Origin of the sequence: Variovorax sp. PvP013 (genome assembly GCF_050435945.1) — a bacterium.
Lineage (GTDB): Bacteria > Pseudomonadota > Gammaproteobacteria > Burkholderiales > Burkholderiaceae_C > Variovorax.
The window spans coordinates 334,460-447,033 of the sequence record NZ_JBNDLF010000001.1 but is presented as its reverse complement, the minus strand read 5'-3'; the positions used below and the strand labels follow the sequence as shown (position 1 = coordinate 447,033).

The window sequence follows — 112,574 nt, the reverse complement described above, 5'->3', positions numbered from 1 at the left end:
GGCCATGGCGGTGGCGTCCTGCAGCAGCAGTTCGGCGGCGTTCATGACTCCCTCTCTCTGGGGGAAAGCAGTTCGGTGGGGTTCATCGCTCCCTCTCCCCCTGGGGAGAGGGTTGGGGTGAGGGCTCCGGGCCGTCGAACGGGCGCCGCGCTTCGATGGCCGCCGCGGCCCTCACCCCCGCCCTCTCCCGGAGGGAGAGGGAGCAACAACAGACCGTGGTTCATGCGGCGTTCTCCTGCGGCCCCACCGGCGCGAACACCACGGCCGATTCGGCGTGCGCGTCGAGCGGGACCGCCTCGACCAGCGCCGCCATCTCGGCCGCCAGCGCGAAGAAGCGCAGCACGCCGGGGCGGTGTTCGGGGTCGAGCGGCAAGTCGAGTGCCACGGCGGCGGCGTCGACGTAGGTTTCGATCTGGGCGGGGGTCATCGGCGCACCTCCCGCTGGAAGATCTCCAGGCTGCGTTTCTTCATGGCGACGAAGCTGTCGGCGCTCAGCGTCTCCAGCGTGCGCGGTCGGGTATCGCCGTAGTCGAGGATCTCGGCCACGCGCGTGGGCCGCTTGGTCAGCAGCAGCACCTGGTCGGCCAGGTAGACGGCCTCCTCCAGGTCGTGCGAGACCAGCAGCATGGTGGTGCCGGTCTTCATGAACACCTCCTGCAGCTTCTCGCGGATGAACAGCGTCATCTCGAAGTCGAGCGCGGAGAACGGCTCGTCGAGGAACAGCACCTCCGGGTTCGGCGCCAGCGCCCGCATGATCGAGGCGGTCTGCTGCTGGCCGCCGGAGAGTTCGTAGGGATAGCGCCGCAGGTCGAACTTGACGTCGAAGGACGCCACCAGCTCCGCCATGCGGCGGTCGACCTCGGCCTTGCCACGCCCTTCGAGCAGCAGCGGGTAGGCGATGTTGTCGATGGTGCGCATCCACGGGAACAGGGCCTCGCGGTAGTTCTGGAACACGTAGCCGATCTTGGTGTCCTTCAGGCTCTTGCCGTCGAACAGGATCTCGCCCGCATCGATCGGGATCAGCCCGGCGATCATGTTGATCAGCGTCGACTTGCCGCAGCCGTTGGGCCCGAAGACCGAGACGATCTTGTGCTTGGGGATGTCGAGGTCGAAGTTCTCGTACAGCGGCCAGCCCGCGAAGTGCTTGGTCAGCCCGCGGATGGTGATGTGCGTGCCGGCCGGGCCGGGCTGGAAAGCCGGCCGGGGGACGTCGGCGAACACGGGTGAGTTGAGTACGACGGACATGGCGACTACCTTCCGGACCAGTGGACGATGCGGCGCTCGGCGACGAGGAACAGCACGTTGAGCGCATAGCCCAGCGCCCCGGCCGCGAGGATGGCGGCGTACATGCTCTTGACGTTGAGCACCTGCTGCGCGTTGATGATGCGGTTGCCCAGGCCGGCGTCCGAGCCGATGAACATCTCCGCCACGATGACGATCACCAGCGCCATCGACACGGCCGAGCGCAGTCCGACGAAGCTCGGCTGCAGGCTCTCCCAAATCAGCACGTCCTTGAAGACGCGCCAGCGCGAGGCGCCCATCACCCGCGCCGCCATCACGCGCTGTTTGCGCGCGTTGATGACGCCGTAGGCGCTGTTGAAGATCACGATCAGGAAGGCGCCGAAGGCCGCGATCGCGACCTTGTTGACGTCGGAGACGCCGAAGATCAGCAGGAACAGCGGGATCAGCGCCGACGAGGGCGTGGAGCGGAAGAAGTCGATCAGGAACTCGACGCTGCGGTAGACGCGCTCGTTGCTCCCCAGCAGCACGCCCAGCGGCACGCCGAGCACCGCCGCGATCAGGAAGGCCTGCAGCGTGCGCCAGACCGTGACCGCGAAATCCGTGAGCAGCGGTCCGCCGGCCAGCCCGGTGACCAGCGCGGCGAGCGTGTCGGCCGGCGTCGGCAGCAGGATCGGCTTGATGAAGCCCAGCCGCACCACCAGGTCCCAGACGATGAACAGCACGACCGGGCCGATGAAGGGCAGCAGGCGATCGCCCAGGGGGCGGCGCGGGACGGCGGGAGCGGCGCCGTCGGCCGGCGGGGTCCAGGCGGCGCCGGCCGGCGGGGTGGCGAGGGTGTCGGCCATGGCCTCAACCTCTGTAGAGCAAGGTGTCCACGACCACCTTCTTGTCGAAGATGCCCTTCTGGGTGAACAGGTCGTAGAACTTCTGGAAGTAGGCGACGTCGCTCGGCGTGAACTCGTTGTGCAGCATGTACGAGGCCAGTGGCACCTCGGCCGTGAGCGCGCCCTCGATGGCGGTGTAGCCCTTCATGTACTGCCGCGCCTCGGCCGGCTGGGTGCGCACCAGTTCCACGCCGCGCGTGTAGGCGGCGATGTACTTCCTCGCCGCGTCGGGGCTCTTTTTGATGAACTCGGTCGTCAGGCTGGCCGCGCCGCCGTGCCACGGCGCCATCGGGTCGCCCAGGATGTACTTCGCGACGACGCCAGCCTCGATCACCCGCGTGGTGCCGTTCATGCGGCCGACCGTGCCGGTGGGCTCCAGCGTGTAGCAGGCGTCGACCTGCCCCGCCACCAGTGCGGCCACGTGCTGGCCGATGGGCAGCTCGCTCACCGTCGCGCCGGTGGCGCCGGCGCGCTCGAGCATGGTCTTGCACAGCGTCACGTTCTGGATGCCGGGGCCGGAGGCGATGCGCTTGCCCTTGAGGTCGGCCACCGTCTTGAACGGGCTGTCCTTGGCGGCGATGAATTCGTCGAGCACGAACTTCGCGTTGCTCGGGTTGGTGCAGAAGATCTTGAACAGGCCCGGCTGCGCGATCTCGCCGATGGCCAGGTTGGCCGAGCCGGTGCCGTTGGCGCTGCCGTCGGAGCGGCCGGCGAGCATCGCCTCCATCACCTGCTGCGCGCCGGCGAACTTCAGGGGCTCGACGTCGAGGCCGGCCTCCTTGAAGTAGCCCTTCTCGACGGCGGCGAAGAACGGCAGGCCCGCCGCCACCGGCCAGTAGCCGATGCGCAGCCTGGGCGCGGCCTGCGCCAGCACCAGGGACGGCGCCGCGAGCGCGGCCAGCGCGCCGAGACCGGCGGCGGCGCCGGTGCGCAGCACGCGGCGGCGCGTGGGCGCGGCGGTGCCGGTGGTGTCCGGCGTGGCGAGGGAGGAAGTGCGGGAGGCCATGGATGGAGTTCCTTGCGAGAAGAATGAAGAACCGAAAGTGGAGATCCGGAAGGACGTGGCGGACGGCGGCGAGGTCATGGGGCGGCGGAGTCGGGCGGTCGGTGGTGGCGGCGTCGGGCGATCGACGGCGCGACCCGGCGCAAGGGCCGTGCCCGCCCTCAGCCCGGACCCGCCTCCGGCGCCTGCCGCGACGCGACGTAGTGCCGCCAGCCGCCGTGGTGCGTGATGTCCTCGGCGCCGTCGAGCGCGATCGACTCGCACACGAAGCCCTGCACGGCGCTGCCGTCTTCCAGGGTCAGCGTGCCGATGCCCAGCGGCGCCGGGATCAGGGCGACGAAGGAGCCGTAGGCCGCCATCGGCATTTCCCACACCTCGACGACGATCGACGCGCCCTCGCCCGCAGGCACGCGCACCATGCCGGGCTTGGGTGGCACCGTCCCGGGCAGCGCGTAGAGCCGGTAGTGCGGCGCGCTGCGCGTCTCGCGCAGGCGCACCGCGCCGCGCTCGGTCAGCTGGCCGTTGAGCGGCATGCCCGAGAGGTGCGCGCCGACCACCGCCACCTTCGCCGTCGGCACGGCGCCGAAGGCGGGCACGGGCAGCGGGAGCGCCTCGGGCATCGCCTCGCCCGTCGCGCCCAGCGTCAGGCCGCTGGCGTGGTGCAGGCGCTGGCCCAGCCGCGCGAGCTGGAGGTCGCTGCCGCACGGGCCGATCAGCGTGACGCCGAACGGCAGGCCGTCCGCGCGCAGGCAGGTCGGCACCGCGAGCGCGGCGTAGTCGAGCAGGTTGACGAAGTTGGTGTAGGCGCCGAGCCGGCGGTTGAGCGCGACCGGGTCGGCGCGCATCGCCTCGATGGTGCAGTGCGTCGGCGCGGTCGGCACCACCAGCACGTCGATGTCGTTCCACATCGGCGCGACGCGCTGCGCCAGGGCGCGCAGCCGCGTCTGGGCGTCGACGAGATCCGATGCGCTGTAGCGCCGGCCCTGCGCCAGGATGCCGCGCACCGGCTCGATCACGGCCTCCTCGTGGGCGTCGAAGAAGCCGCGCACGGCGGCATGGCGCTCGGCCACCAGCGCGCTGTCGTAGAGCAGCGCGGCGATCTCGGCCAGCGGCGCGTAGTCGACCGGCACCCGCACGCCGCCGAGCGCTTCGAGCTGCGCCAGCGAGCGCTCGAAGGCGGCGGCCGCGTCGGCGTCGCCGAAGAACTCGAGCGTCGCGGGCACGCCCAGGCGCGGCCTGGCGGGCAGCGGCGCGGTCGCCAGCGCCAGGTCGCGCGAGTACGGGTCGAGCGCGTCGTGGCCCATCGCCACGGCGAGCACGCGCGCGGCCAGCGCGACGGTGCGCGCGAAGACCGACACGCAGTCCACGCTCTGCGCCGCCGGCACCACGCCGCGCGCGCTGATCAGGCCCCGGCTGGGCTTCAGGCCGACGATGTTGTTGAGGCCGGCGGGCACGCGGCCGGAACCCGCCGTGTCGGTGCCCAGCGCGAAGTCGACCTCCCCCGTCGCCACCACCCGCGCCGAGCCGGCGCTGGAGCCGCCCGACACGTAGCGCGGGTCGAAGGCGTTGGGCACCGCGCCGTAGGGCGAGCGCGTGCCGTTCAGGCCGCAGGCGAACTGGTCGAGGTTGGTCTTGCCCACCAGCACCGCACCGGCGGCCAGCAGCCGCGCCACCACGCTCGCGTGCGCCGCGGCGTCGTAGGCGAAGTCCGGGCAGGCGGCGGTGGTCGGCCAGCCGGCGACGTCGATGTTGTCCTTGACCGCGAAGCGCAGACCGGCGAGCGGGCCGTCGCCCGCCGCGGCGGCGGCCGGGTCGGCGAGCGGGGGCTCGATCCGCGCGATCCACGCGGCGGCGGGATCGGCGCCCGGCGCGGGCGATGTCGAGGACGTCGCTGTCGCCGGCGAAGGCGAAGGCGTCGGTGGGGTCGGGGTCGTGTCGTCGTGCACCATCATCAAGCATCCTGTCTTGTGTACATGACGAGATGCAAGCGGCGTGCCAGCGCGGCGTCGTCTCAAGTTCTGCGGCGGCGTGCCGATATCCAGTCACAGCCCTCTGTGAAAGCCACCATGCAAGTCTCCACCAGCACCTCCGTCTCTTCCGCCACCTCCACGTCCGGTGCGGGTGGCAGCGGCGCGCAGATCGCCAAACTGCAGAAGCAGTTGAAGGAAACCTACAAGGACCTGCAGGCCGTCACCACCGACGGCTCGCTCGACGCCAAGGCGCGCGAGGTCAAGCAGAAGCTGCTGCAGGCCCAGATCGCCGCGATCCAGCAGCAGATCGTCGCCCTGCAGCAGGCCGAGGCGCAGCGCGTCCAGGCGAAGGCGGCGGCCGCGGCGTCGCGGCCCGACGAGAAAACGCGCGAGACGGAACGAAAGGCGACGACGCAGGCGATCGGGAAGGCCGCCGCCAAGGACGTGAGCGGCAGGCTCGGCACGCAGGTCGACACGTACGCGTAGCCGGACGGTCCGGACGCATGGTCGATCACCGTCGGGGATGGCGGTCGGATCGGGTGCGCCATAGACTTTCGCCATCCACCGATGGCTCGACCATCCCCATCCCCGACATGGAGGCGACGCGCATGACCCAGGACCCCTCCGAACCCGATCCCGGCGCCGTCCGCCACGCGGCCTGCCACTGCGGAACCGTCCGCTTCACCCTCAGGCTCGCCGACGGCCTGCGCAGCGTCCGACGCTGCAACTGCTCCTACTGCCGCATGCGAGGCGCCGTCGCGGTATCGGCGAATCTGGCGGACATCGAGGTGCTGCAGGGCCGGGAGGCGCTGACGCTCTACCGATTCAACACCGGCGAGGCCAGGCACTATTTCTGCGCACGTTGCGGCATCTACACGTTCCACCAGCGTCGCTCCGTGCCCCATCAGTACGGCGTCAACGTGGCCTGCATCGAGGGCATGAGCCCGTTCGACTTCGCCGAGGTGCCGGTCCTGGAGGGGCGTTCGCATCCCAAGGATCGGCCGGACGGCAAGTCACTGGTCGCGGGCTGGCTGCGCTACCAAAAGAACCCGGAGGCGCACGGCGAGTCTTGAACGGCGGGCCGGGAGTCCGGTCGGCAGCGGCTCGCGCCTCCCCGCGCCACGCCGCCGATACCGATGCCGACGCCGATCAGCGGTCCGCATCCCCATGCACGGCGTCGTGGCAGGCGACGCACAGCTTGTTGCCATCCGGATCGCGGAAGTACGCGCCGTAGTAGTCGGCGTGGTACTGCGGTCGCGGTCCGGGCGGGCCTTCGCAGGTGCCACCGTGCGCCAGGGCGATGCGGTGGGCCTCCCGCACGACGGCCCGGGAGGCCGCCGCGAAGGCCACCATCTGCCCGTTGCCCGGATCGTGGGGCCGCCCGTCGTGGGGCCGGCAGATGACGAACAGCGGGCGGGCGCCACCGGCCGCGTGCCAGCCGGCCCAGGGCCTGTCGCGCTCGCAGAAGCGCAGTTCGAGCCCGAGGCCGTCCATCAACGGCCCGTAGAAGCCGAGGGCGCGGTCGAAGTCGCCGACGCTGGTGAAGACGTGGGAAAACATGGGGGGACTCCTCCGGTGTCCGATGCCGATCGGTGGATGCGGCGCCGCCGTTGCGCGCGTGCCGCGCCCTACTTCAGCCAGCGGTCCATCACCCGCTGGAACTCCCCGCCCGCCCGCGACAGGTGCAGCCACTGGTCGACGTAGGCCTTGAAGGCGACGTCGTCGCGCGGGAGCATCCAGGCCATCTCGCCGTACTGCAGCGGCTTGTCGGGGTTGACGGCGCACAGGCCGGGCTTGAGCTTCTGCTGGGTGATGGCCTCGGCCGATTCGGTGACGAAGACGTCGGCGCGGTTGGCCAGGATCTCGTCGAAGATGGTCACGTTCTCGCCGTGCAGCGTCATCCTCGCGCGCTTGAAGTTGGCGCGCGCGAAGCGCTCGTTGCTGCCGCCCGGGTTGAAGATCACGCGCGTCGACGGCTGGTCGATGGCCGCGACGCTCTGGTACTTGCCGACGTCGGCGCAGCGCGCGATCGGCGTCTTGCCGTTGACCATGTAGGGCGCGCTGAAGAAGGCGCGCTTCTGCCGCTCGGTGGTCACCGACACGCCGCCCACGGCGATGTCGCACTTGCCGGCCGCCAGGTCGGGCAGCAGGTTGGCCCAGGTGGTCTTGATCCACTGCGGCTTGGCGCCCAGGCTGGCGGCGAACGGCGCCATCAGGTCGACGTCGATGCCTTCGTAGTTGCCGTCGGCGAGCTGGAAGCTGAAGGGGCGGTAGTCGCCCGGGGTGCAGATGCGCAGCGTGGCGGCGGACTGGACGGTGTCGAGGTGCGAGGTCGCGGGCTTGGCGACGGGTGCGGGCGCCGGGGCCGGCGGCGTGCCGGGCGATGGCGGCGGCATGGCGCAGCCGGCGAGCACGGCGAGGGTCGTGAGGACGAGGACGGGACGGGCGAGCGGCGCGATGCGCATGGGAAGGAATCTCCTGGAATGATCGAGGATGTTGGAGGCAAGAAGCGAGCCTGCATTCTGGAGGCAGACCTGTCTGCGTCGGCATGCGACGATCGATCGCTCGACCTCGGTTCGCGACCACGCTTTTCAAGCCACCTCCATTCATGACAGGTCCATTGCACATCCGCAAGGCGACGCACGCTGACGCATCGGCAATCAGCGCATTGATCCTGTCGCTGGCGCATCACTTCCTTCTGAATGCCGACGGCTCGGGCGCGGAGGCCTTTGTGCTCGCCCTGCAACCCGAGGGCATCGAGCGCCACATCGCCTCGCCCGAGATCGACTACCACGTCGGCATGCTCGGTGACGTGCTGGCGGGCGTCGTCGCCGTTCGACGTCGAACGCACCTGTTCCATCTCTTCGTCGATGCATCGTTCCAGAAGAGAGGCCATGCCATGACGCTGTGGATGCATGCGAAGGCGACGTGCGGATGGCCGTCCGACGCCATGCCGACGACGGTCAATTCGACGCCCTTCGCAATGCCTTTCTACGAGCGTCTCGGGTTTAGAGCGACAGGGCCTCGCGTGGAGACGAATGGCATCGCCTTCGTGCCCATGCGACTCGCGACGATCTGAGCGGGTGTGTCCCTTCGCTTCTCGAGTTGAATGCGCAAAGTCGGCTAAGCATCGCCAGCCCGGCCGGTCCACACTCGACGGCATGAGAACCCGCAGCGCCGAACAACGCTACCGAGAGCGCGTCGCGCGCGTCGTCGCCTTCATCGTGGCGCATCCGCTGGAAGCGCATCGTCTGGAAGACCTGGCGGCCATGGCGCATTTCTCGCCCTGCCACTTTCATCGCGTCTACAGCAGCGTCGTGGGCGAGACGGTGGCCGCCACGGTGCGTCGTGTCCGGCTGGCGCTCGCTGCACGTCTGCTGGAAGCGGGCCGACAGAGCATCGTCCAGGTGGCGCTGGCCGTGGGTTACGACAGCCCCCAGGCGTTCGTCAGGGACTGCGCGGCGACAGGAACCCGACTGCCGCTGGTCGTCGTCTCGCACGGCACGGGCGGCTCCTTCCTGGGGCATCACGATACGGCGGCGAGACTGGCCGACGCAGGCTTCGTCGTCGCGGCCATCAGCCACCCCGGAGACAACTTCCAGGATCTCGGTCGTCAAGCTCATCTGTCGGCGTTCGCCACACGACCCGTCGACATGAAGCGCCTGATCGACCACATGCTCGGCACGTGGCCGGAGCATGCCGGATTGGACGCCGACCGGGTGGGCATCTTCGGTTTCTCGCGAGGCGGCCACACGGGCCTGGCCGCCGTGGGCGCCATTCCGAACTGGACGCTGCGCAAGGACCTCTGCCCTGCCGGATCGACGCTTGCGTTGTGCGAGGAGATCCGTCGCAACGAATGGCCTCCCGCGCCTGAGCGAGACCCGCGCATCAGGGCCGCCGTCATCGTCGATACCTTGAGCGTCTTCGATGCCGAGGGCCTCAGGCACGTCACGGTGCCAGTCCAGCTCTGGGCCTCGGCCCATGGCGGCGACGGAGTGACGCCGGAGAGCGTCGAGGCGGTCCGAAAGAGCTTGCCTGCACCTCCCGATTGGCACGTGGCCAAGGGCGCCACGCATTTCGCGTTTCTCGCGCCCTGCGCCCCGGCGCTGGCCAGCATGGCACCGACCATCTGTCACGACCGCCCCGGCTTCGACCGCGCGGTCTTCCATGCGGCATTCAATGCGGCCGTGCTCGCGTTCTTCCAGCGCACCATCGGGCGCCAGGCCAGGCCCTGACGACGGCGCGTCGTCGAGCGACCACGTCCCGAGAACGTCGTCGACCCGTGGGCCGAGCCAAGGTTCTGCGCCGGGTATCGGACATCGATACCGCGTGAAGCCGGAGCACCATCCAGACACGCCCGAGAGCGCGGGTCCGTACGTCGGCCATGCGGTGTCACACGGCCGGCGTCGCCCGGTGCGCCCGCACGCACGACAGCACGCTCAGCACCACCAGCACCATCGCCGCGCCCTCCCACGCCGTCGGCAGGCGCCGCTCCCACAGGAAGCCGTAGAGCAGCGCGAACAACGTCTCGAACAGGATCATCTGGCCCACCATGGTCAGGGGCAGCAGCCGGCTCATGCGGTTCCAGAAGGCGTTGCCGACGATCGACGCGGCCAGGGCCACGCCGGTCACCACCGCCACCAGGCGCCCCCACTCGGCGGCCGTGTGGCCGACGCCGTCGCCCAGCAGGAAGGTCAGCGCGAGCAGCACGAGCGCCTGGGCCCCGGTGACGACGCCGGTCGCCAGATTCCAGTCGTGCACCGACACCCGGGGCAGCCGCGCGAGCTGGCGGCTGTTGCCCACGGCGTAGCAGGTCCAGGAGACCAGCGCGCCGATGGCGCTGAGCAGGCCGACGAGGCCGCCCCGCGCCGTCTCCGCGCCCAGCGCCTGCCAGCCGATGCAGCCGACGCCGGCCAGCCCCAGCAGCAGCGACGGCGCCAGCCGGCGCAGCGGCACGGCGTGGTCGTCGCGGCTGCCGATCACCGTGACGGCCACCGGCAGGAAGCCGATCACCAGCGAGGTCATGGCGATGCCGCCGCGCTGCACGGCGTTGGCCAGCAGCACGTAGTAGAGCGAATTGCCCAGCAGGCTGAGCCAGCACAGGGCGCGCCAGTCCCGCGTGCGCAGGGTCGATCGCAGGGCCGTCCAGCGCGGCCGCAGCAGCACGGCGGCGAACAGCCCGTAGGCCAGGAAGCGTCCGGCGGCCAGCTGCAGGGGCGTGAAGCCGCGCGCGAGTTCCGGCGCCAGGAACACCAGCCCCCAGAGCGCGCCGGCGGCCATGCCGCAGGCGATGCCCGTCCAGGTGTTGCGATCGGTCGACGAGGGGGAAAGTGCGATGCCAGGCGTCATGCCCGGACTGTCGCCGATCGGCCGCCGTCCGTCTCTCCCCGGACTCCTGCGACTTAGGCCCGGTCTTTCGCCTGCCGCCGCCACGCGGCCGGCGTGACGCCGAAGGCCCGCCCCATCGCCCGGGTCAGCGCGTTCTGGTCCGAGTAGCCGGCGGCCACGGCCAGCTCGGCGATCGGCCGGTCGGTGCGCGCCAGCCCGTCGCGCGCGCACCGCAGGCGCACCTGCGACAGCCAGGCAGCCGGGGTGGTGTCGAGTTCGGCGCGGAACAGCGCATGCAGCCGGCTCGGGCTCAGGCAGGCCGCGCGGGCCATCGACGCGGTCGTCCACGGCTCGCCCGGGCGGGCCTCCACCACGGCCAGCAGGGCCGTCAGGCGCGAGACGGGCCGCGCGGGCGCATCGGCGAGGGCGTCCAGCATCAGCGGCACCCAGTGCCGCGCGATCGCGGCGCGCGCCGGGCCGGCGCGCAGCATCCCGCCCATGTAGTCGATCAGCCGGTACGCCGCCGGCGAGAGCGTCAGGAACGGCCGGGCCGACAGGCGTTCGGCGAATCCCGCCAGGTCCAGGGCATCGGCCGCGTCGGCGCTGCCGGCCGCGTCCGCGAGGTCGAGCACCAGGAAGCGGTTGGCCCCCTGCCCCGCCTGCGCATGGCGGATGCCGCTGGCGACGAACGCGGCGCGGCCCTCCTGCAGCAGCCCCTCGCGCCCGCCGATGTCGATCCGCAGCCGGCCGGCCAGCGGCAGCACCAGCTGCGAGAAATCGTGGACGTGCGCCTCGCCCTCGGCGTCGTAGCTGCGCAGGCTCAGGGTGAAAGGCGGGGCGGTCGCGGACACGTTCAAGCGGGCGATCCGACGAACGGGAAGGTCGCGACGCTTTCCCAGGGCCCGCCCACGTAGTGCCAGACCTGCAGGCCCGTTGCGCCGATCTCCCAGGGCGCGAAGTCGCGCTCCAGCTCGGCGTGCAGCGCCCGGGCCTTCGGCGCCTCGACCTTGTTCTGCACCGTGACGTGCAGCCGCCCGTGCCACGCCCGGTCCTGCCGGGACAGCAGCGCGTCCCAGCGCCCGGCCAGGGACCGGCGCAGGCCCGCGCCATGTTCGGACGAGACGCCGTAGGCGACGCCCCCGCCCAGGAAGAGCAGCCGGTCGACGCGCATCCGGAACGCGTCGGTCGCGCCGGCCAGGTCGGCGACGTCGCGCAGGACCCGGTCCTGCGCGGGCATCGGCAGGGCGTGGAAGAGCGTGATGTGTGCCGCCAGCCAGTTGCGGTGCGGCGGGAAGTGGCGTCGTCGCAATTCGGTGAAGTGCGCGGCCGCCGCCGCGTCCATCTGCAGGGTGATGATCAGGGCGCTCGGTTGCATCCGGGCATTGTCCGTGCCATGACGGACGGACTTCCGCCGAAGCGAACTAAGCCCCCCACGGATCCAGTACCTTGACGCCCAACGGAGCGAAATCCGCCATGTTCCGGGTGACGACCGTCAGCCCATGCGCCAGGGCGGTCGCGGCGATCATGCTGTCGGCCAGCGGTCCGGGGTCGGGGACATGCATGAGCGCGCATCGCACCGCGGCGTCTTCCCCGAACGGCAGGATGCGTCCCTTGAAGGTGTCGCGGACCCCCGAAAGCCAACGCCGCATGGCCGCGCCCTGCGGTGGGGTGCGCCGTTCGAGCGCCAGCACGCCGCGCTCCAGTTCGAAGAGAACGACGGCCGGAACGAAGAGCTGCGGCAACGGCACGCCCGCCGCCCAGTTCCTGACCCGCTCGGACTGCCGGGGCTTGTTGCCGCGGAGTTCGGACAGGACGTTCGTGTCGAGCAGGTACATCAGCGCATGTCCTCGCCGAAATCCACGACGCGCGGGTCGCCTTGCAGGCGAGGTGCCTCGAAGTCGGGGGCGTCGTCGCACGCGATCGCATCCATCGCCTGCAACAGGCTCACCGGCTGCTCGCCGGCGAGCCGGTAGTAGTCCTCGATGCTCAGGAGGGCAAAGGCCGGACGGCCGTGGTCCGTGATGATCACGGGACCCCCGCCGGCCGCCCGTTTGGCGGCGCCGAAATCCCGCGTGAATTCGCGGCTGGTGACCGTGGAATGGGTGTCTGGAGAGATCAAGGCGATTCCCTGTACGGGCGTATGGACGAAAGCGTCCAGCGGAATGCATGTATTTTACAGACATCATCGATCGACCCCACAATCCCGCACCCGCCGCTCCCCCTCACGCCACCGCCATGCAAGCCAGCAAAGCCACCCAGATCCGGCTCGAACTCACGTCCGACCTGCAGAAGTGGCGGGCCTTCCTCGCCATCGCCGAGCTCGGCAGCCTGACGCGCGCGGCGCTGTTCCTCGACAGCAACCAGTCGCTGCTCAGCCGGCATCTCAACGCGCTGGAGCGCGAGTGCAAGGCGCGGCTGTTCAACCGCACCGGGCGCGGCGTGGCGCTGTCGGACGTCGGCGAACGCATCCTGCCGCTGGTGAAGTCGATGCTGGCGGGCGCCGAGCAGCTGGAGCTGGAGATCCGCGGCGACGCGCGCGAGCCCGCCGGGCGCGTGACCATCGGCTCGCTGCCCTCGATCACCAACCCGATGGTCGGGCGCCTGTTCCGCCAGCTGCGCGAGCGCCATCCGGGCATCCAGCTCAAGGTGCTCGAAGGCTCCAGCGGCCAGGTCGAGGAATGGCTGGCCGACGCGCGCGTCGACATCGCCATCCTCTACCGCTACGGCACCGCGCACCCGGAGCACGAGCAGGTGCTCGCCACCGTCGACAGCTACCTGATCGGCCCGGCCGGCGACCGCCTCACCGCCGCACCGGAGGTGCCCTTCGCCGCGCTGGACGGGTTGCCCTTCATCCTGCCGGGCGCGCCCAACGGCCTGCGCACGGCGCTCGACGCCATCGCGCGGCAGGAGCGCATCACGCTGGTGCCGGCGATCGAGGCCGACTCGCTGCCGCTGATGCGCTCGCTGGTGGCCGAGGCGCGGCTCTACACGGTGCTGCCGCTGCACGCCGTGTGGACCGAGCTGCGCGAGGGCCGGCTGCAGGCCGCCCGCATCGTCGCGCCGGCGCTGCAGCGCAGCGTGTCGATGGCGCTGGCGCGCACCAAGGGGCCCGGCCGGGCGGTGTCGGCGGTCGCCGCCGAGATGGTCGCCATCGTCGAGGACAGTGCCCGCACCGGCATGTGGAACGCCGCCCTGGCCGCGCGCGCATAGCAGCGTTGCGCCGGCGGACGACGCACGGCGCCGGCACCGGACCTAAGCTCGCCGGGCGAGCGGGTTCGACCCGAGCGCCCCTGGGCGGCTCGCACTCCGCTCCGCCCGCAACGAACGCCCCCCCGACCGGAGACACCCCCGCATGCCGCGCATCACGCTGTTCCCCACCGACACCATGGACGACGCCCAGCGTGCCGTCCACGACCGCATCGTCTCCGGCCCGCGCGGGCGCATCCAGGGGCCGCTGCGCGCCGCGCTGCACAACCCCGAACTGGCCGACCGCTGGCAGGCGCTCGGCGCGCTGCTGCGCTACGGCACCTCGCTGACGCCGCGCCTGTCGGAGCTGGCGATCCTGGTCACCGGCCGCGCCTGCCGCTCGCCCTTCGAGTGGTACGCGCACCGCGCCGAGGCCGAGCGCGCCGGCATCGAGGCGCCGGTCATCGAGGCCCTGCTGGCGCAGGCCGTGCCACCGGGCCTCACGCCCGAGGAACTGGCGCTCCACCGCTACGCCGTCGAGCTCAACCGCGACCGCTCGGTCTCCGACGCCACCTATGCCACGGCGCTGGAACACTTCGGCGAGCGCACGCTCGTCGAGCTGACGGCATTGATCGGCTACTACACGATGGTCGCGATGACATTGAACTGCCACGAGATCCCGCTGCCCGAGGGCGTCGCGCCGGCCTTCCCGCTGCCCCAGCACGAGGCCGCGCCATGAGCGCCGCCGCCGCCACGACGCCCTCGGCGAACGCCGCCGGCTGGGACTGCCACGCCCACCTGTTCGGCCCCTACGAGCGCTTCCCGCTCGCGGCCGACCGCGCCTACACGCCGCCCGAGGCGCCGCTCGCGGACTACGAGGCCCTGCTCGCGCGCCTGGGCCTGGGCCACGGCGTGCTGGTGCATCCGAGCGCCTACGGCCGCGACCACGGGCTGCTGCTGCACGCGCTGGCCGCCAACGCGGACCTGCGCGGCGTGGTGGTCGCGCAGGCCGGCGCCGACGCGCCGGATTTCCGCGACCTGCGCGCGCGCGGCGTGCGCGGTGCGCGCTTCAGCCACCGCAGCGGCGCCGGCGCCAACTTCGCCGGCAGCGCGTCGCTCGACGACCTGCGCGCGCTGGCGCCGTCGCTGGCCGACGCCGGCGTGCATGCCGAGCTGTGGACCGACTGCCGCGCCCTGCCCGCCATCGCCGCCGAGCTCCGCGCGCTGCCGGTGCCGGTCGTGATCGACCACATGGGCGGCTTCGACGTCGACGCCGGCGTGGACGACCCGGGCTTCCGCGCGCTGCTCGACCTGCTGGGAACCGGCCGGGTCTGGGTCAAGCTGTGCGCCTACCGCAACCTGCTCGGCCGCCCCGATCAAGAGGCCGGCCGGCCGTTCCAGCGGAAGATGATCGAGGCCAACCCCGAGCGCCTGGTCTGGGGCAGCGACTGGCCGCACCTGCGCGTGACGCCCGTGCCGGACGCCGCGGCGCTGCTGGCGACGTTCGAGGACTGGTGCGGCGACGCGGTCGTCGCCGACCGCATCCTGCGCGCCAACCCGGCGGTGCTCTACGGCTGAGGCGCCGTCGGGCCCCTCACCCCTCGGCCGCTTCGGTGGCCTGGAAGGAAGGCCGCGCGCGCAGGACCTCGAACCACGCGGCCAGGCGCGGCGACGCCGCGCGCCAGTCCAGCGCGCCGAAACGGTAGTCGAGGTAGCCCAACGCGCAGCCGACGGCGACGTCGCCGATGTCGATCGACGCGGCGCCGGGCGCGGCCGCCTCCCGCTCCAACAGCGCGAGCACGGCGTGCGTCTTGAGCTCGAAGGCGTCGATCAGCGCCGGCAGGGGCTGCGCGCGCTCGCGCTCGTTGCGCCAGAGGATCAGGGCGTCGAGCAGGCCATCGCCCAGCGCGTGGCGGCGCAGCGCGTCCCAGCGCGCCTCGCCACCGGCCGGGAACAGCGACCCGCCCGCCTGCGCGTCGAGGTACTCGCAGATCACCGCCGAATCGAACAGCGGCGGCCCGTCCGCGCGCACCAGCGTCGGGATCTTGGACAGCGGGTTGTCGGCCATGATGGCCGGGTTGGGCTTGAGCATCGCCGCGACGGAGCGCACCAGCGCCAGCCGCTCCACGATCCCCAGCTCGTGCGCGCAGACCATCACCTTGCGCACGTAGGGCGACTTGGGCGACCAGTGCAGCGTCATCGTCGTCGGCGCCGTCATCAGATCGCCCCCGCCGCGCGCAGCGACGCGATGCGCGCCGCGTCGTAGCCCAGCTCGCCCAGGATGTCCTCGCTGTGCTGGCCCAGCAATGGCGGCGCCGCCGGCACGCGCAAGGGCGCCTCGGAGAAGCGCATCGGGCTGCCGACCTGCGGCGCGTCGACGCCGGCCGGGTGCGGGACGTGGCGCAGCAGGCCGCGCGCCTTCACCTGCGGCTCCTCGAAGACCTCCGCCACGTCGTTGATCGGCCCGCAGGGCACGCCGGCGGCGTCGAGCGCGGCGATGAGCTCCTCGCGCGCCCAGCCGGCGAAGGCCTCGCGCAGCAGGGCCGAGAGTTCGGCGATGTTCCGCACGCGCTGGGCGTTGGTGGCGTAGCGCTCGTCGGTGCGCCACTCGACGTGGCCGAGCACGCCGCAAAGCTTGGCGAACTGGCCGTCGTTGCCCACCACCAGGATCACGTCGCCGTCGGCGCAGGCGTAGACGTCCTGCGGCTGGATGTTGGGATGCGCGTTGCCGTTGCGCCGGGGCACCTTGCCCGAGACCAGGTAGTTCATGGCCTGGTTCGACAGCGTGGCGACCTGCACGTCGAGCATGGCGATGTCGATGGCGTCGCCCACGCCGCTCTCGTTGCGGCGCGCCAGCGCGGCGAGCACCGACACGGCCGTGTACATGCCCGTCATCAGGTCGACGATGGGCACGCCGACCTTCTGCGGACCGCCGCCGGGCCGGCCGTCGCGCTCGCCGGTGACGCTCATGAGCCCGCCCATGGCCTGGATCAGGAAGTCGTAGGCCGGCTGGTCGCGGCGCGGGCCGGTCTGGCCGAAGCCGGTGACCGAGCAGTAGATGAGGCGCGGGTTGAGCTTGCGCAGCGAGGCCTCGTCCAGCCCGTAGCGCGCCAGCGTGCCGGCCTTGTAGTTCTCCAGCACGATGTCCGCGCGCATCGCCAATGCCTTGACGATCTCCTGGCCCTCGGCCGAGTCGAGGTTCACGGTGATCGAGCGCTTGCCGCGGTTGACCGCCAGGTAGTAGCCGGCCTCCTTCGTGTCGCGGCCCTCGGCGTCCTTCAGGAAGGGCGGGCCCCAGGTGCGGGTGTCGTCGCCGGCGCCGGGGCGCTCGACCTTGACGACCTCCGCGCCCAGGTCGGCCAGGATCTGGCTGGCCCACGGGGCGGCGAGGATGCGGCTGAGGTCCAGCACCTTGACGTGCGACAGCGGGCCTTGGGACGGGGTCATGCGGGGCTCTCCTGGTAGGGAAGGCGATTCTGGATTCCGCATGCCGCGCGGGCTACGGGCGCGGGCGCAAGGCTGGGATGCGCCGGGCGCATAGCGACCGCGCGCGGGATGCGGAGGTCGAGGCGGGCGTCCGCCTCAGCGCCCCACCACCGGCGGCAGCGCCCTCGCCCAGTCGCCGATGGCCCGCGCCACGGCGGCGGGCTGTTCCGGGAACAGCGCGTGCGAGGCGGCGTCGACGACCCGGGTGGTGACGCGCGCCGCGCCGAACTCGTCGCGCAGCTGCGTCCACTGGTCGGCCGGCTTGAAGGGGTCGTCGGCGGGGATGAGTTCGAGCAGCGGCGCGTCGCCGGCGTGCCACCAGACGTCGGGCGTCACCGCGCCCCGGCTGCTGGCCGCCTGCAGCGCCTGGGTCGCCGGATACCAGCCGTGCAGCCACGCCGTGGCGTCGTGGCCGGGGGCGAAGAAGGCCAGCCGCAGGGCGGCCAGGCGCTCGGCGTCGGACCGCGTCGCGTCGCCCGCGATGCCCGGCGCGGCGCGCACGGCCAGCGGCACGTCGCGCGCGGCGGCCGCCGCCAGCACCACGCCGCGCACGACCTCCGGATGCGCGACGGCGGTCATGCGCGCCACGTAGTTGCCGTAGGCATGACCGACGAGGACGGCCGGCGCGGCGTCGAGCCGCACGACCACCTCGGCGACGTCGCGCGCCAGCGCCGGCAGCAGCACGTCGTGCATCGGCCCGGTGGAGCCGCCGACGCCGCGCGGCTGCGGCCGCAGCACGCGCCAGCCGTCGGCCGCCAGGTGCGCGGCGGTGGCGTCGTAGTCCTCGTAGCCGTCGCGCCCGAGCGAGGGCAGCACGACGATCGCCGGCCCCCGGCCCTGGGCGATCACCTCGATGCGGACGGCCTCCTCGCCCGTTCCGTACGCGACGAACAGCGTCTCGTGGGCCATGGTCTTGCATCCTTTCCGGCGTCCGGCCAGAGATCTTGTTGGAGGGTCACCGCCCTGCGCGGGCCCTGCCGGGGACACCGCGGAACCGGCTTCGCCGGGCCGCCGGTGTCGCCCCCTGGAAGGGGGTTGGCGAAGCGACACGCAGTGCGCGAAGACTGGGGGTGTGCCTATCTGTAGTCGAAGAAGACGGTCTCGTCCGGCCCTTGGGTGCGCAGGGTCCAGGCATGGCGGCCGCCGCCCAGCGGCGTGGCGATCAGCGTGTGGCGGCGCTCGGGCGGCACGGCGTCGAGCAGCTCGCCGGCCACCTCGGCGCCCTCGCCCTCGCGCACGAACACCGCCGTGCAGTGGTGGCGCGTGAGGCCCAGGCCGAACAGCGTGACGAAGGCGGCCGGCTGGCCCGGCGCGGGTGGCGGCACGTGGAAGCCGAAGCGCCCGCCGGGGCCGTTGGGCAGGCGCCGGAAACCGGGCGCGGGCAGGCCGGCGGCCGTCTCGGCCTCGACGGCCTGCGGCACCCAGGCCTCGACCAGCCAGGCCGGCAGGGCCGCGCCGCCGCCGTCCTCCACGCCGCCCTCGATCCACAGCGCGCCGGTACCGGTGACGCTGTCGAGGACGTGTCCGGCGGCCTCGCCGGACGTGGGCGCGGGCGTGTCGGCCCAGGCGAAGGCGTCGTGGAAGAACGGGCCGATGGTATGACCGGGCGTGGCGGTCGTGGGCACGACCTCGGCGGTCGGCCGCGCGTGTCCGTCGTGCGGGGGGACGGTGGTGTCGGAGGTCGTCGTCATGGCGGTCGTCCTCGCGTTCACAGGCCGAAGGGCGTCGCGCCGCGCCCGCGCAGCACGATGTCGTGGACGAAGCCCAGCGCCTCGTCGGAGATGGTCTCCTCCATGCTGAAGCGCGAGACCAGCGAGCGGCGCGCGGCCTCGTCGGGGATGGTGTTGATGATGGCGTCGTAGGGGATCAGCGGGTCGTCCGGGAAGTACATCTGCGTGACCAGGCGCTGCGCGTGCACGTTGCCGAAGAGCGAGAAATGGATATGCGCCGGCCGCCAGGCGTTGGCGTGGTTGTTCCACGGGTAGGCGCCGGGGCGGATGGTGATGAAGCGGTAGCGGCCGTCGTCGTCGGTGAGCGTGCGGCCCTCGCCGGAGAAGTTGGGGTCCAGCGGCGCGCAGTGCTGGTCGTTGGCGTGGGTGTAGCGCCCGGCGGCGTTGCATTGCCAGATCTCGACCAGCGAGCGCCGCACCGGCCGGCCGTCCTCGTCGAGGATGCGGCCCGTGACGACGATGCGCTGGCCCAGCGGCTCGCCCTGGCCGCGGTCGGTGAGGTCGCAGGCGCCCGGCGGCACGGCCGATCCGGCGAAGCGCACGCCGGCGCCGGTGGCCGCCTCGCACGTCACCGCGATGGGGGCGTGGCGGGGTCCGCGCCGCAGCGTGGAGCCGTAGGCGGGGTCGATGGCGGCGGGCTGGCGCGCCTCGGGGATGGCGTCGAATCTCATGGTGTCTCCTGGCGGTGGCGGCGGGCGGACCGGGGCCCGCGCCGTTTTCCGAGGAGTCTCGGCGAAGCACCCGGCCCCGGCATCCGGGCGCCGGGCATAGCTGCTATGAGGAAACGCGCAAGCCCTTGGCCAGTTCGATCTTGGCGATGGCGTTGCGGTGCACCTCGTCCGGGCCGTCGACGATGCGCACGGTGCGCTGGTGCGCGTAGGCCTCGGCCAGCCAGAAGTCCTGGCTGACGCCGGCCGCGCCGTGCGCCTGGATGGCCCAGTCGACCACCTTGCACGACATGTTGGGCGCGACCACCTTGATCATGGCGATCTCGGCGCGCGCTTCCTTGTTGCCCACGGTGTCCATCCGGTGGGCGGCGTTGAGCGTGAGCAGGCGCGCCTGGTCGATCAGGCAGCGCGACTCGGCGATGCGCTCGTGCCAGATCGACTGCTCCGACAGCGGCCGGCCGAAGGCGACGCGCTGGCGCAGGCGCTCGCACATCATCTCCAGCGCGCGCTCGGCCGCGCCGATGGAGCGCATGCAGTGGTGGATGCGGCCCGGGCCGAGGCGGCCCTGCGCGATCTCGAAGCCGCGCCCCTCGCCCAGCAGGATGTTGGACGCCGGCACGCGCACGTTCTCCAGCAGCACCTCCATGTGGCCGTGCGGCGCGTCGTCGTAGCCGAACACGCCCAGGTGCCGCACCACCGTCACGCCGGGGGTGTCGCGCGGCACCAGCACCATCGACTGCTGCGCGTGGCGCGGCGCGTTCACGTCGGTCTTGCCCATGACGATGAAGATCTTGCAGCGCGGGCTGCCGGCGCCCGACGAATACCACTTGCGTCCGTTGATGACGTACTCGTCGCCCTCGCGCGCGATGGTGCATTGGATGTTGGTGGCGTCCGAGGAGGCCACGGCCGGCTCGGTCATGAGGAAGGCCGAGCGGATCTCGCCGGCGAGCAGCGGGTCGAGCCACTGCTTCTTCTGCGCGTCGGTGCCGTAGCGCTCGATGGTCTCCATGTTGCCGGTGTCGGGCGCCGAGCAGTTGAAGACCTCGCCCGACCACGACACGCGCCCCATCACCTCGCACAGCGGCGCGTAGTCGAGGTTGGAGATGCCCGGCACGCCCGCGTACGCGTGCGGCAGGAACATGTTCCACAGGCCGGCCTCGCGCGCCAGCGGCTTGAGCTCCTCGATCAGGGGCGAGACCTGCCACGGGTTGCCCTGGCGGCGGAACGCGTCCATCTCCTCGTTGTAGCGCGCCTCGTTGGGGTGGATGTGCTGGTCGAAGAAGGCGCGCAGGCGCTGCAGCAGATCGGTGGTCTTGGGAGATGTCTCGGCAAACATGGCTGTGTCCTTTGTCGTCGGGGCCGCGCCGCTGTATGGGTCGCGAGCCGCGGACGATTACAACGCCGGCCCGGCGGCGGGCCGCGTCACCCGGGCGACGGGTCCCGGCGCGCCCGTCGCCCAGGCGACGCGACTTCGATCAGCGGCCGGTGAACACCGGCGCGCGCTTCTCGGCGAAGGCGCGCTGCGCTTCCTTCGCGTCGTCGGTCCTGGCGATCTGCGCGGTCATGTCCTGCTCGTAGCGGTAGCCGTCGCGCAGGCTCATGTCCTCGATCACGTTGAGCGTGTGCTTGCCCATGCGCGTGGACACCGGGCTCTTCGAGGCGATGACGGCGGCCATCTCCAGGGCGGTGGGCATCAGGTCCTCCGGCGCGGTGCAGGCCTCGACGATGCCCAGACGGTGGAGCTCGGCGCCGGGCACGCGCAGGCCCGTGAGCATCATGCGGCGCAGGCGCGAATGGCTGAACAGGCGCATCGCGTGGCGGCAGCCGCCCAGGAGGCCGACGTCGACCTCAGGCAGCCCGAGCGAGGCGCGCTCCGAGGCGATCAGGATGTCGCTCGACGCCGCCATCGCCAGGCCCGACCCCAGGGCCGCGCCGTTGATGGCGCAGATCACCGGCTTGGCGCATTCGCGGATGGCGTGGAAGCACTCGCGGGTGCGCCGCGAATGCGCCGGCAGGTCGCCCGGACCCTTGATGACGGCCGCGCGGCCCTTCAGATCGGCGCCGGCGCAGAACACCTTGCCCGCGCCGGTGAGCACCACCACGCGGACCTCGTCCATCTCGGAGATGCGGTCGAGCGCGAGCGTGAGCTCGTCGTTGAGCACGCGGGTGAGCGCGTTGACGGGCGGGGCGTCGAGCGTGAGCGTGGCGACGTGGCCGTCGAGTTCGTAGCGCAGCTGGGTGAGGTCGTCCATGGGTCGGGTCTCGGAAGGGTTCGTTCGTCGTGGATGCGGATGCGGAGGTCGCGGGCGGGTCTTCTCATTCGAGCCTAGCGCCGACCGCCTTGGCCAGCGTGCCCCAGCGCTCCGACTCGGCGGCGATGAAGCGGCCGAATTCGGCCGGCGTGCTGGCGACGACCGCGACGCCCTGCTCGGCGAAGCCCTTGGCCAGCTCCGGCGCGGCCAATGCCTCGGCCACGGTGCGGTGCAGCCGCTCGACGACGGCCTCGGGCGTCCTGGCCGGCGCGAGCATGCCGTACCAGTTGTAGACCTCCATCCCGGGCACGCCCAGCTCGGCCAGCGTCGGCACCGCGCCGAGCACCGGGATGCGGGTGGCGTTGGTGACCGCCAGCGCGCGCAGCTTGCCCGACTGGATGAAGGGCAGCACCACGGGCACGTCGGCCATCATCAACGCGACCTGGCCGCCGATCAGGTCGGTCAGGGCCGGGGCCGCGCCACGGTAGGGCACGTGGGTGAGCCCGAGCCTGTCCGCGCGCTTGAGCATCTCGACCTCGAGGTGCGTGGTCGTGCCGCTGCCGGCCGAGGCGTAGGCCAGCTTGTCGGGCGCGGCGCGGGCCGCCCTGGCCAGGTCGGCGTAGGTCTGGTAGGGCGAGCCGGCCGACACCACCAGCACCGTCGGCACGCGCAGCGCCTGCGTCACCGCGCGCAGGTCGGTCTGCGGCTTGTAGGGCAGGTTCGGCGTCAGGTGCGGCACGATGGCCAGCGCGCCGGTCGAGGAGAACAGCAGCGTGTGGCCGTCGGCCGGCGCCTTGGCGACCGCGTCGGCACCCAGCACGCCGCCGGCGCCGCCCTTGTTGTCGATGACCACCGGCTGGCCGAGCAGCCCCGTCATCTTCGCGGCCAGCACGCGCGCGGTCTGGTCGACCGGCCCGCCGGCCGGGAACGGCACGACGATGCGCACCGGCTTGGTCGGATACGCCTGCGACGGTGGCTGCGCCTGGGCCAGGACGGCGATGAACGGCAGCGCGAGGCCGGCGGCGAGGATCAGGCGACGAGTGAGGGTCATGGGGCGATGGCGGATGGACGGGACACGGAAGCGCGTCGATGCGTCGACGGCCGCGCATCGGCCGACGCGCGCCGCGGATCGTGCGCCTTCCCCGCCGCCCTGGGAGGGCACGGCCGTCATATCAGCTATGCAGGAGGCCCGAGGCCGCACGGAAGAGTCCAGATGGCAGGCCACCTCGCACCGCCGCCGCTCTGCAATCATGGGATCCCTTCGTTCGATCACCTCCGGACCGCACCCTCATGCGAACTGCCTTTTTCCGACCCGGCCCGTGGGCGGCCTGCGCCATCGTCGTGGCGACCGCGCTGCATCCGCTGTCCGCGAGTGCCCAGTCGCTCCAGTGCGGCGGCAACCTGGTGGGCGTCGGCGAATCCCGCCTCTCCCTGCTGCAGAAGTGCGGCGAGCCCGCCTTCAGGGAAACCCTCTGCATGCCCGTCAGGCCGCTGGAGCGCTATGTCCCAGGGCCGGGCGGCAGCCTGGTCCTGGTGCCCCTGGTGCCCCTGGTGCCCCCGTGCGTGCCGGTGGAGGAGTGGACCTACCACCGCGGCGCGGGGAATTTCCTGGGCATCGTCCGGTTCGCGAACGGCGTGGTCGATTCGGTGCGCGACGGCGAGCGCATGCGCTGAACGGGCCGATCGGGCATCGGCGGCGAAAGTCCGTGCGCCCCGCATGCCTTCGCGCCATGCGGTCGCGGTGGGTCGGTACAGTGATCCGGATGCGATTCCGATGCCCGCCGACCCCTCGCCGATCCGTCCCCGCCCTCCTCGTCGCGCTCGCCGCCCTCCTCGGCGTTGCCGGCGGCGCCCTCGCGCAGACGGCGTCGGCGGCCCGGACCGCGTCGCGACCGGCGACGCCCTCCGCCGCCCCGGCGCCCTGGCAGGCCCGCCTGCAGGCCGAGCTGTCGACCATCAGGCTCGCCGATCCGCACGGCGCCGTCGGCGTCCACGTGCGCGACCTCGACACCGGCCTCACGGTCTCGCAGCACCTGGACCGGCCCTGGTACCTGGCCTCGATGGTCAAGGTGCCGGTCGCCATCGCGGTGATGCGCGGCATCGAGGACGGGCACTTCAAGCTCGACACGCCGCTGACGGTGCGCGCCTCCGACTACGTCGATGGCGCCGGCCCGACCAGCCGGCAACCGGTGGGCAAGCCGCTGAGCGTGCGCTTCCTGCTCGACCAGATGATCATCCAGAGCGACAACATGGCCACCGACATGCTCATCGGCCTGGTGGGCGTGGCCGAGGTCAACGCGCTGGTCGACACGCTGGTGCCCGAGGGCTTCGGGCGCATCACGACGCTGGGCGAGGTGCGCCGGCAGATCTACGGCCGTCTCGCGCCCCACGCCGAGCGCCTGAGCGGGCGCGACCTGATCCTGCTGCACCGCCAACGCGGCGACGCCGAGCGGATGCAGCTGCTCTCGCACCTGCTGGAGACGCCGGTCGCGCAGTTCCACCTGCCCTCGCTCGACGCCGCCTACGACGCCTACTACGCGAGCGGCCTGAACACCGGCCGCCTCGAGGCCTACAGCCAGCTGCTGGCGCTGCTGGCCGACGGCAAGGCGCTGTCGCCGAAGTCGACCGCCTACCTGCTCAAGGTGATGACGCGGGTGGCCACGGGCACCCACCGCCTCAAGGCCGGCCTGCCGTCCGACGTCAGCTTTGCCCACAAGACCGGCACGCAGCGCCGCCGCATCTGCGACGCTGGACTCATCCGGGCGGTGGACGCGGACACGGACAGCGAACGACGCGTGGTCGTCGTGGCGTGCGTGCGCGACGTGCTGCCGCTCGAACGTGCCGAGGCGGCGCTGATGCAGGTCGGCGCTGCGCTCTGCAAGTCCGGCCTCGTCACACGTGGAGTCCCCGATGCACCGTCCTGCCAAGCTGCTGCGCTGGTTCGCCTTCCTGCTGCCGTTGTGGAGCGCTAGCGCCGCCTGGAGCGCCGACTGGGACGACGCGCTCGCCCGCGAGATCGACCGCATCGACCGCGAGACGCCCGGCGAACTCGGCGTCCACGTCAAGCGCCTGAAGGACGGCGCCGTCTTCTCCCACGGCGGCGATCGCTTCTGGTACCTGGGCTCGACCGTCAAGGTGCCCATCGCCATCGCGGTGCTCAAGCAGGTCGACGAGGGCCGGCTGAAGCTGTCCGACCGGGTCGCGCTGCAGGCCGGCGACCGGATCGAGGCCGGGCCGCTGGTGTGGCAGAAGGTCGGCAGCAGCTACACGGTCGACGCCCTGCTGCCGCGCATGCTGCGCGACAGCGACAACACCGGCGCCAACATGCTCATGCGCACCGCCGGCGAGGCGCGCGTGAACGAGATCGCGAAGGCCGCCATGGGATCGTCGAAGGTCGAGCGCCTCACCACCCTGGCCCAGGTGCGCCACGACGTCTACGCCGAGATCCATCCCCGCGCCCGCACGCTGAGCAACGACCAGCTGGTGCGCATCGCCTCGGCGCCGATGGGTCCGCAGCGCGTCGAGGCGGTGCGCCGCGCCCTGGACCTGAAGACCGCCGACCTGCAGGCCAGGACCATGGACGAGGCCTACGAGCGCTACTACGCGAGGAAGCTCAATTCGGCGACGCTCGACGGCTACGGCGCCATGCTGGAGAAGCTGGTGCGCGGCCAGCTGCTGTCGCCGGCCGGCACGCGGCGCATGTTCGACGACATGAAGCTCGGCATCTTCACCAACTACCGTCTGCAGGCCGGCCTGCCGCGCGAGGTGCCCTTCATCCACAAGACCGGCACGCAGCACCGCACGGCCTGCCACGCCGGCGTGATCGACCCGGAGGACGGCGGCGCCGACGCCATCGTCGCCGTGACCTGCGCCGCCGACGTCGACGAACAGCACGAGGCCGGCCGGATCTTCGAGCGCGTCGGCGAGGCCATCACGCGCACGCTGCTGGCCGAGCGCACGGCCCGGCGCTGAGGATCGTCAAGCCGGAGGATGGCCGCACGGGCGGGCGGTCGTAAATTGACCGGGTCCGCCGGACGGCGCTTTCCCGGTCCTGTCGAAGCGCAGCGCGATGGCGGTATCCCGACGCACAGGAGAACCGACCATGCCGCGCTCCAGGAAACCCACGCCCCGCCCCTCCCCCCCGAACTTCTCCGCCGGTGCCGATGCCGCCAGCGTCGCGGCGGCGGGCCAGGGCCGGACGACCGGACGGTTCGTCGTCATCTTTCGCCACGCCGCCGTGGCCGACCGCTCGCTGGTCGGGGACACGCTCAAGCGCGACGCCGGCATCACCGCCCTCGCCTCGGCCGACGACTACGCCGACGGCGCGGTCAGCGCCGCCGATCTCGCCACCGGCGATGCCATCCATTTCCCGCGCCTGGGCATCGCCATCGTCGGTCCCGACGACGCGCGCATCGAAGCCCTGCAGACCTCGGCCGCGGACGCGGACAGCGCGATCCTGGCCATCGAGCCCGAATACATCGCCTACGCCCTGGGCCGACTGCCGGCCGACGCGCTGGCCTATCTGCGCGGCTACAAGGACGCCACCGATCACCTCTACGAACGGCTCACCCGCGACGATGTGGACGGCGACGACGACGCGAACGATCCACTGGCCGTCTTCGCCGACAACGATGCCTCGACATGGGGCCTGCAGGCGACCCGCGTCACGACCTCGCGCTACACCGGCAAGGGCGTGAAGCTGGCGGTGCTCGACACCGGCTTCGACCTCCTCCACCCGGACTTCCAGGGCCGTGCCATCACCAGCCAGTCCTTCGTCCAGGGACAGGCCGTGCAGGACGGCCACGGCCACGGCACCCACTGCGTCGGCACCTCGTGCGGGGCCTTGCGACCCACCGGCACGCGCCGCTACGGCATCGCTTCGGCCGCGCACATCCACGTCGGCAAGGTCCTGAGCGACCAGGGCTCGGGCGCCACCAGCGGCATCGTCGCGGGCATCGAATGGGCGCTCGGCCAGGGCTGCCAGGTGATCTCGATGTCGCTGGGTGCCAACGTCGACCGCAAGCTGGAGCAGTACGAGGTGCCGATCCGGCGCGCGCTGGCCGCCGGCGGGCTGGTCGTCGCGGCGGCGGGCAACAACGCCAGGCGCGCGGAACGCAATTTCGGTTTCGTCGGCGCGCCGGCCAATGCCGATGCGGCGATGGCCGTCGCCGCACTGGACGCGCAGCTGCGCATCGCCGATTTCTCCGCCCGCAGCAGCGCGGTGAGCGGCGACGGCGGCAAGGTCAACGTCGCCGGGCCGGGCGTGGACGTGTTTTCGTCCTGGCCGATGGCCACGCGCTACCACACGATCTCCGGCACCAGCATGGCCACGCCCCACGTGGCAGGCATCGCGGCCCTGTGGTGCCAGGCCACCGGCGCGACCGGCACGACGCTCTGGACCAACATCACCCAGAATGCGAAGGCGTTGCGTTTGGCTTCCAGGGACGTCGGTTCCGGGTTGGTGCAGGCGCCGCAGTAGCCGGCCGTGGCGCTCGTGGCCCCGCCGGTCCGCATCCCCCAGCCTGAACGGAAAGCGCCATGTCCTCCACCCCGAAGCCCATCGTCGTGACGATCGACGACGCCCACCTCGACGCCATCCACCAAGTCGCCGAACGACTCGGCGAGCGCGGCATGACGGTCGAGCGCATCCTGCCGATCACCGGCGTCGTCTCGGGCACCTGCGGCCCGGAGCGGATGGACGCGCTGCGCGACGTCGACGGCGTCTCCGCCATCGAGGACGACGCCGCCGTGCAGCTGCCGCCGCACGGTGCGCCGGGGGTGTAGGCGGCGCGCCGGCCGCGTCCCAAGTTCTGGGGATTACCGGCGCTCGCGCGATGCCTAGACTGGCCCTCCCACCTCGTCGGGAGACACGCCATGGTCAAGGAGACAACACCGCCGCCCGAGGGCGGCAACGGCAACGGCAACGGCAAGCACAAGCCCAGCGGCGTCGACGCCTGCGAATGCCGATCCGGCCCGATCTTCGGCGCCGCGCTGGTCGGCGGTGCGACCTTCGCCGGCAAGTGGCTGAACTATGCCGAGGTCGAGGGCCAGGCGATGTTCGAGGGCGACATCGTGCTGGGCTCGGTCGCCGAACTCGAAGCGGTGGCCAACGGCGAGACCGTCGGCATCGAATCGATCGGCGTCACAGGCGCGCAACTGCGCTGGCCCAACGGCCGGGTGCCCTACCAGATCGACCCCGCGCTGCCCAATCCGCAACGCGTCATCGACGCCATCGCGCACTGGCACGCGCACACCCAGATCCGCTTCGTCGAACGCACGGCGGCCACCGCCGCACAGTTCCCCGATCACGTGGTCTTCGTCCCCGGCGGCGGCTGCTCGTCGATGGTCGGCAAGCGCGGCGGGCGGCAGAACATCACGCTCGGGACGAACTGCACCACGGGCAACGCGATCCACGAGATCGGCCACACCGTGGGCCTGTGGCACGAGCAGAGCCGCGAGGACCGCGACGCCTTCGTGCGGATCGTCTTCGCCAACATCGATCCGTCGATGCAGCACAACTTCAGCCAGCACATCGCCGACGGCGACGACCTCGGCGGCTACGACTTCGGCTCGGTGATGCACTACCCGGCCAACGCGTTCTCCATCAACGGCCAGCCCACCATCGTCCCGCGCCAGCCCTTGCCCACGGGCACGGTGATGGGACAGCGCACCGGCCTGTCGGCGGGCGACCTCGCCGGCGTGCGGGCGATGTATCCGAACCTCGGGCCGACCATCAAGGAGGTCAGCAAGGACCCGACCCGGGACCCGGTGACGATCAAGGAAGTGCGCAAGGACCCGGTGCGCGATCCCACCACCATCAAGGAAGTGCGCAAGGACCCGATCCGCGACCCGATGACCATCAAGGAGGTCCGCAAGGACCCGGTGACCGATCCCGTGCCGGGCCCGGGGCCGGGACCCGGCCCGGGCCCGGGACCGCTCGGCGGGATGTACGGGGCGTACGACGCCGGGGCGGTGCCGTTCGTGCTGGCCGGGGCCAGCCGCTACGCGGCGCAGGGCTTCGTCCCGTCCGATCCGCTGGCCGATGCCGAGGCGCACGTCCAGCAACTGGCCGAGGCCCACACGCAGGCGCAGGCGCAGGCCGACGCGATCGCCCAGGCCTACGAGCAGGCCGTGCAGGTGCTGGCATCGCTGCACGGCCTGCCCGGCGGCGCGTGAACCACGCACGGACCCGGCGGTGATCCTGGTCGTCTCCTATCCGGACGAGGAACACACCGGCCTCGTCGTCGAGCACCTCGAGCGGGCCGGGCGCGACGTGCTGCGGCTGGACCTGGCCGAGTTCCCCGTGCACGCGGGCGTGCGGGCCCGCTGGGGCGATGGCGCGCCGAGCTACACCATCGAGCGCGACGGCCGCTGCGTGGACCTGGCGGCGGTCGACGTCGTCTGGTGGCGGCGCGTGCGGGCCTTCGAGATCGACGCGTCGATCGCGGACGCGCAGCGGCGCGCGTTCGCCTTCAGCGAGACCTCGCAGACCGTGCACGGCATCCTGGACGCGCTGGACGCGTGCTGGATGAATCCGCGCCTGGCCGACGAGGCGGCGCACCACAAGCCCTACCAGTGGTCGGTCGCGCAGGCGCTGGGCCTGAGGCTGCCGCGCACGCTGGTCACCACCCAGGCGGCGGCGGCGCGCGAATTCATCGAACGCATCGGCGTCGGCAAGGTGGTCTTCAAGGCCTTCCTGGCTTCGATCGAGGACTGGCGCGAGACCCGCCTGGTCGAGCGCGAGGACGTCGGGCGGCTGGATCTGCTGCGCTATGCGCCGGTGATCTTCCAGGAGTACATCGAAGGCGTCGACCTGCGCATCACCATCGTTGGCGAGCAGATCTTCGCCGCCGCCATCGACGCGCGCCGCAGCTCCTATCCGGTGGACATGCGCATGGTGGTCGGCGAGGGCGTCGTCGAGGCGGTGGAGCTGCCACCCGCGCTGTGCGAGCGGCTGCTGGCGCTGCAGCGCCGGCTCGGGTTGCGCTACGGCGCCATCGACATGCGTCGCACCGACGCCGGCGAGTACGTCTTCCTGGAGGTCAATCCCGCCGGCCAGTGGCTGTTCGTGGAACAGCGCACCGGCCAGCCCATCGCCCGAGCGGTGGCCGAGGAACTCGCCATGCTCGAACGACGGCCGCCGCGCGGCCGGAAGGGATCGCCATCGCCCGCCCCGACCCCGGCCCCCCCGCGCTCCGGCGCGTCGGCGGCCTGATCGCCTTTCCGCCCGGGACGCCCGCCGCGACGGCGTGGCGCCTGTGCGTGGAAGTGCGCGACGTCTCCCGGGTCGACGCGCCGTCGGTGCTGCTGGCGCAGGTCGAACGCGACCGTGTGCCGGTCGGTCCCGGCGTGGCCGTCCCCTTCGTCCTGGATGCGCCGGAGGTGGCGGCATCGCGCAGCCTGGCGCTGCGCGTGCGGGTCGACATGCGGCCGCGGGCACGTCCCTTTTCCGGCGACTACCTGTCGACGGTCCTGGTTCCGGTGCCGGTGGCCGGCGACGCCTCGGACCTGATCGTGCCGCTGCGCGCGATCGCCGACTGACCCGGCATCCGGGCGGTGGCGGCCCTCCAGCGGCTTCATCCTCCATGCAAAGGACGACCTTTCGCCGGGCGCGGCGCAACATGCCATCGGCCCGTCGGCGGGTGCCGACGGACGTTGCGCAACCAAGGAGCCACCATGCTGCAAATCACTGCCGACATCTATTCCGGGCGCCCCAATCCGTCCTGGATCATCGAAGACAGCCAGGAAGTCGCCGGCGTCCTGCGAGAGATGGGAAAGAGCCGCGATGCCATCGCCGCCGCACCGGCGCAGGCCGGAGGCCTGGGCGAACTGCGCGGCTTCCTGGTCGACGTGCAGAACGACGAACTGGCGCAGGACCACGGCTTCGCCTCCTCGCAATACGTCTCGCTCGACGCCGCCTCGGCCAACGGGACGCTGCACCAGCTCGCCGATCGGCTCGTCGCCCTGGCCAAGCCCGGCCAGGCCGGCGCCCTGCAGGACGGCGAGGCAGCCGATGCCGGCGTGCTGCAGGACTTCCTGAACCGGAAATTCTCGAGAGAGTCCGGCATCACCGAACCCGACTCCAACCGCCCGGGCGGCGTGCCCGAGGCGCAGGACGACCCGGAAGCAGCCGTGCAGGAGACCGCCGCGGTGACCTGCATGGTCGAGTCGGCCGCCTACAACCCGGGCTTCTGGAACAACGACGCCACGGTCCGCAGCCGCAACAACTGCTACAACTACGCGAGCAACAAGCGCACCAACACCTTCGCCCAGCCCGGCCGGGGCAGCGGCCAGATCTACACGGCCATCACCTGCCCGGCCGTGACGCTGGCCGCGCTGCGCGACGGCCTCCATCGCCGTTTCGTCTGCTTTCCCGATGCCGAGAAGCCACGCTACCTGGTGGCGCTGGTCGTCGCGCCCGGCCCGGGCTTCGTCGATTTCCACTGGTATCGCCGCAACAAGGAAGGCTTCTGGAGCCACAAGCCCGGCGGTACCGCTGCACGCAACGTGGACAACAGCGGCAAAATCATCACCGACCCCGCCACATGCAATCGCGGTCCCTACACGCAGTTCTGCGGCTACTTCTATACCTGCCGTTCGCAGCGCATCAACTGAGTCCCGCCGGCCCGCCACCGCGTCCATCCATGCACGTCGACATCGATCTCTACAGCGGCCGACCCAATCCCGGCTGGTCGCTGGCGGCCGGGGACGGCATCGAACTGATGCGCCGCGTCGCGGCCCTGCCGCCGGCCGGCGGGGCGGCGCCGGAAGACGCGGACGCGCTGGGCTACCGGGGCCTGAACGTGGACGTGGCCGGGAGCGACGTCCCGGTGCCGGCCCCGCTGGCCGGCGTGACCGCACTGCACGTCGGCGCCGCGGGCGTGGTGACGGTGTCGCGGCGCGCCGGACAACCCGAGCGGCGCCTGGACGTCGGCTGCGCCCTCGCGCGCTGGTTGCTCGAACGGGCGCGCGGCCAGGTCGACGAGGACGTGCGGCGATACGCGCTCGACCAGCAAGGGCCGGGCTGCGCGCCCGGCGGACGCTAGGCGACCACCCGCCTAGATCACGCTGAGCATCGGCGGCAGTTGCGCCACGCGCTGGACCAGGTCGCGGATGCTGGCCGAGTGGGTCTTGAGGCGGATGTTGGCGATCTGCGTGCGCACCGTCGACAGGGCCACGCCCTGGAGGGTGGCGATCTCGGCGGGCGGATGGCCCAGGCACAGGCCCATGAGCACGTGGCCCTCGGCGCTGCTCAGGCCGTGGTCGCGCGCGAAGCCCTGCGCCGACAGTTCCGAGCAGATCGCGTGGCGCGACATCATGAGCAGCACGCGCCTGGGGCCCGCCGGGACGACGTCGTCCTCGTCGTCGTCGGCCCGGGGCAGCGGCAGGATCGCCACCACGAGGCCGTGCGTCTCGCCGCCGATGGTCAGCATCCGGCGCAACCCGCAGGACGAGGCGGCCTTGATGGCCGTCTTCAGCGCGACCTGATCACGCAGGTCGTCGGCCACCAGCATCCCGCCGAGCGCCTGGAGCCCGGGCCGGCGGGCGAGATGGACGTGCGCGGCCCGGTTGACGTGCAGCAGGCGCTGCGACTCGTCCAACAGCATCACGCCGTAGTCGATCTGGTCGAGCATCAGCGCCATGCAGCCCTCGGTCGCGGTGGTCCGGGCACGGCGCGGCGCCATCGCATCCCAGCGCTGCGTGACGGATCGCTCGATGGGCATCGGCAGGACGGGACCCCGCTGGAACGTGATGGGCTGGGTACTGAACGATTTCGTGCTCATGGAATACCTCGGCTGGCTGAAAGTGCAACGAAGGTATTCTTTTTGTGTATTTCGTCACATCACCCAAAAGGGTGAAACAAGAACCGACACTCGCACCGAGTGATTCCCCGGTGGCTCCGACGGATGGAGGACGGCAAGGTTCGAGACACAAAGCTAAAGTAAACATTTGTCAGCGAGGCGATGTCATGAGAGTGCTGATGGTCGACGACCACATGATGGTGTTGCAGGGGCTCAGGAACCTGCTGGAGGTCCTGATGAGCGACCTGGACATCGACATGGCCAACACGCTGGGCACCGCGCTGACCCTGGCGGTCGGCACGCGCTACGACCTCGTGCTGCTCGACTGGAACCTGGAGGACCTGCGCGGCGACGAGGCGATCCGGCGCCTGCGCGACGTCGGCTGCGCGGCGCGCATCGTGATCCTTTCGGGCGAGTGCAAGTCCTCCCTGATCCAGCTGGCCCTGGAATGCGGCGCCGCCGGCTTCATTCCCAAGCGCTACAGCTCGGAGGCCATGGTGGGGGCCCTGGAGGTGGTGCTCGACGGCGGCATCTTCCTGCCGCCCGAAGCGGCCGGCGACGGCGGCGGCCAGGGTCACGGCCATCCCCACCCTCACCCCCACGCCCATCCCCTGATCGACGCCGAACAGCGCATCGGCGAGCTGACCCCGCGCCAGATCGACGTCTACCGCGCCGCCGCGCGCGGCCTGCCCAACAAGCTGATCGGCCGCGAGCTCGGCATCGCGGAATCGACCGTCAAGACCCACCTGCAGGCCGTCTACGCCGTGCTGGGCGTGCGCAACCGCACCGAGGCGGCCTGGCAGGCCTCGCGCGAGGGCATCCGGATTGGCTGAGCCGGTGGCCGGTCCCCTGGAAGCGCGCATCGCGCAGGCGCACCTGCGGCTGGTGCAGAGGCAGCTCGGGCGCCTGCCGCTGCCCTACCTGCTGATCGACGTCTTCGTCGCCTGGCTGATCGTGCGCGCGGGCCTGCCCTGGGCCGGACCGCTCTGGCTGGCGCTGATGCTGCCGGCGCAGCTCTGGCGCTGGATCCATGTGCGCCGGATCATCGCCCGCGCGCCGGCCGATCCCGCCCGCACGCTGAGGCACCTGGGCCTGATGCTGGCGCTGCTGGGCCTGCTGCGCGGCGCGCTGGTGCCGCTGCTGTTCTCGCAACCGGTGCGCGCCGAACACTACATGCTCACCATGGTCTACCTGGGCATGCTCGCGGGCACCGGGGCTTCCGTGGCCGGGCAGGTCCGGCCCTTCCTGACCTGGGCGGTGCTGGCCGCGGGTTCCCTGGCCATCGCCTGGGCGCTGCAGGGCGACACCGACGGCCCGTGGCTGGGCGCGCTGATCGTGTCGCTCATCGCCGTGCTCACCGGCCACGTGCGCGACCAGGGCCAGGGCCTGCGCGACTTCGTCACCCTCGCCAGCGACAACGAGCGCCTGGCCGCGTCGCTGCGCGTGGCGCGCGACCAGTCCGAGGCGGCGAGCCAGTCCAAGACGCGCTTCTTCGCCGCCGCCAGCCACGACCTGCGCCAGCCGCTGCACGCGCTGTCGATCAACGCCACGACCCTGGAACTGCTGGCGCGCCGCCAGGCCGACCCCCGCATCCGCGATCTCAGCCAGAGCATCTACCGCGCCCTCGACCAGAGCAACGGCCTGCTCGACAGCCTGTTGGACATCTCCAACCTCGACGCCGATGCGATCCGGCCCGAGATGGTCGACACCGACCTCGCGGCGCTGCTGGGCAGCATCCGCGAAGGCTTCGCGGCCCTGGCGGCGCAGAAGGGCCTCACGCTGCGCATCGACCTGGAGACCCCGCACGCGACGGCCTGGACCGATGCCGACCTGCTGCGGCGCGTGCTCAACAACCTGGTAGGCAACGCGCTGAAGTTCAGCAACGCCGGCTGCGTGACGCTGGGCCTGGCGTCCACCCGCACGGACGACCAGCGCGACGCCATCCGGGTGTCGGTCAGCGACGAGGGCCCCGGCATCGCCCCCGAGGAGCAGGAGCGGATCTTCGAGGAGTTCTACCAGATCGGGAACGCCTCGCGCGACCGCAGCAAGGGACTGGGGCTGGGCCTGTCGATCGTGCGGCGCACCGTCGCCCTGCTGGGTGCCGAGCTGCACCTGCACAGCCTGCCGGGCCGGGGCACGCGCATCCACCTCCTGCTGCCGCCGGGCCGCGCCGAACGCGTGGACGTCGCGCCCTCCGACGCGCTCGTGGAGGACGACCGTGTGGAGGCCCTGCCCGGACTCCGGATCCTGGTGATCGACGACGAGACCGAGATCCTGCGCTCGCTGCAGGCCTTGCTGGCCGAGCTGGGCTGCGACGCCCGCTGCGTGCAGGACGGCCACGCGGCCCTGGCGACGCTGGAGGACGGCTTCGTTCCCGACGTGCTGCTGGTGGACCATCGACTGCGCGAGGAGCGCGGCACCGAGGTCATCGAGCGGATCCGCCTGCGCCTGGGCCCGGTCCCGGCCGTGCTGGTGACCGGCGACACCCAGCCGTCCATCATCCAGCTGGCCCGCGCGGCCGGCCACCGGGTGATCCACAAGCCGGTGCAGGGGCATCTGCTGACCCGGGCCCTGCGCGAGGCGCATGCGCGCGCGCCCGACGGCGTCAGGCCGCCGGCGGGTCCCGCGGCCGCGACGACAGCGCCAGGGTGAGCGCGACCGGAGGACCCTGTCCGCTCGCACGGTCGAAGCCGACGTGCAGCTCCCAGCGGCCGGGCGCCGCCTCGGCCAACGTCAGCACGGCGAATCCGTCGCCCGGCACCCAGCGCAGGACCTCCACCTCGCAGACGAAGTGCGTGCCCGACCCGTCCGGCGGGTACTCGAACGGCCATTTCTCGGCGGCGGCGAATTCCTCCGGCACGGAGTTGGCGAACGGATACGGTGCGTAGAGCGCCGAGCTGTGGATGGAGTGCAGCGTCACCGACCGCGTGCGCGCGCGGTCGGCCACGGTGATGCGCGTCACGCTCGACAGGTGCTCGTCGCCCGAGAGGAACACCAGGTCCGAGCGCCCGTCGTGCCAGATCGCCGCCAGCAGCGCGTGCAGGGAACGCGGGTAGCCGTCCCAGGCGTCCGAGTGCAGCGCGCCGCGTGCGCCGCGCGCGCTGGTGCGGCGGCGCGGCAGCAGCATGGAGGGCGAGACGACGAAGGCCGGCCGGTCGCGGGGCTGCCGCAGCCATGCCAGCAGCGCCTCCTCCTGGAGGGCTCCCATGATGCGCGGCGCGTCGTCGGCCAGCGGATCGAAGCGCGCCTTGCGGCCCGCGCGCTCGGTGCGGGTGTCGGCCATGAAGAACCGCACGCCGCGCTGCGCGTAGCAGTGCCACGGGTGCGGGTGCGGCCGGTCGCGCTGCCAGTGGCCGTAGGCGGCGAGGCCGGCGCGACGCAGGGCCTGGTTCATCGCGTGGTCCTGCGGCGCCACGCGCGGCGCCAGGTGCGTCCAGTTGTCGTCGATCTCGTGGTCGTCGAGCATCATCCGGCTGGGCACCAGCCCCAGCACGCTCTGCGCACCCACGCTGCCCAGCCAGTTCTGATAGGGCACGCGCAGCCACTCGTCGCCGATGGCGCTGTTCGCCGCCGGATCGGGCACGGCGCCGGCGCGCGGATCGAACAGGCCGGCCGTCTCGTCGACGTAGACCTGGTCGCCCGCCAGCACCAGCAGGCTCGGCCGGCCGGGGTCGCCGAAGCGGCGCAGGCGCTCGCCCAGGCGGATCATGGACGCGTCGGCCGGTCCGGGCGGTCCGACCGGGCGGGCATCGAGCGCGGCGGGCGTGGCGTCCATCAGCCCGGCCGGGTACTGGCAGCTGCCGACGGCGAAGACGAAGGGCGAGGTCGACGGACGGCCGTCGGCGCCATGCACCGGCCCGCTCCCGGCGGGCGACCCGTCGCAGGCCACGGGCCGGTCGGCGGGGTCGAGGTGCGCCAGCCCGCGCGACCAGTTCGCGTCCGGGCGGGCGATCGCCGCCCTGACCGCCGGCCAGACCTCGTCCCAGCCGAACGCTGCGGCGGCGCGCGCGCGCGCCGCGTCCCTTCCATCCTCCGCGCCCTGCCCGCCCGCGCCGTCCATCGGCTGGCCGTCCACCGTGCGCGGATCGCGCTGCCAGAACAGCAGCAGCACCAGGGCGAGCGACGCCGGTCCCGCCACGGCGTCCCATTGCGCCGGCGTGAAGCACTGGGTGAACGGCAGGAGGTCGGGCTCCTCGCGGACGCGCACATGCGCGTCGAGGAACGCCTGTCGGGCGACCGCGTCGGCCGCGTCGATCGCCGCCACGTCCAGGATGCAGGCCAGACGGCCGTCGAGCTGCCGGAGCGGCACCGCCACCAGGCCCAGGGCCCGGCCGCGGCCGCCTTCGTTGCCCACGTGCAGGCAGACGACCGGGCCGTGCTCCAGCCACAGGCGCACGCCTAGCGACGGCGTGACGGCGTACAGGCGGGTGCCGGGCGGACGGGGATCGGGCTTGCGGATCATGGGACGGCGGCCTCGTCGGTCCGAGGATTCATCGGAGGAACCGGGTGATCGCCCGGAGCGCCGAGCGGGTGGCCTTCGCGTCGCCGATCAGGGAGTCCTGGTGCCCGAGGGTGACGGGTGTCAGGCGCCGCGACCTGAAGCTGCCGTTCGGGCCGCAGTGGTGGGCGAGCAGTTCCTCGAGCAGCGCGCGCGAGCCGGCGTCGACCAGCCCGTTGGCCGGCGCGTGCAGGCTCAGGATGGGGAAGTCCAGGCGCTCGCGCAGCCGCTGCGGATCGACGAAGCGGTTGAAGCCGTTGCGGTCGGTGATGAGCCGGTAGCGGGCGAAGTGCATCACCTGCGACACCGTGTCGACGTTGAACGGACCGAAGAAATCGTCGATGTGCTCCAGCGTGGCGTCGCTCGTGTGCGCGAGGTTGAGGACGCGGCCGAACAGGGCGTCGATGCGGTGCCGCGCGCCGACCCACGACAGATGCCGGCCCGGCGGCCAGAGCGGGTTCTCGCGCTCGAACTCGCCGCTCGGGTACGGCAGCGCCGCCAGCAGCCGGTCGAGCAGCTGGTCGACCGCGCCGTCGTCCGGGCCGGGACGGAACCGGTAGTCGCGGCCGGCGAGGAACTGCTTGACGTAGCGCATCAGGTAAGCCCGCGCGACGTTGGCCGGCGCCAGCAGCAGCGCCGGGCCGACCTGGGACATCACCAGGCGCCGGATGCGGCCCCGGGGCGGCGTGGCCGCGTCGCGGTGCGCGTGGTCGCGGTCCCACAGCGCGCGGCGCAGCCCCTCGTGGCGGCCGGACCGCGCGGGACCGCCCTGGACGTCGCCGAGCAGCCCCATGCACAGCATGGCCGAGCCCATGCAGTGGGCGACGATGTCGATCCGCTCGAAGCCCGTCGCGCGGCAGACGTGGTCGACCGCCACCGGGATGTCCTCGTAGCCCATGTCCTCGAAGGCCCAGGGCAGATGGGCCGTCGGCATGCCGCAGCTCGACCGCATGTCCAGGATCCAGACGTCCCGCGACGCGACGCCGGTGAGATGCCCCATGAGCCCCGGCGACAGCGTGGGATGCGCGAAGGTGGTGCCGCTGGCGCTGTAGCCGTGGATCAGCAGCACCGGGGGCAGGCCCGAGGCCGGCGTCTTCGGGCGATAGCGCGTCAGGCGGATGAGCACCGGCACCGTCGCCCCCGCGTCGTCGACGCGCCGCGCCACCGCCAGCTCGCGGACCTCGGGCACCGGCGCGCCGGGCACGAAGCCCGGCAGGCGCTGCGGCACGCGCGCGGACGCGGCATCGGGCTTGCGGAAGCTCCACAGGTGGCCGTCGATCAGGATGCGCCCCACGTAGGCGGCGAAGCTCGCGAGATCGAGCAGTGCCGTGGGCTGGTCCTGCTGGTCGACGACGCGCATCAGCGGCACGCCCTGCGCCGCCAGGAACGGCAGGTGCAACGCGAGCCGGGGCCGCGCCGGCTTCGGATCGCCCCCGGCCGCCAGGCCCGGGAAGCGCGTCAACGTCAGCGTCATCAGCTGCTCCAGCGGGTTGGCGCCGCGCTCGTAGGCCAGCTGCTTGAAGCCCGACAGCCGCGTGCCGTCGGCGAAATCGCGCGCCAGCGCGCCGCTGGCCTGGGTGACGGTGAATTCGTAGTCCAGGCGGCGGGCCGCGCCGGCGCGGCTGGCGAGCGCCAGGATGCCGCCGACCCGCCGGCGCAGCCACGCCCAGCCACGCGCCAGCAGGCCCTTGCCGCGACCCGGCGCGACGGCGGGAACGTCCGGCGGTGACGGCTCGACGGACGCTCGCCGCGCCAGCAGCTGCTGCGTCAGGTCGCGCACGCCCCGGTTGGGCAGCCACGCGAGGAGCCCGCGCCAGATGCGTCGCCAGGGCGTGCTCGGCACGAAGCCGAAGATGTCGAGGCGGCCGGCGAGCATCGCCGTGAGCACGACCTGCTCGGAGTCCGGTTCGTCGCGCCCCGGCGCCAGGGGGCCTTCGTACACGCGCAGTCCGCAGCGCGCCGGGTCCAGCACGATGCGGCGCGGCACGGCCGGCCGCATCAGGTCGCGCAGCCGGGTCGGTTGGGAATGCAGCGTCAGCTCGATCCAGCGGCGGCGGCCGTCGGCGAAGGCCGCCTCGCCGCGCATGCGCTCGACCAGCTCGATGGCGGTGGGCCGGGCCGGCGTCGGCACGGCGGGCAGGTGGCGGAAGACCGGACGCGGCCGGTGCGGCGGCGGCTCGGCTGGCGGCTCGGCGGCCGTGATCGACCAGCGCGGACGCAGCGCCTGCGCCGCCCGGCGGGCCAGCGCCGCGATGGTCAGGGCCGGATTGACGCCCAGCGAGGTCGGCACGATGGCGCCGTCGAGCACCGCCAGCCCGTCGTGCACGCGCGGGGCGCCGATGCCGGTGCCCTCCGGCATGCCGGGATCGCCCGGATCGAAGACCCGCCCGAGGTGGTCGACCACGCCGTCGAGCGCGCTCTCGCCCATCGCGCACCCGCCCAGCGGATGCACTGTGAGCAGCGGCCCGCGCGGCATACCGAGTTCGCCGCGCATCGCGTCGGGCAGCGGCTTCCAGACCGGATTGGGCAGCACCCGTCCAGCGCCCTTCGCCGTGCCGACGAGCGCCTGCAACGCCTTCTGCCGCTCGTCGAACACCGGCAGCGCATTGAGTTCGGGCCAGTCGATGCGCAGGGCGCCGTCGCCCTCCCGGTCCGGATCGGCACCCGGGGCCGAAGGCACCAGGCTCAGCCGCCCGCCGGACCCGTCGTGGCCGATCACGGCCACCGGCAGCGAGCGATCGACGACCGCCGGGTCGACCGCCTGCGGATCGGCCGACCCGGCGCGGTGGTCGTTGCCGTCGCGCTCCTCCAGGGCGTGCAGCGTGGTCGCCGTGGCGAACACCTCGCCGAAGACGCGGCGCAGCGCCCCGGGCACCGCGAGGTCTTGGATCACGCAGCGCCGCGCCGGGTCGGTCGCGTCGCGCCGGTCGATCATGGCGGTGATGGTCGGACCGACGCGCCGGTCGCGCGGCGGAGCGTCCTCGTTGGCGACGGCCCGCACCGACGCTTCCTGCGCGTGGACCGAGGCGATCATGTCGCCGTTGGCCGAGAAGCGATGGCCGAGCAGCCCCGACAGGTTCAGGCCCCGGCCCTGATCCTGATCCTGGCGCCGCGAGCGCAGCAGGATCTCGGTCGACCCCAGCGCGCCGGCCGCCAGGATCACGCGCCGGGCGCGCAGCCGGAAGGGCGCGCCCTGGCGCCGGCGCAACTGCGCGTCGGTGTGTTGCACGACCAGCACCCAGCCCTCGCCCTCGCCTTCGGGCCGCTCCAGACGCAGCACCGTCGCACCCGTGTAGAGCGCGACGCCGGGCGTGCGGCAGGCCTGCGCGAGCAGCCCGACGTCCAGCGAGATCTTGGCGCCGTGGTTGCAGCCGGTGGCGCAGTCGCCGCAGTTGACGCAGGCCGACAGCGGCACGCCGGCCACCGTCCGGGCGCCGGGGCGCAGCGCCACGGTGATCGGGACCGGCTGCGCCGACCCGTCGATGCGGTGCAGGGCCGAGGTCTTGTCCAGCCCCTCGGACGAGGTGCCCGCCACGGTGTTGGGTCGGGCTTTCGTGCCGGCGCCCAGCCATTCGCCCACGACGTCGAAATGCGACGGGAGCATCGGGTCGTCGCGGATCGTCCGGGGCCAGTCGGAGGAGCGCAGCACCGAGTCGCTCGGCTGCAGCATGACGCCGGCATTGATCAGCGAGCCTCCGCCCACGCCGTTGGCCACCAGCACGTCCACGTCGCCGCCCACGCGCACGTCGAACAGGCCGAGCGGGCGTCCGCGCGGCGCGGTGCGCCCCGGCGTGCTGAAGCGCACGTGGCCCGCGAGGTCGGCGAAGCGGGAGGGAAAGGCGCCCGGGAGGTATTCGTTGCCGCGCTCCAGGATGCAGATCGAGATCGGGCGGTCGGGCGCGTCGGCCCCCTCCGCCGACGCGACGCGGCCGCCGGCGAACTCGCGCGCCGCCACGGCCGCGCCGTAGCCGCTGCCCACGATCACCAGGTCCACGTCGTGCTCCGACGGCAACTCGGCGAGGCTCTCCCGGTCGATGTGCGGGAAGCGCGCCACCAGGCATTCCAGGCCCTGGCCGAGCCAGGCGACGTCCGTTTCGGGCGTGCCGGACGCGTCGGACGCGTCGGCGCAGGGATGCTCGGAGGGACGGGAGTTGTCGGCGCCGGCAGGATTCACGGGTGTCGGGGCTCGCGCCAGGAAGAGGACGCATCGATTGTGTCGATCCCCTTCCTCGATCGACATCGGCTCTTCGGAGGATGCCGGCGACCGCCCGGTGGGTTAGGACGCCGGTGCCGACGACGGCGCGACGGGCCCGGCGCGACCCGCTCCTACGCCCGGGCCTGCAGCGCTTCCTGCTCGTCGTCCAGGTGCCCGAGCATGCCCTGCGCGCCCTCGTCGAAGCCGCGCACCGGCTGCGCCTTGGCCAGCGCCATCCAGGTGCCGAAGGGCATGCGCGGCAGCGTGCGGTGCACGGCGGCGCGCGCGACCACCAGGCGACCGGCCTCGACCACGATCACGCCGCATTCGGCCGGGATCTCGTCGGGCGAGCCGATCGGGCGGTCGCGCGCGTCGCGGCCGAGCACGTACCAGCACTCGCCGCCCAGGTCGAGGTAGGCGGCGCGCTTGTCGGGCTTGCGCAGGTCGGCGATCAGGTCGGCGCGGCGCACCTTGATCTCGTGGACCACGGGCTGCGCGTAGGCCTCGACGCTGGTGTTGCGGATCGAGAAGACGTCCGGGCGCGCCATGCACCAGCGCGGCGGCTCGCCCTCGTTCTTCGGCGGCAGCCGCGCGCGCAGCCCCAGTCCGCGCCAGGCGATGCGGCCGGCGCGCGTCATCTCGCGCGCCACCTGCTCGACCAGCGCCTCGTGCGCCGACAGCGCCGCGCGGTTGACCACCAGGCTGCCGGCGATGTGCGCGATGCCGGCGTCGGTCACGCGCAGGGTCTCGTGGCCGAGCGCGGACCGGCGGCGCTCCAGCAGGCCGGCGGCGAGCAGGTCGATCTCGACCGTGTCGCAGCACGGCCAGCCGGCCGAGCGGTAGATGTCGCGCAGGCGCCGCGCGTGCGTGCGGCCGAGCGCGAGCGCGCCGGGCGGCGGCTCGACCACCGGCGGCGCCCCGCCGGGGTCGGTGACGGGTGGCCCGCCGGGCGATGGATCGCCTTCGGGCGGCGATGCGGGAAAGGGTGGCGGCGTGATCGGCGGCACGGGGGTCGGCACCGGCGGGCTCACGGGGATGTCGGCGTCGGCGCGCCGCAGGCAGGTGGCTGTCGAAGGCATGGGCACAGGTTAGCGGGAAGGAGATTCATCGTCGAGTCGGGGGAATTGAGGTCCATGGCCGGGGGTCGCGGTCAATGGAAGTCGCGGCTGCGCCGGTTCCCGGCCAGGCGCCCCAGCCAGGGCGTGAGGTCGCGGAAGCCCCGGGCGAGCAGGTGGCGCACCTGGCCGCCGGTGTCGACGTCGCGCTGCCAGAGGCCCTGCACGGCCAGCAGCCTGGCCTTCAGGAGCGGCTCGCGCTGGGCGTCGGCCAGGTCCTTCCAGACGATCACGTTGACGTTGCCGGTCTCGTCCTCCAGCGAGACGAAGATCGTCCCCTGGGCCGTCTGCGGCCGCTGGCGCAGGGTGACGAGGCCGCAGGCGCGCACCAGGCAGCCGTGGGGCAGCCGGTCGAGCTGCTCGGCGCTCAGCAGCCTCAGGCGCGCCATGCGCGGGCGCAGCAGCGCGAGCGGATGGCGCCGCAGGGTCAGGCCGAGCGCGGCGTGGTCGCCGACGATCTCCTCGCCCTCCGATGCCGCCGGCAGCGCCAGCGCCGCCTCGTGGATCGGCACGCCGGCGAGCAGGCCCGGCGGCGCGCGGCGGTGCGCGGTGGCGTCCCAGACCTGCTGGCGCCGGTGGCCCGACAGCGCCGCGAGCGCGTCGGCGGCGGCCAGCGCCGCCATGTCGGCGCCGTCGAGCGCGGCGCGCAGGGCCAGGTCCTCGGTGCTCGCGAAGGGCGCGGCGGCGCGCGCATCCAGCAGCCGCCGCGCCCCCGCCGCGCTGAGCGACGCGATGCGCCGCAGCCCCAGCCGCACGGCCGGATGGTCGCGCGCCCCCGGGCTCGTGGCGGGTTCCAGGGTGCTGTCGAGCCCGCTGACGGTGACGTCCACCGGCCGCACCTCGACATCGTGGCGCCGCGCGTCCTGCACCAGCTGCGAGGCCGAGTAGAAGCCCATCGGCTGGGCGTCGAGCAGCGCCGCCAGGAAGCAGGCCGGCTCGTGGTGCTTGAGCCAGCAGCTCACCGACACCAGCAATGCGAAGCTCGCCGCGTGGCTCTCCGGGAAGCCGTACTCGCCGAAGCCCTCGATCTGCCGGAAGACCGACTCGGCGAAGTCGCGCGCGTAGCCGCGTTTGACCATGCCCTCGATCAGCTCGTCCTGGAAGGCGTCGACGCCGCCGGTGCGCTTCCAGGCCGCCATCGCGCGGCGCAGGCGGTCGGCGCGCTCTGGCGAGAAGCCGGCCGCGATCATGGCGATCTGCATCACCTGCTCCTGGAAGATCGGCACGCCCAGCGTGCGCGCCAGCGCCGGGGCGAGCGCCGGGTACGGGTCGTCGAGCGGCAGGCCGCGGCGCATCCGCTCGCGGTTGCGCAGGTAGGGATGCACCATGCCGCCCTGGATCGGCCCCGGCCGCACGATGGCGACCTCGATCACCAGGTCGTAGTAGCAGCGCGGCCGCAGGCGCGGCAGCATCGACATCTGGGCCCGGCTCTCGACCTGGAACACGCCCACGGTGTCGGCGCGGCAGATCATGTCGTAGACGTCCGGGTCGTCGTCGGGGACCTGGTGCATTTCAAGCGCCGTGCCGCGCCAGGCGTTGGCGAAGTCGAGCGCGCGGCGGATGGCGCTGAGCATGCCCAGCGCCAGCACGTCGACCTTGAGCATGCCCATGGCCTCGAGGTCGTCCTTCTCCCACTGGATGACCGAGCGGTCCTTCATCGAGGCCCGCTCCACCGGCACCAGCCGCGTGAGCCTGGTCTGCGTGAGCACGAAGCCGCCGACGTGCTGGCTCAGGTGGCGCGGCGTGTCCTTGAGCTGGTCGGCGAGCGCGAGCCACTGGCGGACCCTGGCGGGCCGCTCGCGCACGCCGGTGCGCGCCATGGCGGCCTCGATGCGCTCGTCCAGGATGGCGGCGTCGAACCAGTGGTGGTCCTTCGCGAAGTCGTCGACCAGCCGGACATCGACGTCCAGCGCCCGCCCGACGTCGCGCAGGGCGCTGCGCGAGCGGTAGCGGATGACGACCGCGGCGATGGCGGCGCGATCGCGGCCGTACTTGGCGTAGATGTACTGGATCACCTCCTCCCGGCGCTGGTGCTCGAAGTCGACGTCGATGTCCGGCGGCTCGCGGCGCTCGCGGCTGAGGAAGCGTTCGAACAGCAGGTGTCCCTTGGCCGGGTCGATGGCGGTGATGCCCAGGCAGTAGCAGACGGCCGAGTTGGCCGACGAGCCGCGCCCTTGGCAGAGGATCGCCTTCGAGCGCGCGAAGGCCACGATGTCCTCGACGGTGAGGAAGAACATCTCGTAGCCCATCGCGACGATCAGGTCGAGCTCATGGCGCAGCTGGCTTCGCACCTGCTGCGGGATGCCGTCCGGATGACGCCCGGGTGGATAGCGCCCGCGCGCGCCCTCCCAGGTCTTGCGCACCAGCGTCTGCGCCGGGGTCTCGCCGCTGCCGAGCAGTTCGCGCGGGTACTGGTAGTGGTCGCGCAGCCGCTCGGGGTCGAAACGGCAGCGTTCCGCCACCCGCAGGGTGCGGGCCAGCAGCGCGGCCGGATAGAGGTCGCGCAGCCGGCCGCGCGGGCGCAGGTGGCGCTCGGCGTTGGACTGCAACGCGAAGCCGCACGCCGCCACCGGCCGGCCCAGGCGGATGGCGGTGAGCACGTCCTGCAGCGGCTTGCGCCCCCGCACGTGCATGTGGACGTCGCCGGCCGCCACGCACGGCACGCCGGCGGCAGCGCCCGCCGCTTCGAGCGCCGCGAGCCACAGGTCGTCGTCGACCTCGTCGAACAGCTCGACGGCGAGCCACAGGTGCTCGCCGTACAGCGCGCGCGCCGCGGCGAGGTCGGCGCGCAGCGTCGCGCCGTCGACCGGGCGGCCCGGCGCGCGCGCCGGCACGAAGAGGATCTCGCAGTGGCGCAGCGAGGCCGGGTCGGCGGCATCGACGGCGTCGCGCTCGCCCTCCCCCTCGCCGTCGGCGTCGGCGCCATCGCCTGCATCGGTATCGGCATCGGCATCGGCTCGGTTCGTGCGGTCCTCGCCCCCGGCCGCGACGTCCCAACGCACCCGGTACTCGCCCTTGGGTGCGTCGGTGGTGCGCGCGGCGGTGATGAACTCGCACAGGTTGCCCCAGCCCGCCATGTCGTGCGCGATCGCCACCAGCGTGAAACGCTCGAAGCGGAACTCGCTGCCGTGGAGCAGGCGGAAGTCGGCGTTGCGCCACGGCCGGGGCGCGTCGGGATGCGCGCGCTCCCACTCGTCCAGGGCCCGCAGGTGGTCGCGCAGGCCGACGTGGGCGCGCACGATGCCCGCGACCGAGCACTCGTCGGTGATGGCCAGCGCGCGGTAGTCGAGCTGCCAGGCGCGGATCGCCAGGTCCTCGGGGCTGGAGGCGCCGCGCTGGAAGCTGAAGTGGGTCAGGCAGTGCAGCTCGGCGTGGTCGGGCACGGCGGCAGGCGCCGGACGGTCCGACGCGCCGGACGGGCCGGCGGGATCGGTCGCGCCGCCGCCCGGCGTGGCGTCCCCGGCGCGGTCGACACCTTCCGCATCCGGGGCCGGCACCACGCGCAGGCGGGACCGCTGGCGGGTACGCAGCTGCTTGTCGGTGAGCTCAGGCATAGAGCCCCTGCAGGAACCAGCGCGCGTCGCGGGCCACGCCGCCGCCGGGCAGGCGCTCCCGGAACACCCAGACCAGGCCGGCGCCCGGGCTGCGGGCGACGTAGTAGTCGCGCAGGGCCGGCGCGGGAGCAGCGCTTCCACCGGCGTCGGGATTGCGCTCGACGCCGCGCTCCGGGTCGGCATCGGCTTCGTCGTCGTCGCTCCACCAGCCGGTCTCCAGCCGCTGTGGTCCGGCCAGCCGGACCAGGCGTCCCTGGTAGCAGGGATGGCCGTCGCGCACGTCGAGCGGCAGCGGCTCGGGCAGGAGCCAAGCCGGCCACAACACCGCGGCGGACGGGGCGCCGCTGTCGCCAGTGCCGCCGGTGAGCGCCGTCGTCGTCGCCGACGCCCGCGGCGCGCGCAGCGCCGGCAGCCAGCGCTGCATGCGCTCGGGCCGATGGTCGGCCCGCGTCACGGGCACCACCACCTGCCGCGCCCCCAGCCGCGCGCTCAGGCGCTCGACGAGTTCGTGCAGGCGATCGCCCGGGCGGTTGTCCTCGGGCAGGAAGCTCGCGCTGGCACCGACGCACGGCGCGGTGTCGAGCGAGCGCAGCCGCAGCCAGCTCGCGGGCGCGGCGAGCGTCGTCGACGCCAGGCGCTCGCCCATCAGCCGGCGCAGGTGGACGACGTCCTGCGTGGCCTCCGAGGTGCGCACGACGAGGGCCTGGTGCGGCGGCAGCTCGACGCCCTCGTGGCGCCGCCGGTCGAGCGTCCACTGCAGTTCGAGCGCGCGCACGCCGCGCTGGCGCGCGCGCAGCCAGACCTGCAGCGCGCCGAGCAGCCGCTGAGCCGCCCACATCAGCTCGGGCGCGGTCTCGGCCAGCGCCGGCAGCTCGATCCTCTGCTCGAAGGACTCGGGCAGCGTCAGCCAGGCGTGGCGCTCCGGCCGCAGCCCCCAGGCGACGTCGAGCGCCTCGCGCAGCGCGGGGCCGAAGCGCCGCGACAGGCCGGCGCGCGGCAGCGCCGCCACGTCGCCCCAGGTGGTGCAGCCCATGCGCGCGAGCAGGTCGAGCCGGTCGCGCGCCGCCGTCAGCGTGTGCAGCGGCAGGGCCGCGGGGATGTCGGCGGGCGGCTGGCGACCGGCGGCGAACAGGCGCAGCCGGGCTAGCGCGACCGGCGCGGTGGCGCCCAGCACCTTGCGCAGCCGGTGGAGCGGCACGGGATTGAGGGCGTCCATCTGCCGCAGGAGCTGTCGCTGCCCGCCCCACAGGCGCTCGCAGGCCGAGACCTCCAGCACCAGCGCCTCGTCGAGCCAGGCCACGCGCGGGGTGAACTGCAGCGCCCACCAGCCGAGGGCCTCGGTCGACAGGACGGGGGACGGCGGCGCGCCCACCTCGGCTTCGATCTCAGCCTCAGGCTGCCACCGCAACGCGATCCACTGCATCGGACGGCCCTCCTTCGAGTCCCGGCGCGCGCGGGGCGACCGGCATCGCCGGCACCGCCGACGTGGCGGCCACCGCTACCGTCGCCGTCGCCACTGGCGCTGCCTTTCCGGCCTCGTCCCGTTCCGGCGCCCGCCGACGCTGCGAAGCGGCGCGCAGCAGCATCGCCAGGCGCTCGTCGCGGGCCGGCAGCGCGAGGGGCGCGGCGAGCGGCGGACCGCGGCGCTTGAGCACGTCGACGTCCATGCGGCCGGCGGGATCGCCGGCTCGGGCGTGACCGGTCTCCCCGGCGGCATCCGCGTCGGTGCCGTGCCGGGCCTCGATCGCGGCGAGACGGCCCGTCGCCGTGCCGGGCCCGCGCGGCCCCGCCGGCGCGGCCTCCCGCACGGGCACGCAGCGCACGCGCAGCCGCAACCGCGCCGGCGAGGCGGTCTGGGCCTGCGCCTCGGGACGGAAGACGAACAGCAGGTTCTCGTGCCGGGCGGCGGCCAACTGCAGCCGGCGCAGGTCGGCGGGGCGCGCCTGCGGCAGCCAGGCCAGCACGGCCGCCACGTCGGCGCAGCGCAGGGCCTGCTCACAGGCCCAGGCCCGCGCGACGGCGCCGTCGCCGCGGACCCACAGCAGGGCCTCGACGGGCAGGCCGCCGGCGGCCAGGACCGGAGCGAACGGCACCCGGGGGGCGCCCACCAGTACCACCCGCCCGCCGCGCAGCCGCACCGCCAGCGCCAGCGCCGGCAGCAGCAGCTGCCACACCTGGGTCTCCGGCGCCGCCTGCAGCACCTCGGTCAGCGCCCCGACCGGCCAGCCGCCGCCGGGCAGTTGCGCATCCAATGCCCCGTGGCCGGTGGAGACGACCCGGGCCTCGGCCGAGGCCAGTTCGTCGCCATGCCAGACGTCGGAACGCGCGGCCGGCGCAGGCGCTTCAGGGACGGGGGAAGGGAAGGCCATGATCGGAAAAAGGATTTGACTGTATTTTTATACAGTATCCTGATCCGATGCAAGCGTTGCGCGGCACGAAACCGCTCCCCGTCTCCCGTCAGCCGATGTCGGGGAAGGTCAATCCTTCGCGGGATCGTGCCCCCAGTTCATGAGCGAATGGCGCCAGGGGGTGTCCTCGATGTCGCCCTCCGGACGCTGCGCCAGGTGCCGATGCACGTAGCCGACCACCTTGGCCATGTGCCGCAGGTCGGCCTGCGTGCGCTTGTCCTTGCGCTTGCCGAGGATGTCGACGATGCGCCGGCCCGAGCGGTGCCCGACCGACTCGCCCTCTCCGGTGGCCGACCAACCGACGGTCTTGGATTCGGAGGTCTTGAGCCATTTGCCGAGCTGCGCGGCGGTCATGTTGACGGCTTCGTCGAAGTCGGCGGTGATCTTCTGCTGCTTGTCTTCCATCGGAATTCCTCGCTTCGCGGTTCAGGGTGAAAAAACGAGGAGTGACGATGGCGCACCGCTGTGGCACCGGCGCGTCGGCTTGGGACGGCCAGCGGCGTCAGGCGGCGGCGCGGGCGGTGCCGGCAGGCACGCCCGCGCCGCGTTCAGGCCAGGGCGCCGAAGCGGAAGCTCGACACCGCGATGCCGCCCATGAAGTCGTCCTCGTGGTAGATGCGCTCGGCGGCCTCGCCCTCGGCCGCGCCGGCGGCCACCATCAGCGGGATCAGGTGCTCCTCGCGCGGATGCGCCAGGCGCGCGGCGGGTGCCGACGCCCAGTCGACGAGCATGGCGTCGCGCCGGTCCGGCGAGGTGCGCACGACGGCGTCGTCGAGCCAGTCGTCGAACGCGTGCGAGGCGTCGCGCGCGCGCGGGCCGAAGTTGCGCAGGTTGTGGTAGCTCAGGCCGCTGCCGACGATGAGCACCTCCTCGGCGCGCAGCGGCGCCAGCGCCCGGCCCAGGGCCAGGTGCTCGGCCGGATCGAGCCCCCGGCGCAGCGACAGCTGCACCACCGGCACGTCGGCCTTCGGATAGATGGCGGCCATCGGCGAGAAGGTGCCGTGGTCGAAGCCGCGCGCGGCGTCGAAGGCGGCCGGCAGGCCGGCGCCGGCGATCAGGGCCTGCACGCGGTGCGCGAGCGCGGGGTCGCCGGGGGCGTCGTAGCGCACCTGGTAGGTGTGCTCCGGGAAGCCGCCGTAGTCGTAGATCATGGGCGGCCGGGCGTGGCCCTGCACCGTGAAGGCGTCGGCCTCCCAGTGCGCCGACACCATCAGGATGGCGCGCGGCGCGGCGCCGATCCGGCGCGGGATGTCGGCCAGCGAGGCGGCCAGGCGGTCGTAGGTCGCGCCGGTCCGCTCCCTCATCCACGGCCACGGACCGCCGCCGTGCGAGATGAAGTAGGTCGGCAGGATGCGGGATGCGGGCGATGGAATGGATGAAGTCGTCATGCGGTGCTCCTTGGTCGAAGCCAGTCTAGGTGTTTCCCCTGAGGAAATCGATGGCCTAAGATTCATGCTTCCGTTTCTTCCCGAGAAATCATCATGGACCGGCTCACCAGCCTGCGCGTGTTCCGCGAAGTCGTCGACGCGGGCAGCTTCTCGACCGCCGCCGACCGGCTGTCGATCTCCGCGCCGATGGTCAGCAAGCACGTCGCCCAACTGGAAAAATCGCTGGGCGCGCGCCTGCTCCACCGCAGCAGCCGCCACCTGAGCCTGACCGAGGCCGGCGAGACCTGGCACGCCCACAGCGCCCAGGCGCTGGACATGCTCGACGCCGCCGAGGCCGCCATCGGCCAGCGCCACGCGGCACCGCGCGGCCAGCTCAAGGTGAGCGCGCCGGTGTGGTGCGCCACGCCGTGCTTCGCCGAGGCGCTGGCCGCCTTCCGCGAACGCTGCCCGGAGGTGCTGGTCGACATGCACTTGGCGAACCGCAAGGTCGACTTGGCCGCCGACGGCTACGACCTCGCCCTGCGCGCCACGCACGAGCCCTCGCCCGCGCTGATCGCGCGGCCGCTGTGCCGCGTGCCCTTCCACCTGGTGGCCGCGCCCGCGGCCCTCGCGCGCGACGGCACGCCGGCGGCGCCGGCCGACCTGGCGCGCCAGGGCGCCATCGTGCCGAGCTACGTCGACCTCGACGGCCACGCGCTGCAGGGTCCGGACGGCCGGACCGCGCCGCTCCACCTCTCGCCCGTGCTGCGCTCGGACGACACCACGCTGTCGCTGCATGCCGTGCGCGCGGGCATGGGCCTGGCCTTCCTGCCGGCCTGGCTGGTCGACGACGACCTGGCGCGCGGCGTCTTGCTGCGCGTGCTCCCCGGCTGGCGCGCGCCGCCGGTCACGCTGTTCGCCGTCTACGCCAGCCGTCGGTACATGGCGCCCAAGCTGCGCAGCTTCATCGACTTCCTCGGCGAGCGGCTCGCGGACGGCACGGCGGCTGCCGCTACCGTCGCCGGTGCCGACGCGTCCGCCCTGGATGGTCCCGATGCGCGCGGCGCGCGACTGGCGCAGGATCGTCGATCCGCCAGTGCCCCTGTGTCCCTTTCCGCTTCCTCCCCTTCCCTCTGACTCCTCAACGACCTTCCAACATGTCCCCTCAATATTCCCGGATCGGCGTCATCGGCGCCGGCGCCATGGGCCGCGGCATCGCTCAGATCGCCGCGCAGGCCGGCAGCGACGTGCTGCTGCTCGACAGTTTCGACGGCGCCGCCGCGCGCGGGCGCGACGCCGTCGTCGCGCAGTGGGAGAAGCTGCGCGAGAAGGGCCGGCTCGACGACGCCCAGGCCGGCGCCTTCGGATCGCGCCTGAACGTCGCCGCGTCGATGGCCGACCTCGCCGGCTGCGACCTCGTGATCGAGGCCGTGGTCGAGGACCTGGCCGTCAAGCGCGCGCTGTTCAAGGAACTCGAGGCGGTGGTCGCGCCCACGGCCACGCTGGCGACCAACACCTCGTCGCTGTCGGTCACGGCCATCGCCGCCGGGCTGGCGCGACCCGGACGCATCGCCGGCTTCCACTTCTTCAACCCGGTGCCGCTGATGAAGGTGGTGGAGGTGGTGGCGGGCTTCCGCACCGAACCCGAGGTCTGCGCCCGACTGGCCGCCTACGCGACCGAGATGGGCCACAGCGCGGTGCAGGCGCAGGACACGCCCGGCTTCATCGTCAACCACGCCGGGCGCGGCTTCGGCACCGAGGCCCTGCGCATCGTCGGCGAGGGCGTGGCCGACTTCGCCACCATCGACCGCATCCTGAAGGACCAGGCCGGTTTCCGCCTCGGCCCCTTCGAGCTGATGGACCTGACGGCGCTGGACGTGTCGCACCCGGTGATGGAGTCGATCTACCGCCAGTACTACGACGAGCCGCGCTTCCGCCCCAGCGTGATCACGGCACAGCGCCTGGCCGCCGGCGCGCTCGGACGCAAGACCGGCCACGGCTTCTACGACTACGCCGACGGCGTCCAGCAGGTGCCGCCCGAGGCGCCGGCACCGGTGGTCGACGAATTGCCGCCGGTATGGATCTCGCCGCGCGCGGCCCGGCGTGCCGAACTCATCAAGCTGGTGCACACGCTCGGCGCGCGGCTGGAGTCGGGCCAGGCGCCCTCCCAGGCGGCGCTGATCCTGGTCGCGCCGCTGGGCTTCGACGTCACCACCGTGGCGGCCGTCGAGCGGCTCGACGCCACGCGCACCGTCGGCATCGACCTGCTGGTCGACGACGCCGCCACGAAGCGCCGCGTGCTGGCCACCAACCCGGCCACGCGGCGCGACATGCGCGAGGCCGCGCACGCCCTGTTCGCGCGCGACGGCAAGGCCGTCAGCGTGATCCGCGACAGCGGCGGCTTCGTCACGCAGCGCGTGGTCGGCACCATCGTCAACATCGCCGCCGACATGTGCCAGCAGCGCGTGTGCTCGCCGGCCGACCTGGAGACCGCCGTGCGCCTGGGCCTGGGCTACCCGCGCGGGCCGCTGGCACTGGGCGACCTGTACGGGCCGACCAACATGCTGGAGGTGCTGTTCAACCTGCAGACCGTCTACGGCGACCCGCGCTATCGCCCGAGCCCGTGGCTGCGCCGGCGCGGCGCCCTCGGCCTGAGCCTGATGCACGAGGAGGAATGAAGCCGCCATGACCGCCGAACTCAAGAGCACCACCGAAGGCTGCACCATGGTGCTGACCCTGTCGAACCCCGAGCAGCGCAACGCGCTCGGCCCGGCGATCTACGCCGCCGGCATCGAGGCGCTCGACAGCGCCGCCGACAGCGACGAGATCCGCAGCGTCGTCATCGTCGGCGAGGGCGCCTGGTTCTGCGCTGGCGGTTCGCTGCAGCGCCTGCGCGACAACCGGCGCGAGGCGCCCGCCGTGCAGGCCGAGAGCATCGACGCGCTGCACAGCTGGATCGACTCGATCCGCACCTTCCCGAAGCCGGTCATCGCCGCCGTCGAGGGCGCCGCGGCGGGCGCGGGCTTCTCGCTCGCGCTGGCCTGCGACCTCGTCGTCGCGGCGCGCGACGCGATCTTCGCGGCCTCGTACAGCAACGTCGCGCTGACGCCCGACGGCGGCCTGAGCTGGCACCTCGCGCGCGCGCTGCCGCGCCAGCTCGCCGGCGAATGGCTGATGTGCGGCGAGCGCCTGGGCGCGCCGCGGCTGCACGAGGCCGGGCTGGTCAACCAGCTCGCCGACAGCGGCCAGGCGCTGGCGACCGCGCTCGCGCTGGCCGAGCGCCTGAACGCGCGCGCGCCCAACGTGCTCGCGAGCCTGAAGGAGCTGCTCAACGAGGCGCCGGGCGCGACGCTCGCCCATCACCTGGGCCAGGAGCGCGACCACTTCGTGCGCAACCTGCACCACCCCAACGCCGGCATCGGCATCGAGGCCTTCCTGGCCCGGGAAACGCCGCGCTACCCCTGAGGGCGTCCGGACCCCCTCGGATTCCCGCACCAGTCACTCACAGGACAGTCCCATGGACGAACCCATTCTTAACATCGACGAACGCGAGGCCATCAACGGTGGCCGCTGGTTCTCCTCCCTCTCCCCATCGCTGCGCCACGACATCCTCCGATGCGCCTACGTCAGACGTCACAAGGACGGCGAGCTCCTCACCGCGCGCGGCGACCCACCCGAGCAGTGGATCGCCTGCGCCAAGGGCGCGGTGCGCGTGAGCTCCACCACCGTCTCGGGCAAGCAGGTCACGCTGACCTACGTCGAGCCCGGCATCTGGTTCGGCGACGTGGCGATGTTCGACGGCGACCGCCGCACGCACGATGCCTACGCGCACGGCGAGACCACCACGCTCAACGTGGCGCGGGCCGACTTCCAGAAGATTCTGGCCACGCACGTCGAACTCTACGAGGCGCTGATGCGCCTGCAGGCGCGGCGCATCCGCCAGCTCTTCGGCCTGGTGGAGGACCTCAACACCCTGCCCCTGCGCGCCCGGCTGGCCAAGCAGCTCACGCACCTGGTGCGCAGCTACGGCGTGCCCAGCCTGGCCGACGGCAGCCAGATGCGCATCGGCCTGCATCTGGCGCAGGAGGAACTCGCGCAACTGCTGGGCGCCTCGCGCCAGCGCGTGAACCAGGAACTCAAGGCGATGGAGCGCGAGAACGTCATCCGCATCGAACCGGGCGGCCTGGTGGTGCGCGATCGCTCGGCGCTCCTGCGGATCGCCGAATCCGACAACTGATCATCGACATCGACCCGGCTTCGGCCATGGAAGGACCCGCGGCATGAGCCAGCAGACACCACCGACGCAGACACGGACGCAGCAGGATTTCGGCCAGTTCGTGGGCACGCGCGCCGTCTCGGGATCGCACGCCTTCGACGTCGACGCCCTCACGGGCTGGCTCGAGGCGCACCTCGACGGCTTCCGGGGACCGCTCACGGTCGAGATGTTCAAGGGCGGCCAGTCCAACCCGACCTACAAGCTGATCACGCCCGCCCAGAGCTACGTCATGCGCGCCAAGCCCGGGCCGGTGGCCAAGCTGCTGCCCTCGGCCCACGCCATCGAACGCGAGTACAAGGTCATGGCCGGCCTGGCGGGCACCGACGTGCCGGTGCCGCGCATGCTGTGCCTGTGCGAGGACGAATCGGTCATCGGCCGCGCCTTCTACGTGATGGAGTTCAAGACCGGCCGCGTGCTGTGGGACCAGAGCCTGCCGGGCATGGACTGCGTCGAGCGCGCCGCCATCTACGACGAACTCAACCGCGTCATCGCCGCCCTGCACAGCGTCGACTTCGCCGACCAGGGCCTGACCGACTACGGCCGCCCGGGCCACTACGTCGAGCGCCAGATCGCCCGCTGGAGCAAGCAGTACGTGGCCTCCGTCACCCAGCCCATCCCCGAGATGGACCGGCTGATGGAATGGCTGCCCGCGCACGTTCCCGCCAGCGCGCGCGACGAGCGCCACGGCTCGATCGTCCACGGCGACTACCGGCTCGACAACGTCATGTTCCATCCCACCGAGCCCCGCGCCGTCGCGGTGCTGGACTGGGAGCTGTCCACGCTCGGCCATCCGCTGGCCGACTTCAGCTACCACTGCATGTCGTGGCACATCGCCCCGGGCGCCTTCCGCGGGCTCGGCGGCGTCGACGTGGCGAGCCTGGGCATCCCCACCGAGAGCGCGTACGTCCGCCGCTACTGCGAGCGCACCGGCATCACCACGCCCGAGGCGCTCGCGCCCGACTGGAACTTCTACCTCGCCTACAACATGTTCCGCATCGCCGCGATCCTGCAGGGCATCGCCAAGCGGGTGGAGATGGGCACGGCGTCGAGCGAGCAGGCCGTGGCGTCCGGCCGCGGCGCATTGCCGATGGCGCGCATGGCCTGGGATTTCGCGCAGCGGGCCTGATCGCGGCGCCGCCGCAGGGGCAATCTCAGACCGGCTGCAGCGGCCGGGGCTCGCCCGGCGGCAGTTCGATGCGGATCGGGTCGCCCTCGCGCACCTCGCCGCTCTCCAGCACGATCGCCATCACGCCGGCCTTGCGCACCAGGCCGCCCCGGGCGTCGCGCCCCAGGGTGGCGGCCATCAGGCCGCGCTGGAAGCGGTCGAGCTGGCTGCAGGGATTGCGCAGGCCGGTGAGTTCGACGACCGCCGCCTCGCCATCCCGACCCAGGTGCAGCCGCGTGCCGGTGGGCAGCGCCAGCAGGTCGATGCCGCGCGTGGTGACGTTCTCGCCCAGGTCGCCCGCCCAGACGGCGAAGCCGGCTTCCATCAGCTCGTCGAAGAGTTCGGCATGCAGCAGGTGCACCTGGCGCAGGTTGGGCGCCGAGGCGTCGCGCGCCACGCGCGAGCGGTGCTTGACGGTGGCGCCGGCATGCGCGTCGCCGTCGACGCCCAGGCCGGCCGTCAGCCGGATCGACGGTTCGGCGAACTTGGAGAAGCTGTGCAGGCCGCTCGCATGGACGGCCGCGACGCGCGCGGCCGGGCCGTCACCGCGATCTCCGGGGTCGATCGACTCGCCCATCATGGTCAGGCGTCGAGCGTGGCCGCCAGACGCCGGGCGCAGGCGGTGGCCTGTTCGGCATCGCGCGCCTCGACCATGACGCGCAGCAGCGGTTCGGTGCCGCTCGGACGGATCAGCACGCGGCCGGCGTCGCCGAGCTCGGTCTCGACGCGGCGCGTCTCGGCCGACAGCGTCTGGTTGGCGCGCCAGTCCTGGCCGTGCTCGAGGCGCACGTTGAGCAGCACCTGCGGGAACAGCGTCACCTCGGCCAGCAGTTCGGCCACCGTGCGGCCGCTGCGCACGCAGGCCTGCAGCACCTGCAGCGCGCTGACGATGCCGTCGCCGGTGGTGTGGCGGTCGAGCGCGAGCAGGTGGCCCGAGCCCTCGCCGCCGAGCAGCCAGCCGCGCTTCTCCAGTTCCTCCAGCACATAGCGGTCGCCGACCTTGGCGCGCACGAACTCGATGCCCTGCGCGCGCAGCGCCATCTCGACCGCCTTGTTGGTCATCAGCGTGCCGACCACGCCCCGGGGCCGCTCGCCGCGTGCGATGCGCTCGTTGACCATCAGGTAGAGCAGTTCATCGCCGTTGAACAGGCGGCCGCTCGCATCGACGAGCTGCAGCCGGTCGGCGTCGCCGTCGAGCGCGATGCCGTAGTCGGCGCCCTGCGCCGTCACGGCCTCGACGAGCGCGCCCGGGTGCGTCGCCCCGACGCCTTCGTTGATGTTGAGCCCGTCGGGCGCGCAGCCGATGCTGGTGATCTCGGCGCCGAGTTCGTGGAACACCTGCGGCGCCACCTGGTAGGCCGCGCCGTGGGCGGCATCGACCACCAGCCGCATGCCGCGCAGGCTCAGGTCGTGGGCGAAGGTGCTCTTGCAGAACTCGATGTAGCGGCCGGCGGCGTCGTTCAGGCGCCGCGCCTTGCCCAGTTCGGCCGAATCGGCCCACACCGGCGCGTCCTGCAGCGCGGCCTCCACCGCCTCCTCCCATTCGTCATCGAGCTTGGTGCCCTGGGCGCTGAAGAACTTGATGCCGTTGTCGGGGAACGGGTTGTGGCTGGCGCTGATCACCACGCCCAGGCTGGCTCGCTGGGCCCGCGTCAGGTAGGCCACGCCGGGCGTGGGCAACGGCCCCAGCAACACGACGTCGACGCCGGCCGAGTTGAAGCCCGACTCCAGCGCCGATTCGAGCATGTAGCCCGAGATGCGCGTGTCCTTGCCGATCAGCACGGTCGGCCGGGCCTCGGTCTTCCTGAGCACGTGGCCCACCGCGTGCGCGAGTCGCAGCACGAAGTCGGGCGTGATGGGGGGTTGCCCGACCGTGCCGCGGATGCCGTCGGTGCCGAAATACTGTCGTGTCATTCCTGGATTTCTCTTGTATTCGTCATGGGATGAGGGCCGGACCGGCCGCTGCGGATGAAGAGGCGGTTCCCGTCGGAAGATCGTTCGCGGCGCGCCACACCGCCAGCGCCGCGACGGTGTCGCGCACGTCGTGCACGCGCACGATCGACGCGCCGCGCTCGACGGCCATCAGCGCCGCCGCTACGCTCGGCACCATGCGCTGCGAGGCCGCCTCGATGCCCGTGACGGCACCCAGCGAGGACTTGCGCGACCAGCCGGCGAGCACGGGACGGCCCAGCGCCAGCAGTTCGCGCTGCCGCGCCAGCAGCGCGAAGTTCTGCGCCACGCTCTTGCCGAAGCCAATGCCCGGATCGACGGCGATGCGCGGCGCATCGACGCCCAGGCCCCGCAGCGTCGCCGTCTCCCGCGCCAGGAAATCCGCCACCGCGGCCACGACGTCGGCGTCGCCCGCCATGGGCAGCGCCTGCATGGTCTGCGGGTCGCGATGCATGTGCATCAGGCACACGCCGCACGACGGATGCGCGGCCACGGCCTCGCGCGCGCCGGGCCGCCGCAACGCCCAGACGTCGTTGACGATGTCGGCGCCTAGGTCGAGCACGGCGCGCATGACTTCGGGTTTGTAGGTGTCGATGGACAGCGGGATGCCGAAGCCCAGTGCGCCGCGCACCACGGGCAGCACGCGCGCGAGTTCCTCGTCGAGGGGCACCGCCGGGCTCCCCGGCCGCGTCGACTCGCCGCCGATGTCGAGGATGTCGGCGCCTTCGGCCACGAGCCGTTCGCAATGCCGCAATGCCTCGGTCGCCGACGCGTGCGAGCCACCGTCGGAGAACGAATCGGGCGTGACGTTGACGATGCCCATCACCTTCGGCGACGACAGGTCGATGGCGAAGCGCGTGGTGCGCCAGAACGAAAAAACGGGGCCGATGGCCCCGTCTTCCTGCGAACCCGACATCCTCACGCGGCCGTCGGTGCCGGGTCGGTGTTGACGGCGGGCGTTCCGCCCGTGCCGCCGCCGTTGTTCGACGGCGGGATGCGCGGCGTCCAGTCCTTGGGCGGACGCGGTGCGCGGCCACCCATGATGTCGTCGAGCTGTTCGCTGTCGATGGTCTCCCATTCGAGCAGCGCCTTGGCCATGGCGTGCATCTTGTCGCTGTTCTCCTCGATCAGGCGGCGCGCCAGGGCGTACTGCTCGTCGATGATGCGGCGCACTTCGCCGTCGACCTTTTCCATGGTCTGCTCGCTCATGTTGGTCGTCTTGGTGACCGAGCGGCCCAGGAACACTTCGCCTTCGTTCTCGGCATAGACCATCGGACCCAGCGCGTCGGTCATGCCGTAGCGGGTGACCATGTCGCGGGCGATGGAGGTCGCGCGCTCGAAGTCGTTGCTGGCGCCGGTGGTCATCTGGTGCATGAACACCTCTTCCGCGATGCGGCCGCCGAACAGCATGCTGATCTGATTGAGCATGTACTCGCGGTCGTAGCTGTAGCGGTCCTGGGACGGCAGGCTCATCGTCACGCCCAGCGCGCGACCGCGCGGGATGATCGTCACCTTGTGCACCGGGTCGCACTTGGGCAGCAGCTTGCCGATCAAGGCATGGCCGGACTCGTGGTAGGCCGTGTTGCGGCGCTCTTCCTCGGGCATGACCATGCTCTTGCGCTCGGGGCCCATGAAGATCTTGTCCTTGGCCTTCTCGAAGTCCTGCATCTCGACCACGCGCGCATTGCGGCGGGCGGCCATCAGCGCGGCTTCGTTGCACAGGTTGGCGAGGTCGGCGCCCGACATGCCGGGCGTGCCGCGGGCGATGATGCTCGGGTTCACGTCCTGGCCGAGCGGCACCTTGCGCATGTGCACGTTCAGGATCTGCTCGCGGCCACGGATGTCCGGCAGCGTCACGTAGACCTGGCGGTCGAAGCGACCCGGACGCAGCAGGGCGGCGTCCAGGATGTCCGGCCGGTTGGTCGCCGCCACGACGATCACGCCGAGGTTGGTCTCGAAGCCGTCCATCTCGACCAGCATCTGGTTCAGGGTCTGCTCGCGCTCGTCGTTGCCGCCGCCCAGACCGGCGCCACGTTGACGGCCCACCGCGTCGATTTCGTCGATGAAGATGATGCAGGGCGCGTTCTTCTTGGCGTTCTCGAACATGTCGCGCACGCGGGCCGCGCCCACGCCGACGAACATCTCGACGAAGTCGGAACCAGAGATCGAGAAGAACGGCACTTTGGCCTCGCCGGCGATCGACTTCGCCAGCAGCGTCTTGCCGGTACCCGGAGGGCCGACCAGCAGCAGACCGCGCGGGATGCGTCCGCCCAGTTTCTGGAAACGGCCCGGGTCCTTCAGGAAGTCGACGACTTCCTTGACCTCTTCCTTGGCCTCGTCGCAGCCGGCGACGTCGGCGAAGGTGACGGAATTGGTGTTCTCGTCGAGCATGCGGGCCTTGCTCTTGCCGAAGCTGAAGGCGCCGCCCTTGCCACCGCCCTGCATCTGCCGCATGAAGTACACCCAGACCCCGATCAGCAGGAGCATCGGCCCCCAGCTGACCAGCAGCGTCATGAGGAGGGAGCCTTCCTCGCGCGGCTTGACGTCGAACTTGACGTTGTTGGCGATCAGGTCGCCGACCAAGCCGCGGTCGAGGTAGGTGGCGGTCGTGCGGATGCGTCGATCGTCGTTGGTGACGGCCACGATCTCGCTGCCGCCCTGGCCTTCCTGGATCGTGGCGCTCTTGATTCGATTGCCACGGACTTCCTCGAGAAAGTCCGAATAGCCGACGTTGCCGGCGTTGGCGCCACTGCGGGTGTCGAACTGCTTGAACACAGTGAACAACACCATCGCAATGACCAGCCAGACGGCAACTTTGGAAAACCACTGATTATTCAAACGATGCTCCAGTCATAAACCCGTGACCCCGACAGGAAAAACGCGTCGAGGCCCTGCAGTTGGACAGTATTTTAAACTTTTCAAGCTGCGAAACCGGCCAATTCGCGCCGAGCAGCCATAGCAGAGGCACGGACATTGCGCCGGCATCGCCCACGGTGGAGGATTCAGATCGCCCCGTCCGTCGGCTTGAGACCCACCCCCACCAGGAAGGTTTCCGAGGATTTGTCACGCGAGGCCTTGGGCTTGAACGGTTTGACGACGCGGAAATTCGCCTTGAACAATTGCGTCAGTTCGGCATAGCCGCCGCCGTGGAACAGCTTGGTGACCAGGGCGCCTTCGGGCTTCATGTGCCGGCGCGCGAAGTCCACCGCCAGTTCGACCAGGTGCGAGATCCGCGCCGCGTCGGCCGAGGCGATGCCCGAGAGGTTGGGCGCCATGTCCGAGACCACGACGTCGGCCAGCCGCCCGTCCATCGCCTGCTCCAGCCGCACCAGCACGTCGTCCTCGCGGAAATCCCCCTGCAGGAACAGCACGCCCTCGATCGGCTCCATCGGCAGGATGTCCAGGGCGATGATGGTGCCGTCCAGATCGCCCGAGGCGGCGCCGCCCGGGGACAGCCGCCGCCGTGCGTACTGGCTCCAGGCGCCGGGCGTCGACCCCAGGTCGACCACCAGGTGGCCGGGCCGGATCAGGCCGAGGGTCTCGTCGATCTCCTTGAGCTTGTAGGCGGCGCGGGCGCGGTAGCCTTCGCGCGCCGCCAGTTTCACGTAGGTGTCGTTGACATGGTCGTTAAGCCACGCCTTGTTCACCTTCTTGCTCTGAGTCTTGACTTTCATTCGCCCGGATAATACGGGGATGCCCGCCATCCAACTTTCCCCCGCGCAACGCAAGGTGCATCGCGCCGAAGCCCATCACCTCGATCCGATCGTCATGATCGGTGGCGACGGGCTCACCCCGGCCGTTTCCAAGGAAGCCGACGCCGCACTCAAGGCGCACGGCCTGATCAAGGTCCGCGTGTTCTCCGACGATCGCGCCGCGCGCGAAACCATGCTCGCCACCCTGGCCGACGAACTCGACGCCGCCCCCATCCAGCACATCGGCAAGCTGCTGGTGCTGTGGCGCCCGATCCCCGAGAAGGAACGCGTCGTCGACGAGGACCGCATGCCCGGCCCGCGCGACGTCAAGGTCCTGAAGTACAGCAAGCGCGGCGGCCAGCGCCCCGAGATCAAGACCCTGCGCGTCCTGGGCAACCAGCGTCTCACGCCCGGCGGCACGATCAAGCGCGCCAAGCCCAAGCGGCCCCTGTCGGCCAAGAAGCGCAATCAGGGCGACTGACCGATGCCGCGCCCGCACGCTGCGGTAGCGCAGCGGCACGTCCTGTGCATGAAATGGGGCACCAAGTACGGCCCCGACTACGTCAACCGGCTCTACGCCATGGTGCGCCGTCACTTGAGCGGCGACTTCAACTTCGTCTGCCTGACCGACGACGGCCGCGGCATCCGCGACGAGGTGCAGTGCCTGCCCATCCCACCGCTCGACCTCGAGGTGCAGCCGGGCCAGCCCGACCGGGCCTGGAAGAAGCTCACGACCTTCGAGGCCGATCTGCACGGCCTGCGCGGCACGGCGCTGTTCGTCGATCTCGACGTCGTGGTGGTCGGCTCGCTCGACGCCTTCTTCGAACAGCCGGGTGAATTCCTGATCATCCACGACTACGCCCGACCCTGGCGCCGCGAGCGCATCACGGGCAACTCGTCGGTCTACCGCTTCGAACTGGGAGCGCACGCGGACGTGCTGGCGCACTTCCGCGCCCACATGGACGAGGTGCAGGCGGAGTTCCGCAACGAGCAGGCCTATCTGTCGGACTTCCTGCATCGCCAGGGCCGACTGGGCTACTGGCCCGACGCCTGGTGCCCGAGCTTCAAGTACCACGGCATCCCGGCCTGGCCGACGAACTACTGGCGCGAGCCCTTCGTGCCGGAAGGCGCGCGCATCGTGGTGTTCCACGGCGAATGCAATCCGCCCGACGCGCTCGCCGGGCGACGCAACCGGACGTTTCGCTTCATCCGACCGGCGCGCTGGATCGCGCGCCACTGGGCCGCCTGATCAGGCGGTTTCCGTGGCCGGTGCAGGCACGAGCGTGGCGCGCCGCGCCATGCGCCACAGCAGGCAGAGCGTGCACAGCCACTGCGCGAGGTACATCCCGCTGCCCAGGGCATGCCAGAACTTCAGGTCGACGCGCGCCAGGATGCGCGGCGCCACGGCGTATTGCTGGAGCAGCGCCAGCAGGAGCGCGGCGAGCACCAGGAACAGGCCCGCGAGCACGTCCTTGCCGAAGCCGCCGTCGCCCAATGTCCTGAAATGGATCAACAGGACCAGCCCGCAGCCGATCGCGATCCAGCTCTGCGCCGCGAACAGCTGGCCGGCGAAGTTGCCCGCCACCGCCGGATTGCCCAGCCGCGCGAACAGCATCGGCACGACTAGGAAGCCGATCGTCGTCAGGCTGCCCCACCAGAGCGCGGCGAGCAGCAGCGCCACGCGATCCTTCACCGAGGCCACGGCGCGCTGCGCGCTCAGCCGACGTAGCGGACGGCGACGATCTCGTAGCGCCGCACGCCGCCGGGCGCCTGCACCTCGGCCGTGTCGCCCTCCTCCTTGCCGATCAGCGCGCGCGCGATCGGGCTGGAGATGTTGATGCGGCCGAGCTTGAGGTCGGCCTCGTCCTCGCCGACGATCTGATAGGTCACGGCGTCGCCGCTGTCCTCGTCCTCGAGGTCGACGGTGGTGCCGAAGACGATCTTGCCGCCGGCGTCGAGCGTGGCGGGATCGATGATCTGGGCCGCCGACAGCTTGCCCTCGACCTCCTGGATGCGGCCTTCGATGAAGCCCTGGCGGTCCTTGGCGACCTCGTACTCGGCGTTCTCGCTCAGGTCGCCCTGGGCGCGCGCTTCGGCGATGGCGTTGATGACCCAGGGGCGGTCGACGGTCTTGAGGCGATGCAGTTCTTCGCGCAGCTTCTCTGCGCCGCGCTTGGTGACGGGGATGGTGTTGGCCATGGGGGATGCTCCATAAAGCGAAACCGCCGAACGCTGCCGTTCGGCGGTGCATGGTGTGGGATATCTGAGTGCCGGGACCGGGTCGTCGAGGACGGGTCAGACGAGGGTCCGTCCGGTCAGCCGGCTCAGGATGGCGAGCGGACTCGACTCGGGATTGTATTGCCTCGACGCGGCCAGATGAAGGGTCTGCTCGAGCATGTACTGGCCCGCCATGACCGCGTGCGGCGTCTGGTCGGAGAAGCACACCCAGACCGACCCCGCCGGAAACGCCATGGCCTCCTGCGGCGCGTTGCGCTGGTAGTCGGCGTCGGATTTCATCGCGTCGTGCAGCTGCAGCATCAGGTGGTCGTATTCGCTGCGCAACGACTTGGTGACGTGCAATGCCTTCAGGACGCGCGCCTGCCACGGCGCATAGGCTTTGACGCGCGGCAGGAAGCGCCGCGCCACGTCCTCGAACGGCTCGCCGACGCGCCAGGCGCGCGGCAGTCCGTCGGGGTTGACGTTGGTGAACACCCGCAGGATGCGCTCGCCGTAGTTGGGCCGCGACGGGAAGGCGTCGATGTGCAGGCGCTTGTCGTCGGCGCGCCAGGACTGCACGCGCGTCTCGACCTGCATCGGCCGATAGCTCGTCGGCGCCACGCGCAAGGCGTCGGTGTAGCGCGGCAGCAGGGCATCGACGAAGCGCAGCGCCTGCGCGCGGAAGCGCCCGATCATCGCCGCCGCGTCGCGCTGCAGGTCGACGTCGCCGGCCACGCCCTTGAGCCGGCCTTCGGCGTCGAGACTGATGTTGCGCACCTTGGGTGCCAGCACCTCGGGCGACAGCAGGCGATGCTCCCGCGCCTCGAGTCCGAAGGCCAGATGCGGGAAGTACAGCACCTTGCCGGCTTCGAGGTCGGCGATCCAGTCGGGATGCGACCGCGCCGCGTTCCAGTCGGCGAGGTCGAGCTCGACGATCTGCGACTGCGATCGCGACTGCGTGTCCGTGCTCATTCCACCCGGCCTCCGACGTCCGTCACCCGCGTGTTCAGCCGGCGGCCTGGGCCGCGAGCTGCGCGTGCATCTCCTGCACCGAGATCACGTCGAGTTCGTCCATGTGCCGCATGCCCTCGACGGCCGCTTCCGCGCCGAAGATGGTCGTGAACGTCGTCACGCGCGCCAGCAGCGCCGAGGTGCGGATCTGGCGCGAGTCGGCGATCGCGTTGCGGCGCTCTTCCACCGTGTTGATGACCAATGCCACTTCCTGGTTCTTGATCATGTCGACGATGTGCGGGCGGCCCTCGGTGACCTTGTTGACCACCGTGCAGGGGACGCCGGCCGCGTTGAACGCCGCCGCCGTGCCCTTGGTCGCGAGCAGCTCGAAGCCGAGCTTCACGAGCCCCTGGGCCACCTCGACCGCGCGCGGCTTGTCGTTGTTCTTCACCGAGACGAAGACCTTGCCGGACTTCGGCAGGATGGTGCCGGCGCCGAGCTGCGACTTGACGAAGGCCTCGCCGAAGGTGCGGCCCACGCCCATGACCTCGCCGGTGGACTTCATCTCGGGGCCGAGGATGGTGTCGACGCCGGGGAACTTCACGAACGGGAACACCGCTTCCTTGACGCTGAAGTACGGCGGCGTGACCTCCTTCGTCATGCCTTGCGACGCCAGCGACTGGCCCGCCATGCAGCGCGCGGCCACCTTGGCCAGCTGGATGCCGGTGGCCTTGCTCACGTAGGGCACCGTGCGCGAGGCGCGCGGATTCACTTCGAGCACGTAGATGACGTCCTTGCCGTCCTTCTGCTGGATCGCGAACTGGACGTTCATCAGTCCGACCACGTTCAGCGCCTGCGCCATGGCCGCGCTCTGGCGCTTGAGTTCGGCGATGGTCTCGGCCGAGAGCGAGTACGGCGGCAGCGAGCACGCCGAGTCGCCCGAGTGCACGCCGGCCTGCTCGATGTGCTCCATCACGCCACCGATGAGCGTCGCGCCCTCGGCGTCGCGGATGCAGTCGACGTCGCACTCGACGGCGTCGTTCAGGAAACGGTCGAGCAGCACCGGCGAGTCGTTGCTGACCTTGACGGCCTCGCGCATGTAGCGCTCGAGGTCGCGCTGCTCGTGGACGATCTCCATGGCGCGGCCGCCGAGCACGTAGCTCGGGCGCACGACCAGCGGATAGCCGAGTTCGGCGGCCTTCTCCAGCGCCTCGGGTTCGGCGCGCGCGGTCGCGTTGGGCGGCTGGCGCAGGCCGAGCGTGTGCAGCAGCTGCTGGAAGCGCTCGCGGTCCTCGGCGGCGTCGATCATGTCGGGCGAGGTGCCGATGATCGGCACGCCGTTGGCCTCCAGGTCGAGCGCGAGCTTGAGCGGCGTCTGGCCGCCGTACTGCACGATCACGCCGATCGGCTTCTCCTTGTCGACGATCTCCAGCACGTCCTCCAGCGTCAGCGGCTCGAAGTACAGGCGGTCGGAGGTGTCGTAGTCGGTCGAGACGGTCTCGGGATTGCAGTTGACCATGATGGTCTCGTAGCCGTCCTCGCGCATCGCCAGCGCCGCGTGCACGCAGCAGTAGTCGAACTCGATGCCCTGGCCGATGCGGTTGGGACCGCCGCCGAGCACCATGATCTTCTTGTTGTCGGTGGGCGCGGCTTCGCACTCGTCCTCGTAGGTCGAGTACATGTAGGCCGTGTTGGTGGCGAACTCGGCCGCGCAGGTGTCCACGCGCTTATAGACCGGGCGCACGTTCAGGGCGTGGCGCTTCTCGCGGATCGCGGTGTCGGTGGTCTTGAGGTGACGCGCCAGCCGGCGGTCGGAGAAGCCCTTCTTCTTGAGCGCGAGCAGCGTGTCGCGGTCGATGGCGTCGAGCGACAGGGTCTCCAGCTCGAGCTCGATCTTCACGATCTCCTCGATCTGCACCAGGAACCACGGGTCGATCTTGGTCAGCGCGAAGACTTCGTCGACGGAGAGGCCCATGGCGAAGGCGTCGCCGACGTACCAGATGCGCTCGGGGCCGGGCTCGCCGAGTTCCTTCTCCAGCACCTCGCGGTCCTGGGTCTTCTCGTTGAGGCCGTCGACGCCGACCTCCAGCCCGCGCAAGGCCTTCTGGAACGACTCCTGGAAAGTGCGGCCCATGGCCATCACTTCGCCCACCGACTTCATCTGCGTCGTCAGGCGCGAGTCGGCGGTCGGGAACTTCTCGAACGCGAAACGCGGGATCTTGGTGACCACGTAGTCGATGCTCGGCTCGAAGCTCGCCGGCGTGGCGCCGCCGGTGATCTCGTTGCGCAGCTCGTCGAGCGTGTAGCCCACGGCCAGCTTGGCCGCGACCTTGGCGATCGGGAAGCCGGTGGCCTTGGAGGCCAGCGCCGAGGAGCGCGAGACGCGCGGGTTCATCTCGATGACGACCATGCGGCCGTCCTTCGGGTTGATGGAGAACTGCACGTTGGAGCCGCCGGTGTCCACGCCGATCTCGCGCAGCACGGCCAGCGAGGCGTTGCGCAGGATCTGGTACTCCTTGTCGGAGAGCGTCTGCGCCGGGGCGACGGTGATCGAGTCGCCGGTGTGCACGCCCATCGGGTCGAGGTTCTCGATCGAGCAGACGATGATGCAGTTGTCCGCCTTGTCGCGGACCACTTCCATCTCGTACTCCTTCCAGCCGAGCAGCGATTCCTCGATCAGCAGCTCGTTGGTCGGCGAGGCTTCCAGACCGCGCTTGCAGATGGTCTCGAACTCCTCCGGGTTGTAGGCGATGCCGCCGCCGGTGCCGCCGAGCGTGAAGCTCGGGCGGATGACGGTCGGGAAGCCCATCACCTTCTGCACCGCCCAGGCCTCCTGCATGGAGTGCGCGATGCCCGAGCGCGCCGAGCCCAGGCCGATCTTGGTCATCGCGTCCTTGAACTTCAGCCGGTCCTCGGCCTTGTCGATGGCCTCGGGCGTGGCGCCGATGAGTTCGACCGGCCGGCCGGTGGCGGCGCCCTTGTATTTGTCGAGCACGCCGTTGCGCCACAGGTCGAGCGCGCAGTTCAGCGCGGTCTGGCCGCCCATGGTCGGCAGGATCGCGTCGGGGCGTTCCTTGGCGATGATCTTCTCGACCGTCTGCCAGGTGATCGGCTCGATGTAGGTGACGTCGGCCGTGGCCGGGTCGGTCATGATCGTCGCCGGGTTGCTGTTGATCAGGACGACGCGGTAGCCCTCCTCGCGCAACGCCTTGCAGGCCTGCACGCCCGAGTAGTCGAATTCGCAGGCTTGGCCGATGATGATCGGGCCGGCGCCGATGATGAGGATGCTCTTGAGTTCTGTGCGCTTAGGCATTCTTGGTTCCTGCTTTGTGCTTTTCCATCAGTGCCGTGAAGCGGTCGAACAGATAGCCGATGTCGTGCGGGCCGGGCGAGGCTTCCGGGTGGCCCTGGAAGCAGAAGGCCGGCTGGGTGGTGTGGGCCAGGCCCTGGAGCGTGTTGTCGAACAGGCTGACGTGCGTGGCGCGCAGCGTGGGCGGCAGCGATTCGCCGTCGACCGCGAAGCCGTGGTTCTGGCTCGTGATGCTGACGCGGCCGCTGTCGAGGTCCTTGACGGGATGGTTCGCGCCGTGATGGCCGAACTTCATCTTGTACGTCTTGGCGCCCATGGCCAGGGCCATGATCTGATGGCCCAGGCAGATGCCGAAGACCGGGATGCCGGTGTCGATGAGTTCGCGCGCCGCCGCGATGGCGTAGTCGCACGGCTGCGGATCGCCCGGGCCGTTGGCCAGGAAGATGCCGTCGGGCTTGAGCTTGAGCACGTCGGCGACGGGAGTCTGCGCGGGCACGACGGTGATGCGCGCGCCGCGCTGCGCCAGCATGCGCAGGATGTTCTTCTTGACGCCGTAGTCGAAGGCCACGACGTGGAAGCGCGGCGTGATCTGCACGCCGTAGCCCGGCTTGCCGTCGACGTGCACGAGCTTCCACTCGGTCTGCGTCCACTCGTAGGTCTGCTTGACCGACACCACCTTGGCGAGGTCGAGGCCGGCCATGTTCGGTGCGGCCTGGGCGGCGGCGACGGTCTGGTCGATCAGGTCCTGCGTCACGGTCTCGCCCGCGGCCAGGCCGCGGATCGCGCCGTTCTGCGCGCCCTTCTCGCGCAGGTGGCGCGTGAGCTTGCGGGTGTCGAGGTCGGCGATGGCCACGGTGCCGTTGCGCACCAGGTAGTCGCTGAGCGTGGCGGTCTTGCGGAAGTTGGATGCGACCAGCGGCAGGTCCTTGATGATCAGGCCGGCGGCATGGACCTTGTCGGCTTCGACGTCTTCCTCGTTGACGCCGTAATTGCCGATGTGCGGATACGTGAGCGTCACGATCTGCTGGCAATAGCTCGGGTCGGTGAGGATTTCCTGGTAGCCGGTCATGGCGGTGTTGAACACCACTTCACCGACGGTGGAGCCGGTGGCTCCGATCGACTGGCCGAGAAAGACCGTGCCGTCTGCGAGTGCCAGGATGGCGGGAGGAAACGCTCCCTTGAGAGACAAAAGCACTGGGTTCTCCGGATGGTTACGGTCGCCCGGAGTCTTCCGGAAATGCTCCCGGCGGACTGCTGAATCGAGGGTTTTTGCTTTGAAGGCGGCCGGGCGACGCTGTGCGAAAAGCACTCGATTGTAGCCGTCGCGATTACTACTTCATTCGTCAATCGGACATTCCCGGAGCCTCGATCGATCCGACGAGACGGCGTTCGGGTCGCGGTCGTCCGTCCCGGTCAGCGCGCCGCGCCGCTCGCGTGCAGGCAGATCGCGGCGGCGGCGGCGACGTTGAGCGATTCCTCGCCCCCGGGCTGGGCGATGCGGATGCGCAGGGCCGCGCGGGCCTCGAGCGCCGGCGAGACGCCCTGCCCCTCGTGCCCCAGCACCCAGGCGCACGGCCAGGGCAGCGCCGCGCGATGCAGGAAGTCGCCGCCGTGCGAGCTGGTGACGACCAGGGGCACCGACAGGGCCTCGAGCTCGTCCGGCGACGCCGCCTCGATCAGCCGCAGGCCGAAGTGCGCGCCCATGCCGGCGCGCAGCACCTTGGGCGACCACAGTGCCGCCGTGCCCTTGAGCGCCACCACCTGCGCGAAGCCGAAGGCCCCCGCGCTGCGCAGGATGGAGCCGACGTTGCCGGCGTCCTGCAGGCGGTCGAGCACCACCGTCGCCGCGTCGGCCCGTAGCGTCGGCCGTGTCGGCAGATCCATGACGAAGCCCATCGGCGCGGGCGACTCCAGGCCGCTGACGCCGGCGAGCAGGTCGTCGGCGACGACCACCAGCCGGTCCGACGCATCGGCCCAGTCGAAGCGCGAACGCGCCCAGAAGGTCTCGGAGAACACGGCGACGGCCGGCCGCACGCCGCGCTCGCGCGCCGCGCGGCAGAGGTGGTCGCCCTCCAGCCAGACGCGCCCCAGCTTGCGGTAGGCACCGCCGTCCTGCGCCAGCCGGCGCAGGTCCTTGAGCAGCGGGTTGTCGCGCGAGCTGACATGGGTCGGCTCCACCGTGTTCATCGTGCGCCTTCCATCGTCGAGGCCATCGGTCCACGCGCCAGCGCCGCCGCGACGGGACTGAACGAGCGCCGGTGATGGACGCAGGCGCCGTGGCGCAGCAGCGCGTCGAGGTGCGCCTTCGTGCCATAGCCCTTGTGACCGGCGAAGCCGTAATGCGGGAATTCCTGGTGCAGGTCCTGGCACAGCCGATCGCGATGCACCTTGGCGAGGATCGAGGCGGCCGAGATCGCGCGCACGCGCGCATCGCCACGTACGATGGCCTCGGCCAGCACGTCGAGCCGCGGCAGGCGGTTGCCGTCGACCAGCACCTTGGCCGGCTTCAGGCGCAATCCCTCGACCGCGCGGCGCATGGCGATCATCGTGGCCTGCAGGATGTTGTGGGTGTCGATCTCCTCGACCGTCGCCTGGGCCACGGAGCAGCACAGCGCGCGGGCCAGGATCTGCTCGCTCAGGCGCTCGCGCTGCAGCGCGGTCAGGGTCTTGGAATCGGCCAGACCGGGGATCGGACGACGCTCGTCGAGGATCACCGCCGCGGCCACGACCGGCCCGGCCAAAGGCCCGCGCCCGGCCTCGTCGACGCCCGCCAGCAGGCCCGGCGTGTCCCAGGCCAGCGGGACCTGTTCAGCGTGCAAGAACCTGGTCGATCGCATCGGCGCAGAGGGTCGGGGTGTCGCGCTGCAGCTCGGCGTGCAGCGCGGTGAAGCGCCGCTGCAGGGCGTCGACCTCGTCGGGGGCCTGCAGCCAGCGCAGCGTGGCCTGGGCGAGCGCCTCGGGCGTGGCGGCTTCCTGCAGCAGTTCGGGCACGACGAAGTCGCGGCAGAGGATGTTGGGCAGTCCGACCCACGGCTGCAGTTGCTGGCGGTGCATCAGGTGCCAGGAGACGCGGTTCATGTTGTAGGCGATCACCATCGGCCGCTTGAAGAGCGCCGCCTCCAGCGTCGCGGTGCCGCTGGCGATCAGCGTGACGTCGCAAGCGGCCAGCACTTCGTGCGAGCGGCCGTCGACCAGTTGGACCCGGTCGGCGACACCGCTCGCGCGCAGCAACGCCTCGACCTCCTCGCGCAGGCTCGGGATCACCGGCGTCACGAAACGCAAATTCGGCATCCGCTGGACCATGAGCGCCGCCGTGGCGAAGAACCGGGCCGCGAGCGCGCGGACTTCCGAGCGGCGGCTGCCCGGCAGCAGCGCCACCACGGGCGCATCGTCCGGCAGTCCGAGCGCGGCGCGCGCGGCGCGCCGGTCCGGCACCATGGGAATCACGTTGGCGAGCGGATGGCCGACGTAGGTGGCCTCCACGCCCTGCTCCTCCAGCAACGCCGGCTCGAAGGGGAAGATGCACAGCACGTGATCGGCGGCGGAACGGATCTTCTCGATGCGGTCCGCGCGCCAGGCCCAGATCGACGGACAGACGAAATGCACCGTCTTCATGCCGCGGCCGCGCAGCGCGCTCTCCAGATCGAGATTGAAGTCGGGTGCGTCGACGCCGATGAAGAGATCGGGCCACTCGCGCAGCAGACGGGCTTTCAACTGCCGCCGGATGCCGGCGATCTCGGCATAGTGGCGCAGCACCTCGATGTAGCCGCGCACCGCCAGCTTCTCCTGCGGCCACCAGCTCTCGAACCCGCGCCGCAGCATCTGGGGGCCGCCGATGCCCTGGGCCTGGACGTCCGGCCAACGCGCCCGGATGCCGTCGAGCAGCAGCCCCGCGAGCAGGTCGCCCGAGGGTTCGCCGGCAACCAGCGCGAAGCGCTTCTGTGCATCTTCCGACATCCCGGTGTCAGCGCGCGATGCCGCGCGTGCTGCGGGACAGGAAATCGCTCATCAGGGCGACGTCGTCGGCGGCTTCCGGCATCTCGGTGGCCAGGGCGTCGATCGCCGAACGCGCGTCCTCGAGCTTGCGGCCCTGCCGGTAGAGCAGCCGGTGCATCTGCTTGATGGCCGCGATGCGCGGGGCCGAGAAGTCGCGCCGGCGCAGACCTTCCTGGTGGAAACCGCGCACGGCCAGCGGATTGCCGTCGACCAGCATGAACGGCGGCACGTCTTGCGTCACGGCGCTGGCGAAACCGACCATGGCGTGCGCGCCGACCTTCACGAACTGGTGGATGCCCGTCAGCCCGCCGATGAGCACCCAGTCGCCGAGCTCGACGTGGCCCGCGAGGGTCGTGTTGTTGGCGAGCGTGGTGTGGTCGCCCACCCGGCAGTCGTGCGCGATGTGGGTGTACGCCATGATCCAGTTGTCGCTGCCCACGCGCGTCACGCCGCCGGCCCCGGGCACCCCGAGGTTGAAGGTGCAGAACTCGCGGATGGTGTTGCGGTCGCCGATGAGGAGTTCGGTCGGCTCGCCGGCGTACTTCTTGTCCTGCGGGACGGCGCCGAGCGACGAGAACTGGAAGATCCGGTTGTCGCGTCCGATGGTCGTACGGCCCTCGATGACGCAATGCGCGCCGATCGTGGTGCCCGCGCCCACTCTCACGTGCGGACCGATCACCGCGTACGGACCGACGCTCACCGATGCGTCGAGTTGCGCCAGCGGATCGACGATGGCCGTCGAATGAACCTGGGTCATGGACGGCGCGGGGTCAGCTCAGTTGGCGCATGGCGCACATCAGCGTCGCTTCGCAGGCCAGTTCGCTGCCCACACGGGCGCGTCCGGTGAACTTGGAGATGCCGGCCTTCATGCGGTCGATCTCGACCTCGAGCGTCAACTGATCGCCCGGCTCCACGGGCCGCTTGAAGCGGGCGCCGTCGATGGCGGCGAAGTAGTAGACCGTGTTGTCGTCGGGCACGATGTCCAGCGAATGGAAGGACAGCAGCGCCGCGGCCTGCGCCATGGCTTCCAGCATGAGCACGCCGGGCATGACCGGGCGATGCGGGAAATGGCCGTTGAAGAACGGCTCGTTCATAGTCACGTTCTTGAGTGCCGTGATGCGCTTGCCCTTTTCCATGTCGAGCACGCGGTCCACCAGAAGGAAGGGATAGCGGTGCGGGAGGAGTTTGAGGATCTGGTGGATGTCGAGCGTCGTCGTCATGATGTTCTTCTATCGTGCATCGCCTTGTTTCTCGAGCGCCTTGAGACGATCGCGAAGACGATGCAATTGCTTGAGCGTGGCAGCGTTTCTTTCCCAGGTCGCATTGTCGTCGATGGGAAACATGCCCGTGTACTGACCCGGCTGGTGGATCGATCGCGTCACCACCGTGGCGGCCGAGATGTGCACGCCATCGGCCAATGTCAGATGGCCCAGGACGATGGCACCACCGCCCACGGTGCAATGCGCGCCGATCACCGCACTGCCCGCGACACCGACGCAACCCGCCATGGCGGTGTGCCTGCCGACACGGACGTTGTGGCCGATCTGGATGAGATTGTCGAGTTTCACGCCGTCCTCGATGACCGTGTCTTCCAGCGCACCGCGGTCGATGCAGGTGTTGGCGCCGATCTCCACGTCGTTGCCGATGCGCACGGCGCCCAGTTGCTCGATCTTGACCCAGCCCCCTTGGTACGGCGCGAAGCCGAAGCCGTCGGCGCCGATCACGACACCCGGATGCAGCAGGCACCGATCTCCGACGACGCAATCCTCGCCCACGGTCACGCGCGACTTCAGGACGGTGCCGGCACCGATGCGCGCACCGCGTTCGACGACGCAGAAGGCACCGATGCGCGCGGTTCCATCGACCGTCGCGTCAGGATCGATGACCGCGCTCGGGTGGACGCGAACGGCATCCGGACGCGCATGCTGCGCCTTCCAGAATTGCGTCAGGCGTGCGAAGTAGAGATAGGGATCTGGCGTGACGATGCAGGCACCGCGCACGGTCGCCTCTTCCTGCACGGCGGGAGACACGATCACGCAGCCCGCTCGGGAAGTTGCGAGATCCTTGCGGTACTTGGGATGGCTCAGGAACGCGAGCGCATCGGCGGAGGCATTCTGCAGCGACGAGAGCCGCTGCACCGTCAGCGTCGCGTCCCCATGCAGTTCGCCGCCCAAGGCATCGACGATGGCGCCCAGTTGCAAGGCCACTCGGCGATCCGCTGGCGTGTTCCGAGCGCTACTTGCTGCCGGAAGCGGCAGCAGTGGCAGGCACGGAGTTGTTGAGGGCCTTGATCACCTTCTCGGTGATGTCATGCTTGGGGTTGATGTAGATCGCTTCCTGCAGGATGGCGTCGTACTTCTCGGCCTCGGCCACCTGCTTGACCACGCGATTCGCGCGGTCGTAGACCTGCTGCAATTCCTCGTTCTTGCGGGCATTCAGGTCTTCCTGGAACTCGCGCCGCTTGCGCTGGAATTCACGGTCCTGATCGACCAAGGCCCGCTGGCGCGTGGCACGCTGGCTCTCCGACAATGTCGGTGCTTCGCGTTCGAACTTTTCCGAAGCCGTCTTGAGTGCCTCGCCCTGGCTGGCGACATCTCGCTCGCGCTTGAGAAACTCGGACTCCAACTTGGCTTGCGCCAATTTGGCCGGCTGGGCTTCGCGCAGGACGCGATCGGGATTGACGAAGCCGATGCGGAACGTTTCCTGGGCCTGCGCAACGGCAGGCACCATGGCCAAGACAGCCAGCGGAAACAGCAGAACCGTACTGGCGGCACGGAGCGAATGAATCATTAGAACGATGTTCCGATCTGGAATTGGAAGCTCTGAATTCTATCTTTGTAGATCGGATTGGCCGGGTCGGAAAGGTCGTCTTCCTTCTGTGAGCGGATGGGCCGCGCAAAGGCCAGACGCAACGGTCCGAGTGGCGAAATCCAGCTGATGCCCAGACCGAGCGAAGCGCGAATCTTCTTCTGTGCCGCCCATTGGGCGTCCGTCTGCGACGTGCGATCGGTAAACACATTGCCGACGTCGAAGAAGCCGTAGAGGCGCAAGGTGCGGTCGTTGCCCGCACCGGGGAACGGCGTGCTCAATTCGGCATTGAAGATGGCCTTCTTCGTGCCGCCCAAAGCGGCACGCGTCACCGTGTCGCGCGGACCGAGCGAGTTCTGCTCGAAGCCGCGGATGGAACCGAGGCCGCCGGCATAGAAGTTCTTGAAGATCGGATAGACCTGATCCTGCAGTGCCTTGCCGTAGCCGATCTCGCCGTTGAAAGCCAAGGTGTACTGTTTCGTCAGCGGGAAGTACTGCTGGTATTGGTAGCTGCTCTTGACGTACTTCAGATCGCCGCCGACACCCCACTCGAGATTGCCGCGCTGCAACCGGCCGTTGGTCGGTACCAGGGCGCTGTCCCGATCGTCGCGGGCCCAGCCGATCGTCAACGGCAAGCCCCATTTGCTGTCGTCGGTGCAGGAATTGATGACGCCGGCGGCATTGAGTTGGCAGCCGAAATAGTCGCGGTAGGCCTGAGGCGTGGCGGTGGCCACGATGGTGCCCGGCTTGAAGGTGAAGCGTTCCAGACCGGCACCGAAGAAGACGGTGTCGACCTCGCTGAACGGCACGCCGAACTTGATCGAGCCGCCTTCGCTGACCAGCGAGTAGTCGCCGTCCTGCGTGTAGTAGGGCCGGGACGTCTGGTGGAAGAGACTGAAGGTCCGCGAGATGCCGTCCTTAGTGAAATAAGGATCCGTCGCGGTCAGCGAGATCGTCTTGTAGTACTTGCTGGTGTTGACCTGCAGGCCTAGGAAGTTGCCGGAGCCGAAGACGTTCTCCTGCGAGATGCCGAAGGTCAGCGAGACCTTCTCGGAACTGGAGAAACCGGCGCCCAGCTGCAATGAGCCGGTGGGCTTCTCCACCACGTTGACCGTGAGGTCGACCTGGTCGGGCGAGCCCGGCACCTCCTGGGTATCGACGCTGACCTCCGTGAAGAAGCCCAGGCGGTCCACCCGGTCGCGCGAGAGCTTGATCTTGTCGCCGTCGTACCACGAGGCCTCGTACTGGCGGAACTCCCGCCGCACCACCTCGTCGCGCGTCTTGTTGTTGCCCCCCACGCTCAGGCGCCGCACGTACACCCGGCGCGCCGGCTCGGCCACCAGCGCGAGCGTCACGCGGTTGGTCGTCCGGTCGATCTCCGGGCGTGCCTCCACCCGCGCGAAGGCGTAGCCGAAGGTGCCGAAGTAGTCCGTGAACGCCTTGGTCGTCTCGGCCACCTGCTCGCCGTTGTAGGGCTGCCCCGCGCGGATGGTCACCAGCGACTTGAACTCGTCGTCGCGACCGAGGTAGTTGCCGTCGAGCTTCACCCCCGCGACCGTGAACTTCTCCCCCTCGGTGATGTTCACCGTCACCGCCAGGTCCTCCCGGTCGGGCGACAGCGCCACCTGGGTCGAGTCGATGCGGAACTCCAGGTAGCCGCGCGAGAGGTAGTACGACCGCAGGGTCTCCAGGTCGGCGTTGAGCTTGGCGCGCGAGTACTGGTTGGACTTGGTGTACCAGCTCATCCAGCCGCCCGCGTCCTGGTCGAACAGGTTCAGCAGCGTGGATTCGCCGAAGGCCTTGGCCCCCACGATGTGGACCTCGCGGATGCGCGCGGGCTCGCCCTCGGTGACCGTGAAGGTCAGGTTCACGCGGTTGCGCTCGATGGGCGTGACGGTGGTCACGACCTGGGCGTTGTACAGGCTCTTGCTCACGTACTGGCGCTTGAGCTCCTGCTCGGCGCGGTCGGTCAGCGCCTTGTCGTAGGGCCGCCCGTCGGCCAGACCCACCTCGCGCAGCGACTTCTGCAGCGCCGTCTTGTCGAACTCCTTGGTGCCCACGAAGTCCACGTCGGCCACCGTCGGGCGCTCCTCGACGATGACCACCAGCACGCCGTTGTTCACGTCCAGGCGCACGTCCTTGAACAGACCCAGCTCGAACAGCGCGCGGATCGCCGCGGAGCCCGTCTCGTCGCTGTAGGTGTCGCCCACGCGCAGGGGCAGCGAGGCGAAGATGGTGCCGGGCTCCACCCGCTGCAGGCCCTCCACGCGGATGTCGCGCACCGTGAAGGGCTCCACGGCCCACGCCGCCGTGGCGGCCAGGGTGGCGGCGATCGCGGCTGCGACGCTTCGCAGGCGGAAGCGACTGATTCTTGTGTTCATGAGATTTGCAGAATGCCGGCGGATGAGAGATGCCGGCAGTGATTAACCAAAAAGCCGATTGACGTCGTTGAACAGTGCGATCGACATCATCACGAGCAGCAACGCCACGCCGCCACGCTGAAACCGTTCCATCCACGCATCGGAGACGCTCTTTCCCGTCAGGCCCTCCCAAAGATAATACATCAGGTGTCCGCCATCGAGGACCGGCAGCGGCATCAGGTTGAGCACTCCCAGACTCACGCTGATGAGTGCCAGAAAGATGAGGTATTGGGTCAGTCCGAGACTGGCGGACTTGCCGGCGTAGTCGGCGATGGTGAGCGGTCCACTCAGGTTCTTGAGCGACGCTTCGCCGATCACCATCTTCGCCATCATGCGCACCGTCAGTGCCGACACCTCCCAGGTGCGGACGATGCCCTTGCGCAATCCTTCGATCGGCCCCTGCCGCACCGTGACCATCTCGGGCGGCGAGCCGACGTAGGCACCGATGCGGCCCACCATCGTCGCGCCCTCCTCCTTGGCTTCCGGCGTCACGTCGATGTCCAGGGCCCGGCCGTCGCGCTCGATGCGCCAGGTCTGCATGCGTGGCGTCGAGCCGTCGATCGACGACCGGATGAGTTCGCGCAATTGCTGGCCGTCGATGACCGGCACCGCGCCGATGGCACGCACCACGTCGCCCTGGCGCAGGCCGGCGCGCTCGCCCGTACCGCCGGCGACGAGCTCACCGATCTCCGGGCGCGTGAGCGGCGCCAGCACACCGATCTTGCGGAACATCTGCGCATCGGCGTCCCTGGTCTCGATGCGACTGAGCGGCAGGACGATCTGGCGACCACCGTCGGCGATCTCGAGCGTGAGGTCGCGTCCGTCCAGCGCGCCGCGCGTCATGCGCCAGCGCAGGTCCTCGAACGAATCGACCGGCGTCAGCACACCGTCGAAGCCCGCACGAACGATCCGTTCGCCGCCGCGCAGTCCCGCCTGTTCGGCCAGCGAGGCCGCCACCGGGCGCGCCAGCGCGGCCACCGGCTCCTGCACGCCGATCCAGTTCACCAGCGTGTAGAGCGCCGCCGCCAGCAGGAGGTTGGCGATCGGACCCGCCGCCACGATGGCCACGCGCGAGCGCAGCGGCTGCGTGTTGAAGGCGAGATGGCGTTCACCGGACGCCACGGGCGCCTCGCGTTCGTCGAGCATCTTCACGTAGCCGCCCAACGGGAAGGCGCCGATGACGAATTCCGTGTCCTGCCCGGGCCGCTGGTTCCTCGGCTTCCAGCGGAACAGCGTCTTGCCGAAACCGACCGAGAACCGCAGCACCTTGACGCCGCAGGCCACCGCCACCCGATAGTGACCGTATTCATGGACCGCGATCAGGAGACCGAGTGCGACGAGGAAGGCGATGACGGTGAGCATGGGAGATCCTCGAGTGAAGGAACAGGCAGGGGATTCTCGACAGGAACCCGGAACGAAGCTGGCTGGAACCCTGCCCGTCGGCGAAGGACTCAGATTCCCGAGCGCCCGACCGCGGCGCGAGCCGCTTCGCGGGCCCTGGCATCGATCGCCAGCAGATCGTCGAGCGACGATGGCTTGGAAGGCGACAGGGCCGCCAAAGTTTCCAGGTTGACCGCGTGGATGCGATCGAAGCGCAGGCGCCGGTCGAGAAAGGCCTCGACGGCGATCTCGTTGGCGGCATTCAGCACGGCCGTCGTGCCCGGCGTCGCGGCAAGCGCCTGCCAGGCCAGTGCCAGCCCGGGGAACAGCGCGGCGTCGGGGGTCTCGAACGTCAGGGCCGACATGGCGCGGAAATCCAGGCGCGTCGCGCCGCTCTCGATGCGTCGCGGCCAGGCGAGTCCGACGGCGATCGGCACGCGCATGTCGGGCGTGCCCAGTTGCGCCATGACGGAGGCATCGGTGAACTGCACCATCGAATGAATGACGCTCTGAGGATGGATGACGACCTCGATCCGGTCGGGCGCGACGCCGAACAGGTGCCGGGCCTCGATCACCTCGAGCGCCTTGTTCATCATGGTGGCCGAGTCGACCGAGATCTTCCGGCCCATGACCCAGTTCGGGTGGGCGCAGGCCTGCTCGGGCGTGACGTCGCCGAGCGAGCCGGGAGCGCGCGTGCGGAACGGTCCGCCGGACGCCGTCAGGATGAGCTTGTCGATGCATCCGGCCCAGGTCCGGGCGTCCTCCGGAAGCGACTGGAAGATGGCCGAATGCTCGCTGTCGATGGGCAGCAAGGTCGCACCGCCGGCACGCACCGTCTCCATGAAGAGTTCGCCGCCGACCACCAGCGCTTCCTTGTTGGCCAGCAGGAGCCGCTTGCCGGCGCGCGCCGCCGCCAGGCAGGGTGCGAGTCCGGCCGCGCCGACGATGGCGGCCATCACGGCATCGACGTCCTCGTGCGACGCGATGGTCTCGAGCGCTTCGGGCTCGGCGAGCACACGCGTGGGCAGGCCGTTGCGCGCCAGCTTCTCCGCCAGGATCGCGGCATGCGGCGCGCTCGCCATGACGGCGAAGCGCGGCCGGAACCGGGCGCACTGGGTCAGCATCTCGTCGACCCGGGTCGAGGCCGACAACGCGAAGACTTCGAAGGATTCGGGATGCCGGGCGATGACGTCGAGCGTGTTGGCGCCGACCGAACCGGTCGACCCCAGCACCGTGACGCGCTGCTTCGCCTCCACCGTTCCGCTGGCGCTCACGTCGCCGCGGCCAGGGACGCCAGCATCATCGCGATGGGCAAGGTGGGAAGGAGCGCGTCGACGCGGTCGAGGACGCCACCGTGGCCGGGCAGCAGGTTGCTGCTGTCCTTGGCACCGGCGCTGCGCTTGACCAGGGACTCGACCAGATCGCCGACGACGCTCATGGCCGCCATGGCCAGCACGCCGAGGATCAGCAACCACCAGCCCACCGAGGCCAGCCGGGTGTAGAGGCTGGCGACCGTCGCCTGCGCGGACGCATCGGCCCAGACCCAGGCGAAGGCCAGCAGCACCACGCCGATCATCCCGCCCCAGACGCCCTCCCAGCTCTTGCCCGGGCTGATCGACGGCGCGAGCTTGCCGCGCGTGAACTTGAGGCCGAAGGCACGGCCGGCGAAATAGGCGAACACGTCGGCCACCCACACCAGAAGGAAGATCGACAGCAGGAAGTTGACGCCCCAGGTGCGCGCCTGGACGGCGGCCAGCCAGGCCACCCAGAGCGCCAGCAATCCGCCGACCAGACGGACCGGCCGCGGAATCTTCGGCCAGCCGGGCACGGCACCGCGCAGCAGGGCCGCGCCGCCCAGGACCCAGGCCGCGCTGGCCACGATCCACACGCCCGACAGCCGCTGCTCGATCAGTCCGGCCCACCAGGAAAAGGTGCAGAGCAGCACCATCTCGATGCCCAGGAACACCGACATGCGCGGACCGTAGCCGTTGAGCCGCCCCCACTCCCAGGCGGCGGCGCCGATCAGCACCAGCATCACCACCGTGAACGGCACGGGTGTTGCATAGAACAACGCCGGCAGCAGGATGGCCAGCAAAACGAGGGCGGTGATGATTCGCTGCTTGAGCATCAGGCGGTACGCCGGTCGCGGGGCGTCGGGGTCTTGACCTGGGCCGAGGTCTTGCCGAATCGGCGCTCGCGGCGCTGGAAGGCGGCGATGGCTTCGTCGAGCGCGGCTTCATCGAACTCCGGCCAGAGCCGGTCGCTGAAGAAGAGCTCGGCATAGGCGCTCTGCCAGAGCAGGAAGTTCGACAGGCGCTGCTCGCCGCCGGTGCGGATGAAGAGATCGGGGTCGCTCACGTGCGCGAGCGCCATGGCGCGGTCGAGGTTGTGCTCGGTCAAGGGCTCGCCGCGTTCGACCAGCGTCGCCGCCGCACGTGCGATGTCCCAGCGTCCGCCGTAGTTGAAGCAGACGTTGAGCACCAGACGCTGGTTGTGCGCCGTGGCGGCTTCCGCCTGACGCAGGCCGGCGGTCAGCTTGTCCGACAGGCCGCCCTTCTCGCCGATGAAATGCAGCTGCACGCCATCGGCGGACAGCCGGGGCACCTCGCGGGCCAGGGCACCGACCATCAGGTCCATGAGGCCAGACACCTCGTCGACCGGGCGATTCCAGTTCTCCGACGAGAAGGCGAACACGGTGAGCACCTTGACGCCGCGATCGCTGCAGGCCTTGACGCAGCGGCGCAGCGATTCCACGCCCTGCTTGTGACCGGCCACGCGCGGCAGGAAGCGCCGGGTCGCCCAGCGGCCATTGCCGTCCATGACGACGGCGATGTGATGAGGAACCGCCGGCGATGTGTTCATCAGACCGCCATGATCTCGGCTTCCTTGGCCGTGACCAAACGATCGATCTCGGCGATGTGCCGGTCGGTCACTTTCTGGATGTCGGCCTCGGCGCGCTTCTGATCGTCTTCGGAGGCCAGCTTGTCCTTCACCAGCTTCTTGACCGATTCGTTCGCATCGCGACGCAGGTTGCGCGTGGCGATCTTGGCGGACTCGCCTTCGTTGCGGACCAGCTTGGTCATCTCGCGGCGGCGCTCCTCGCTCATGGCCGGCAACGGCACGCGGATCAGGTCGCCCATCGACGCCGGGTTGAGGCCGAGATCGCTCTCGCGGATGGCCTTCTCGATCTTGGCGCCCATACCCTTCTCCCAGGGCTGGACGCTGATGGTGCGCGAATCGAGCACCGACACGTTGGCCACTTGGCCGAGCGGCACCGAGGAGCCGTAGTAGTCGACGTGGATCGAATCGAGCAGCGCCGAGTTGGCACGGCCCGTGCGGATCTTGGTCAGGTTGCTCTGGAACGCGGCGAGCGACTGGTTCATCTTCGCGTCGGTCGCGCTCTTGATGTCTGCGATGGTCATGTTCTTTCTACTCCTCAGGCATGCACGAGCGTGCCTTCGTCCTCGCCCCGCACGACGCGCTTGAGCGCACCGTTCTTGAAGATCGAGAACACCTTGATCGGCAGGTTCTGGTCACGGCACAGCGCGAAGGCCGTGGCGTCCATGATGCCGAGATTGCGGGCGATCGCCTCGTCGAACGTGAGCGACGTGTAGCGCGTCGCATGGGGATCCTTCTTGGGATCGGCGGTGTAGACGCCGTCGACCTTGGTCGCCTTCAGGACGAGCTCCGCGCCGATCTCGGCACCGCGCAGCGCAGCGGCCGTGTCGGTCGTGAAGAACGGATTGCCGGTGCCGGCGGCGAAGATGACGACCTTGCCTTCCTCGAGGTACTGCAGCGCCTTGGGCCGCACGTAGGGCTCGACCACCTGGTCGATGGCGATGGCCGACATCACGCGCGCGATGAGGCCCTGCTTGTTCATGGCATCGGCCAGTGCCAATGCGTTCATGACGGTGGCCAGCATGCCCATGTAGTCGGCGGTCGCCCGGTCCATGCCGACCGATCCGCCGGCCACACCGCGGAAGATGTTGCCGCCGCCGATCACGACGGCCACCTGCACCCCCATGTTCACCACCTCGCCGACCTCGCCCACCATGCGGACGATGGTGGCGCGGTTGATGCCGAACGCGTCGTCTCCCATCAGCGCCTCCCCCGACAGCTTCAAGAGGATGCGCTTGTGGGCGGGACTGGCTTCGGGCATGTGGAGTTTCCTTTGGGTGAAGATCGGAGACAAGTGTAAAACCATGTCACAGCGACCGCACGCCGAAGCTTCGGCATGCGGTCGTGGACGGGCCGGATGTCAGGCGGCGGCCTTGGCGGCGGCGACCTGGGCGGCGACTTCGGCCGCGAAGTCGTCGACCTTCTTCTCGATGCCTTCGCCGACGACGTACAGCGTGAAGGCCTTGATCGACGAGTTCGACGCCTTGAGCATCTGCTCGACGGTCTGCTTGTCGTTCTTCACGAAGGGTTGGTTGTGCAGCGAGACCTCCTTGAGGTACTTCTGCACACCGCCTTCGATGCGCTTGGCGACGATGTCGGCCGGCTGCGTGGGCTTGCCGGCGGCTTCGGCGGTCTTGCGATCCTCCTCCGCCTTGCCCGCCGCCACGGCGCGTTCCTTCTCGATCAGCTCGGCCGGCACGTCGGCGCTGGAGATCGACACCGGCTTCATGGCCGCGATGTGCATCGCCACGTCCTTGGCCGCCGTGTCGTCGCCTTCGAATTCGACCACCACGCCGATGCGGGTGCCGTGCAGGTACGACGCCAGCTTGCCGTTGCCCGAGAAGCGCTTGAAGCGACGAAAGCTCATGTTCTCGCCGATCTTGCCGATCAGGCCCTTGCGCACGTCCTCGAGCGTGGGGCCGAAGCCGTCCTGCTCGTACGGCAGGGCGCCCAGTGCCGCCAAGTCGGCCGGATCGTGCTTGGCCACCAGGGCGGCCGACGCGTTGGCCAGGGCCAGGAAGCTGTCGTTCTTGGTGACGAAGTCGGTTTCGCAGTTGATCTCGACCATGGCACCGGCATCGCCGTCGACGAAGGCGGTGACCACGCCTTCGGCGGTGATGCGGCCCGAGGCTTTGCCGGCCTTGTTGCCCAGCTTGATGCGCAGCAGCTCTTCGGCCTTTTCCATGTTGCCGTCGGCCTCGGTCAGGGCCTTCTTGCATTCCATCATGGGAGCGTCGGTCTTCGCGCGCAGTTCGCCCACCATGCTTGCTGTGATTGCAGCCATTGTCATTTCTCCGTAACTCAAAAAATCAGATCAAAAAAAGGGGCCGACAGCCCCTTCTTCAAGGCTCGCGAAAGCGCGATCAGGCCGAAGCGTTCTCTTCGACTTCGACGAATTCGTCGCTCTCGCTCTCGGCGATGGCCTTGACGACATCGTTCGTGGCGCTGTTGCGGCCTTCGATGATGGCGTCGGCGATGCCGCGCGCGTAGAGCACCACGGCCTTGGACGAGTCGTCGTTGCCCGGGATCACGTAGTCGATGCCTTCGGGCGAGTGGTTGGTGTCGACCACGCCGATCAGCGGAATACCCAGCTTCTTGGCCTCGGCCACGGCGATCTTGTGGAAGCCCACGTCGATCACGAAGATGGCGTCGGGCAGCGCGGTCATGTCCTGGATGCCGCCGATGTCGCGCTCGAGCTTCTCGATCTCGCGGGTGAAGGTCAGCTGTTCCTTCTTGCTCAGGCTGTCGAGGCCGGCTTCCTGCTGGGCCTTCATGTCCTTCAGACGCTTGATCGAGGTCTTGACGGTCTTGAAGTTGGTCAGCATGCCGCCGAGCCAGCGGGTGTCGACGAAAGGCACGCCGGCGCGGCGGGCTTCGGTCGCGACGATCTCGCGGGCTTGGCGCTTGGTGCCGACCATCAGGATCGTGCCGCGATTGGCCGTGAGCTGCTTGGCGTACTTCTGTGCGTCCTGGAACAGCGGCAGCGACTTTTCCAGGTTGATGATGTGGATCTTGTTGCGATGTCCGAAGATGAACGGGGACATCTTGGGGTTCCAGAAGCGGGTTTGGTGACCGAAGTGGACACCGGCTTCCAGCATTTCGCGCATGGTCGTCGACATAGGAGTTTCTCCGAAGGTTGGGTCTGAAATCCGGTCCGTTTCGCGGCTTGCCTGGAAGCCGCGACACCTTGAATGGGCCGGTTTGCGAGTCGTTCCGCGCCGTCGACCGGTCGAGAGACCGCCTTGGGCGAAACCCAACGAGTATACCACCGCCCTCCTCTACCGATGCCGCTGCGAGGCGCGCCGGACCCGGGCCGGGCCGGCGGAGGCACAATCGCCGCCCGGGCCATTGCCCTCCCATCGTTTCCGTGTCCGCCTGCCGGACCACCGCATCTGTCTACAAGAACCCCAATGAAAATCGCGATCGTGGGCGCCGGCATCATCGGCGTCGCCACTGCCTGGGAACTCGCCTGCGACGGGCACGAGGTCAGCGTGTTCGAGCGCCGCGGCGCGGCCGCGGAGGAAGCCAGCTTCGCCAATGCTGGCGTCGTCGCGCCGGGCTACGTCACGCCCTGGGCGGCGCCCGGCATGCGCGCCAAGGTGCTGCGCTCGCTGCTCTCGACCCACGGCGCCATCAAGGTGCGCTGGCCGCTGTCGATGCGCGACGTGCGCTGGATGAGGCAATGGCAGCGCGCCTGCGACCTGGAGACCTACCTGGCCAACCGCGCGCGCATGCAGCGTCTGGCCTTCTACAGCCGATCGCGCCTGCACGAGATCAGCGCGGCGCGCGAGCTGACCTACGAGCGCAGCGACGGCTACCTGGTGCTGCTGCGCTCGCGCCGCGAGCAGAAGCTCGTGCAGCCGGGTCTGGAGGTGCTGCGCGCGGCCGGCACCGTGTTCCGCGAGGTCGATGCCGAAGAAGCCCGGCGCATCGAACCCGCGCTCAGCACCGACACCCGCCTCGCCGGCGCCATCCACCTGCCCGACGACGAGGTGGCCAACTGCCGGCAGTTCGCCCTGCTGCTCAAGCGCGAAGCCGAAGCGCTGGGCACACGCTTCCATTTCAACTGCGACATCGCGCCCCTGAGCCGAGCGGCGCCACGCTCGCTGGCACTGGCGAGCGGCTCGGCGGCGGTGCCGTTCGACGCCGTCGTCATGTGCGCAGGCGTGGCCTCGGCCGAACTGCTGCGCCCGCTCGGACTGCGCGTTCCGCTCGCGCCGGTCTACGGCCACTCGATCACCGCGACATTGCGCGAGCCGCTCAACGCCCCGCGCAGCGCCGTGATGGACGAACGCTACAAGGTCGCCATCTCCCGCATGGGCCAGCGCGTGCGCGTGGCCGGCAGCGCCGAGATCGGCGGCGGGCCGGACGTCATCCATCCGGCGGCGTTGCAGACGCTCTACAAGGTGCTGCACGACTGGTTTCCCGGCGCCGTGGCCCTGCAATCGGGCGTGCAGAAATGGAAGGGCGCGCGCCCGATGCTGCCCGACGGCCCGCCGGTCATCGGACCGAGCGGCGTGCCGGGCGTGTGGCTCAATCTCGGCCACGGCTCGAGCGGCTGGGCGCTGTCGTGCGGCAGCGCGCGCGTGCTGGCGGACCTGGTGAGCGGCCACGATCCCGGCATCGACCTCGAAGGCCTGGGACTCGACCGCCTGCTCTGAACGCCGCGGACGGCGCCCGCACAATCGATCGATGCATCGCGTCACCACCGATCTCGCGGCCGATCTCTTCGACGTCGCGGCCACGCGGCGCATCGAGCGACGCGCCGCCGCCGCCCTGCCGCCGCACACCCTGATGCAGCGTGCGGGAAGCGCAGTGGCCCGGCTGGCGCTGGCGCTCGTTCCCCATGCGCGCTGCATCTGGATCGCCTGCGGACCCGGCAACAACGGCGGCGACGGCCTGGAAGCCGCAGCGCAGTTGCGACGGCGCGGCATCGACGTGGTCGTCACCTGGCTGGGCGATGCGCGGCGGCTGCCGCCCGACGCGGCGGCGTCGTTGCAGCGCGCACGCGAGAGCGGCGTCGCCTTCGCCGCCGATCCACCCGGCGCCTGCGACCTCGTCATCGACGCGCTGCTGGGCATCGGCGCCTCGCGACCGCCCGAGGGCGCGATGGCCGACTGGCTGCGACGCATGGCCCTGGAACCGGCGCCGGTGCTGTGCGTGGACGTGCCGTCGGGACTCGATGCGGACACGGGCAGCCTGGCCGCCGGCCTGCCGGCACCGGCATCGGACGCACCGCGGGCACCGCGTCACTGCCTGTCGCTGCTCACGCTCAAGCCCGGCCTGTTCACCGCGCACGGACGCGACGTCGCCGGCGAGGTCTGGTTCGACGACCTCGCCTGCCCGAGCGGCGGCGAGCCGCCGGTGGCCCGGCTCTCCGGCGCGCCGCCGCACCGCTCGCGTGCCCATGCGACGAACAAGGGGAGCCACGGCGACGTCGCCGTCGTCGGCGGCGCGCCGGGCATGGCGGGCGCGCCCGTGCTGTCGGCCACGGCGGCCCTGCATGCCGGCGCCGGGCGCGTCTTCGTCGCACCGCTCGACGACGCGGCGCAGATGTTCGATTTGCTGCGGCCGGAACTGATGTTCCGCCGCCCGGACGAGATCGCGCTGGAACGCACGGCGATCGTCTGCGGCTGCGGGGGCGGCACGGCGGTGCGCGGCGTCCTGCCGCGGATCCTCGCGCAGGCGCCGACGCTGGTGCTGGACGCCGATGCCCTCAACGCCGTGGCGCTCGATGCCACGCTCCGGGCCGCCGTGCGTCGACGCGCCGCGCGCGGCTGGCGCACGGTGCTGACGCCGCATCCGCTGGAAGCGGCGCGGCTGCTCGGCATCGACACCGCCGAGATCCAGGCCGACCGGCTCGCGGCGGCGCTGCGGCTGGCGCTGGAGTTCGGCTGCGTCGCGGTGCTGAAGGGTTCGGGCACCGTGATCGCGACGCCGGACGAGATGCTGCGCGTCAACCCCACCGGCAACGGCCTGCTGGCAACGGCCGGCACCGGCGACGTGCTCGCCGGCATGGTCGGCGCCGCCCTGGCGGCCGGCCGGCCGGCCCTGCAGGCGGCCTGCGAGGCGGTCTGGCGTCACGGCGACATGGCCGACCGCTGGCCGGCGCGCACGCCGCTGACGGCCGGCGCGCTGGCGACGGCCGCCTGAACGCAGAGACTCAGCCGCGCCCGACGAAGGGCATCTTCGTCGCCATCACCGTGTGGAACAGCACGTTGGCCTCCAGCGGCAGGTTGGCCATGTAGAGCACCGACTGGCCGACGATCGCGACGTCGATCAGGGGCTCCACGGCGATGTCGCCGCTGGCCTGCGGCACGCCCTTGGCCATGCGCGAGGCCAGCTCGGTCATGGCGTTGCCGACGTCGATCTGGCCGACCGCGATGTCGTACTTGCGCCCGTCGAGCGAGGCGGTCTTGGTCAGCCCCTCCACGCCGTGCTTGGTCGATGTGTAGGCCGCCGAGTTCGGACGCGGCGTGGTCGCCGAGATGGAGCCGTTGTTGATGATGCGGCCGCCGCGTGGCGACTGCGACTTCATCGTGCGGAAGGCCTGCTGGATGCAGAAGAACATGCCGCTGAGATTGATGTCGACGACGCCGCGCCACTGCTCGGCCGTCCAGTCCTCGAACGGTCCGGGCGGGTTGCCCACGCCCGCGTTGTTGAACAGCAGGTCGACGCGCCCGAAGCGACCGACGGCCGCCTCGAACAGCGCGCGCACGGAGTCCGGGTCCGACACGTCGGTGGACACGGCCTGCGCACGCGTGCCGGCGCCCGACTCGTCGGCCACCTTCTGCAGCGGCTCCGGCCGGCGGCCGGCGAGGGTCACGTTCCAGCCGTCGGCCAGCAGCGCGAGCGCCGCGGCGCGGCCGATGCCGCTGCCCGCGCCGGTGACGATGGCGGTGCGGACCTCGGGGCCGGCGGCCCCCTTGTCGTTCTTGTCGTTCATGGAAATGTCTCCGGTGTGAATGTCGTTCAGCGGCGCGGCTTGCGCCCCTTCATCTTGTTGGCGGCCTTCTTCACGGCGGACTTGAAGGCCTGCATCGCCGACTGAGGCGCCTCGGTGCCACGCTCGGCGACGTCCGTGCGGTCCGCTCGATCGGTGCGCTCCGCGCGGTCGGTGCGTTCGGCCGGCGCGCGGGAGGCGCCGTCCTTGGCGCGCGACGCGTTGCGCGAGCCGCCCTTGCCGCCATTGCCACCGCCGCCGCGCTTCGACTTGGCCGGCGCATCGCCCGACGCCACGCCCTTGTCCTTCATCGCGCGCGACATCAGGTCCTCGCCTTCTCGCACCAGGCGGAAGTCGATCTTGCGGCCGTCGAGGTCGACGCGGCTGACCTGCACCCGCACGCGGCTGCCGATGGCGTAGCGGATGCCCGTGCGCTCGCCGCGCAGTTCCTGGCGCATCTCGTCGAACTTGAAGTACTCGCCGCCGAGTTCGGTGATGTGGACCAGGCCCTCGACATACATCGCGTCGAGCGTGACGAAGATGCCGAAGGTGGTGGCCGAGGACACCACGCCGCCGTACTCCTCGCCGAGGTGCTCGCGCATGTACTTGCACTTGAGCCAGGCCTCGACGTCGCGGCTGGCCTCGTCGGCGCGGCGCTCGTTGGCGCTGCAGTGCAGCCCCGCGGCCTGCCAGGCGAGCACTTCCTTGGTCGGTGCGACCGTCTCCTTCTGCGGCTTCTGCGTCGGCGCCTTCACGCGCGAGGCCAGGCGCTTGGCCAGCTTGGCGTGCGCCTCGCCCGGCGTCGGCAGCATCGGCAGCGTGTACTTCTGCTTGTTGAGGATCGCCTTGATGACGCGATGCACCAGCAGGTCCGGATAGCGCCGGATCGGGCTCGTGAAGTGCGTGTAGGCCTCGTACGCCAGGCCGAAGTGGCCGCTGTTCATGGGCGTGTAGATGGCCTGCTGCATCGAGCGCAGCAGCATGGTGTGGATCTGCTGCGCGTCGGGGCGGTCCTTGGTCGCCTCGGCGATGGCCTGGAACTCGCCGGGCACCGGGTCGTCGGTGATCGACAGGCCCACGCCCATCGCCTTCAGGTAACCGCGCAGGATCTCCTTCTTCTCGGGCGTCGGGCCTTCGTGCACGCGGAACAGGCCCGGGTGCTTGCCCTCGGCGATGAAGTCGGCGCTGCAGACGTTGGCCGCCAGCATCGCCTCCTCGATCAGCCGGTGCGCCTCGTTGCGCGTGCGCGGCACGATCTTCTCGATGCGTCCGGCGTCGTCGCACACGATCTGCGTCTCGGTGGTCTCGAAGTCGACCGCGCCGCGCCGACCGCGCTGCTTGAGCAACGCCTTGTAGACGTCGGAGAGGTTGAGCAGGTCCTTGACGCGGTCCTTGCGCTTGGCGGCCTCGGGGCCGCGCGTGTTGCTCAGGATCGCGGCGACCTCGGTGTACGTGAAGCGCGCGTGGCTGAACATCACCGCCGGGTAGAACTGGTAGGCGTAGATCTCGCCGTCGGCGGCCACCAGCATGTCGCACACCATGCACAAACGCTCGACCTCGGGGTTGAGCGAGCACAGGCCGTTGCTGAGCTTCTCCGGCAGCATCGGGATCACGCGGCGCGGGAAATAGACGCTGGTGGCGCGGTCGTAGGCGTCGATGTCGATCGGCGCGCCGGTCTGCACATAGGCGCTGACGTCGGCGATGGCGACCAGCAGCCGCCAGCCCTTGCCGCGCCCGACCTTCGCAGGCTCGCAGTAGACGGCGTCGTCGAAGTCGCGCGCGTCCTCGCCGTCGATGGTCACGAGGGGCACGTCGGTCAGGTCGATGCGACCGCGCTTGTCGGCCGGTCGCACCTTTTCGGGCAGCGCGCGCGCCTCGGCGAGGCAGGCCTCGGAGAACTCGTGCGGCACGCCGTACTTGCGCACCGCGATCTCGATCTCCATGCCGGGATCGTCGATCTCGCCGAGCACCTCCTTCACGCGTCCGACCGGCTGGCCGAAGAGCGCCGGCGGCTCGGTGAGCTGCACCACGACGACCTGCCCGACCTTCGCCGGCCCGGTCGCGCCCTTGGGGATCAGGACGTCCTGGCCGTAGCGCTTGTCCTCCGGCGCGACGAGCCAGATGCCGCCCTCGTGCAGCAGGCGGCCGATGATCGGCTGCTCCGGGCGCTCGACGATCTCGACGACGCGGCCCTCGGGCCGGCCGCGTCGGTCCTGGCGGACGATGCGCACCTTGACGCGGTCCTTGTGCAGCACCGCGCGCATCTCATTGGGTGGCAGGTACACATCGGCTTCGCCGTCGTCGCGCTGCACGAAACCGTGGCCGTCGCGATGTCCTTGAACCGATCCTTCAAATTCTTCCAACAAACTGTTGGCATGGTCATTATTTTTGATATGATTGCTCTCTTTCCTGAAATTCAAAACGCGTTGCAAGGTTAGTTCCTTGCAGCAAGTGGGCCCAGATGGCGGAATTGGTAGACGCACTAGTTTCAGGTACTAGCGAGTAACATCGTGGAGGTTCGAGTCCTCTTCTGGGCACCATACCTAATTCGAGAGAACCCCGTTGGATCAACGATCCAACGGGGTTTTTTCTTGTCCGCTCGAACGAGGTGTCGATGCGCCCCGTTTCCTCGTCACCGATCGACACCATTCCACCCGCCGCGATCGTGGTGACGATCGGCGAATCGTTCGAGGCGAACCCGCAGGTGGCGGCCAGCAAAACAGATTCCGGCAAGGAAGGAAGAAGGCGTCGGGTGGAGGAAGGCGGGAATCCGCCGAGGCGCCGGCCGAAGCCGGACGATGCGATCCACATCGCAAGCGCATGGATCGGTCGCAGTCTATCCCAGATGACCTGCCGCATCGGACGTCTCCTGTGCGCGAACGGCCGTCGGTCATGAGCCCTTCGACCGCCGGATCCGGCGAAATCGAAACGCATCAGCGTCCCTCCAGGAAGCGCGTCATGCGCTGCAGCTCCTCGTCGAGCGCGACCTGGAACGCCGACCCCTCGGGCCTCGCGCCTTCCACGTAGCCCAGGGTCGGCCGCAGGCATCCGTCGTGCACGGCGACGTTGGCCCAGCCGACCACGTGCTCCCGCCAGAGCAGCGGCAAGGCGTAGTGGCCGAACCTGCGCTCGGCCGGCGGCGTGTAGGCCTCGAACTTGTACGTCCAGCCCCAGAGCAGTTCGAAGCGGCGGCGGTCCCAGACCACCGGATCGAAGGGCGCGAGCAGCCGCACCCGGTCGTCGACCGCATGACGCCGCGAGCGCGGGCTCTCGTCGGCCGGCCAGAACCAGACTGTACCGTCGATGCGGCGACTCGCCAGCCGCTCGCGTGCCAGCGCGAGCGCCACCCGTGCCGGCCCGACAGGTGCGGCGCGCCGTAGCCGACGAGCAGCCGCACCAGGTAGGTCAGGCTGGCGGCCGGCAAGGGCGCGTACTTGCGCACCACCAGATCGATCAACGCGGCGGCCCGCTGCGCGCGGCCCTCGGGACCGTCATCCACGGCGGGCGGATGGGTCACCGCCTCGTAGACCCGCGTGCCGCCGTCGCGTCGCCGCACCCGCAGCAGGCCGCGGTAGTGCAGGCCGTCGAGGAGGTGCGAACTGGCGTTGCTCGTGCCGCCCCAGTGGTTCGTCATGCGGCCGTGGGCGAAATGCCGCTCGACCTCGCGCGGATGCACCGCGCCCCGCTCGCGCACGAAGTCCAGGATCTCGACCGCCTTGCGTCGCGTGTCGTCGTCCCAGGCCCGGGCGGCTTCGCGCGGATGCATCAGCGCGAGGTGCTCGCGCGGCAGGAAGCCGTAGTTCACCAGGCTGTCCTCCTCGATCGCGAGGCGCTCGTAGCGGCGCTCGAGATCGCCGGCGCGGTAGTCCTCGACCCGGTGGCGCAGCGTCAGATCCTGCGCCCGGGCGGGCGCGCGGATCGGGTCGGCCTGCACGAAGCCCAGGCGCCGGATGGCCGCCGGCAGCGTCGTCGGCTTGAAGAGGGTGCGCGCCACCGCGTAGCGGCGCAGGTCGTCGAGATCGGGTTCGCGTGGCATCGGAAGGATTGCAGCACGGCTCGGCCCGGACGTCGCGCCGTGCCACCCGCGGACGCCCTTCCCTACGACGCCGATTGCGCCAGCAGTTCCAGCCCGGAGCGTTGCCGGAACTCCTGGTAGCTGATGGGCTGGAGGTCGTGCCGGCCGGCGTCGTTGGTCGCCCAGTAGGCCCAGGTCCGACCGTCGGCGCGGCTGTAGACCACCTTCCAGGTGTGGCTCGGCACCCAGACCCTGCCGGGGCCGATGGTGCGGGGCCGCTGGTCGAACGCCGGACCGGTGAAGACGAAGACGTCGCCCGGCGCGCGGGCCGCGTACTTGCGCGTGGCCTGCTCGATCTGGCTCCAGGCGCGCTGGTTGAGCTCGGGCGCCTGGGGGACCATGTTGGCCAGCGAGAACGACTGCGCCTTGGCGGCGTCGGTGGGCATGTCGCCGGCGGGCGCCATGTGGCCGCGGTCGTAGCCGCTGCCGACGTAGTCCGCGAGCTGCGCGCGGTCGGCCGAGGGCAGGCGCGCCTCGGGATAGAAGCGGTCGTTCCGCTTGATCGACTTGGCGGCGTCGACGCTCGTGCGCGTCAGGCGCTCGACCGTGTAGACCGCCGTCTTGCTCTCGCCGGAATGCAGCACCGCGAAGCTGTCGAAGCACAGCGCGCGCTGGCGTCCCGGCCACGTCACCGCCGGCGGGCGGCCGGGGAAATGCTCGGCGCAGCGGGCGAAATCGCCCGCCACCGCCGAGGTCGCCGGCGGCTGTGCCTGCGCGGACGGGGAGGTCTGCGACGGCGCCGGCGGCCTGGTCGTCGTCGCGACGCCGGGACGGGTGGCCGGCGCCTGGTACGGCTGGAGGCTGCACCCCGGCGCCTGCACCGCAGCGGCCACCGCCAGGACCACGCTGATGCCGATCCGTCGGACCGCGGGTGGAATGCCGCCGCTTCGTTTCTTGGTTCTGTAACTGCGCTTTGCCATGCCCGAATCATCGGGCATCACATAGATTTGTTAAGAATCTTCCTCAGACCAGTCTGAAAACATCAATCGAAACGAATGCTGATGCAGCGCGACGCATGCCATCCCTTGACGAGACGGCATTCGATCCTGCGATTTTTCGGTGTCCTGCCATTGGGACGGGCGCTGCGCGTGCCCCGTGCCTCAGACCGGCAGCGCGACCAGGTCGTGGCCTTCGACGCCGACGATGCGCGCGCGCGTGAACTCGCCGACTTTCATCGTCTTGCTGATCTTCTCGGGCGGCAGCAGGCGCACGATGCCGTCGATCTCGGGCGCGTCGGCATAGCTGCGGCCGACGCCGCCCTTCCTGCCGAGGCCCGGCGCCGAGTCGACCAGCACCTGCATCGTGGCGCCGACGCGGCGCTGCAGCCGGGCGATCGACACCGCCTCGGCCACCTCCATGAAGCGCGCGCGGCGCGCCTCGCGTTCGGCCTCGGGCAGCATGCCGGGAATCTCGTTGGCGGCGGCGCCTTCGACCGGGCTGTAGGCGAAGCAACCTGCGCGGTCGATGCCGGCCTCGCGGATGAAGTCGAGCAGGTGCTCGAACTCGGCCTCGGTCTCGCCGGGAAAACCGGCGATGAAGGTGCTGCGGATGACGAGTTCGGGGCACATCTCGCGCCAGCGGGCGATGCGCTCCAGGTTCTTCTCGCCGCTGGCCGGGCGCTTCATGCGGCGCAGCACGTCGGGGTGGCTGTGCTGCAGCGGCACGTCGAGGTAGGGCAGCACGCGGCCGCTGGCCATGAGCGGGATCACCTCGTCGACGCTCGGATACGGATAGACGTAGTGCAGTCGCACCCAGGCACCGTACGGCTCGGCGATCTCGCCCAGGGTGCGCACCAGCTCCAGCATGCGCGTCTTGACCGGCGTGCCGTCCCAGAAGCCGGTGCGGTACTTGACGTCGACGCCGTAGGCCGAGGTGTCCTGGCTGATGACCAGCAGTTCCTTCACGCCACCCTCGAACAGCGCCTTCGCTTCGCCGAGCACGTCGCCGATCGGGCGCGAGACCAGGTCGCCGCGCATTGAGGGAATGATGCAGAAGGTGCAGCGGTGGTTGCAGCCCTCGCTGATCTTTAGGTAGGCGTAGTGGCGCGGCGTGAGCTTCAGGCCGGCGATGCCGAAGGCGTTGGGCACCAGGTCGACGAAGGGATCGTGCGGCTTGGGCAGGTTGGCGTGGACGGCGTCCATCACCTCCTGCGTCGCGTGCGGGCCGGTGACGGCCAGCACGCTCGGATGCATCTGCCACACCAGGTTGCCGCCCTGGTCGCCGGTCTTGGCACCCAGGCAGCCGGTGACGATCACGCGGCCGTTCTCGGCGAGTGCCTCGCCGATGGTGTCGAGGCTTTCGCGCACGGCGTCGTCGATGAAGCCGCAGGTGTTGACGATGACGAGGTCGGCGCCCTCGAAGGTCTTGGAGGTCTGGTAGCCCTCGGCGCTCAGGCGCGTGAGGATCAGTTCGGAGTCCGTGAGGGCCTTGGGACAACCCAGACTGACGAAGCCGACCTTGGGTGCGGCCGATGGTGGGATGGTGGTGGTGGGTTCGGGGAAGACGACGTCGCTCATCCCCCGATTGTCGGCGTTAACGCCTCAGAGCCGCCTGGCGCCGTCTCAACGCCCTTCGTTCGGCCGCTTGAGTCCGAATGCGCCCAGCACCTGCTCGGTGTTCTTCTGCATCTGTTCCTGCATCTGGATGAACACGTTCTTCGACTGCTCGACGTAGTTGCCCATCACGCCCTGGAGCACCGGCGACTGGGCGGTCATGAAGCGCGCCCAGAGTTCGGGCGACAGGCCCTCGGCCTTGTCGGCGAGCTGGGCCTGCATCTCGGTCATGGCCTGGATGTTCTTCTCCAGGTAGGAGCCCATGAAGCCGTGCATCGCCTTGCCGTGGAAGCGGATGATGCTCGCGAGCACCGGCTCGGTGAACATCGGGGCGCCGCCGGCCTCCTCCTCCAGGATGATCTGCAGCAGGATGCTGCGGGTCAGGTCCTCGCCGCTCTTGGCGTCGCGCACCACGAACGGCGTGCTGCGCATGACCAGCTGCTTGACTTCGGCCAGGGTGATGTAGGCCGACGTTTCCGTGTCGTAGAGCCGCCGGTTGGGATACTTCTTGATCACCCGCGATTCAGGCTTGGCGGCGATCTTGTTGCTCTGCACGGAAATTTCCTTCGGGGGGTGGTGGCCAGGGGTGCGAAAACCATTGTATGAACCGGTTTTGCTGCACTGCACCCAAGGTTACCCTGAGCGCCCGGACCGTGCCGGGCGGTGAGGATGCGTCGCCAAAACGTTCATTCCTCGACCGGCGGCGCGGTGAGGTATTCGGCCCCGCAGACCTTGCAGATCGCCGAATCCGGACGCTCGTCCGTCGCGGCACGAAAATGCAGCGGATTCTTCACCCCGCCCAGCACCCAGCAGCGCGGACAGTGCGCCTGTCCCGTCAATGGCAGGTAGCCGCGCGAGCGCTGCTGCGCGCGGTCGCGAGTGACGGGAGAGCCCAGCTGCTCGATGCGGGCCACGTCGTGCGCGACGGAGGTCCAGTGCTTGCCCTGCGCCGTGTCCCGCAGGCCGTAGACGACCCGGGCGAACTCCAGGGGGGCCTGTTTCAGCAATGCGGCGATGCGGTGCTGTTCGAGTGATGGATCGATGGCGGGATGATTCATCGGACGTCGGCGAAAGTTGCTGAGCAACAAGTTAACACATAGTTCTCATTTTCAGCGCGCCGACGATCGACGAGGTGAGCATGTGCGCACTTTTTCCACCCGGACGACGGTGCGACGGGAAGCCGGCCGACCCTCGGACTCACGCCGGATAATCGCGCCCATGTCTTTCCCGCTCTCCTTCGCTCCGGCCGCCGGCCAGGGTGCCATCACCGATGTTCCGGGCATCGAGGTCGGCCATTTCAGCGACGAGCGCCGCCCGACGGGCTGCACCGTGATCCTCGCGCGCGACGGCGCGGTCGGCGGCGTGGACGTGCGCGGCGCGGCGCCCGGCACGCGCGAGACCGATCTGCTCGCGCCCGGCAACCTGGTGACGCACGTCCACGCCGTCATGCTCGCCGGCGGCAGCGCCTGGGGACTGGCGGCGGCCGACGGCGCGATGCGCTGGCTGGAGGAGCGCGGGATCGGCCTGGACGTGCGTTTCGGCACGCTGCCGATCGTGCCGGCGGCGGTGCTGTTCGACCTGCCGCTGGGCGATGCACGCATCCGGCCCGACGCCGCCGCCGGCTATGCGGCCTGCGAGGCCGCCTCGGCGCGGCCGCCGGCCGAGGGCAACGTCGGCGCCGGCAGCGGCGCGCTGGTGGGCAAGCTGTTCGGCGCCGAGCGGGCGATGAAGGGCGGCATCGGCAATGCCTCGGTCACGGTCGGCGGCGTCACCGTCGGCGCGCTCGTCGCCTGCAACGCCCTGGGCGACGTGGTCGACCCCGACACCGCGCGGGTCGTGGCCGGCGCGCGCACCGCCGACGGCCGCGCCCTGCTCGACACCCGGCGCGCATTGCTGCGCGGCGAGTCGCCGCGTCCGCTGCTCGCCGGCACGAACACCACGCTCGGCGTGATCGCGACCGACGCGGTGCTGACCAAGGTGCAGGCCCAGCGCCTCGCCGCGGTCGCGCACGGCGGGCTGGCGCGCGCCATCAATCCGGTCCACACCATGAGCGACGGCGACACGCTGTTCGCGCTCGCCACCGGCCGCGTGCGGCTCGAAGGCGACGCGCCCGGCATGACCGTGCTGGGCACGATGGCCGCCGAGGTGGTCGCGCGCGCCACGCTGCGCGCGGTGCTGGCGGCGCGCTCGGTCGACACCGGCACGCTGCGCATCCCGTGCGCGGCCGACCTGGCGGCGTGGAGCGCGGCCTGATGCCCAAGACGTTGCGGCTCGTCCTGCTGTCGATCCGCGACCTCGTCGTCTCGATCGGCCCCGTCGTCTTCATCGTCATCGGCCTGCTGATCGCGGCCTACTGGTGGCTCGATCCGCAACCGCCGCGCCGCGTCACGCTGGCCACCGGTCCGGCCGGCAGCGCGTATGCCGAGTTCGGCCGCCGCTACGCGCAGGCGCTGGCCGCCGAGGGCATCCAGGTCGAACTGCGCGCGAGCGACGGCTCGCTCGACAACCTGCAATTGCTGCGCAACGGCGGCGCCGACCTGGGCTTCGTGCGCGGCGGCAGCGCCGACGTGGTGGCCGACGAGCGCGCCGGGCTGACCTCGCTCGGCAGCCTGTTCTACGAGCCGCTGTGGGTGTTCTACCGAATCGACGCCGCGTCGCGCGTCGATCGCAGGAACCCGGTGCTGGGCTCGTTGGCGCAGCTGCGGGGCCTGCGCGTCAACGTCGACAAGCACGGCAGCGGCGTGCCGGAGATGGTCGACCAGATGCTGCGCGCCAACCGCCTCGACACGACGTCGCTCAGGCTCTCGCACCTGGAGCCGACGCCGGCCGCCGAGGCGCTGGAGAGCGGTTCGCTCGACGCGGTGATGTTCGCCTCGGCGCCCGAGGCGGCGCTGGTGCAGCGGTTGCTGCGCACGCCCGGCATCCGGCTGATGGACTTCGGACAGAGCGACGCCTACGCGCGGCGCTTCGCCTTCCTGTCGGCGGTGACCCTGCCGCGCGGCGTGGTCGACCTGGCGCGCGACGTGCCGTCGCACGACGTGTCGATGCTCGCCGCCACGACCTCGCTGCTGGCGCGCGAGCAGACGCACCCGGCCCTGCGCCAGCTGTTCGCCCAGACCGCGCAGACCCTGCACGGCGGCGCCGGCTGGTTCAACCGCGCGCGCGATTTCCCCAACACCCGCACCAGCGAACTGCCCGTGAGCCCCGAGGGCGACCGCGCCATCAACGGCACGCCGCCCTTCTGGCAGCGTTACTTGCCGTTCTGGGCCAGCAACCTGGTCGAGCGCATGTGGCTGGTGCTCGGCGGCCTGCTGGTGCTGATGCTGCCGCTCAGCCGGGTCGTGCCGCCGCTCTATCAGTTCCGGGTGCGTTCGCGCGTCTTCCGCTGGTACGGCCAGCTGCGCGACATCGAGACCAAGGTCGACATCCCCCAGGACGACGCCCAGCGCCAGGCCCTGATCAAGGAACTCGACGATCTCGACCGCACGGTCAACAAGGTGGCCGTGCCCCTGTCCTATGCCGACGAGCTCTACGCGCTGAGGAACAACATCGCCTCGGTGCGGCGGCGGGCGCAGGAAGCCGCTACCAGCATGCCGCCCGTCGCGCGCGGCGCGTGAGCCGGTGACGACGGGGCGACGGCCCCGATCGTCTAGCGCTCACCGCTCCAGGCGCAGCACCTTGCCGTTGTCCGTCAGGAGATACAGCCAGCCGTCCGGGCCCTGGCGCACGTCGCGGATGCGCTCGCCGCGCTCGGCCAGCAGGCGCTCGCGCTGGACCACCCTGTCGCCGTCGAGCACCAGGCGCCAGAGCGCCGTGCCGGCAAGCGCGCCGACGAACAGGTTGCCCTGCCAGCCGATCAGCCGGTCGGCGCTGTAGAACGCCATTCCGCTGGGGGCGATGGAGGATTTCTGGCCGCTGGTCCAGGCCGAGCCGTCGATCTTTTCCCAGTACGTCGCGGGCTGCTCCAGCCCGGCCTTGGCGGTGCCCTCGCCGATCTGCGTGACGGTGCCGTATTCCTGGCCGTAGCTGATCACCGGCCAGCCGTAGTTGCGTCCGGGCAATGTCAGATTCACCTCGTCGCCGCCCTGCGGGCCATGCTCGCTGGTCCAGAGCTGGTCGGTGCCGGGACGCATCGCCGCGCCCTGCGGATTGCGATGGCCGTAGCTCCACACCGCCGGCTGCGCACCCACGGTGACGACGAAGGGATTGGTCGGCACCGGCAGGCCGTCGGTGGTGATGCGCATCACCTTGCCGTTGCCGCGATCGAGCGCCTGCGCGAAGCCGCGCTGGTCGCCGCTCAGGCGATCGCCGAGCGTGACGAAGAGATGGCCGTTGCGGTCGAACGCCAGCCGCGAGCCGTAGTGCGCGGAACTGCCGCCGACCTTGGGCTCCTGGCGATAGATGACCGTGACGTTGCTCAGGGTACGCGCGGTGGCGTCGAGTTCGGCACGCCCCACGGCCGTGCCGTTGACCGGGCCGATGCGTTCCGTGAAGGTGAAATAGATGCGGCGGTTGGTCGCGAAGGCCGGGTCGACGGCGACGTCGAGCAGCCCTCCCTGCCCGTCGAAGTCGACCGCCGGGACGCAGCAGACTTGGTCGTTGCCGCCGTTCGACGCACTGCCGTCGGCGTTGCGCAGGCGCAGTTGTCCGCCGCGCTGGGTGATGAGCATCCGCCCGTCGGGCAGGAAGGCGAGGCTCCACGGGCTCGACAGACCGGCCGCGACTTCCACCACCTTCAGCGGCCCGGGCTCGGGTGCCGGCGCCGGTGCCGGCGGGGGTGCGGGCGCCGGGGCCGGCGCCGGTGCGGGCACTGGCGTCGGCGCCGTGGCCGTGCCGCCACTGTCGCTGCCTCCGCCGCCGCCGCAAGCGGCCGCCAGCAGGCACAGGGCCGATCCAAGGATTCGTCTCGTGAGCGTCATCGCCATAGCTCCTGGTTGGTGCAGCGCCTCATCTTGACACCACCGCCACCGGCGCTCCATGAAAAAACCACCCGAAGGCGGTTCGCGTGAGTCCGCAGGGCAAGTGCGGCGCGGCGACGCGGCCTTACTTCAAGGCCTTGTATCGCATCCGCTTGGGCTTGGCGCCCTCCTCGCCCAGGCGCTTCTTCTTGTCGGCCTCGTACTCCTGGTAGTTGCCGTTGAAGAAGGTCCACTGGCTGTCGCCCTCGGCGGCCAGGATGTGCGTGGCGATGCGGTCGAGGAACCAGCGGTCGTGGCTGATGACCATCACCGTGCCGGCGAATTCCAGCAGCGCGTCTTCCAGCGCGCGCAGGGTCTCCACGTCGAGGTCGTTGGACGGCTCGTCGAGCATCAGCACGTTGCCGCCGGCGATGAGGGTCTTGGCCAGGTGGAGGCGGCCGCGTTCGCCGCCGGAGAGCGTGCCCACCTTCTTCTGCTGGTCCGCGCCGTTGAAGTTGAAGCGGCCCGCGTAGGCGCGGCTGGCCATCTGGAACTTGCCGACGTTGATGATGTCCAGGCCGTTGGAGATGTCCTCCCAGACGGTCTTCTGGTTGGCCAGTTCGTCGCGATGCTGGTCGACGAAGGCGGCACGGACCGTGGAGCCGATGACGACCTCGCCGCTGTCGGGCTGTTCCTTGCCTGCGAGCAGCTTGAACAGCGTGGACTTGCCCGCGCCGTTCGGGCCGATGATGCCGACGATGGCGCCCGGCGGCACGGTGAAGCTCAGGTTGTCGATCAGCATGCGGTCGCCGAAGGACTTGCTGACGCCGTGGAACTCGAAGACCTGCTGGCCCAGCCGCTCCGCGACCGGGATGAAGATCTCCTGCGTCTCGTTGCGCTTCTGGTATTCCATGTCGCTCAGCTCCTCGAAGCGGGCCAGACGCGACTTGCTCTTGGCCTGGCGCGCCTTCGGGTTCTGGCGCGACCACTCCAGCTCCTTCTTCAGCGCCTTGGCGTGGGCTTCCTCGCTCTTCTGTTCCTGCGCCAGGCGTTCGCCCTTCTGCTCGAGCCAGGTGCTGTAGTTGCCCTTCCAGGGGATGCCGCGTCCGCGGTCCATTTCCAGGATCCATTCGGCGGCGTTGTCGAGGAAGTAGCGGTCGTGGGTGATGGCCACCACGGTGCCGGAGAAGCGCTGCAGGAACACCTCGAGCCACTCCACCGATTCGGCGTCCAGGTGGTTGGTCGGTTCGTCGAGCAGCAGCATGTCGGGCTTGGACAGCAGCAGCCGGCACAGCGCGACGCGCCGCTTCTCGCCTCCCGAGAGCAGGCCGATCTTCGCGTCCCACGGCGGCAGGCGCAGCGCGTCGGCGGCGATCTCCAGCTGGTGCTCGGAATCGGTGCCGGCGGTGGCGATGACGGCTTCGAGTTCGGCCTGTTCGGCGGCCAGCGCGTCGAAGTCGGCGTCCTCGGCGCCGTAGGCGATGTAGACCTCCTCGAGACGCGCCTTGGCCGCGAACACCGCGCCCATCGACTCCTCGATCGACTCGCGCACCGTGTGCTCGTTGTCGAGCTTGGGCTCCTGCTCCAGGTAGCCGATGGTCATGCCGGGCATCGGCAGCGCCTCGCCCTCGTACTCCTTGTCGACGCCGGCCATGATCTTGAGCAGGGTGGACTTGCCCGAGCCGTTGAGGCCGAGCACGCCGATCTTGGCGCCCGGGAAGAACGACAGCGAAATGTCCTTCAAGAGCTGCCGCTTGGGCGGCACGGTCTTGCTGACGCGGTTCATCGAATAGACGTATTGAGCCATCTGTGTGTGCGTGTGTGTGGTGTTCGGGTTTGCTGCGGAATGGCGTGGCGCGCGGGTGCGGCGGCGGCCGGTGCGACGGGTCCGTGGAGGGCCGCGAAGGAATACCGATTATCCGCGCAGTTCGGCGGCATGCCGATCGTGCGACAATCCGGCTTCGTCGCCGGGTGCAGTTGCCCGCGACAGCGGCTCTTCCGCCGGGGACAAGAAGGCTTCCACGCATTCGCATGCGACGGGCCCTCGGCTCCCACCCCTGATTCATCCGCCTTGACTGGCCGGGTCGCTCCCAATCAAAAGAGCACCACGGCGGGCTGATGCCACCGCGCCATGCAAGGCGCCATTGCTTCCAATGACTTTCGCAGAACTGAATCTGGCCCCGGCCATTCTCAAAGCCGTGCTCGAACATGGCTACGACACCCCCACCCCCATCCAGGCCCAGGCCATCCCCGTGGTGCTCGACGGCCACGACCTGCTCGGCGGCGCGCAGACGGGCACCGGCAAGACCGCGGCCTTCACGCTGCCCCTGCTGCAGAAGCTCTCCACCGGCGAGCGCGCGCGCAACAAGTTCGGCGGCATCGGCATCCGCGCCCTGGTGCTGACCCCCACGCGCGAACTCGCCGCGCAGGTCGAGGAATCGGTCCGCACCTACGGCAAATACCTCGAACTCACGTCCAGCGTGATCTTCGGCGGCGTCGGCATGAACCCGCAGATCAGCAAGCTCAAGAGCGGCGTCGACATCCTGGTGGCCACGCCCGGCCGCCTGCTCGACCTGCAGCAGCAGGGCATGCTCGACCTCTCCCAGGTGCAGATGCTGGTCCTCGACGAGGCCGACCGCATGCTCGACATGGGCTTCATCCACGACGTGAAGAAGATCCTCGCCCTGGTGCCGCGCGACAAGCAGAGCCTGCTGTTCTCGGCCACCTTCAGCGACGAGATCCGCGACCTGGCCGCCAACCTGCTGAAGAATCCGCAGAGCATCCAGGTGACGCCGCGCAACACCACCGTCCAGCGCATCACGCAGGTGATCCACCCGGTGGGCCGCGGCAAGAAGAAGGCGCTGCTCGCGCACATCATCAACGAGCACAACTGGAGCCAGGTGCTGGTGTTCACGCGCACCAAGTTCGGCGCCAACAACGTCGCCGAGTTCCTGACCAAGAACGGCATCGAGGCGATGGCGCTGCACGGCAACAAGAGCCAGAGCGCGCGCACCCAGGCGCTGGCCGGCTTCAAGAGCGGCGACATCCGCGCCCTCGTGGCCACCGACATCGCCGCGCGCGGCATCGACATCGACGAGCTGCCGCACGTCGTGAACTACGAGATCCCCAACGTCAGCGAGGACTACGTCCACCGCATCGGCCGCACCGGCCGCGCGGGCAACAGCGGCGAGGCCGTGAGCCTGGTCTGCCTGGACGAGGAAGGCTTCATGCAGGAGATCGAGCGCTTCACCAAGCAGCAGATCCCGGTGAAGATCGTCGAGGGCTTTGGCCCCGAGGACGACGAGCGCGCCGAGCCCATCGCCATGGGTCGCCAGACGATCTGGGGCGGCGCCGGCCGCCCGCCGAGCCGCGACGTGATGCAGGCCGCCGCCAAGGCCGCCCGCACCGAGATGCTCCAGCGCATCCGCGACAACAAGGCCGGCCAGGGCGATCGCGCCGGTGGCGGCCAGGGTGGCAACAACGGCGGCGGCAACGGCGGTGGCCAGCGTCGCGGCCCGGCACCGCAGGGTGCCCGCAATGGCGGCGGCAACGGCGGTGGCGGCCAGGGCCCGCGCGGCCAGGGCGCCCGCGGACCGCAGGGCGGCGGCATGGGCTATCGCGGCGCGCCGAGCCCGGCGCGTGCACCGCAACCGCACCACGCCGCGCCCTACGCCGGCGTGCCGCACGACGAGCGCCAGCCGCGCCATCACGGCAACAGCCACAGCCCGACGCAGGCCAACCAGGTCGCGCACCTGCGCGCCGAAGCGGTCGCCGGTGGCGAGGGCCAGCCCGATCCGCTGCGCACCAGCGTCGACGCCTTCGGCGGCGGTCGCGGTCGCCGTGGCGGCGGCGGTGGTGGCGGCTACGGCGGCAACCGCTCCGGCGGCGGTGGCCGTTCGGGTGGCGGTGGCGGCTACGGTGGTGGCGGCAACCGCTCGGGCGGTGGCGGCCGGTCGTACGGCTGATCCGGGACGGGTCTCCTCCCGTCGCCCGTATTCATGGAAAAAGGCGCTTCGGCGCCTTTTTCCATGGCGCCGTCGTCGGCACGACGGCGACGGTCCATGGGCGCACGAAGGCTCGCGCGGCGCCTGACGATCACCCGGCCCCCGAACTTGCCCGTCCGGCCAACCGACGCGCGGGGACGGCGCTCGCGTCCTACGACCGGATGCCGAGCTTGGGCACCAGCTCCTTGAAGAATTCGTGGTCGCGCTTCATGGCCGCGCCGAACTCCGGCGCGTCGAGGTAGGAGAAGCCGAGGTTGAGCTTTTCCAGCGCCTCGGGCAGCGCCGGGTCGGCCGCGGCCTTGCGCGTGGCCGCGCGCAGCACGTCGACGATGTCGGAGGGCGTGGACTTGTGCACGGCCAGGCCGCGCCAGGTACCGATCGACAGGTCGACCTTGCGCTCCTTGAGCGTAGGCACCTTGTCGAAGGCCTTCAGGCGCTGGTCGGCCATGACGGCGAGCATCTTCAGCTTGCCCCCCTGCACGTGGGCGGCGACCTCGCCGGGACTCACGGCCACCGCGTCGATGTGGCCGCCCAGCAATGCCACCACACCCGGCGCCGCGCCCTGGTAGGGCACGTGGTTGAACTTGACCCCGGCGCGGTCCTCCAGCGCGGCGGCGGCCAGGTGCCAGATCGAGCCGTTGCCGGAGTTGCCCACGCGGACCTCGTCGGGCTTGGCCTTGGCGGCGGCGAGGAACTCCTCGATCGTGTTCCAGGGCGCCTCGGCGCGCACGGTGATGGCGGCCGGATCGGCGTTGAGCCGCGCGACCGGCTGGAAGTCGGCGTAGGTGAACTTGGAGAGGTTCAGGTGCGGCAGGATCACCAGCTCGGCGATGACGACGCTGACCTTGTAGCCGTCGGGCTTGCCGTTGAGGACGTCGCTCATGCCGACCACGCCACTGGCGCCAGGCTTGTCGTTGACGATCAGCGGCTGCGGCAGGTGCTTCTTCACGATCTCGGCGAAGGCGCGCGCCAGGGCGTCGGTGCCGCCGCCGGCCGAGGCCGGCACGACCAGTTCGATGGGCTTGTTGGGATAGCCGGACGATTGCGCGCGCGCCGCCAGGGACAGCGGCAGCATCGCCACCCCCAGGCCCTGGAGCAGGCGACGGCGGTGGGCGTTCGATGGATTCGACGGATCGGTCATGGGCATGGTCGGGAGTGCGGTGGATCGGAGGAAGGCGCGGGCGGCGAGCACCGGGACTCGGGGCCCGGGCGCCCCGCCGGCGGCAAAAACCCCCGGCACGCCGGGGGTTCGTCCACTTATCATATGACCATTGAAATCGGCTTCCGGCAGCACAAACCCTGCCGCCGGCGCATCCCGCCGGACCCGGCCGCACCCCCCTTGCAGACATCTCCACGAGGACATTTCCTGACATGACACTGGTCGCGGTCGATTGGGGCACGAGTTCGCTGCGCGGCGCGCTGCTGGACGACGGCGGACGCATCATCGAGGAGCGCGCCGCGCCGCGCGGCATCCTCACGGTGGACGCCGGCGGTTTCCAGGCGCTGTTCGAGGAACTGTTCGGCGACTGGATGCGCGCCGCGCCGGACACGCGCTGCCTGATCTCGGGCATGGCGGGCAGCCGGCAGGGCTGGATCGAGGCGCCCTACTGCGCGTGCCCGGCGAGCCTGGCCGACGTCGCGGCGCACGTGGTGCCGGTCGAGCCCGGCCGCATCGCGATGGTGCCGGGCCTGAGCGTCGAGAACGACGGCGTGCCCGACGTCATGCGCGGCGAGGAGGTGCAGCTCTTCGGCGCCATGGCGCTCACCGGCCGGCGCGACGGCGTCTTCGTCCTGCCCGGCACGCACAACAAGTGGGTGCGCGTGGCCGACGGCCGCGTCGCGGGCTTCCGCACCTTCATGACGGGCGAGTTCTACGCCCTGCTCGCCATGCAGTCGATCCTGGCGCGCACGCTCGACGCCGCCGCGCCGCTCGACGAGGCCGCCTTCGGGCAGGGCGTGGCGCGCGCGGGCGACGGCCACGGGCTGCTGCACAACGCCTTCGGCGCCCGCACGCTGGCGCTGTTCGACCGCATGGGCGCGGCGCCGCTGGCGAGCTACCTCTCGGGCCTGCTGATCGGCGAGGAACTGCGCACGCAGGCGCTCGACGCCGACGCCGAGGTCGTGCTGATCGGCTCGCCGGCGCTGACGCGGCGCTATGCGCTGGCGCTGGGCGCGAACGGCGTCGCGAGCCGCGCGCTGGGCGCCGAGGCGACCTGGGCCGGCCTTCACGCCCTGCACGGCATGGCCGCGTCCGCCGGAGCCTGAGACGCCCTGCGACACCGCCCTTCCGGGCACCTCCTCATCCGCCACGACCCCAACACCGCATCCAACGAGACCGACATGACGTCCACCCCCCACGACACCTTCGAAGCCGCGCTGCGGCAGCTCCCGCTGGTTGCGATCCTGCGCGGCCTGACGCCGGCCGAGGCGCCCGCCATCGGCGACGCGCTGGTCGAGGCCGGCTTCCGGCTGCTGGAGGTGCCGCTCAATTCGCCCGATCCGCTCGCGAGCATCGCCCTGCTGCGCGCGCGCTGCGCGGGTGCGCTGGTGGGCGCCGGCACGGTGTTGACCGCGCGGCAGGTGAACGAGGTGCGCGACGCCGGCGGCGAACTGATCGTCTCGCCCAACTTCGACGCCGCCGTCGTCGCCGAGACGAAGCGCCTGGGCCTGGTGAGCCTGCCGGGCGTGGCGACGCCGAGCGAGGCCTTCGGCGCGCTGGCGGCCGGCGCGAGCGGCCTGAAGCTGTTCCCGGCCGAGGCCGCCTCGCCCGCCGTTGTCAAGGCCTGGCTGGCGGTGCTGCCCCGGGGCACGCCGCTGATGCCCGTCGGCGGCATCGCGCCGCAGAACATGGACGCCTGGCGGGCCGCCGGCGCCACCGGCTTCGGCATCGGCTCGGCGCTCTACAAGCCCGGCAAGAGCGCCGAGGCCGTGGCCGAGGACGCGCGCGCCTTCGTCGCCGCCTGGCACGGCGCCGCGCGCGCCTGAGGAGCACGCGCATGGACATGACCATACCGAACATCGCGACCACGACCGAGATCGCGACCGACAGCACCGACGCCGCCGCCCGGTACGCGAGCCCCGCCGTCCGCCGACTGCGCGAGGACCTCGCGCTGGCCTTGCGCGCGGCGGCGCACCACGGTCTGTCCGAGGGCGTGTGCAACCATTTCAGCGTGGCGGTGCCCGGCGACGTCGAGCGCTACCTCATCAACCCGCGCGGCCTGCACTGGAGCGAGATCGGCGCCGACGACATCGTGCTGATCGACGTGCGCGGCGAGGTGCTGGCCGGCCGCCACCGCGTGGAGCCGACCGCCCTCTTCATCCACGGCGCGGTGCACCGCATCGCCGGCCACGCGGTGGTGCTGCACGTGCACGCGCCCTACGCCACCGCGCTCACGCTCACCGCCGACCGCGCGCTCGATCCCACGCTGAGCCAGAACGCGATGCGCTACATGGGCCGCATCGCCATCGACGACACCTACAACGGCCTGGCGCTCGACGACGCCGAGGGCGAACGCATCGCCCGCGCCATGGCCGGCAAGGACGTGGCCTTCCTGGCCAACCACGGCGTGCTGGTGGCCGGCGCGACGCTGGCCCATGCCTACGACGACCTCTACTACCTGGAACGCGCCTGCCTGCACCAGGTCATCGCGCAGTCCACCGGCCGGCCGCTGGCGCCGGTCGATGCCGCGCTGGCCGCGCGCGTGGCGGCGCAGGTGCAGGGGGAGCGCGAACAGTCGGACCTGTTCTTCGAGGCGCTGCGGCGCCTGCTGCCGGCGCCGACGGCGCCGTCCACCTGAGCGCGGCCGACGCGCTCAGGACCCCGCCGGCCGCAGCCGCCGCAGCAGCCCGGTCGGCGTGCGCGGCCAGCCCACGCGCCCGAACCACGCCCCACCGGCGATGGCCGACGCGATGACCACGCCGTACACCACCAGCGCCGCGCCCTGCGCGACGAAGACGTGCACCAGCTCGCCGCTCCAGCGCAGCGCCAACCAGCCGCCGAGGCCCGCCACCGCCAGCCGCGCCAGGTTGCCCAGCACCGGCCACAGCAGCCGGCCCGCGCCCTGCGAGGCGAAGTACAGCACCAGGCCGACGCCGAAGAAGCCGTAGAACGGGCCGACCGCGCGCAGGTACTGCGATCCGGTCTCCAGCATCGCCGGGTCGCTGCCGAACAGCAGCAGCCAGGGCCGTGGGAATAGCGCCGCCGCGATGCCGATGGCCTCGGTCATGACGAAGGCGAGACCGGCGCCGGTCCAGGCCGCGCGCAGGGCCCGCTCGCGCTGGCCGGCACCGATGCAGGTGCCCACCATCGCCACCAGCGGCGCGCCCAGGCCGAAGACCAGCGGCACCAGCAGGTATTCCAGCCGCGACGCCGTGCCGTAGCCGGCGATGGCCCCGGCGCCGAAATGCCCCGACAGCGCCGTCGCGATGCCGATCGACAGGTTGGTCGCCACCGTCGAGACGGCGCCGATCAGCCCGACGCGCAGGATGTCGCGGAACAGCGCCCAACGCAGCCGCACGCCCGCGACCGCCAGCCGCAGCAGGCTGCGCGGCGAGCGCAGGTAGGCCGCCAGTGCCAGCGTGCCGCCGAGGTAGTAGATCAGCAGGGCCAGCGCCCCGCCCGCGATGCCCAGTCCCGGCAGCGGCCCCCAGCCGAAGATCAGCAAGGGCGACAGCGGCACCAGCAGCACCACGCCGGCCACCGTGACGTTGGCCGGCACGGCCATGTTGCCGGTGCCGCGGATCACCGCCGCCAGCGCGTTGAACAGCCACACCAGCACCGCGCCGGCGAAGACCCAGTGCGAGTAGGTCAGCGCGGCCTCCAGCGCGGCGCCGTCGCCGCCCATCAGCGCGTAGAGCCAGCGCCCGCCCAGGAGCAGCGCCGCCGTGAAGGCGAGGCCGAAACCCAACGCGATGACCAGCGCGTGCACCACCAGCGCGTCGGCGGTGTCGCGCCGCCCCGCGCCCAGCGCCCGCGCGATGGCCGAGGCGATGCCGCCGCCCATCGCGCCGGCCGAGGTCATCTGCATGAGCATCACGATCGGGAACACCAGCGCCATGCCGGCGAGCGCGTCGGTGCCCAGCCTGCCGACAAAGTAGGTCTCCACCAGGCCGACGGCCGCCTGCGCGACCATCACCAGCACGTTGGGCGCGGCCAGCCGCAGCAGCGTCGGCACGATCGGCGCCTCCAGCAGGCGCCGGGTGCGCGGGTCGATGGCGGGAGCGCCGGTGCCGGCGTTCGCGCGGGTCGGGGTGGGGATGGCGGTCATGCGGTGGGCTCCTCGTTCAGTCGTCGGCCGCCGGCGCGTCGCCGCCCAGCAGCTGCATCGAATCGTCGATCAGCGCGTGCAGCGCGAGCACGCGCTCCAGGCCGAGCTGCGCGTTGAGCCGCTCCTGCGCGGCCTTCCAGTGCTTCTGGCCCTCGCGCCGCTTGGCGATGCCCTCCGGCGTGATCTGCACGAGGCGGCTGCGCGCGTCGTCGCCGGCCACCAGGCTCAGCCAGCCGGCGGCGATCAGCGGCTGCAGGTTGCGGCTGAGCGTGGAGGCGGTCATCTTCATCGCCGCGGCCAGGTCGACCGGACGCAGCGGACCGAGCTTGAGCACGTGCGACAGGAGCGAGTACTGCGTCGTCTTCAGGCCGCTGTGCGCGAGCTCGGTGTCGTAGTGCTGCGAGACGCGGCGCATGAACTGGCGCACCTTGAAGCTGGTGCAGCCCTGCGGCTGAGAGGGAACGGCGGTGGCGTCGGGGGCCGGTGCGGGCGCGGCCGGCGCAGCGGCGGGAGGTGTCTCTCGGGTGATGGCCATGCGGCTCATTGTATCTACAATCGTTGCATATGCAATTCAATGGAGACTTCCAGCATGACCGATGAGAGGACCGACGACGACGGTGGCGCCCGCACCCTGGAACGCTGGCTGGCCGAGGAGCGCGAGGTGGTCGCGCGACTCGATGCCGGCCCCGGCCCGGGCCTCGCGCGGCCCGAGGACATCGCCGGCCGGAGCGGCCTCGACGTCATGCGCGCCATGCTTGAGGGCACCCTGCCCTACGCCGCCATCGCCCGCACGCTCGACTTCACCATCATGGAAGTGGCCGACGGCCGCGCCGTGTTCCAGGGCACGCCGCTGGAGCGGCACCTCAACCCGCTGGGCACCGTCCACGGCGGCTGGATCGCGACCCTGCTCGACTCGGCCCTGGGCTGTTCGATCCACACCCGGCTGCCGGCCGGGCGCGGCTACACGACGGCGGAGCTGGGCGTGAACTACGTCAAGGCCGTGACGCCCCGCGTGGCGCGTGTGCGCGCCGAGGGCCGGGTGATCCACTGCGGCAAGCAGCTGGCCACCGCCGAGGCGCGGGTGGTCGGCGCCGACGGCACGCTGTACGCGCACGCGACGACCACCTGCCTGGTGTTCGAGCTGCGGCGGCCGTGAGGCGAGTTTCCAAGTCTTTTCCCGTTCCTGGGTTTCACTTGGAAATCACGCGCCTGCATCGCCATGCCTGATCGCCGAGCGACCGGCTCGAACAGCGCGTCAGAGCGGCGCAAGCCGGGGAACGATCGAACTCGCGTCAATGGCTGGCCCGACCGCAAGGGCAATCCATCGCGGTCGCCCGACCCCCGTTGATAATGATTCTCATCGGCTTGGCCGATCCGCATCGTTTCGATCACAACACCCCGGAGGATCTTTCCCATGACCGACCGCCCTCGCGCGACCGGCCGCACAACGCGCGCCCTCACCCGCCTCGCCACCTCCGTCGGCATCGCCGTCGCCGCGCTGTCGGCCGCGACGGCCGCGCAGGCGGCCGACGAGCTCACGCTCTACACCACGCGCGAGCCGGGCCTGATCCAGCCGCTGCTCGCGGCCTTCACGGCGACGACGAAGGTGCAGGTGAACACGGTGTTCGTGAAGGATGGCCTGCTCGAGCGCGTCAGGGCCGAGGGCGCGCGCTCGCCGGCCGACGTGCTGATGACGGTGGACGTGGGCAACCTGCTCGACCTGGTCGAGGGCGGCGTGACGCAGCCGGTGACATCCGCCGCGCTGGCGTCGGCCGTGCCGGCCAACCTGCGCGGCGCCGACGGCCAGTGGTTCGCCCTGTCGATGCGCGCCCGCGTGCTCTACGCCGACAAGGCCCTGAAGCTCGGCGCCGTGCGCTACGAGGACCTCGCCGACCCGAAGTGGAAGGGCAAGGTCTGCATCCGCGCCGGCCAGCATCCCTACAACACCGCGCTGGTCGCCGCGCTCATCGCGCACGACGGCGAGGCGAAGACCGAGCAGTGGCTGCGCGGCGTCAAGGCCAACCTGGCGCGCAAGGCGACCGGCGGCGACCGCGACGTGGCGCGCGACATCCTCGGCGGCATCTGCGACGTCGGCCTGGCCAACTCCTACTACGTCGGCCAGATGAAGGCGTCCAAGGAAGGCACCGACGCGCGCCGCTGGGGCGACGCCATCCAGGTGGTGCGACCGACCTTCGCCAACGGCGGCGGCACGCACGTCAACATCAGCGGCGCGGCGGTGGCGAAGAACGCGCCGCAGCGCGCCAACGCGGTGAAGCTGCTCGAATTCCTGGTCTCGGCGCCGGCGCAGGAGCTCTATGCCCAGGCCAACTACGAGTACCCGGTGCGCAAGGGCGTCGCGCTCGATCCCATCATCGGCCAGGCCATCGGCGAGCTGAAGGTCGACGCCCTGCCGCTCGCCGAGATCGCCAAGCACCGCAAGCAGGCCAGCGTGCTGGTCGACAAGGTCGGCTTCGACCGTTGAGGCCCGTGGCGATGCGCGCGGCCGGCCCGCTCTGGCGGGCCGCCACGCTCCTGATCGCGCTGGGCGTGCTCGCGCCGGTGGCGACGCTCGCCGTGCTGGCGCTGCGCGCCGACGCCTCGCACTGGTCGCACCTGTTCGCCCACGTGCTGCCCGACGCGGCCTGGAACACGGCCGTGCTGCTCGCGGGCGTGGGCGCCGTGGTGCTGGCGATCGGGGTCGGCTGCGCCTGGCTGGTGAGCACCTGCGACTTCCCCGGCCGGCGCGTGCTGCACTGGGCGCTGCTGCTGCCGCTGGCCATGCCGACCTACATCGTCGCCTTCGCCTACCTCGACCTGCTCCACCCCATCGGCCCGGTGCAGGGCGCGCTGCGCTGGATGCTGGGCCACGACAGCCCGCGCGACTTCCGCCTGCCCGACCTGCGCTCGATGGGCGGCGCCGTCCTCGTGCTGGGCAGCGTGCTCTACCCGTACGTCTACCTGACGACGCGCGCCATGTTCATGACGCAGCCGGCGCACCTGATGGAGGCCGCCCGTACCCTGGGCGCGAGCCGCTGGGGCGCCTTCTGGCGGGTGGCGCTGCCGCTCGCGCGCCCGGCCATCGCCGTCGGCCTGAGCCTGGCGCTGCTGGAGACGCTCAACGACATCGGCGCCTCCGAATTCCTGGGCGTCAACACCCTGACGGTGGCGGTCTACACGACCTGGATCACGCGCTCGGACCTGGCCGGCGCGGCGCAGATCGCCTGCGCGATGCTGTTCGCGGTGACGGCGCTGGTGCTGCTGGAGCGCCACGGACGGCGGCACCAGCGCTTCGGCTCGGCGCAGCGCATGCGGGCCATCCAGCCCCGGCGCCTGCACGGCGCGGCCGGCTGGGCGGCCACGGCGGCGGCGGCGCTGCCGGTGCTGGTCGGCTTCGCCGCGCCGGCGGCCTACCTGGTCTGGGAGACCACGAAGCGCCTGCGCCAGGGCGGCGGCGTCTCGCCGGGGCTGGTGACCAGCCTGGGCAACACGGTCGCGCTGGCGCTGGGCGTCACGACGGTGGCGGTGGCGGCCGGACTGGTGGTGGCGTGGACCGCGCGCGGCACCGGCTCGACGCCCGGCCGGGCGCGCTGGCAGGCCCGCGCGGCGACGCTCGGCTACGCGCTGCCGGGCACGGTGCTGGCCATCGGCCTGCTCACGCCCGCGCTGGCCTTCGACGCCGGCCTGGCCGGCTGGCTGGGCCTGCCCGGCCTGCCGCTGATGGGCGCGGGCGTGGTGCTGGTCGCGGCCTGCACGATCCGCTTCCTGGCGATGCCCGTGGGCGGCATCGAGGCGGGCCTGGCGCGCATCCCGCCGTCGCTGGAGCAGGCCGCGCGCCTGCTGGGCGAGGACGCCGGCGGCGCGCTGCGCCGCGTCCACCTGCCGCTGCTGCGGCCGGCCCTGGCGGCGAGCGCGCTGCTGGTGTTCGTCGACGCCATGAAGGAACTGCCCGCCACGCTGCTGCTGCGCCCGGCCAACTTCGACACCCTGGCGACCTGGCTCTACGCCGAGGCCGCGCGCGGCACCTACGAGGAAGGCGCCATCGCCGCGCTGGCCATCGTGGCCGCCGGGCTGGCGCCGGTGCTGC

105 protein-coding genes, 1 tRNA gene and 1 pseudogene (2 of these 107 running past the window's edge) are annotated in these 112,574 nt (G+C 70.9%); 39 read left to right on the top strand and 68 right to left on the bottom strand.

Annotated features, from left to right (window positions below):
* The 6 genes from ABID77_RS02185 to atzF all read right to left on the bottom strand — a co-directional run.
* Positions 1–45, bottom strand: the start of a protein-coding gene (locus tag ABID77_RS02185; RefSeq protein WP_429590194.1) for an AtzE family amidohydrolase. It extends 1,389 nt beyond the left edge of the window; only the first 45 of its 1,434 coding nucleotides appear in the window; it begins with the start codon at positions 43–45; its stop codon lies beyond the left edge, outside the window.
* Between the two features lie 175 nt (positions 46–220).
* The gene (locus ABID77_RS02180; RefSeq protein ID WP_429590191.1) at positions 221–427 is read right to left on the bottom strand and encodes a DUF4089 domain-containing protein; all 207 of its coding nucleotides are present in this window, start codon (positions 425–427) and stop codon (positions 221–223) included.
* Entirely contained in the window at positions 424–1,245 is an 822-nt protein-coding gene (locus ABID77_RS02175; RefSeq protein ID WP_429590188.1) for an ABC transporter ATP-binding protein, read from the bottom strand. Before ABID77_RS02175 ends, ABID77_RS02180 begins: the two co-directional genes overlap by 4 nt.
* Before the next feature lie 5 nt (positions 1,246–1,250).
* Positions 1,251–2,087, bottom strand: a complete 837-nt coding sequence (locus tag ABID77_RS02170) for an ABC transporter permease (protein WP_429590185.1) — start codon at positions 2,085–2,087, stop codon at positions 1,251–1,253.
* 4 nt (positions 2,088–2,091) lie between these two features.
* Positions 2,092–3,132: an ABC transporter substrate-binding protein gene (locus ABID77_RS02165; RefSeq protein ID WP_429590182.1), complete on the bottom strand. Its 1,041-nt coding sequence runs from the start codon at positions 3,130–3,132 to the stop codon at positions 2,092–2,094.
* Between the two features lie 158 nt (positions 3,133–3,290).
* Positions 3,291–5,081, bottom strand: a complete 1,791-nt coding sequence (atzF, locus tag ABID77_RS02160) for an allophanate hydrolase (protein ID WP_429590179.1) — start codon at positions 5,079–5,081, stop codon at positions 3,291–3,293.
* Between the two features lie 114 nt (positions 5,082–5,195).
* Between atzF and ABID77_RS02155 the strand changes: the two genes are divergently transcribed.
* Positions 5,196–5,585, top strand: coding sequence for a FlxA-like family protein (locus ABID77_RS02155; RefSeq protein ID WP_429590176.1), 390 nt, complete (start codon positions 5,196–5,198; stop codon positions 5,583–5,585).
* 122 nt (positions 5,586–5,707) lie between these two features.
* Complete coding sequence (locus ABID77_RS02150; protein ID WP_429590174.1) at positions 5,708–6,172, top strand: GFA family protein; 465 nt, start codon at positions 5,708–5,710, stop codon at positions 6,170–6,172.
* A gap of 76 nt (positions 6,173–6,248) precedes the next feature.
* On the opposite strand, the gene ABID77_RS02145 is transcribed toward ABID77_RS02150, so the two are convergent.
* Both ABID77_RS02145 and ABID77_RS02140 read right to left on the bottom strand, forming a co-directional pair.
* Complete coding sequence (locus ABID77_RS02145; RefSeq protein WP_429590171.1) at positions 6,249–6,659, bottom strand: VOC family protein; 411 nt, start codon at positions 6,657–6,659, stop codon at positions 6,249–6,251.
* A gap of 68 nt (positions 6,660–6,727) precedes the next feature.
* Positions 6,728–7,564 (bottom strand): transporter substrate-binding domain-containing protein, encoded by an 837-nt coding sequence (locus tag ABID77_RS02140; protein WP_429590169.1) that lies wholly within the window; start codon positions 7,562–7,564, stop codon positions 6,728–6,730.
* A 155-nt stretch (positions 7,565–7,719) separates the two neighbouring features.
* Here ABID77_RS02140 and ABID77_RS02135 point away from each other — a divergent pair, with 155 nt between their 5' ends.
* Both ABID77_RS02135 and ABID77_RS02130 read left to right on the top strand, forming a co-directional pair.
* Entirely contained in the window at positions 7,720–8,178 is a 459-nt protein-coding gene (locus ABID77_RS02135; RefSeq protein ID WP_429590166.1) for a GNAT family N-acetyltransferase, read from the top strand.
* 82 nt (positions 8,179–8,260) lie between these two features.
* Positions 8,261–9,334 carry a helix-turn-helix domain-containing protein gene (locus ABID77_RS02130; protein ID WP_429590163.1) on the top strand — a complete coding sequence of 358 codons (1,074 nt, stop codon included), beginning with the start codon at positions 8,261–8,263 and terminating at the stop codon, positions 9,332–9,334.
* 157 nt (positions 9,335–9,491) lie between these two features.
* Here the strand turns inward: ABID77_RS02130 and ABID77_RS02125 are convergent, their stop codons facing one another.
* Genes ABID77_RS02125 through ABID77_RS02105 form a run of 5 tightly spaced genes read right to left on the bottom strand, consistent with a single transcriptional unit; the run spans position 9,492 to position 12,546 of the window.
* Positions 9,492–10,448, bottom strand: a complete 957-nt coding sequence (locus ABID77_RS02125; protein WP_429590160.1) for a DMT family transporter — start codon at positions 10,446–10,448, stop codon at positions 9,492–9,494.
* A gap of 53 nt (positions 10,449–10,501) precedes the next feature.
* Positions 10,502–11,278, bottom strand: a complete 777-nt coding sequence (locus ABID77_RS02120) for a helix-turn-helix domain-containing protein (RefSeq protein ID WP_429593239.1) — start codon at positions 11,276–11,278, stop codon at positions 10,502–10,504.
* A 2-nt stretch (positions 11,279–11,280) separates the two neighbouring features.
* Positions 11,281–11,802, bottom strand: coding sequence for a 2'-5' RNA ligase family protein (locus ABID77_RS02115; RefSeq protein ID WP_429590157.1), 522 nt, complete (start codon positions 11,800–11,802; stop codon positions 11,281–11,283).
* Between the two features lie 46 nt (positions 11,803–11,848).
* Positions 11,849–12,262, bottom strand: a complete 414-nt coding sequence (locus ABID77_RS02110; RefSeq protein WP_429590154.1) for a type II toxin-antitoxin system VapC family toxin — start codon at positions 12,260–12,262, stop codon at positions 11,849–11,851.
* The gene (locus ABID77_RS02105; protein WP_429590151.1) at positions 12,262–12,546 is read right to left on the bottom strand and encodes a type II toxin-antitoxin system prevent-host-death family antitoxin; all 285 of its coding nucleotides are present in this window, start codon (positions 12,544–12,546) and stop codon (positions 12,262–12,264) included. The genes ABID77_RS02110 and ABID77_RS02105 overlap by 1 nt, the downstream gene beginning before the upstream one ends.
* A gap of 116 nt (positions 12,547–12,662) precedes the next feature.
* Here ABID77_RS02105 and ABID77_RS02100 point away from each other — a divergent pair, with 116 nt between their 5' ends.
* The 3 genes from ABID77_RS02100 to ABID77_RS02090 all read left to right on the top strand — a co-directional run bounded on the left by ABID77_RS02100 (position 12,663) and on the right by ABID77_RS02090 (position 15,191).
* Positions 12,663–13,637, top strand: a complete 975-nt coding sequence (locus tag ABID77_RS02100; protein WP_429590148.1) for a LysR substrate-binding domain-containing protein — start codon at positions 12,663–12,665, stop codon at positions 13,635–13,637.
* 142 nt (positions 13,638–13,779) lie between these two features.
* Complete coding sequence (locus ABID77_RS02095; protein WP_429590145.1) at positions 13,780–14,352, top strand: carboxymuconolactone decarboxylase family protein; 573 nt, start codon at positions 13,780–13,782, stop codon at positions 14,350–14,352.
* Positions 14,349–15,191, top strand: coding sequence for an amidohydrolase family protein (locus tag ABID77_RS02090; RefSeq protein WP_429590142.1), 843 nt, complete (start codon positions 14,349–14,351; stop codon positions 15,189–15,191). The genes ABID77_RS02095 and ABID77_RS02090 overlap by 4 nt, the downstream gene beginning before the upstream one ends.
* Before the next feature lie 16 nt (positions 15,192–15,207).
* Here ABID77_RS02090 and ABID77_RS02085 read toward each other — a convergent pair whose 3' ends face one another.
* The 8 genes from ABID77_RS02085 to ABID77_RS02050 form a co-directional block, all read right to left on the bottom strand.
* Positions 15,208–15,813, bottom strand: a complete 606-nt coding sequence (locus ABID77_RS02085; protein ID WP_429590139.1) for a glutathione S-transferase family protein — start codon at positions 15,811–15,813, stop codon at positions 15,208–15,210.
* 17 nt (positions 15,814–15,830) lie between these two features.
* Positions 15,831–17,060 carry a CaiB/BaiF CoA transferase family protein gene (locus ABID77_RS02080; protein WP_429590136.1) on the bottom strand — a complete coding sequence of 410 codons (1,230 nt, stop codon included), beginning with the start codon at positions 17,058–17,060 and terminating at the stop codon, positions 15,831–15,833.
* A gap of 135 nt (positions 17,061–17,195) precedes the next feature.
* Entirely contained in the window at positions 17,196–18,008 is an 813-nt protein-coding gene (locus tag ABID77_RS02075) for an alpha/beta fold hydrolase (protein WP_429590133.1), read from the bottom strand.
* A gap of 167 nt (positions 18,009–18,175) precedes the next feature.
* Positions 18,176–18,790, bottom strand: coding sequence for a protocatechuate 3,4-dioxygenase (locus ABID77_RS02070; protein WP_429590130.1), 615 nt, complete (start codon positions 18,788–18,790; stop codon positions 18,176–18,178).
* Positions 18,791–18,807: 17 nt separating this feature from the next.
* Positions 18,808–19,500 (bottom strand): protocatechuate 3,4-dioxygenase subunit beta, encoded by a 693-nt coding sequence (gene pcaH / locus ABID77_RS02065; protein WP_429590127.1) that lies wholly within the window; start codon positions 19,498–19,500, stop codon positions 18,808–18,810.
* Between the two features lie 103 nt (positions 19,501–19,603).
* Complete coding sequence (locus tag ABID77_RS02060; protein WP_429590124.1) at positions 19,604–20,833, bottom strand: acyl-CoA dehydrogenase family protein; 1,230 nt, start codon at positions 20,831–20,833, stop codon at positions 19,604–19,606.
* A gap of 139 nt (positions 20,834–20,972) precedes the next feature.
* A complete protein-coding gene (locus tag ABID77_RS02055; RefSeq protein WP_429590121.1) occupies positions 20,973–21,749 on the bottom strand; it encodes an enoyl-CoA hydratase/isomerase family protein in 777 nt (258 codons plus the stop codon).
* 64 nt (positions 21,750–21,813) lie between these two features.
* On the bottom strand, positions 21,814–22,800 hold the full coding sequence (locus tag ABID77_RS02050; protein ID WP_429590118.1) for a Bug family tripartite tricarboxylate transporter substrate binding protein: 987 nt from the start codon (positions 22,798–22,800) through the stop codon (positions 21,814–21,816).
* A gap of 239 nt (positions 22,801–23,039) precedes the next feature.
* On the opposite strand from ABID77_RS02050, the gene ABID77_RS02045 reads away from it, so the two are divergent.
* The 10 genes from ABID77_RS02045 (at position 23,040) to ABID77_RS02000 (ending at position 31,795) form a co-directional block, all read left to right on the top strand.
* On the top strand, positions 23,040–23,423 hold the full coding sequence (locus ABID77_RS02045; protein WP_429590115.1) for a DUF2845 domain-containing protein: 384 nt from the start codon (positions 23,040–23,042) through the stop codon (positions 23,421–23,423).
* Positions 23,424–23,512: 89 nt separating this feature from the next.
* Positions 23,513–24,721, top strand: coding sequence for a serine hydrolase (locus tag ABID77_RS02040; protein ID WP_429590112.1), 1,209 nt, complete (start codon positions 23,513–23,515; stop codon positions 24,719–24,721).
* Entirely contained in the window at positions 24,660–25,721 is a 1,062-nt protein-coding gene (locus tag ABID77_RS02035; RefSeq protein WP_429590109.1) for a serine hydrolase, read from the top strand. Before ABID77_RS02040 ends, ABID77_RS02035 begins: the two co-directional genes overlap by 62 nt.
* Before the next feature lie 130 nt (positions 25,722–25,851).
* The gene (locus tag ABID77_RS02030; protein WP_429590106.1) at positions 25,852–27,228 is read left to right on the top strand and encodes a S8 family serine peptidase; all 1,377 of its coding nucleotides are present in this window, start codon (positions 25,852–25,854) and stop codon (positions 27,226–27,228) included.
* 59 nt (positions 27,229–27,287) lie between these two features.
* Positions 27,288–27,533, top strand: a complete 246-nt coding sequence (locus ABID77_RS02025; protein ID WP_429590103.1) for a hypothetical protein — start codon at positions 27,288–27,290, stop codon at positions 27,531–27,533.
* A 90-nt stretch (positions 27,534–27,623) separates the two neighbouring features.
* Positions 27,624–28,925 carry a Dot/Icm T4SS effector Zinc-dependent metalloprotease LegP gene (legP, locus tag ABID77_RS02020; protein ID WP_429590100.1) on the top strand — a complete coding sequence of 434 codons (1,302 nt, stop codon included), beginning with the start codon at positions 27,624–27,626 and terminating at the stop codon, positions 28,923–28,925.
* A 19-nt stretch (positions 28,926–28,944) separates the two neighbouring features.
* On the top strand, positions 28,945–29,964 hold the full coding sequence (locus ABID77_RS02015; protein WP_429590097.1) for an MvdC/MvdD family ATP grasp protein: 1,020 nt from the start codon (positions 28,945–28,947) through the stop codon (positions 29,962–29,964).
* A gap of 47 nt (positions 29,965–30,011) precedes the next feature.
* Positions 30,012–30,290, top strand: coding sequence for a hypothetical protein (locus ABID77_RS02010; protein WP_429590094.1), 279 nt, complete (start codon positions 30,012–30,014; stop codon positions 30,288–30,290).
* Positions 30,291–30,425: 135 nt separating this feature from the next.
* Positions 30,426–31,364 (top strand): hypothetical protein, encoded by a 939-nt coding sequence (locus ABID77_RS02005; RefSeq protein ID WP_429590091.1) that lies wholly within the window; start codon positions 30,426–30,428, stop codon positions 31,362–31,364.
* A 29-nt stretch (positions 31,365–31,393) separates the two neighbouring features.
* On the top strand, positions 31,394–31,795 hold the full coding sequence (locus ABID77_RS02000; protein ID WP_429590088.1) for a hypothetical protein: 402 nt from the start codon (positions 31,394–31,396) through the stop codon (positions 31,793–31,795).
* Positions 31,796–31,807: 12 nt separating this feature from the next.
* Here the strand turns inward: ABID77_RS02000 and ABID77_RS01995 are convergent, their stop codons facing one another.
* Positions 31,808–32,533 carry a helix-turn-helix transcriptional regulator gene (locus ABID77_RS01995; protein WP_429590085.1) on the bottom strand — a complete coding sequence of 242 codons (726 nt, stop codon included), beginning with the start codon at positions 32,531–32,533 and terminating at the stop codon, positions 31,808–31,810.
* A 185-nt stretch (positions 32,534–32,718) separates the two neighbouring features.
* Between ABID77_RS01995 and ABID77_RS01990 the strand changes: the two genes are divergently transcribed.
* Both ABID77_RS01990 and ABID77_RS01985 read left to right on the top strand, forming a co-directional pair.
* Positions 32,719–33,384 carry a response regulator gene (locus ABID77_RS01990; RefSeq protein ID WP_429590082.1) on the top strand — a complete coding sequence of 222 codons (666 nt, stop codon included), beginning with the start codon at positions 32,719–32,721 and terminating at the stop codon, positions 33,382–33,384.
* Positions 33,385–33,388: 4 nt separating this feature from the next.
* A complete protein-coding gene (locus ABID77_RS01985; protein WP_429590079.1) occupies positions 33,389–35,203 on the top strand; it encodes a hybrid sensor histidine kinase/response regulator in 1,815 nt (604 codons plus the stop codon).
* Here ABID77_RS01985 and ABID77_RS01980 read toward each other — a convergent pair.
* The 8 genes from ABID77_RS01980 to ABID77_RS01945 form a co-directional block, all read right to left on the bottom strand.
* Complete coding sequence (locus ABID77_RS01980; RefSeq protein ID WP_429590076.1) at positions 35,157–37,013, bottom strand: alkaline phosphatase D family protein; 1,857 nt, start codon at positions 37,011–37,013, stop codon at positions 35,157–35,159. The genes ABID77_RS01985 and ABID77_RS01980 overlap by 47 nt on opposite strands.
* A 28-nt stretch (positions 37,014–37,041) precedes the next feature.
* Positions 37,042–41,223, bottom strand: coding sequence for an alpha/beta fold hydrolase (locus ABID77_RS01975; protein ID WP_429590073.1), 4,182 nt, complete (start codon positions 41,221–41,223; stop codon positions 37,042–37,044).
* A 152-nt stretch (positions 41,224–41,375) separates the two neighbouring features.
* The gene (locus ABID77_RS01970; RefSeq protein WP_429590070.1) at positions 41,376–42,323 is read right to left on the bottom strand and encodes a hypothetical protein; all 948 of its coding nucleotides are present in this window, start codon (positions 42,321–42,323) and stop codon (positions 41,376–41,378) included.
* Between the two features lie 71 nt (positions 42,324–42,394).
* Complete coding sequence (locus ABID77_RS01965) at positions 42,395–45,913, bottom strand: error-prone DNA polymerase (RefSeq protein ID WP_429590067.1); 3,519 nt, start codon at positions 45,911–45,913, stop codon at positions 42,395–42,397.
* Positions 45,906–47,336, bottom strand: coding sequence for a Y-family DNA polymerase (locus tag ABID77_RS01960; RefSeq protein WP_429590064.1), 1,431 nt, complete (start codon positions 47,334–47,336; stop codon positions 45,906–45,908). Before ABID77_RS01960 ends, ABID77_RS01965 begins: the two co-directional genes overlap by 8 nt.
* Positions 47,305–48,282, bottom strand: coding sequence for a translesion DNA synthesis-associated protein ImuA (imuA, locus tag ABID77_RS01955; RefSeq protein WP_429590061.1), 978 nt, complete (start codon positions 48,280–48,282; stop codon positions 47,305–47,307). Before imuA ends, ABID77_RS01960 begins: the two co-directional genes overlap by 32 nt.
* A 108-nt stretch (positions 48,283–48,390) precedes the next feature.
* Positions 48,391–48,726, bottom strand: coding sequence for a DUF3140 domain-containing protein (locus ABID77_RS01950; protein ID WP_429590058.1), 336 nt, complete (start codon positions 48,724–48,726; stop codon positions 48,391–48,393).
* Positions 48,727–48,869: 143 nt separating this feature from the next.
* The gene (locus tag ABID77_RS01945) at positions 48,870–49,709 is read right to left on the bottom strand and encodes a DODA-type extradiol aromatic ring-opening family dioxygenase (protein WP_429590055.1); all 840 of its coding nucleotides are present in this window, start codon (positions 49,707–49,709) and stop codon (positions 48,870–48,872) included.
* 93 nt (positions 49,710–49,802) lie between these two features.
* Between ABID77_RS01945 and ABID77_RS01940 the strand changes: the two genes are divergently transcribed.
* The 5 genes from ABID77_RS01940 to ABID77_RS01920 are packed head-to-tail and all read left to right on the top strand — an operon-like array spanning position 49,803 to position 55,090.
* A complete protein-coding gene (locus ABID77_RS01940) occupies positions 49,803–50,825 on the top strand; it encodes a LysR family transcriptional regulator (RefSeq protein WP_429590052.1) in 1,023 nt (340 codons plus the stop codon).
* A 20-nt stretch (positions 50,826–50,845) separates the two neighbouring features.
* Positions 50,846–52,366, top strand: coding sequence for a 3-hydroxyacyl-CoA dehydrogenase (locus ABID77_RS01935; protein ID WP_429590050.1), 1,521 nt, complete (start codon positions 50,846–50,848; stop codon positions 52,364–52,366).
* 7 nt (positions 52,367–52,373) lie between these two features.
* Positions 52,374–53,153, top strand: a complete 780-nt coding sequence (locus tag ABID77_RS01930) for an oxepin-CoA hydrolase, alternative type (protein WP_429590048.1) — start codon at positions 52,374–52,376, stop codon at positions 53,151–53,153.
* Between the two features lie 52 nt (positions 53,154–53,205).
* Positions 53,206–53,925 (top strand): Crp/Fnr family transcriptional regulator, encoded by a 720-nt coding sequence (locus ABID77_RS01925; RefSeq protein WP_429590045.1) that lies wholly within the window; start codon positions 53,206–53,208, stop codon positions 53,923–53,925.
* A 43-nt stretch (positions 53,926–53,968) separates the two neighbouring features.
* Positions 53,969–55,090 carry a phosphotransferase gene (locus ABID77_RS01920; protein WP_429590043.1) on the top strand — a complete coding sequence of 374 codons (1,122 nt, stop codon included), beginning with the start codon at positions 53,969–53,971 and terminating at the stop codon, positions 55,088–55,090.
* 25 nt (positions 55,091–55,115) lie between these two features.
* Here ABID77_RS01920 and ABID77_RS01915 read toward each other — a convergent pair whose 3' ends face one another.
* From ABID77_RS01915 to ABID77_RS01895, 5 genes are all read right to left on the bottom strand, one after another.
* Positions 55,116–55,706, bottom strand: a complete 591-nt coding sequence (locus tag ABID77_RS01915) for an MOSC domain-containing protein (RefSeq protein ID WP_429590040.1) — start codon at positions 55,704–55,706, stop codon at positions 55,116–55,118.
* A gap of 5 nt (positions 55,707–55,711) precedes the next feature.
* Positions 55,712–57,043: a phosphoglucosamine mutase gene (gene glmM / locus ABID77_RS01910; protein WP_429590037.1), complete on the bottom strand. Its 1,332-nt coding sequence runs from the start codon at positions 57,041–57,043 to the stop codon at positions 55,712–55,714.
* Between the two features lie 22 nt (positions 57,044–57,065).
* On the bottom strand, positions 57,066–57,995 hold the full coding sequence (gene folP, locus ABID77_RS01905) for a dihydropteroate synthase (RefSeq protein ID WP_429590034.1): 930 nt from the start codon (positions 57,993–57,995) through the stop codon (positions 57,066–57,068).
* Positions 57,996–57,997: 2 nt separating this feature from the next.
* Positions 57,998–59,917 (bottom strand): ATP-dependent zinc metalloprotease FtsH, encoded by a 1,920-nt coding sequence (gene ftsH, locus ABID77_RS01900; RefSeq protein ID WP_429590031.1) that lies wholly within the window; start codon positions 59,915–59,917, stop codon positions 57,998–58,000.
* 164 nt (positions 59,918–60,081) lie between these two features.
* Positions 60,082–60,753 carry an RlmE family RNA methyltransferase gene (locus ABID77_RS01895; protein ID WP_429590029.1) on the bottom strand — a complete coding sequence of 224 codons (672 nt, stop codon included), beginning with the start codon at positions 60,751–60,753 and terminating at the stop codon, positions 60,082–60,084.
* 19 nt (positions 60,754–60,772) lie between these two features.
* Between ABID77_RS01895 and ABID77_RS01890 the strand changes: the two genes are divergently transcribed.
* Positions 60,773–61,252, top strand: coding sequence for a YhbY family RNA-binding protein (locus tag ABID77_RS01890; RefSeq protein WP_429590026.1), 480 nt, complete (start codon positions 60,773–60,775; stop codon positions 61,250–61,252).
* A 48-nt stretch (positions 61,253–61,300) separates the two neighbouring features.
* Positions 61,301–62,020, top strand: a complete 720-nt coding sequence (locus ABID77_RS01885; protein WP_429590023.1) for a glycosyltransferase — start codon at positions 61,301–61,303, stop codon at positions 62,018–62,020.
* On the opposite strand, the gene ABID77_RS01880 is transcribed toward ABID77_RS01885, so the two are convergent.
* From ABID77_RS01880 to rpsB, 21 genes are all read right to left on the bottom strand, one after another.
* Complete coding sequence (locus tag ABID77_RS01880; protein WP_429593236.1) at positions 62,021–62,464, bottom strand: DUF4149 domain-containing protein; 444 nt, start codon at positions 62,462–62,464, stop codon at positions 62,021–62,023. It lies immediately after the preceding gene.
* Between the two features lie 23 nt (positions 62,465–62,487).
* Positions 62,488–62,970: a transcription elongation factor GreA gene (gene greA / locus ABID77_RS01875; protein ID WP_429590020.1), complete on the bottom strand. Its 483-nt coding sequence runs from the start codon at positions 62,968–62,970 to the stop codon at positions 62,488–62,490.
* Positions 62,971–63,066: 96 nt separating this feature from the next.
* The gene (locus ABID77_RS01870; RefSeq protein ID WP_429590017.1) at positions 63,067–63,960 is read right to left on the bottom strand and encodes a Kdo hydroxylase family protein; all 894 of its coding nucleotides are present in this window, start codon (positions 63,958–63,960) and stop codon (positions 63,067–63,069) included.
* 34 nt (positions 63,961–63,994) lie between these two features.
* Entirely contained in the window at positions 63,995–67,252 is a 3,258-nt protein-coding gene (gene carB / locus ABID77_RS01865; protein ID WP_429590014.1) for a carbamoyl-phosphate synthase large subunit, read from the bottom strand.
* The gene (carA, locus tag ABID77_RS01860; RefSeq protein ID WP_429590011.1) at positions 67,245–68,444 is read right to left on the bottom strand and encodes a glutamine-hydrolyzing carbamoyl-phosphate synthase small subunit; all 1,200 of its coding nucleotides are present in this window, start codon (positions 68,442–68,444) and stop codon (positions 67,245–67,247) included. The genes carB and carA overlap by 8 nt, the downstream gene beginning before the upstream one ends.
* A 218-nt stretch (positions 68,445–68,662) precedes the next feature.
* On the bottom strand, positions 68,663–69,436 hold the full coding sequence (locus ABID77_RS01855) for a TrmH family RNA methyltransferase (RefSeq protein WP_429590008.1): 774 nt from the start codon (positions 69,434–69,436) through the stop codon (positions 68,663–68,665).
* On the bottom strand, positions 69,433–70,086 hold the full coding sequence (gene rnhB / locus ABID77_RS01850) for a ribonuclease HII (RefSeq protein WP_429590005.1): 654 nt from the start codon (positions 70,084–70,086) through the stop codon (positions 69,433–69,435). The genes ABID77_RS01855 and rnhB overlap by 4 nt, the downstream gene beginning before the upstream one ends.
* Entirely contained in the window at positions 70,058–71,206 is a 1,149-nt protein-coding gene (gene lpxB, locus ABID77_RS01845) for a lipid-A-disaccharide synthase (protein WP_429590002.1), read from the bottom strand. Before lpxB ends, rnhB begins: the two co-directional genes overlap by 29 nt.
* Before the next feature lie 7 nt (positions 71,207–71,213).
* On the bottom strand, positions 71,214–72,002 hold the full coding sequence (lpxA, locus tag ABID77_RS01840; RefSeq protein ID WP_429589999.1) for an acyl-ACP--UDP-N-acetylglucosamine O-acyltransferase: 789 nt from the start codon (positions 72,000–72,002) through the stop codon (positions 71,214–71,216).
* Positions 72,003–72,015: 13 nt separating this feature from the next.
* Entirely contained in the window at positions 72,016–72,465 is a 450-nt protein-coding gene (gene fabZ, locus ABID77_RS01835) for a 3-hydroxyacyl-ACP dehydratase FabZ (RefSeq protein ID WP_429589997.1), read from the bottom strand.
* A 9-nt stretch (positions 72,466–72,474) separates the two neighbouring features.
* Complete coding sequence (lpxD, locus tag ABID77_RS01830) at positions 72,475–73,452, bottom strand: UDP-3-O-(3-hydroxymyristoyl)glucosamine N-acyltransferase (protein ID WP_429589994.1); 978 nt, start codon at positions 73,450–73,452, stop codon at positions 72,475–72,477.
* A gap of 28 nt (positions 73,453–73,480) precedes the next feature.
* A complete protein-coding gene (locus ABID77_RS01825; RefSeq protein ID WP_429589991.1) occupies positions 73,481–74,035 on the bottom strand; it encodes an OmpH family outer membrane protein in 555 nt (184 codons plus the stop codon).
* Positions 74,035–76,434: an outer membrane protein assembly factor BamA gene (gene bamA / locus ABID77_RS01820; protein WP_429589988.1), complete on the bottom strand. Its 2,400-nt coding sequence runs from the start codon at positions 76,432–76,434 to the stop codon at positions 74,035–74,037. Before bamA ends, ABID77_RS01825 begins: the two co-directional genes overlap by 1 nt.
* Before the next feature lie 42 nt (positions 76,435–76,476).
* Positions 76,477–77,835 (bottom strand): RIP metalloprotease RseP, encoded by a 1,359-nt coding sequence (rseP, locus tag ABID77_RS01815; RefSeq protein ID WP_429589985.1) that lies wholly within the window; start codon positions 77,833–77,835, stop codon positions 76,477–76,479.
* An 89-nt stretch (positions 77,836–77,924) separates the two neighbouring features.
* Positions 77,925–79,127, bottom strand: a complete 1,203-nt coding sequence (gene ispC / locus ABID77_RS01810) for a 1-deoxy-D-xylulose-5-phosphate reductoisomerase (protein ID WP_429589982.1) — start codon at positions 79,125–79,127, stop codon at positions 77,925–77,927.
* On the bottom strand, positions 79,124–79,981 hold the full coding sequence (locus tag ABID77_RS01805; RefSeq protein WP_429589979.1) for a phosphatidate cytidylyltransferase: 858 nt from the start codon (positions 79,979–79,981) through the stop codon (positions 79,124–79,126). The genes ispC and ABID77_RS01805 overlap by 4 nt, the downstream gene beginning before the upstream one ends.
* Positions 79,981–80,715 carry a polyprenyl diphosphate synthase gene (uppS, locus tag ABID77_RS01800; RefSeq protein WP_429589976.1) on the bottom strand — a complete coding sequence of 245 codons (735 nt, stop codon included), beginning with the start codon at positions 80,713–80,715 and terminating at the stop codon, positions 79,981–79,983. Before uppS ends, ABID77_RS01805 begins: the two co-directional genes overlap by 1 nt.
* Positions 80,715–81,275 (bottom strand): ribosome recycling factor, encoded by a 561-nt coding sequence (gene frr, locus ABID77_RS01795; RefSeq protein WP_429589973.1) that lies wholly within the window; start codon positions 81,273–81,275, stop codon positions 80,715–80,717. The genes uppS and frr overlap by 1 nt, the downstream gene beginning before the upstream one ends.
* A 14-nt stretch (positions 81,276–81,289) precedes the next feature.
* Positions 81,290–82,012, bottom strand: coding sequence for a UMP kinase (gene pyrH, locus ABID77_RS01790; protein ID WP_429589971.1), 723 nt, complete (start codon positions 82,010–82,012; stop codon positions 81,290–81,292).
* Positions 82,013–82,111: 99 nt separating this feature from the next.
* Positions 82,112–83,035 carry a translation elongation factor Ts gene (gene tsf / locus ABID77_RS01785; protein ID WP_429589968.1) on the bottom strand — a complete coding sequence of 308 codons (924 nt, stop codon included), beginning with the start codon at positions 83,033–83,035 and terminating at the stop codon, positions 82,112–82,114.
* A 79-nt stretch (positions 83,036–83,114) separates the two neighbouring features.
* Positions 83,115–83,870 carry a 30S ribosomal protein S2 gene (gene rpsB / locus ABID77_RS01780; RefSeq protein ID WP_429589965.1) on the bottom strand — a complete coding sequence of 252 codons (756 nt, stop codon included), beginning with the start codon at positions 83,868–83,870 and terminating at the stop codon, positions 83,115–83,117.
* 291 nt (positions 83,871–84,161) lie between these two features.
* On the opposite strand from rpsB, the gene ABID77_RS01775 reads away from it, so the two are divergent.
* On the top strand, positions 84,162–85,412 hold the full coding sequence (locus ABID77_RS01775) for a D-amino acid dehydrogenase (RefSeq protein ID WP_429589962.1): 1,251 nt from the start codon (positions 84,162–84,164) through the stop codon (positions 85,410–85,412).
* A gap of 31 nt (positions 85,413–85,443) precedes the next feature.
* On the top strand, positions 85,444–86,904 hold the full coding sequence (locus ABID77_RS01770) for an NAD(P)H-hydrate dehydratase (protein WP_429589959.1): 1,461 nt from the start codon (positions 85,444–85,446) through the stop codon (positions 86,902–86,904).
* Positions 86,905–86,914: 10 nt separating this feature from the next.
* On the opposite strand, the gene ABID77_RS01765 is transcribed toward ABID77_RS01770, so the two are convergent.
* Together ABID77_RS01765 and rnr are read right to left on the bottom strand one after the other, a co-directional pair.
* Positions 86,915–87,697, bottom strand: a complete 783-nt coding sequence (locus tag ABID77_RS01765) for an SDR family oxidoreductase (RefSeq protein WP_429589956.1) — start codon at positions 87,695–87,697, stop codon at positions 86,915–86,917.
* Positions 87,698–87,723: 26 nt separating this feature from the next.
* Positions 87,724–90,060, bottom strand: a complete 2,337-nt coding sequence (gene rnr / locus ABID77_RS01760; RefSeq protein ID WP_429589953.1) for a ribonuclease R — start codon at positions 90,058–90,060, stop codon at positions 87,724–87,726.
* An 89-nt stretch (positions 90,061–90,149) separates the two neighbouring features.
* Between rnr and ABID77_RS01755 the strand changes: the two genes are divergently transcribed.
* A tRNA-Leu gene (locus ABID77_RS01755) sits at positions 90,150–90,234 on the top strand.
* Between the two features lie 74 nt (positions 90,235–90,308).
* Complete coding sequence (locus ABID77_RS01750; RefSeq protein ID WP_429589950.1) at positions 90,309–90,590, top strand: hypothetical protein; 282 nt, start codon at positions 90,309–90,311, stop codon at positions 90,588–90,590.
* A gap of 37 nt (positions 90,591–90,627) precedes the next feature.
* Here the strand turns inward: ABID77_RS01750 and ABID77_RS01745 are convergent.
* The 5 genes and pseudogenes from ABID77_RS01745 to ABID77_RS01725 all read right to left on the bottom strand — a co-directional run bounded on the left by ABID77_RS01745 (position 90,628) and on the right by ABID77_RS01725 (position 95,379).
* Positions 90,628–91,730 (bottom strand): annotated as a pseudogene (locus ABID77_RS01745) (DNA glycosylase AlkZ-like family protein).
* Positions 91,731–91,792: 62 nt separating this feature from the next.
* Positions 91,793–92,689, bottom strand: coding sequence for a DNA/RNA non-specific endonuclease (locus ABID77_RS01740; protein ID WP_429589947.1), 897 nt, complete (start codon positions 92,687–92,689; stop codon positions 91,793–91,795).
* 180 nt (positions 92,690–92,869) lie between these two features.
* On the bottom strand, positions 92,870–94,285 hold the full coding sequence (rimO, locus tag ABID77_RS01735) for a 30S ribosomal protein S12 methylthiotransferase RimO (protein ID WP_429589944.1): 1,416 nt from the start codon (positions 94,283–94,285) through the stop codon (positions 92,870–92,872).
* Between the two features lie 45 nt (positions 94,286–94,330).
* A complete protein-coding gene (phaR, locus tag ABID77_RS01730) occupies positions 94,331–94,876 on the bottom strand; it encodes a polyhydroxyalkanoate synthesis repressor PhaR (protein WP_429589941.1) in 546 nt (181 codons plus the stop codon).
* 131 nt (positions 94,877–95,007) lie between these two features.
* Positions 95,008–95,379, bottom strand: a complete 372-nt coding sequence (locus ABID77_RS01725; protein ID WP_429589938.1) for a hypothetical protein — start codon at positions 95,377–95,379, stop codon at positions 95,008–95,010.
* Between the two features lie 160 nt (positions 95,380–95,539).
* On the opposite strand from ABID77_RS01725, the gene ABID77_RS01720 reads away from it, so the two are divergent.
* Both ABID77_RS01720 and ABID77_RS01715 read left to right on the top strand, forming a co-directional pair.
* Positions 95,540–96,574: a P1 family peptidase gene (locus ABID77_RS01720; protein WP_429589936.1), complete on the top strand. Its 1,035-nt coding sequence runs from the start codon at positions 95,540–95,542 to the stop codon at positions 96,572–96,574.
* Entirely contained in the window at positions 96,574–97,938 is a 1,365-nt protein-coding gene (locus ABID77_RS01715; protein WP_429593233.1) for a TAXI family TRAP transporter solute-binding subunit, read from the top strand. The genes ABID77_RS01720 and ABID77_RS01715 overlap by 1 nt, the downstream gene beginning before the upstream one ends.
* 39 nt (positions 97,939–97,977) lie before the next feature.
* Here the strand turns inward: ABID77_RS01715 and ABID77_RS01710 are convergent, their stop codons facing one another.
* A complete protein-coding gene (locus ABID77_RS01710) occupies positions 97,978–99,240 on the bottom strand; it encodes a PQQ-dependent sugar dehydrogenase (protein WP_429589933.1) in 1,263 nt (420 codons plus the stop codon).
* 124 nt (positions 99,241–99,364) lie between these two features.
* Positions 99,365–101,026, bottom strand: coding sequence for an energy-dependent translational throttle protein EttA (gene ettA / locus ABID77_RS01705; RefSeq protein ID WP_429589930.1), 1,662 nt, complete (start codon positions 101,024–101,026; stop codon positions 99,365–99,367).
* Positions 101,027–101,372: 346 nt separating this feature from the next.
* Here ettA and ABID77_RS01700 point away from each other — a divergent pair, with 346 nt between their 5' ends.
* Positions 101,373–103,184: a DEAD/DEAH box helicase gene (locus ABID77_RS01700; protein WP_429589927.1), complete on the top strand. Its 1,812-nt coding sequence runs from the start codon at positions 101,373–101,375 to the stop codon at positions 103,182–103,184.
* A 190-nt stretch (positions 103,185–103,374) separates the two neighbouring features.
* Here ABID77_RS01700 and ABID77_RS01695 read toward each other — a convergent pair whose 3' ends face one another.
* The gene (locus tag ABID77_RS01695; RefSeq protein ID WP_429589924.1) at positions 103,375–104,364 is read right to left on the bottom strand and encodes a Bug family tripartite tricarboxylate transporter substrate binding protein; all 990 of its coding nucleotides are present in this window, start codon (positions 104,362–104,364) and stop codon (positions 103,375–103,377) included.
* A 230-nt stretch (positions 104,365–104,594) separates the two neighbouring features.
* Here ABID77_RS01695 and ABID77_RS01690 point away from each other — a divergent pair, with 230 nt between their 5' ends.
* The 3 genes from ABID77_RS01690 to ABID77_RS01680 all read left to right on the top strand — a co-directional run bounded on the left by ABID77_RS01690 (position 104,595) and on the right by ABID77_RS01680 (position 107,020).
* Positions 104,595–105,488 carry a 2-dehydro-3-deoxygalactonokinase gene (locus ABID77_RS01690; RefSeq protein WP_429589921.1) on the top strand — a complete coding sequence of 298 codons (894 nt, stop codon included), beginning with the start codon at positions 104,595–104,597 and terminating at the stop codon, positions 105,486–105,488.
* A 75-nt stretch (positions 105,489–105,563) separates the two neighbouring features.
* Positions 105,564–106,208 carry a 2-dehydro-3-deoxy-6-phosphogalactonate aldolase gene (locus ABID77_RS01685; protein ID WP_429589918.1) on the top strand — a complete coding sequence of 215 codons (645 nt, stop codon included), beginning with the start codon at positions 105,564–105,566 and terminating at the stop codon, positions 106,206–106,208.
* A gap of 17 nt (positions 106,209–106,225) precedes the next feature.
* Positions 106,226–107,020, top strand: a complete 795-nt coding sequence (locus ABID77_RS01680) for an aldolase (RefSeq protein WP_429593230.1) — start codon at positions 106,226–106,228, stop codon at positions 107,018–107,020.
* A gap of 15 nt (positions 107,021–107,035) precedes the next feature.
* Here the strand turns inward: ABID77_RS01680 and ABID77_RS01675 are convergent, their stop codons facing one another.
* The gene (locus ABID77_RS01675) at positions 107,036–108,490 is read right to left on the bottom strand and encodes an MATE family efflux transporter (protein WP_429589915.1); all 1,455 of its coding nucleotides are present in this window, start codon (positions 108,488–108,490) and stop codon (positions 107,036–107,038) included.
* A 16-nt stretch (positions 108,491–108,506) separates the two neighbouring features.
* Positions 108,507–108,905, bottom strand: coding sequence for a MarR family winged helix-turn-helix transcriptional regulator (locus ABID77_RS01670; protein ID WP_429593227.1), 399 nt, complete (start codon positions 108,903–108,905; stop codon positions 108,507–108,509).
* A gap of 174 nt (positions 108,906–109,079) precedes the next feature.
* Between ABID77_RS01670 and ABID77_RS01665 the strand changes: the two genes are divergently transcribed.
* The 3 genes from ABID77_RS01665 to ABID77_RS01655 form a co-directional block, all read left to right on the top strand.
* A complete protein-coding gene (locus tag ABID77_RS01665) occupies positions 109,080–109,646 on the top strand; it encodes a PaaI family thioesterase (protein WP_429589912.1) in 567 nt (188 codons plus the stop codon).
* 258 nt (positions 109,647–109,904) lie between these two features.
* Positions 109,905–110,972: a Fe(3+) ABC transporter substrate-binding protein gene (locus ABID77_RS01660; RefSeq protein ID WP_429589909.1), complete on the top strand. Its 1,068-nt coding sequence runs from the start codon at positions 109,905–109,907 to the stop codon at positions 110,970–110,972.
* An 11-nt stretch (positions 110,973–110,983) separates the two neighbouring features.
* A protein-coding gene (locus ABID77_RS01655; RefSeq protein WP_429593224.1) for an ABC transporter permease crosses the window boundary here: on the top strand, positions 110,984–112,574 show its 5' portion. It continues 107 nt past the right edge of the window; 1,591 of the gene's 1,698 nt are visible here — the first part of the coding sequence; the start codon lies at positions 110,984–110,986; the stop codon falls past the right edge of the window.

Coding starts and splice junctions, on each gene's coding strand:
- ABID77_RS02180 (WP_429590191.1), bottom strand. CDS start 427: ATGACCCCCGCCCAGATCGAAACCTACGTCGACGCCGCCGCCGTGGCA.
- ABID77_RS02175 (WP_429590188.1), bottom strand. CDS start 1,245: ATGTCCGTCGTACTCAACTCACCCGTGTTCGCCGACGTCCCCCGGCCG.
- ABID77_RS02170 (WP_429590185.1), bottom strand. CDS start 2,087: ATGGCCGACACCCTCGCCACCCCGCCGGCCGGCGCCGCCTGGACCCCG.
- ABID77_RS02165 (WP_429590182.1), bottom strand. CDS start 3,132: ATGGCCTCCCGCACTTCCTCCCTCGCCACGCCGGACACCACCGGCACC.
- atzF (WP_429590179.1), bottom strand. CDS start 5,081: ATGATGGTGCACGACGACACGACCCCGACCCCACCGACGCCTTCGCCT.
- ABID77_RS02155 (WP_429590176.1), top strand. CDS start 5,196: ATGCAAGTCTCCACCAGCACCTCCGTCTCTTCCGCCACCTCCACGTCC.
- ABID77_RS02150 (WP_429590174.1), top strand. CDS start 5,708: ATGACCCAGGACCCCTCCGAACCCGATCCCGGCGCCGTCCGCCACGCG.
- ABID77_RS02145 (WP_429590171.1), bottom strand. CDS start 6,659: ATGTTTTCCCACGTCTTCACCAGCGTCGGCGACTTCGACCGCGCCCTC.
- ABID77_RS02140 (WP_429590169.1), bottom strand. CDS start 7,564: ATGCGCATCGCGCCGCTCGCCCGTCCCGTCCTCGTCCTCACGACCCTC.
- ABID77_RS02130 (WP_429590163.1), top strand. CDS start 8,261: ATGAGAACCCGCAGCGCCGAACAACGCTACCGAGAGCGCGTCGCGCGC.
- ABID77_RS02125 (WP_429590160.1), bottom strand. CDS start 10,448: ATGACGCCTGGCATCGCACTTTCCCCCTCGTCGACCGATCGCAACACC.
- ABID77_RS02115 (WP_429590157.1), bottom strand. CDS start 11,802: ATGCAACCGAGCGCCCTGATCATCACCCTGCAGATGGACGCGGCGGCG.
- ABID77_RS02110 (WP_429590154.1), bottom strand. CDS start 12,262: ATGTACCTGCTCGACACGAACGTCCTGTCCGAACTCCGCGGCAACAAG.
- ABID77_RS02100 (WP_429590148.1), top strand. CDS start 12,663: ATGCAAGCCAGCAAAGCCACCCAGATCCGGCTCGAACTCACGTCCGAC.
- ABID77_RS02095 (WP_429590145.1), top strand. CDS start 13,780: ATGCCGCGCATCACGCTGTTCCCCACCGACACCATGGACGACGCCCAG.
- ABID77_RS02090 (WP_429590142.1), top strand. CDS start 14,349: ATGAGCGCCGCCGCCGCCACGACGCCCTCGGCGAACGCCGCCGGCTGG.
- ABID77_RS02085 (WP_429590139.1), bottom strand. CDS start 15,813: ATGACGCTGCACTGGTCGCCCAAGTCGCCCTACGTGCGCAAGGTGATG.
- ABID77_RS02080 (WP_429590136.1), bottom strand. CDS start 17,060: ATGACCCCGTCCCAAGGCCCGCTGTCGCACGTCAAGGTGCTGGACCTC.
- ABID77_RS02075 (WP_429590133.1), bottom strand. CDS start 18,008: ATGGCCCACGAGACGCTGTTCGTCGCGTACGGAACGGGCGAGGAGGCC.
- ABID77_RS02070 (WP_429590130.1), bottom strand. CDS start 18,790: ATGACGACGACCTCCGACACCACCGTCCCCCCGCACGACGGACACGCG.
- pcaH (WP_429590127.1), bottom strand. CDS start 19,500: ATGAGATTCGACGCCATCCCCGAGGCGCGCCAGCCCGCCGCCATCGAC.
- ABID77_RS02060 (WP_429590124.1), bottom strand. CDS start 20,833: ATGTTTGCCGAGACATCTCCCAAGACCACCGATCTGCTGCAGCGCCTG.
- ABID77_RS02055 (WP_429590121.1), bottom strand. CDS start 21,749: ATGGACGACCTCACCCAGCTGCGCTACGAACTCGACGGCCACGTCGCC.
- ABID77_RS02050 (WP_429590118.1), bottom strand. CDS start 22,800: ATGACCCTCACTCGTCGCCTGATCCTCGCCGCCGGCCTCGCGCTGCCG.
- ABID77_RS02045 (WP_429590115.1), top strand. CDS start 23,040: ATGCGAACTGCCTTTTTCCGACCCGGCCCGTGGGCGGCCTGCGCCATC.
- ABID77_RS02040 (WP_429590112.1), top strand. CDS start 23,513: ATGCGATTCCGATGCCCGCCGACCCCTCGCCGATCCGTCCCCGCCCTC.
- ABID77_RS02035 (WP_429590109.1), top strand. CDS start 24,660: ATGCACCGTCCTGCCAAGCTGCTGCGCTGGTTCGCCTTCCTGCTGCCG.
- ABID77_RS02030 (WP_429590106.1), top strand. CDS start 25,852: ATGCCGCGCTCCAGGAAACCCACGCCCCGCCCCTCCCCCCCGAACTTC.
- ABID77_RS02025 (WP_429590103.1), top strand. CDS start 27,288: ATGTCCTCCACCCCGAAGCCCATCGTCGTGACGATCGACGACGCCCAC.
- legP (WP_429590100.1), top strand. CDS start 27,624: ATGGTCAAGGAGACAACACCGCCGCCCGAGGGCGGCAACGGCAACGGC.
- ABID77_RS02005 (WP_429590091.1), top strand. CDS start 30,426: ATGCTGCAAATCACTGCCGACATCTATTCCGGGCGCCCCAATCCGTCC.
- ABID77_RS02000 (WP_429590088.1), top strand. CDS start 31,394: ATGCACGTCGACATCGATCTCTACAGCGGCCGACCCAATCCCGGCTGG.
- ABID77_RS01995 (WP_429590085.1), bottom strand. CDS start 32,533: ATGAGCACGAAATCGTTCAGTACCCAGCCCATCACGTTCCAGCGGGGT.
- ABID77_RS01990 (WP_429590082.1), top strand. CDS start 32,719: ATGAGAGTGCTGATGGTCGACGACCACATGATGGTGTTGCAGGGGCTC.
- ABID77_RS01980 (WP_429590076.1), bottom strand. CDS start 37,013: ATGATCCGCAAGCCCGATCCCCGTCCGCCCGGCACCCGCCTGTACGCC.
- ABID77_RS01970 (WP_429590070.1), bottom strand. CDS start 42,323: ATGCCTTCGACAGCCACCTGCCTGCGGCGCGCCGACGCCGACATCCCC.
- ABID77_RS01965 (WP_429590067.1), bottom strand. CDS start 45,913: ATGCCTGAGCTCACCGACAAGCAGCTGCGTACCCGCCAGCGGTCCCGC.
- ABID77_RS01960 (WP_429590064.1), bottom strand. CDS start 47,336: ATGCAGTGGATCGCGTTGCGGTGGCAGCCTGAGGCTGAGATCGAAGCC.
- imuA (WP_429590061.1), bottom strand. CDS start 48,282: ATGGCCTTCCCTTCCCCCGTCCCTGAAGCGCCTGCGCCGGCCGCGCGT.
- ABID77_RS01950 (WP_429590058.1), bottom strand. CDS start 48,726: ATGGAAGACAAGCAGCAGAAGATCACCGCCGACTTCGACGAAGCCGTC.
- ABID77_RS01945 (WP_429590055.1), bottom strand. CDS start 49,709: ATGACGACTTCATCCATTCCATCGCCCGCATCCCGCATCCTGCCGACC.
- ABID77_RS01940 (WP_429590052.1), top strand. CDS start 49,803: ATGGACCGGCTCACCAGCCTGCGCGTGTTCCGCGAAGTCGTCGACGCG.
- ABID77_RS01935 (WP_429590050.1), top strand. CDS start 50,846: ATGTCCCCTCAATATTCCCGGATCGGCGTCATCGGCGCCGGCGCCATG.
- ABID77_RS01930 (WP_429590048.1), top strand. CDS start 52,374: ATGACCGCCGAACTCAAGAGCACCACCGAAGGCTGCACCATGGTGCTG.
- ABID77_RS01925 (WP_429590045.1), top strand. CDS start 53,206: ATGGACGAACCCATTCTTAACATCGACGAACGCGAGGCCATCAACGGT.
- ABID77_RS01920 (WP_429590043.1), top strand. CDS start 53,969: ATGAGCCAGCAGACACCACCGACGCAGACACGGACGCAGCAGGATTTC.
- ABID77_RS01915 (WP_429590040.1), bottom strand. CDS start 55,706: ATGGGCGAGTCGATCGACCCCGGAGATCGCGGTGACGGCCCGGCCGCG.
- glmM (WP_429590037.1), bottom strand. CDS start 57,043: ATGACACGACAGTATTTCGGCACCGACGGCATCCGCGGCACGGTCGGG.
- folP (WP_429590034.1), bottom strand. CDS start 57,995: ATGTCGGGTTCGCAGGAAGACGGGGCCATCGGCCCCGTTTTTTCGTTC.
- ABID77_RS01895 (WP_429590029.1), bottom strand. CDS start 60,753: ATGAAAGTCAAGACTCAGAGCAAGAAGGTGAACAAGGCGTGGCTTAAC.
- ABID77_RS01890 (WP_429590026.1), top strand. CDS start 60,773: ATGCCCGCCATCCAACTTTCCCCCGCGCAACGCAAGGTGCATCGCGCC.
- ABID77_RS01885 (WP_429590023.1), top strand. CDS start 61,301: ATGAAATGGGGCACCAAGTACGGCCCCGACTACGTCAACCGGCTCTAC.
- greA (WP_429590020.1), bottom strand. CDS start 62,970: ATGGCCAACACCATCCCCGTCACCAAGCGCGGCGCAGAGAAGCTGCGC.
- ABID77_RS01870 (WP_429590017.1), bottom strand. CDS start 63,960: ATGAGCACGGACACGCAGTCGCGATCGCAGTCGCAGATCGTCGAGCTC.
- carB (WP_429590014.1), bottom strand. CDS start 67,252: ATGCCTAAGCGCACAGAACTCAAGAGCATCCTCATCATCGGCGCCGGC.
- ABID77_RS01855 (WP_429590008.1), bottom strand. CDS start 69,436: ATGAACACGGTGGAGCCGACCCATGTCAGCTCGCGCGACAACCCGCTG.
- rnhB (WP_429590005.1), bottom strand. CDS start 70,086: ATGCGATCGACCAGGTTCTTGCACGCTGAACAGGTCCCGCTGGCCTGG.
- lpxB (WP_429590002.1), bottom strand. CDS start 71,206: ATGTCGGAAGATGCACAGAAGCGCTTCGCGCTGGTTGCCGGCGAACCC.
- lpxA (WP_429589999.1), bottom strand. CDS start 72,002: ATGACCCAGGTTCATTCGACGGCCATCGTCGATCCGCTGGCGCAACTC.
- fabZ (WP_429589997.1), bottom strand. CDS start 72,465: ATGACGACGACGCTCGACATCCACCAGATCCTCAAACTCCTCCCGCAC.
- ABID77_RS01825 (WP_429589991.1), bottom strand. CDS start 74,035: ATGATTCATTCGCTCCGTGCCGCCAGTACGGTTCTGCTGTTTCCGCTG.
- bamA (WP_429589988.1), bottom strand. CDS start 76,434: ATGAACACAAGAATCAGTCGCTTCCGCCTGCGAAGCGTCGCAGCCGCG.
- rseP (WP_429589985.1), bottom strand. CDS start 77,835: ATGCTCACCGTCATCGCCTTCCTCGTCGCACTCGGTCTCCTGATCGCG.
- ABID77_RS01805 (WP_429589979.1), bottom strand. CDS start 79,981: ATGCTCAAGCAGCGAATCATCACCGCCCTCGTTTTGCTGGCCATCCTG.
- uppS (WP_429589976.1), bottom strand. CDS start 80,715: ATGAACACATCGCCGGCGGTTCCTCATCACATCGCCGTCGTCATGGAC.
- frr (WP_429589973.1), bottom strand. CDS start 81,275: ATGACCATCGCAGACATCAAGAGCGCGACCGACGCGAAGATGAACCAG.
- pyrH (WP_429589971.1), bottom strand. CDS start 82,012: ATGCCCGAAGCCAGTCCCGCCCACAAGCGCATCCTCTTGAAGCTGTCG.
- tsf (WP_429589968.1), bottom strand. CDS start 83,035: ATGGCTGCAATCACAGCAAGCATGGTGGGCGAACTGCGCGCGAAGACC.
- rpsB (WP_429589965.1), bottom strand. CDS start 83,870: ATGTCGACGACCATGCGCGAAATGCTGGAAGCCGGTGTCCACTTCGGT.
- ABID77_RS01775 (WP_429589962.1), top strand. CDS start 84,162: ATGAAAATCGCGATCGTGGGCGCCGGCATCATCGGCGTCGCCACTGCC.
- ABID77_RS01770 (WP_429589959.1), top strand. CDS start 85,444: ATGCATCGCGTCACCACCGATCTCGCGGCCGATCTCTTCGACGTCGCG.
- ABID77_RS01765 (WP_429589956.1), bottom strand. CDS start 87,697: ATGAACGACAAGAACGACAAGGGGGCCGCCGGCCCCGAGGTCCGCACC.
- ABID77_RS01750 (WP_429589950.1), top strand. CDS start 90,309: ATGCGCCCCGTTTCCTCGTCACCGATCGACACCATTCCACCCGCCGCG.
- ABID77_RS01740 (WP_429589947.1), bottom strand. CDS start 92,689: ATGGCAAAGCGCAGTTACAGAACCAAGAAACGAAGCGGCGGCATTCCA.
- rimO (WP_429589944.1), bottom strand. CDS start 94,285: ATGAGCGACGTCGTCTTCCCCGAACCCACCACCACCATCCCACCATCG.
- ABID77_RS01725 (WP_429589938.1), bottom strand. CDS start 95,379: ATGAATCATCCCGCCATCGATCCATCACTCGAACAGCACCGCATCGCC.
- ABID77_RS01720 (WP_429589936.1), top strand. CDS start 95,540: ATGTCTTTCCCGCTCTCCTTCGCTCCGGCCGCCGGCCAGGGTGCCATC.
- ABID77_RS01715 (WP_429593233.1), top strand. CDS start 96,574: ATGCCCAAGACGTTGCGGCTCGTCCTGCTGTCGATCCGCGACCTCGTC.
- ABID77_RS01710 (WP_429589933.1), bottom strand. CDS start 99,240: ATGACGCTCACGAGACGAATCCTTGGATCGGCCCTGTGCCTGCTGGCG.
- ettA (WP_429589930.1), bottom strand. CDS start 101,026: ATGGCTCAATACGTCTATTCGATGAACCGCGTCAGCAAGACCGTGCCG.
- ABID77_RS01700 (WP_429589927.1), top strand. CDS start 101,373: ATGACTTTCGCAGAACTGAATCTGGCCCCGGCCATTCTCAAAGCCGTG.
- ABID77_RS01695 (WP_429589924.1), bottom strand. CDS start 104,364: ATGACCGATCCGTCGAATCCATCGAACGCCCACCGCCGTCGCCTGCTC.
- ABID77_RS01690 (WP_429589921.1), top strand. CDS start 104,595: ATGACACTGGTCGCGGTCGATTGGGGCACGAGTTCGCTGCGCGGCGCG.
- ABID77_RS01685 (WP_429589918.1), top strand. CDS start 105,564: ATGACGTCCACCCCCCACGACACCTTCGAAGCCGCGCTGCGGCAGCTC.
- ABID77_RS01680 (WP_429593230.1), top strand. CDS start 106,226: ATGACCATACCGAACATCGCGACCACGACCGAGATCGCGACCGACAGC.
- ABID77_RS01675 (WP_429589915.1), bottom strand. CDS start 108,490: ATGACCGCCATCCCCACCCCGACCCGCGCGAACGCCGGCACCGGCGCT.
- ABID77_RS01670 (WP_429593227.1), bottom strand. CDS start 108,905: ATGCGCCGCGTCTCGCAGCACTACGACACCGAGCTCGCGCACAGCGGC.
- ABID77_RS01665 (WP_429589912.1), top strand. CDS start 109,080: ATGACCGATGAGAGGACCGACGACGACGGTGGCGCCCGCACCCTGGAA.
- ABID77_RS01660 (WP_429589909.1), top strand. CDS start 109,905: ATGACCGACCGCCCTCGCGCGACCGGCCGCACAACGCGCGCCCTCACC.